This is a genomic window from Polaromonas sp. P4_H1, assembly GCF_056400945.1.
On sequence record NZ_JBFUKG010000006.1, the window covers coordinates 57,262 to 172,604 of the forward strand.

A 115,343-nucleotide genomic window follows, 5' to 3' on the forward strand; every position below is an offset into this window, starting at 1 on the left:
GCGCTGGAGCCCAAGGCTATTTTGAGCAGATCAGCCACGGTATTGGCATTGAGCTTTTCCATGATGTTGGCGCGGTGCGCCTCGACCGTCTTGATGCTGATGCCCAGGTCGTCGGCGATCTGCTTGTTCAGGCGGCCTGCCACGATGCGTTCGAGTACCTGCGCTTCGCGCGAGGTGAGCTTGGCCAGCAGGGCGTCGCGGCTGGCGGACTGCTGGTGGTCGCTGAACGCTTCCTTGGCCTGCTCCAGCATTCGCTCGACCAGATTGACCAGTGCTTCTTCCTGAAAAGGCTTCTGGATGAAATCCATGGCGCCTTTTTTCATGGTGTTGACCGCCATGGGAACGTCGCCGTGGCCGGTGATGAAGACGATGGGCAATGGCGACTTGCGTTCGACCAGGCGATCCTGCAGTTCCACGCCGGTCATGCCACCCATGCGGATATCAACGATCAGGCAGGCCACTTCCCGCGCATCGTAGCGGCTCAGAAATGTTTCAGCCGAGTCGTAGCAGCGCACCCGGTAGTCCTTGCCTTCGAGCAGCCACTGCAGCGAATCGCGCACGCCCTCGTCATCATCAACGACGTAGACAGTACCTTTTTTGGGAATCAAGCTCATGCCAAACTTTCTTTCGTGAACTTCTCGAGAGTATTCCTGAAGGGGCTTCAGTGAACGCCGGTATCCTTGGCCGCTACAGTATCGCTAGCAGAGGGCGCTGGTGAAAGCAGGGGCGTCACGGGGATCCAGAAAGTAAACCGGCACCCCACCACTTCGTCCCCATTGTAGAGGTTCTCGGCCTCCATCCTGCCCTGGTGGGACTCGACAATGCTGCGGCACAGTTTCAGGCCGATGCCCATGCCCTCGGCCTTGGTGGAATAGAAGGCTTCATAGAGCCGTGCCTTGACTTCCGGCGACAGGCCGTGGCCTGAGTCAAGGACCGAAAACTCCACCACGCTCTGGTCCTCGATATGCTTGGGCACCACGCGCAATTCAACGCTGCGGCGGGCGGTGGGCAGGTGTGCCTGCTCAATCGACTCGGCCGCATTTTTCATCAGGTTGATCAGCACCTGCTCGATCAGGATGGGGTCCACCATGACAGGGGGCAGGCGGGCGGCGATGTAGTGGCTCAGCCGCACATGATGACGCCTGAGTTCGATGTCGGCCAGTTCCATGGCATTGCTGACCATGGTGGCCACATCGGCCGCCGTGCGGTTGGGCTCGCTGCGTTTCACAAACGAGCGGATGCGCTGGATGATCTGGCCGGCGCGATGCGCCTGCCGGGCGGTCTTGTCCAGCGCGACCAGCAGGTCCTCGGTGCTGATTTGCCGGCCCTTGATGCGCGACACCATGCCGTTGCAATAATTGTTGATGGCGGTCAGTGGCTGGTTGAGCTCGTGGGCCACGCTCGATGCCATTTCGCCCATGGTGATGAGCCGGCTCGCGGTCTGGGCGCGTTCGTTTTGCTGCGCGGCCTGTTCTTCGGCATGGCGCCGCGGCGTGATATCGGTCGCAATCACCATCTGCGCCAGGCGGCCGTCCACCCAGGTGAGGTAGCGCGAACGCACTTCCAGCCACTTGCCCAGGTCGGGCACAAAGATCTCGGCGTTTTCCGTCTGGGCGGTGGTCAGGGTGTCGGTGGGGAATCCGGCCATGCCGTCCACCGGATCAATGGCGTCCTCGGTAGGCATGGCCGCCGGCACGCCGGCCTGCGCGATCAGATTCATGTGCCCGGACACCTCGCCGCCAAACCAGGACCGGTAAAGCTTGTTGGCAAACAGCAGTTCTTCACTGCCCAGCGGCGCCACGGAGACTGCTGCATCCAGCCCCTCGAGCACGGTGGTGAACCGTTCATACGAAGCCGACAACTCTTCGCGAATGCGCTTGGGCTCGGTGATGTCCGTCATGGACGTCATCCAGCCCGTCTGTTGCCCGCGCGGATCAATCAGCGGTGACACATACATCCGGGCATCAAAGATCTGGCCGTTTTTGCGTTTGACGCGGACTTCGAATCCACCGGGAGGCGTTCGGCCATGCAATTCGTCATCAAGCCGTGCCATCAGGATGTCGAGCTCTGCTTCAGGCCAGTGCGGAAAGGGTGGTGTGCGGCCCACGAGCTCATTTTCGGTAAAGCCCGTCATCTGGCAGAAAGCCGGGTTGACATAGGTGATGCGGCCCTGCAAATCCAGCGCGCGCATGCCGGTGAGCATGGAGTTTTCCATCGCGCGGCGGAAGTTGGTCTCGGATATCAGCGCCTGCTGCGCCTGGACACGGCGGCGGGTGTGACGCCAGGTGCCCAGAAGCATCCAGACGGTGAGGGCGCTGAGGGCGCTGACCAGCCAGAAAAATCCACTGCCCACCACACCCAGCGAGGCACGGTAGCCTTCGGCGCGTATCAGCAGCCCATTGCCCACGGGAGAGACGGGGATTTCGTATTCGGCCGCGGCGTCGGACCAGGGCAGCAGCCGGGCCGCCGGATTGCGCCTGGGTGGCAAGTTGCCAGCCAGCACGAGGTTTTTATCATTCACCAGGGTCACGGCGTATTTGGCGGTCACTTCGGTCGGCACACCGAAGCGCAGCAATCCGTCAATGGAGTATTCGCCCATGATGACGCCGTCAAATTTCCCCTGGTCGTCGAGTGGTACCTGCAATTGCAGGGTAGGGACGTGTCCACTGTTTTCATTGGCCACCAGGGGGCGGGAGTACACCGGCTGGCGCAGGTCCCGCGCCAGCTCATACGTGCCGTCCGTCTCACCAACCTTGAGCTGCTCGCCCGCGCTGCGCGACTGGCTCGGGTGGGCGCTGGGCGATGCATAAGCGACCTTCACCCGGCGCTTGCTGTCGACCCACGTTACCGCCATCAGTTCGGGGTACTGGTTGACCAGCGATTCCGCCTGGACGATGAACTCTTCGGCGTCAACCTCCTTGTTCGATACATCCCGGCCAATGCGCATGAGCTGCTCCTGCCTTTCGAGCAGTCGCAGGCGCAGCCTTTGCTGGGCGTATTCGACATCGCGTTTGACGGCCTGCTGTTCCCGGTCTATTTCCTCAATCCGAAGGTAGCCGAAGGCCGCGATGACGGCCGCCAGGAAAAGTACCACTGCCAGCAGCGGACCCAATGTAATGAAGCGGTCCTGCCGTGATGGTGACTGTTTGCCCCACCATCGGTGCCAGAAAGCGAGGGAGGCGGGACTCGCCGCAGCGGTGTCGGAATAGGGAGCGGGTTTGGTCATAGGGCAATCTCGCAGTTTAAGTGAGATGTTCCAGGCGAGCTTGCGTGATGGTGATCTTTCGGGGTGAACTTCGGCCCCGATTGCTGGCATGCAAGGTTTGCGCCCGGGTTTTCGCCGGACTGGCCGCGAAATAGCATTTCCATAATATGAAATCAAGAAGCACTATTTGAAATTTCTTAAATATTATGAGAAACTAGAGACTTGAATCTAATTTGCGTTTAAAACACGCCTTAGAGACAAGTTAGACACAAGCTTTGTGCGCAGCCCCAAAGTTGTGGATCAGGTTAACTAGCGTTACTCAGGAGACAAAAATGGCTGCCAATCCAAATGAAGCCGGTGCTGACAACTTACGCACCGCCGCCAACGACGCCTTGGGCGAAGACGCCCTGGACAAAGACAAACAGGAAACCCGGGAATGGATGGACGCGCTCTCAGCGGTCATCGAGAGCGAAGGCCCTGAACGTGCCCACTTCCTGTTGGAGCAACTGCTCGAACATGCCCGCCAGAAAAGCATTGACATGCCTTTTTCGGCCAACACCGCTTACGTCAACACCATAGAAACCGACCAGGAAGAGCGCTCCCCCGGCAACCTCGAAATTGAAGAGCGCCTGCGCGCCTACATGCGCTGGAATGCCATGGCCATGGTGGTCAAGGCCAACCGCCTGCACCCTGCGGATGGGGGCGATCTGGGTGGCCACATTGGCTCATTTGCTTCGCTGGCCAGTCTCTTCGGCGCTGGCTTTAACCACTTCTGGCATGCCGAGAGCGAAAACCACGGCGGCGACTGTCTCTACATCCAGGGGCATGTGTCGCCGGGCGTGTATGCACGCGCCTACATGGAAGGCCGCCTGACGGAAGAGCAGCTGCTGAATTTCCGCCAGGAAGTCGATGGCAAGGGGCTTTCCAGCTACCCGCATCCCAAGCTGATGCCCGAGTTCTGGCAGTTCCCGACGGTCTCGATGGGCCTTGGTCCCCTGATGGCGATTTACCAGGCGCGCTTTCTCAAATACCTGCACGCCCGCGGCATCGCCAACACCGAAAACCGCAAGGTGTGGGTGTTCTGCGGCGACGGTGAGATGGATGAAGTCGAATCGATGGGCGCCATCGGCCTGGCTGCGCGCGAGAAGCTCGACAACCTGGTGTTTGTCATCAACTGCAACCTGCAGCGTCTGGACGGCCCGGTCCGCGGCAACGGCAAGATCATCCAGGAACTCGAAGGCGAGTTCCGCGGCGCCGGCTGGAATGTCATCAAGCTGATCTGGGGCAGCAACTGGGATCCATTGCTGGCGCGCGACAAGGACGGCGCCTTGCGCAAGGTCATGATGGACACGCTGGACGGCGACTACCAGGCCATGAAGGCCAACGACGGCGCTTACGTGCGCAAGCATTTCTTTGGCCAGAACCCCAAGACGCTGGAGATGGTCTCCAAGATGAGCGACGACGACATCTGGAACCTGCGCCGTGGCGGCCACGATTCGCAAAAGGTTTATGCGGCCTTCCATTCGGCCGTCAACCATACCGGCCAGCCCAGTGTGTTGCTGATCAAGACCGTCAAGGGTTTTGGCATGGGCAAGATTGGCGAGGGCAAAAACACGGTGCATCAGACGAAGAAGCTGACGGACGATGACATCAAGATTTTCCGCGACCGCTTCAACATCCCCATTCCAGACAGCCAGCTGGCCGACCTTCCGTTTTACAAACCCGCTGACGATACGCCCGAGATGCGCTACCTGCATGAGCGGCGCAAGGCCCTGGGCGGCTACCTGCCGCACCGCCGCGTCAAGGCCGACGAGAGCTTCACCGTGCCCGCGCTGGAAACCTTCAAGGCCGTACTCGAGCCGACCGCCGAAGGCCGTGAAATTTCGACCACGCAAGCCTACGTGCGCTTCCTCACCCAGCTGCTGCGCGACCAGGCGCTCGGCCCGCGCGTGGTGCCTATCCTGGTCGATGAAGCCCGCACCTTCGGCATGGAAGGCCTGTTCCGCCAGGTGGGCATCTACAACCCTGAGGGCCAGAAGTACACGCCGGTCGATAAAGACCAGGTGATGTATTACAAGGAAGACATCAAGGGTCAGATCCTGCAGGAAGGCATCAACGAAGCCGGCGGCATGAGCAGCTGGATCGCGGCGGCCACCTCGTACAGCACCAACAACCGGATCATGGTCCCGTTTTACGTGTACTACTCGATGTTCGGCTTCCAGCGCGTCGGCGACCTGGCCTGGGCGGCGGGCGACATGCAGGCGCGCGGCTTCCTGTTGGGCGGCACCTCCGGGCGTACCACGTTGAATGGCGAGGGCCTGCAGCACGAAGACGGCCACAGCCACATCCTGGCGGGCACGATTCCCAATTGCATCAGCTACGACCCGACCTTTGCCCATGAGGTGGGCGTCATCCTGCACCATGGCTTGAAGCGCATGGTGGAAAAGCAGGACAACGTGTATTTTTACCTCACGCTGCTCAATGAAAACTATCCGATGCCAGGCCTCCAGCCCGGTACCGAAGAGCAGATCATCAAGGGTATGTACCTCTGCAAGGAAGGCGCCAAGCTCACGCCGCGCGTGCAGCTCCTGGGCTCCGGCACCATCCTGCGTGAATCGATTGCCGCGCAGGAACTGCTTGAGAAAGAGTGGGGTGTTGCCGCCAACGTGTGGAGCTGCCCGAGCTTCAATGAGCTGGCCCGCGATGGCCAGAACGCCGAACGCTGGAACCTGCTGCACCCGACCGACAAACCCCGCGTGCCTTTTGTGGGCGAGCAGCTCGACAAGCACGCAGGCCCTGTTGTGGCATCGACCGACTACATGAAGGCTTACGCCGAGCAGATTCGGCCGTTTATCCCCAAAGGGCGCACCTACAAAGTGCTGGGCACCGACGGATTCGGCCGCAGCGACTTCCGCAGCAAGCTGCGTGAGCACTTTGAAATCAACCGTCACTACATCGTGGTTGCGGCCCTGAAGGCGCTCAGTGAAGAAGGCACGGTTCCGGTTGCCAAGGTTGCCGAAGCTATCAAAAAGTACGGTATCAATGCCGACAAGATCAATCCCCTTTATGCCTGATGCAGGTTTGATGCATCAGCCAGCAAGCAATCGGAGACAACAATATGGCAGTGGTAGAAATTCAAGTTCCTGATATTGGGGATTTCGACGAAGTAACGGTTATTGAGTTGCTCGTCAAACCGGGTGACACCGTGAAGGCCGAGCAATCGCTGATCACGGTGGAGTCCGACAAAGCATCCATGGAGATTCCGTCCAGCCAGGCTGGCGTGGTCAAGGAACTCAGGGTCAAGCTCGGAGACAAGGTCAAGCAAGGTTCTGTCGTGCTGACGCTGGAAGCGTCAGCCGGCGCTGCGCCGGCACCGGCCGCAGCGGCAGCTGCACCGGCGCCAGCCACAAGCAGTGCCCCGGTATCGGCGCCTGCCCCCGCACCTGCGGCCGCCCCGGCAGCAGCTGTCGGCCCGGTCGAAGTCCGTGTGCCCGACATCGGCGACTTCAAGGACGTGTCCGTCATCGAGGTGCTCGTCAAGCCGGGCGACTCCATCAAAGTCGAGCAGTCCCTGGTCACCGTGGAGTCCGACAAGGCCTCGATGGAAATTCCGTCGTCGGCTGCGGGCGTGCTCAAGGAGCTCAAGGTCAAGTTGGGCGACATCGTCAACATCGGCGACCTGCTGGCCGTGCTGGAGGGCACCACGGCAACTGCCGGAACACCGTCAGCACCAGCGCCGGCTGCGCCAGTCGCCGCTGCACCTGTTGCTGCGCCAGCCGCCGCGTCGGTCAGCGCACCGGCTGCCGCAGCCTTGCCAGCGCATGAACCCGCCACGGCCCTGCAGGGCAATTTGCCGCACGCCTCACCGTCGGTGCGTAAATTCGCCCGCGAGCTTGGCGTGCCCCTGGCAGAGGTCAAAGGCTCGGGCCCGAAAGGCCGCATCACACAGGACGACGTGCAGGCCTTCACCAAGGCCGTGATGACCGGCGATACCCGGACCCAGGCGCAGGCCGCCAAGGCGCCCGCAGCCTCCGGCGGTGGCGTGGGTCTGGACCTGCTGCCATGGCCCAAGGTCGACTTCACCAAGTTCGGGCCAGTTGAGCGCAAGGACATGTCCCGCATCAAGAAGATCAGCGGCGCCAACCTGCTTCGCAACTACGTGATGATCCCGCACGTCACCAACCATGACGATGCCGACATCACCGAGCTGGAAGCCTTCCGCGTTTCGACCAACAAGGAAAACGAGAAGGCAGGCCTGAAGGTCACCATGCTGGCCTTCCTGATCAAGGCCAGCGTTGCGGCGCTGAAGAAATTCCCCGAATTCAATGCCTCGCTGGACGGCGACCAACTGGTTTACAAGCAGTACTACCACATCGGTTTTGCCGCCGACACGCCCAACGGGCTGGTCGTTCCCGTGCTCAAGGATGCCGACAAAAAAGGCGTGCTGCAGATCAGCCAGGAAATGGGCGAACTCGCGAAGAAGGCGCGCGACGGCAAGCTCACGCCCGCCGAAATGCAGGGCGCCAGCTTCACCATCTCGTCGCTGGGCGGCATTGGCGGGCGTTACTTCACGCCCATCATCAACGCGCCGGAAGTCGCCATCCTCGGCGTCTCCAAGAGCCAGATGGAACCTGTGTGGGATGGCAAGGCCTTCCAGCCGCGCCTGATGCTGCCCATGTCGCTGGCCTGGGACCACCGCGTGATCGACGGCGCCGGCGCCGCGCGCTTCAACGCCTATCTCGGACAAATCCTCGCTGACTTCCGCCGCGTTCTGTTGTGATGGCCCCCACGCTTTTCACTTCGTGTAAGGCGCTGCCCCCCGAGGGGGCGGTGCTTGCTTGGGGCGGCCCGGCGCTGCGCACGTCATGACAACACTTGTAGTCGTCAAGAAAGCGGGCCAGATTGCCATTGCCGCGGACACACTGGTCACGTTTGGCGATACCAGCCTGACCCACCGGTTTGAGGCCAACAGCAAGATATTCAAGGTGGATGCGCCCGTGGTAGGCCCGAGCTACATCGGGATGGCCGGCACGGTGGCGCACTTTCCCGCACTGCGCAAGGCCATGGCCGCGTTGCCCAAGGAGCAGCTCAGGCTGGGATCCCGCGACGAGGTGTTTGACACCTTCATCAAGCTGCACCCTCTGCTGAAAGACACGTTTTTCCTGCAAACCAAGGAAGACGACAACGACCCTTACGAGTCCAGCCAGTTCACCGTGGTGATTGCCAACGCCAGCGGCATTTACGGCCTCTACAGCTACCGTGAAGTCTTTGAGTTCAAGGAGTTTTGGGGCATTGGATCGGGCCGCAGTTTTGCGCTGGGGGCCATGCACGCCTGCTGGGACAAGGCCAAAACCGCCCGCGAAGTGGCCATGGCGGGCATGAATGCCGGTTGCGAGTTCGACAAGAACTCCGCTGGACCCGTTGAAGTATTTACTCTCAAATTGAAAGCCTCCAAATGAGCGCATCTTCGAGTCTCATCGATATCAAGGTACCGGACATTGGCGACTTTGACGAAGTGTCCGTGATTGAAGTGCTGGTCAAGGCCGGCGACACCATCAAGGCCGAGCAGAGCCTGATCACCGTGGAAAGCGACAAGGCATCGATGGAAATTCCGTCGAGCCAGGCCGGCGTGGTCAAGGAAGTCAAGGTCAAGCTCGGCGACAAGGTCAAGCAGGGTTCCGTGGTGCTGACCATTGAAGGCACGGCCGCGGCGTCTGCACCTTCTTCCCCGCCCCCTCTGGGGACTGCCGGCGCAACTGCCGCCGCGCCCCCACCCCAACCCTCCCCCAAAGGGGGAGGGAGTGACGCGCTTTCCGCGCCCGTTGCCAGTAGCTACTCCGGCACGGCAGACCTCGACTGCGACGTGCTGGTGCTGGGCGCGGGCCCTGGCGGCTATTCGGCTGCGTTTCGCGCTGCCGACCTGGGCCTCAAGGTCGTGCTGGTGGAGCGCTACGCGACCCTTGGCGGCGTCTGCCTCAACGTGGGCTGCATTCCGTCCAAGGCGCTGCTGCATGTGGCGGCCGTCATGGATGAAGTCAGGCATTTCGACAGCCTGGGCGTGAGCTTTGGCGAGCCGGTACTGGACATCAACAAACTGCGCACGCACAAGGAAAAAGTCGTCGGCAAGCTGACGGGCGGGCTCGCCGCCATGGCCAAGATGCGCAAGGTCACCGTGGTCCGCGGCTACGGCAGTTTTGTCGGCGCGCACCATGTCGAGGTGCAGGAAACCTCGGGTGCCGCGCAAGAGACCACCGGCAAGAAGCAGACCATTGCCTTCAAGCATTGTGTGATTGCCGCGGGCTCGCAAGCGGTGCGCCTGCCTTTCATGCCCGAGGACCCGCGCGTGGTGGACTCGACGGGTGCACTGAACATGAAAGAAGTGCCCAAGCGCATGCTGATCCTGGGCGGCGGCATCATCGGCCTGGAAATGGGCACGGTCTATTCCTCGCTGGGCGCGCGCCTGGACGTGGTTGAAATGCTCGACGGCCTGATGCAGGGCGCCGACCGTGACCTGGTCAAGGTCTGGCAGAAAATGAATGCACCGCGCTTTGACAACATCATGCTCAAGACCAAAACGGTGGCGGCCAAGGCGACCGCGGCTGGCATTGAAGTCAGCTTTGAAGGCGAGGGCGCTCCCGCACCGCAAACCTACGACCTGGTGCTACAGGCCGTGGGCCGCACGCCCAACGGTAAAAAGATCGCGGCTGAAAAAGCTGGCATCAGCGTGACCGACCGCGGCTTCATTCCGGTCGACATCCAGATGCGCACCAACGTGCCGCATATCTTCGCGATTGGCGATGTCGTGGGCCAGCCCATGCTGGCGCACAAGGCGGTGCATGAAGCGCATGTGGCGGCTGAAGTGATTGCCGGCGAACTGCAGGGCAACAAGGAACTGGCGAGCGCCGCTTTCAATGCCCGCGTGATCCCGAGCGTGGCGTACACCGATCCCGAAATTGCCTGGGTAGGTCTGACCGAAGACCAGGCCAAGGCGCAGGGCATCAAGGTCAAGAAAGGCCTGTTCCCCTGGACGGCCTCGGGCCGCGCGATTGCCAACGGCCGCGATGAAGGTTTCACCAAGCTGCTGTTTGACGACAGCCCCGAAGCGCATGGCCATGGCAAGATCCTCGGTGGCGGCATTGTGGGCACGCACGCCGGTGACCTGATTGGTGAGATTGCCCTGGCGATTGAAATGGGCGCGGATGCCGTCGACATCGGCAAAACCATCCATCCGCACCCTACGCTCGGCGAGAGCATGGGCCTGGCGGCCGAGGTGGCGCACGGCAGCTGCACGGATTTGCCGCCTGCGCGGAAGTAAGGATCGAAAAATTCGCTGAAAACGCTACAAATTCAGTAGCTGGCCGCGCAGATTCCGCAAGGACTGCGCGGTTTTTTTGTGCGGCAATAACGCGCGTGTGCGACTTGAATCATGGCTTGCGCCGGAACTGAGTCTGCATATCCCGATCCCAACGCAGCAAGCACGGCGCCAGGAATTCAGCAAAGCCGTCTGCCGGTGGAGACAGCGCGCGCGCGACGGGTCGATAAATGCAGACATACCGGATCGTCTCTGGCTCGACTATGTTTCGCATGACGAGGCCAAATGTCGCCGCCAGCGGGGCGACGTAGGTCGGCGCCAGCGTTGCGGCAAGTCCATGCGAGGCCAGACCGAACGCGGTTGTGACGTTGTCAACCACATCGATGGGGATGATGCGCGTGTCCGCCGGCAGGTTGACGAACATCTGCGCGACACCGCCTTCGTGGTCACGCCCGGTCGTGACCAGCGGCACATCGCGTAAGTCTTGCCAGCGCACGCGGCTGAGCTGATTGAGCCGATGGGTCGGGGCGCACCACAACACCCAGGGGGTCGCATAGACCTGTTCGCAATGAACCTCGTCCCCCGTCGGGCGGTCCGGGCCAATCGCGAGATCCACGTCGCCACTTGCGACGCGTGCGACGAGTTGCTCGACCGGTGTGTCACAGATCCGCACGATGACTTTGGGCTTCTTGCGCGCATATTCAGCGATGGCCGCCGGCAGTGCCGTGCTGGCCAACACCAACGGCGCGCCCACGCGCACGATGCCCGCGGCGCGGTTGCGAATATCGTCCGCCGATTGAGCGGCCGCTTGTACATGGCGCAAAACGGATTCGGCCGAAGATAGGAAATCTTTGCCCGCACTCGACAGGCTGACACGCCGCGTCGTGCGGTCGAACAGCCGGAAGCCCAGCTCCGACTCCAGTTCAGCCAGTAGCTGACTCACGGCCGAGGACGTCAGCCCGAGCCGTTGCGCCGCCGCGCCGATGCCATGGAGGTCGGCGATGGCGAGAAATGCTTCGAATTGTCGAAGGGTGACGCGGTTCAGAGGCATGGGCGTATTGTAAAGAAAAACTTACGAATGCCGGAAAATCGATTGATTGTTCAGTGTGGCGTTCCGATCGACACTCTTTTTACGACGCGCCACTCCCAACCCGATGGCCGCCCGCAGCGGACCCGGTCGTCTCACCTGTCTCGCCCATTTTTTAACTTATCCAGCCCACACGAAGAGAGTCACCATGTTCGAACATATTCCCTCCTATGCCGGCGACCCTATCCTCAGCCTCAACGAGGATTTCCAGCGCGATCAACGCGAGAACAAAGTCAACCTCAGCATTGGCATCTATTTCGACGATGCAGGCAAGCTGCCGGTAATCCGCGCCGTCGGCACCGCGGAAAAGGAAACGCTTGAGGTCATAGGTCCGCGTCCGTATCTGCCGATGGCGGGCCTAGCGGCCTACCGCGACGCGGCGCAGGCACTCGTGTTTGGCGCCGACAGCGAGGCGCGGGCGCTCGGTCGGATTGCGACCTTGCAAACGATAGGGGGATCTGGCGCACTCAAGATCGGCGCCGATTTTCTGAAACGCCATTTCCCGTCTTCCCAGGTCTGGATCAGCGATCCGAGTTGGGAAAACCATCGGGTCGTGTTCGAAGGTGCGGGCTTCATCGTGAACAATTACCCCTACTACGATCCGCACACGGGAGGCGTGCGCTTTGCCGAGATGCTCGATGCGCTCAAGCGCTTGCCAGCGCAAAGCATCGTGTTGCTGCACGCATGTTGTCATAACCCGACGGGGGTTGACTTGAACGATGGGCAATGGGGCGAACTCATTCCCGTGTTGCAGCAGCGGCGCCTCATCGCATTCGTTGACATGGCCTATCAGGGATTCGGCGCAGGGCTGGACGAAGACGCATCCTGCATCCGCTTGCTCGCGTCCGCTGGCGTGCCGCTCGTGGTTGCCAATTCGTTCTCCAAGAATTTTTCGCTTTACGGCGAGCGGTGTGGCGCGCTCAGCGTGCTGTGCGAAACGGCCGACGAGGCGGGCAAAGTATTGGGCCAACTGACATCGACCGTGCGCGCCAACTACAGCAGTCCTCCAACCCACGGCGCGCGCATCGTCGCCAGCGTGCTGGCCACGCCATCTCTGCGCGCAGCGTGGGAGCGGGAATTGGGCGTGATGCGCGAGCGTATCGTCGCGATGCGGCACGCCATGCACGAGGGCTTGAGCGGCCACGCGGACGAACTCCTGCGGGCGCGCTACCTCACGCAGCGCGGCATGTTCACCTATACGGGCTTGACAGAAGCGCAGGTTGAACGGTTGCGTCAAGAGCACGCCGTCTATCTGTTACGTTCCGGGCGCATGTGCGTCGCGGGATTGAATGAACGCAACGTCGGCGAGGTGACGAAGGCGATCGCCGGCGTGCTCTCCAGCGCGGCTTGAACCGGGGCAAGGACATCATGTCGATGATTGAAAAAATCCCATCCCCTGCGCAGGATCGTCCCGCGATGCACCACGACGAGTGGCAAGCCCGGGTGCAACTGGCGGCCTGCTACCGTATCTTTGCGCTGCTCGGCTGGACCGAGATGATCTACAACCACATCACCCTGCGCTTGCCGGTCAGCGTCAGTGGAGATGAGCGCCAATTTTTGATCAATCCGTTCGGACTCCACTACAGCGAAGTCACCGCCAACAATCTCGTGAAGATCGATTCGCGTGGCAACATTCTGGATGGATCGCCGTATCCAGTAAATCCTGCCGGCTTTACCTTGCATGCGGCCATCCATGGCGGCGTGCAGGGCGCACATTGTGTGATGCATACGCATACGACGGCGGGCGTTGCCGTCGCCTGCCTTGAGCAGGGTCTGCAGCAATCAAACTTTTACAGCGCGCAATTGCACGACATGCTCGCCTACCATGACTTTGAGGGCATTACGATCCATCCCGAGGAAGGGCCGCGCCTGTTGGAACACATCGGTAACCGGCCTGCGGTGATTCTGCGCAACCATGGCTTGCTGACGTGGGGGCAGACGCTGCCGCAGACCTTCGCGATCTTGTGGACCCTGAACCGCGCGTGCGAAATCCAACTGGCCACGCTTTCGATGGGAGCGGCGCGCCTGATCCCCGACGCGGTGGCGCGAAGCTGCACACGCGACGCGTTGCAGTTCGATCCCCTCCACGGCGCGGGGCAAGACATGTTCGACGCCCTGGTGCGGCAAATCGATCGTATCGATCCCTCTTACAAGGAATGAAATGATGAAAATTTGTATTTATGGTGCCGGTGCGATCGGTGGTTGGATTGGTGTCAAGCTGGCCCAAGCGGGTTGCGAGGTGAGCGTGGTGGCGCGCGGCGTGACACTCGCGGCGATCCAGCAACATGGGCTCCGGCTCGACGAAGATGGCGCAAGCCATGCGGTCAGCGTGCGCGCGAGCGCGTCGCCGGCCGATCTCGGGCCGCAGGATCTCGTGATCGTTGCCGTGAAGGCTCCCGCGATGGGGGCCGTCGCGACGCAGATTGCACCCTTATTGAAACTGGACACGATGGTCTTGACGGCGATGAATGGCGTGCCATGGTGGTTTTGTGCCGGGCTAGATGGGAAAAATGCCGGCCAGCGCTTGAAGACGATCGATCCTGACGGCGCGATCGCCGCGGCCATTCCGGCTGCGCAGGTGGTCGGCTGCGTCGTGCATGCCAGTTGCCTGCTCAAGGAACCCGGCTACGTGCTTCACCGCCAGGGTCATGGTTTGATACTCGGCGATGCGGCAGGCCAGTCGGGAGCGCGTGTGCAATCGCTGTGCGCGAAATTGATCGCCGCAGGCTTCGATGCTTCGGTGTCCGAGCGCATTCAGCGCGACGTCTGGTACAAGCTTTGGGGCAACATGACGATGAATCCCGTCAGCGCGCTGACGGGGGCGACGACGGATCGCATTCTCAGCGACGATCTGGTGCGCGAATTCGTCACCTGCGTGATGCTTGAGGCAAAGGAAATCGGCGCGCGCCTTGGCGTGCCCATCGATCAAGAACCGGCCGACCGGCATGCGATCACGCTCAAACTGGGCGCAATAAAAACTTCCATGCTGCAAGATGTCGAAGCTCGCAGGGCGGTCGAACTCGATGCCTTGGTCGGCGCGGTGGGAGAGCTGGGCCAGATCGCCGGGGTGCCGACGCCATTCACCAACGCCTTGCTGGGCCTGGCGCGTCTGCAGGCGCGTACCTTGGGACTGTATCCGAAGGATTGAGTCGGGTCGCACGCACAGGCCGTCATGCCATCCGATCTTGTGGTGCAAACCCGATGGCTGTCGCAGGCTGCCTGGCCGAGAATGGCTGTTCTTATCTGGAGAAGCCATGTTCGAAGCCCGGTCCGTTGGTCGTTTCGTGGGTCGTTTGTCACGCCGCCGTTTCAACCTGGCCATCACGGCTGGTGCCAGTGCGGTGTGTGTGCCGCTGTTGGCCCAGCCTGCCTGGCCGAACAAGCCGATACGCCTGATCGTGCCTTACACGCCCGGCGGCTTCACCGACCAGATGGCGCGCATCGTCCAGGTCGGCCTGCAAAACCGCCTGCAGCAAACCGTCACGGTGGACAACAAGCCCGGCGCCAACAGCATCATTGGCGTGGACATGCTGGCCAAAGCCCCGGCCGATGGCAGTACGTTTGCGGCGGTCATCGCGGCCTATGCCGCCAATACCACGCTGTACCCCAAACTGCCGTATGACCCGCGCAAGGATTTAACCGGCGTCTCGTTGATGGGCGTGTCGCCGCTGCTGGCCGCCGTCAACAACGACGCACCTTTCCAAACCGCGAAAGAGCTGATTGACTACGCACGGGCCCATCCCGGCAAGGTCAGTTTTGGCTCATCCGGCAATGGCTCGGCCGCGCACCTGACCACCGAGCTGCTCAAGTCCCTCACCGGGACCTACATGGTGCACATTCCCTACCGCGGCGCCGTGCCGGCGCTCACCGATTTGATGGGCGGGCAGATTCAGCTGTTTTTTGATGCCGCCACCGGACTTATCAACCAGGGCAAGGCCGGCAAGGTCCGGTTGATTGGCGTGTCCAGCGATCGCCGCCTGCCGGCTGTACCCGACGTGCCGACCTTCATCGAGCAGGGATTTGCCGGCTTTACCGGCAGCACCTGGGCCGGCATGCTGGCGCCGGCAGCCACGCCCAAAGACATCATCAGGCGTATGTCGGAAGAAGTGGGGCGCATCATTCGCAGCGATGAAACCCGGGCCCGGCTGGACGCCATGGGCACTTTTGCCGCGGGAGGCACGCCGGAGGAATTTGATGCGTTTATTGCGGCCGAAACGGCCAAATGGGCGAAGGTGATCAGAGATGCCGGCGTCAAGGCCGACTGATCGGTGCACAGGCAGATGCTGCCTGCGCGGACCTATTCGCCAGCCGGGTTACCTGGCGGCGCGCTGCCTTGCACGCGGCGGGCGCCGTCAAAGCGGCGCGCCCAGTAGTCGACGCCCATGCTTTCCACCCGGACTTCTGCGCCCGGTTTGGGGGAGTGGATGAACTTGCCGTCGCCAACGTAAATGCCCACGTGGCTGAACGCGCGCCTCAGGGTGTTGAAAAACACCAGGTCGCCGGGCTGCAAGTCGTTTTTGTCAATGCTTTGAGTGGCCGCAGCCTGCTGCTCAGCCTTGCGCGGCAGCAACAGGCCCACGCTTTGCTCATAAATGGCACGCACAAAACCGCTGCAGTCAAAACCGGTTTCAAGGTTATTGCCGCCCCGTTTGTAAGGCACGCCCAGGAAGCCCATGGCATTGACGACCAACTCGGACGCCCTGTCGCGGACGTTCTGGCGAACCTGGTCAATTCGGGTGAGCAGGCCTTTGTCGGCCAGCAGCTTGTCCATGTCATCAGCAGAGTTGCCGGGCGCTGCGTGTGCACTGAGCGCCAGCAGGGCGGCAGAGGCAATGACGAGGGCAGGGGCAAACATTCGCATGGCGTGGAGCTTACTTGAAGGATTGGTCCTGCGTCAATCTCATGTTGTTTCTTGATTGCGATTACAACCCATTGATTTGTAACGACTTAACACGACCCAACACGACGATAAAGCCTCTCCTAATGAGAAAGTGCTATGTTTGTTTACGAAAACGACTACATCGGAGCCCGATGCGTTCACTGGCCCGAGCGGCAAAAACAGGCCCGCCGTGGGATTATCTGTCGGGAAGCCCACGTGAAAATTGATTCCAGGCCGTCATCCGTCACCCAGACAATGGACGCCGGGAAAGGCTATTGATGGAGAAAAATATGGCATTAACCGGGTTGAAACAGGCACTTTTAGCTATTATTTTTGTAGCAATTTTCACGCCTGCACCGTCGGCTCGCGCCCAAGACCAGGCGCAGCCTGTTCGCCCGGAAACCGTGGCGGCGGGCCTGGAGCACCCATGGGGTGTGGCTTTTCTACCGGGTGGGCGTTTTCTGGTGACGGAACGTCCCGGCCGGATGCGGGTGGTCCACCCGGACGGCAGACTGGGCGCCCCCCTCGCCGGGCTGCCCCGGATCGACGCGGGCGGGCAGGGCGGTTTGCTCGATGTGGTGCTTGACGCCGATTTTGCGAACAACCGCGGCCTTTACTTCTGTTTTTCCGAGCCGGCCACCACGGGCAACGGCAACAGTACAGCCCTGGCACGCGCTACCCTGAGCGCAGACCAGGCCCGCCTGGACGATGTCAGGATCATCTTCAGCCAAAAACCAAAATTCGCCAGTTCGGCCCACTTTGGCTGCCGCATCGTCGAAAGCCGCAGCCCCGGCGTGAACGGCCGGCCTGACGGCAAGCTGTTTTTGACCTTGGGCGAGCGTTTTTCGCGCCGGGAAGATGCCCAAAAACTCGACAACCACCACGGCAAGATCGTCCGCATCAACAAGGACGGCTCCGTACCCCCGGACAACCCCTTTGTCGGAAAGGCCGGGGCCTTGCCGGAAATCTGGAGTTATGGCCATCGCAATCCCCAAGGTGCCACGCTCACACCCGATGGCAGTTTCTGGATGCATGAGCACGGACCGCAGGGTGGAGATGAAATCAATCTTCCCCGGGCCGGCGCCAATTACGGCTGGCCGGTCATCACGTATGGGGAAAATTATGGCGGCGGCAAGATCGGCGAAGGCCTGACGGCCAAAGCGGGCATGGAGCCGCCCCTGCATTACTGGGTCCCGTCGATTGCGCCTTCGGGCATGGCGTTTCTGACCAGCGAGCGTTATGGCAAGGCCTGGCAGGGCAACCTGTTTGTAGGCTCGCTCAAGTTTGCCTACCTGGACCGCATTGAGCTGTCGGCGCCTTTCGGGGGCAAGGTGCTTCGTGAAAGCAAGCTTCTGGTCGAGGTGGGCGAGCGCATTCGCGATGTGAGGCAGGGCCCCGATGGCCTGCTTTATGTGCTGACGGACAGCCGCAACGGCAAGCTGATACGCCTGCTGCCTGGCGGGTAACGCGAGCGGAGCGGGCTACCCTGCTGCGGCAATGAGATCAAGCTCGACCGACGCATTCTTGGGGAGCTGGACGACGCCCACCGAAGTGCGCGTGTGAACGCCGGCAGGGCCCAGAACGGCATAGAGCACCTCTGACGCGGCGTCGGCGACCTCGCTTTGCTGGGTGAAGTCTTGAGCCGATTGCACGTAGACCGTCATGCGAAGAATGTGTTTCACACGCTCCAGGCTTCCGAGGCTTTGCCGCAGCAGTGCGAGCGCGCGCATGGCACAGACTTTGGCCGCCAGCTGGGCCTGAGGAACTGAAACTTCCGCTCCGGCGCGGCCCGTGACGACGACGGTATTTCCGACGCGCGGGATCTGGCCGCTGACGTAGACCTGGTCGCCGTGTTGCACGACGGGGACGTAATTTCCGCCGATTTTGATTTCACCGTCGAAGTTGTAGCCGAGTGCGGCTGCTGCGGCGGCGAACCGGGTTTCGCGTGAGTCTTCCATGAACTGTGGGTTCTTTCTGTGGGTTTCTTTGCAAGTGGTTCGGTTGCGTTTGACTGATGGGGAAACTATCCCGGCGGAGGGAAAACTCCCGCGTTTCACTTGGCGGTGAACACCGCGGGCAGTTTTTTGGGCGCCTTGATGCGCAGCTGCTTGTTGACGTTTTCCTGGCCAAACACCACCTCGATGTCGGCCACCGCCACACCGAACAGCGGCGCCAGGAAGCGCACCATGTGGTCGGTGGCCTTGCCGCTCTTCGGCGCGGCGGTGACGCTGACTTTGAGCTGCGTGCCTTTGGGCTTGCCAATGGCGTCGCGGCTGGCGGCGGGCTTGCCCAGGATGTTGACCACCAGCACATCCCCGTCCCAGGCAAAAAACGAGTCGCCGGTGGCGTTGCGCGGTGCGGCCATTCAGTTGGGGCTCTTCAGCCGCAACAGGCTGACGCCCAGCAGGCCGAAGGCGCCGCCGCAGATGCGGTTGAACAGGCGGGCCCGGTGGGCCGTGGCGAACCAGCGGTGGGTGCGCTTCGCCAGCAGCACGTAGGCCACGTGAGATGTCAGCACGCAGGCGGTGAAGGCGCTGGTCAGCGCGAGGAATTGCGGCAGCACCGGGGTGTCCGGATGGATGAACTGGGGAAACAGCGCGGTGAAGAACAGGATGCTTTTAGGGTTGGTCAGCGCCACCAGCAGGCCCTGCCGGAACAGGACGGCATTGGTTTTTCCGGGCTGCGCCTCGGTGGGCAAAGGCTTGTCGAACATCGAGGTTTTGCTCGTCCACTGGCGGTAACCGAGGTAGACCAGGTACACCGCGCCCAAGGTCTTGAGTACCGTAAACAGCCAGGCCGAGGTGTGCAGCAAGGTGCCCAGGCCCGCCATCGCCGCGCCGGAGACAGCGAACACGCCCAGCACATTGCCGGCAGAGCTGCACAGCGTTTTGCGCGGCCCCCAGGCGACGGCGTTGGAGACGGCCAGCAAAATGCCCGGCCCGGGGCTGAAGGCAGTGACCAGCGAAATGGTGATGAACAGGAGCCAGGCGGAGGGGGTCATGGGCGCAGAGTTGAGAAATTGGAAATGAAAAATCGGAAATGAGAGATGGCAGGAGTGAATTTACCCCAGCAAGGCAGTTAAGGTTTTTGTTAAACAGGCTCGGCGCCGCGAAATCGGGTGCCTGCGATCCTGGCGATTCCGGGAAAGCACCTGAGAAGCTTCTTGCCCGCCTTGCCAAGAGCGCGCATCGGCGATGGGCGGCCTTTCGGGCTCACCAGGCAAACGGCTTCCCCTTGCGGGCCGGCCGTCAGTGTGATCCAGCCGTCCTGCTCGATAAGGTGCACCTGCCCGGGTTCCAGCGGCGTCCTGGCGCGAAAGACCCGCTCGCCCAGCCAGAGCGGCGTGCCTATCACTACCAGGCTGCCCGAGGTGCTGAGCAAGGAGATCCCTGCCTTGGACCAAAGAAACAGGGATTCGCCAGCACCAAGCTGGAGAGCTTGCAGCGGCTTCGGGTGAACTTGCATGGGGAGCTCCATTCAGGAAAGGAAGCCCTTAGGTTAGTGACGATGCCTTATTCCCGACAGAGGCAATCAATGCCTTTCTGTATCGGTACAGATGGCTATTTATCCATCTGTTATGGTTCGATTTCGGCCCATCTGTGGCTGTGTCACTGCTGTCCCTTCACGGATCATCTGGTTTTACGGTTTTATTTAGTTTATGGATGCGCAACCGCTTTACCTCCGGCTCTCCAGCCACTACCGCCAAGCCATCCAGTCTGGTGTGTTGCTGCCCGGCCAGCGCATGCCCTCGGTTCGGGCCCTGACCCGGTTGCATCAGGTCAGCCTGTCGACAGCCGTGGAGGCCTGCCATACGCTGGAAGATGAAGGCTGGCTGGAAGCGCGGCCCCGTTCGGGCTACTTTGTTCTCAGGCGGCGCCGCGTGGACATTCAGCCGCCCAGTGAGCCCGAGGCCGGCCGCAAGCTGGATCCGGCGCAGTATGTCGGCATCCATGACCGTGTCTCGGACTATGTGGCCAAATGCAATGTGTACCCCCTGGTCACCAACCTGGCCGCCGCACATGGCCCACCCGAGGTCTATCCCTCCGAGGCTCTGAAGAACGCGGCCACCCGGGCCTTGCGCAAGCATCCCCACCTGCTCGTCAGCGCGGTGGATCTGCCCGGCGATTCACCGCTGAAGACCGTGCTGGCCCGGCGCGCGCTGGCCGCAGGTATGCAGTTGTCGGCCGAAGAGATTGTGGTGACGCACGGCTGTATTGAAGCGCTCAACATCGCGCTGCGGGCGGTGGCGCAGCCGGGCGATACCATCGCCGTCGAATCCCCGACCTATTACGGCTTGCTGCAGGTCCTGGAAAGCCTGGGCCTGCGCGCACTGGAGATTCCCACCAGTCCCAAGCTGGGCCTTTCCGTGGAAGCGCTGGACCTCGCCTTTCAGACACATGACAGTATCCGGGCCGTGGTGGTCATGCCCAATTTCCACAATCCGCTGGGCAGCGTGATGCCCGATGCGGAGAAGGAAAAGCTGGTGGCCCTGTGCGAGCGCCAGCAGGTGGCGCTGATTGAAGACGACACCTACGGCGCGCTGGGCCATGACGACATTCCACTGAAAGCCGCCAAGGCCTGGGACCGCAGCGGCTCGGTGATTTACTGTGCATCGCTGCGCAAGATTTTGGCACCCGGCCTGCGCCTGGGCTGGATGGCCGGCGGTCGCTGGCAGGCCCGCATCCAGATGCTCAAGTACGCGCAGAGCCGCTCCAATGAGGCGCTGGCCCAGATCACCGTGGCTGAGTTCATGGCCTCCAGCGCCTACGACCGTCACATGGTCCGCTTGCGCCACCTGCTCAATGTGCAGCGCGAACAGATGGCCGAGGCGATTGCGGCGCACTTCCCGGCGGGTACCCGACTGTCTGTACCCGGTGGCAGCATGTTGTTGTGGGTGGAGCTGCCGCCCGGCACCTCCGCGCAGGCCGTGTTCGACGCCGCGATCCGGCAGGGCATACGGGTTGCGCCCGGCTCGATGTTTTCCAACTCCAGCCGCTTTGACCACTTCCTGCGCATCAGTTGCGCCTCTCCGTTTTCCAGTGAGGCCGATCAGGCTCTGCGCAAACTGGCCGCCATCGTGTCGGCGCAGGTTCTGGACGCTCCGGTCTGAACGCGTGTTTATGTGTGGATGCGTATGGTTTTTGCCAAGCCCTTCACCAAGCTTTTTATTTTCTGATGCAGGCAGCTATCGCTTTAATGGCAAATGAAAAAAGAAAAGCCTAATGCGCAGCCTGCTGGCCACGCTTGACGAAAAACAGGCCCGCACCTACCGCCATGAGCAGGCCGCCAAACAGGCGGTTCTGCACCTTGATGGCGCGGGCATTTTTAAACAGGGGCTGCAGCCGGCTGGCGGCAAAGGCATAGCCGTGCATGACCACGGTGTCCACCGCCACCGTGGTCATGGCAATGACCAGCAGCTGGAGCCAGAGTGGGCGGCCCTGGCTGATGAACTGAGGCAGCACGGCCACCATGAAGAGGATGCCTTTGGGGTTGGTCGCATTGGTCAGCAAGCCTGTGAGGCAGCGTTTGCGCGATGACGGAACGCTCGCTTCGTTTGCCGGTGCGCCCACATCATCCGTCATGATGGCGTCCGGTGAACGCCACTGTGACCAGCCTATGTACATCAGGTAGGCGGCCCCCAGGGTTTTGACAATGTTGAACGCCAGCTCCGAGGCCAGCAGCAGCGAGCCAACACCTGCGCCGGCAACCACCAGGATCATCAGCAAACCGGCCTGCAGCCCGGCGATGGTGGCCTGCGTGCGTTTAACGCCATAGCTCAGGCCGTGGCTCATGGCCAGGACGGCGCCCGAGCCCGGTGAAATCGCTATCAGGATGGAGGCGAGGAAATAGGCGGTCCAGGTGTCAATGGCCATGGTTTTTTTGCGGTGATGAGGGGTCAGGGACGACGCGTACGGAAGCGGTTCGGAGAGGATGGAGAGGCGCGAAAACGCACGCCATCCTACATGCGTCAAGTTTACCCACAGGTATCATGGTTGAATGGCTTCAACGGCATCCTGGCAAGGTCGACTCACGCAAACAGGCCGTGCTGCCCAGCGGTGGGTGATCGAATGGTGGCGCCTGGTGCACCTGGGCGCGCTGATTCTGGTGCTGACGCTGTCGCCTTCGAGCTACAACCGCGAAAGCCGCCTGGTGCTGTCGCGCCACATCTACCTCAATACCGCGCCCATCCTGCTGGGGTTTACCGTGCTGTGCGCGCTGGTCACCGTGGTGCTCACGCGCATCGTGCTGGTCACGGCGCTGAGCTACGGCCTGTCGCAATACGCGCTGCAGGTCGTCATCCGCGTGCTGGTGCTGGAGCTGATTCCCCTGACCGCGGCGCTGTTTGTGGCGCTGCGCTGCACCATCCCCGACGGCGCCGAACTCATGGCGATGCAGGCCAGCGGCGAACTTGACGAGATGCGGCGCCAAGGCATCGAGCCGGTGCGGCGCGAGGTGCTGCCGCGGGTGGTGGCGGGCATGTTTTCAGGCATCACGCTGGCGGCCCTGAGCAGCGTGGTGGCGCTGGTGGTGGCCTACCTGGCGACCTATGGCTTTTCCCTGTCGGGCCTGGCCGCCTACACCCGTCTTTTTGGCCAGGTGTTCAGCCCCGCGGTGACGCTGATCTTCGTCCTCAAAACCCTGTTTTTCTGCCTGGCCGTGTCGCTGATCCCCATGGCCTCGGCCTTGTACGGCATGGCCGGCACCAGCGTACGCACCAGCGCCGAGATGCGCGGGCTGGTCCGCATGTTCGCCGTGATTTTGCTGATCGAAGTGGCCTCGCTGGTCGGCAACTACTATTGACCTGGAAACCGCATACCCATGAGTTCACCCCACGATCCCTCCACCCCGCCGGACCCCGGCTCGTCGGACCCGCTCCAGCCGGCGCGCGCGTCCGCCCCATCACCGGCGCAGGTGGCCAACCTGGAGTTCAAGGCACGGCTCCTGCTGATCTTTATGCTGCTGCTGGTGTGCGGCTCGGCGCTTTATGTGATGTATGCCCGGGGCGCGTTTGAAAGCACCCAGCGGCTGGTGTTGATTTCCGAGGACTCCGAAGGCGTCGTCGTCGGCATGGATCTCACGTTTTCAGGCTTTCCCATCGGCCGCGTGCGGCGCATAGAGCTCGCGGAAGACGGCAAGGCCCGTATCCTGGTTGATGTGGCCAGCAAGGACGCCCACTGGCTGCGCACCACCAGCGTGTTTACCTTGGTTCGCGGCATTGTGGGCGGCACCAACATTCGCGCCTACACCGGCCTGCTGAAAGACCCGCCGTTGCCCGATGGCGCAGTGCGAACCGTGCTCCAGGGTGACGCCAGCGCGGAAGTTCCCAAGGTCATTGCCGCTGCCAAGGATCTGATTGAAAACCTCAACACCCTGACGGGAAGCACCGGCGCGGTGGGCGCCAGCATGGCCAACCTGCAGATCCTGACCGAACGGCTCAACGGACCTGGCGGCGTGCTGACCGTCATGCTGGGCAGCGAGGCCGAGGCCCAAAAGCTGGTCGCTACGCTGGACCGCACCAACGCGCTGCTGACCAAGCTCGACGCCATTGCCGCCAAGACCGACACCCAGGTCTTTGGCGCCAACGGCGTGATGCCCGAAACCCGCGCCACCATTGTTCAACTCAACACCATGCTGGGCGAGGCCCGCACCAGCCTGAAAAAGGTGGATGCCCTGCTGCAAGACGCGCAGGCCGTCACGTCCAACGCGAAAGAGGCCACGGCCGACCTCGGCGCCTTGCGGGCCGATGTCGAGGTCAGCTTGCGCAAGGTGGACAGCCTGGTCAACGAGATCAACCGCAAATGGCCGTTTGCCCGTGATGCGGAGATGAAACTGCCATGAGTATCGCCATGAGCAACCCCCTGAAATTGACGGCGCTCTTCGGAGCGCTTGCCCTCTTGTTGCTCAGCGCGTGTGCCAGCGGCCCGAAGCCGCCAGACTGGCAACTCGAAGCAAAAGGTTCCATGGAGCGTTCCGTGGCCGCTTATATGGAAGGCAATTCCCGTGTGGAACAGGCCGAGCTGGAGCGCGCACGCAGCCAGCTCGCGCGCACCGGCCGCGCCGACCTGCTGGCCACCGCAGAACTGCTGCACTGCGCCACCCGTGTGGCCAGCCTCGTGTTTGAACCCTGCGCCGGCTTTGAAAAACTGCGCCAGGATGTGCCGGCGCCGCAACGCGCCTATGCAGATTACCTGGCCGGGCGAATTCAGCCCCAGAACGTCGCCTTGCTCCCGGCGCCACAACGCGCCGCTGCGGTGGGCGATGCCGGTGCCCTGAAGTCCATGGCCGATCCGCTGTCGCAACTGGTCGCCGCAGGTGTGCTGCTGCAAACCGGCAAGGCCAACCCGGCCGTCATCGGGCAGGCCATCGACACCGCCTCGGCCCAGGGCTGGCGGCGTCCGCTGTTGGCGTGGCTGGGCGTGCAGGCCCAGCGTGCAGAGCAGGGCGGAGACCTCGAAGAAGCCGCCCGGTTGCGCCGGCGCATGGACATCACGCAGAGCAGCGCTTCAGGGGCAAAGTCGTCCGCAAAAGAAACCGCAAAAGAAGCTGAAAAAGAACTTGCCAAAGAAATGCCGAAAGAAAACAAGTGAGTAACAAGTGAGTAATGCCAGTTGAGCTACACCCTCAAGCTTTACGCCTTTGAGGACGCCTCCCACGAGGAACTGCAGGCGGCGGAGCGGCGCTTCAAGGAGGCGCTGGAGGCCACGCTGGGAGACGCCAGCCTGGTCGCGCCCGTGTATGCCGCCTACATGAAGCTCGTGGCGACCTATGGCGAGACACCGGCGGAAGATGCCCTGACACCCGCTGAGCTTGAAATCTTCAGCCAGTGGCAGGCCGCCGAATCCGCGGCGATGACGGCCGCCCTGGGGCCAAACCGCTACATGGGCGATGCACAGTTCGAGATTCGCGCCCTGACTTGAACACTGAACGCAGCGGGGCCTGTTTAAGGCGAGCGGCTCAAACGCGGGGACGCCAGCGCTTGCAGCTGGTCGTCAATGGCTGTGCCCAGGTCCGGCAGGCGCGGCAGCAGTTGGGCTTTGTCCAGTGCCGCATGCAGGTGGCGTAAATCCTTGCTGCTGGTGGTGGCCTTGATCTGGGCCAGCGCCGCCGAGGTATTGCCGCTTTTAACAAGTGCCAGCATTTTTGTAACCCATTCACTCATGGCGAACCTCTGGTTGGTGCTTGGTCAGGTGAGGCTGCATGTGTTTGTCCGGGTGTTGTTTTGCTATTAAAAGCATAGCTATATGCCGCTGAATATGTTGGGCTTGAACGTTGCTTTGTCAAAAGATTCCAGTCCTTGAACGGGATGGTAGCGCCATTGGGTTCACGCAGCAATCGGTGGCGCCACGCTCCGCGCCAGCGGGCTGCGGGCAGCGGGTGCAGCGGGACCTGAGCGTCGCTACGGACCTCATGTCGCAGCCGGGTCGCGGTTTGCCGCGTTGGTTCAGCTTTTGGGGGAGGTTTTGCCGGCTGACTCCAGCGCATCAAGCAACTGGCGCAATCCGGCAAGCGCCGGGGCGCTGCCATCCATTTGCGCCCGCACAATCGCGCCGTCAACGGCCAGCGCTGCGGCTGCGGCTGTGTCTTTCCGGCTCGGGTTGTCAGGCAGCAGGTCGGCGATCACCTGCCGCATGTCCTGCTTGTGGCGCTGCGCAATCTGCACCACGCCGGGCAGGGTGCTGCCGACTTCGGCCACCGCGTTGATGAAGGCGCAGCCGCGAAATGCCGGTTCATTGAACCACTCGGCCATGGCGTTCCAGAGCGGCTTCAGCCCGCCGCCCGGTGTCGCACCATGGCGCCCCAATGAATCGACAAACCATGCCATCCAGCGCTCGTGGCGGTAATCGAGAAAGGTTCGAATCAGCTCGTCCTTGCTGGGAAAGTGCCGGTAAAAGGTGAGCTTGGCCACGCCGGACTCGGCAATGATGCGGTCGATGCCGGTGGCGCGCAGGCCGTCGCGGTAGAAAAGCTCATGCGCGGTCACCAGGATGCGTTCACGCGCGGGCAGGGTCGAAGCGTCCATTGGAGCATCCATTCAAACGTCCATTCAGATTGCGATGAAGGTATTGTAGACAGGTCTGTCTACTTGTGTCAAAATTCTGACAGGTAGACAAGGCTGTCTACTTTCTGCGTATTCACTCTGTATTCAACTACCCAACTGTCCAAAAACTCAAGGAGTCCTCATGGAAACAAGGCCGCCACTACCACCTTTTACTTTCGAAACCGCCGTGCAGAAAGTGCGCGCTGCCGAAGACGGCTGGAACTCGCGTGATCCGCAGCGGGTGTCGCTGGCCTACACACCGCAGAGCAAATGGCGCAACCGTGCCGAGTTTGTCACCGGCAGGGAAGAAATTGTCGGCCTGTTGTCGCGCAAGTGGGCCCGCGAGCTGGACTACCGCCTCATCAAGGAACTATGGACTTTTGGTGGCAACCGCATTGCGGTGCGCTTTGCCTACGAGTGGCATGACGACGCAGGCAACTGGTTCCGCTCGTACGGCAATGAGAACTGGGAGTTTGACGGTAATGGCTTGATGGCCGTGCGGCACGCGAGCATCAACGACCTGCCCATCAAGCCGGCCGACCGCAAGTTCCATTGGCCGTTGGGCCGCCGGCCGGATGACCACCCGGGTCTGAGCGATTTGGGGCTGTGAGCCGACGGGGGCGCTGGGCCTTTGCGCTGAGGCCTCTCCCCGTAGCGCTCGCCCGGTTGGGACGCGCAGTAAAATCTGGCCCCCGCCCCACAGTGCCGCTCATCAAGCTGGCATGGGCCTGCCTTTTGACCTGAGTGACTGAGCATTGACCGACTCCCGCATCCTGCCGCCTGACCTGGCCGCAGAACCCGCTTCCCCGCATTTCCCCAAAACACAAGAGGCCCGCCTGTGGCGTGGCGATGGATGGACGGCGCAAGTCCTCAAGAACGAAGACGACGACGGCTGGGCGGTCGCCATGATCAAGGATGGCGAGCCGGAGCCAGCGCTGGTCGGCCCCTGGACCATGGGGCGCGACAAAAAGAACCCCAAGCCGCTTGACGGGCCGGCGTTCAGCACGCTGGTCAAAACCGCTTCGGAATTTGTCCGCAGGCATGAGCAGCAGCTGCATGCCACGCTGCACCAGCGCATCACGGTGACGGCAAAATCATCCAGAGTCACCGTCTCGCTCGATATCGAGCCCGATGAAGACAACCCCCATGCCTTGCTTAGCGCCCATGATGAAGGCGGCGAGCAACTGGCGCAGGTCCGCGTGCTGCCGTCTTTCAAGCTCAACCGTGCCAGCGCGGTGACCTGGGTCGAGAACGACTTTCGCAGGCCGGCTGAGCGGTGAGTACCTTGGCTGACGCATGCGGGATTGACTTCGGAACGTCCAACTCCACCACGGGCTGGAGGCGGCCCGGGCAAAGCTCCCAATCTTCCCTTTTGCTGCCGCTTGAAGACGGCAAGCTGACACTGCCCTCGGTGGTTTTTTTCCACGCCGAAGATGCCCACGTCAGCTATGGTCGTGCCGCGCTGGCGGACTACCTGGCCGGGCATGAGGGGCGCTTGATGCGTTCGCTCAAAAGCCTGCTCGGCACCTCGATGATGGACGACCACACCGAAGTCATGGGGCGGGCCTTGCCGTTCAGGGATTTGCTGGCGCAGTTTGTGGGCGAGCTCAAGGGCCGGGCCGAGCAGGCGGCCGGGCGTGAATTCACTCGCGCCGTGCTTGGGCGGCCGGTATTTTTTGTGGACGACGATCACAAGGCCGACCAGCGGGCCGAACGCACGCTGGAAGAGATCGCCCGCAAGGCCGGCCTGCGCGACATCGCTTTTCAGTACGAACCGATTGCTGCGGCCTTTGACTATGAGTCACAGATCACCCGTGAAGAACTGGTGCTGGTGGTCGATATTGGCGGCGGCACCTCCGACTTTGCGTTGATCCGGCTATCGCCCGAGCGCGCCGGCCGACCGGAGCGGCGCGACGACATCCTGGCCAGCGGTGGCGTGCATATTGGGGGCACGGATTTCGACAAGTACCTGAGCCTGGCCAGCATGATGCCGATCCTGGGGTTTGGCAGCCTGCTGAAAAGCGGCCGCGAAGTTCCGTCAGCGCAGTACTTTAACCTCGCGACCTGGCACACCATCAACCAGGCCTATAGCAAAAAGTCCTGGTCGCAGATCAGCGACATGCACCGCGAAGCGCGTGACAAGGTCAAGCTGGAGCGGCTGCAGAGCGTGGTCAGGCAGCGCGCCGGCCACTGGCTCGCGCTGCAGGTTGAAGAGGCCAAGATCACCCTGTCGAACGCAGCCGAGGCGCAGATTGACATCGGCCGCATCGCTGCCGGGGAGACGGTGACGCTGCAACGGGCGGATCTGGATGGCGCCATCGAGGGGCTGGTGGCTTCTGTGGCGCAAACCGTGGCACGGCTGCTGCGTGACGCCGGTGTTGCGGCCTCAGGCATTGACACGGTGTTTTTCACGGGTGGCTCCAGCGGCGTGCCTTTGCTGCGCGAGAGAATTCTTGCGCTGATGCCCGACGCCCATTGGGTGGAAGGTGACTTGTTCGGCAGCATTGGGGCTGGGCTTGCGCTGGATGCCAGCCGCAAGTTTGCCTAGCAGGGCACCGAAGCACTGATAGGTCAAGAAGGGCAAGAGCACCTGATTGAGCCCGGAGTTGCGCAGCCACCCTCGCCTTCAAGACTGAACAGGGCTGGCCTCCACCATGTAGCGTAGCAATAGTTTTGTATTGTTATTTGCAAAAAAGAATAGTTAAATATTGCATTTCTAGGATTGATAGATAAAATACTATCCATTACATGGAAAAAGATACTTTTTTATCATGAAAACCCTGTTTGAGGTGGCTACCAGGCTGGAGGCCGAGCGGCAGCGCCTCAAGCTCGACTACCAGGCCATTGCCGAGAAGACCGGGTTGACGCCCCTGTCAGTGCGCAGTGCCTTGCAGGGCCGTACCGCACCGCGCATCACCACACTGATGGCCATTGCCGACCAACTTGGGCTGGAAGTGCTTTTGTTGCCCAAAGTCCTTGCGGCGGGGCTGGAGGCGCACGCGGGTGCGGGTACTGGAGAGGGGCCTGAGCCGGCGCTTTCCCAGGTGGATCGCATCATTGCGCAAACCCGGCTTCGCTCCCAGGCCGGCGCCAAAGGCCAACAGCCCAAATGAACGTCCTGGCACTCGACATCTACGTGGGCTCCCTGCGTGCCGGGCTGCTGTTCCAGTACGGCACGGGTAACACTGCGCTCACACGCTTTGTTCCTGACCCATCCTTCTGGTCACGGCCTGACGCACCGGTTCTTTCGTGGGCCGCCACCGATGACGACCCCCAGCGCCGTGAAATCTTCTGGCGCAGCTACGTCAGCACGCCTTTTTTCAATGCGGAAGGTGGCCGCCTGCCGGCTTTTTTCCAGAACCTGCTGCCCGAAGGGCCGCTGCGCCGCCACCTGGAAGAGCTGCGCGGCTGCGGGCCGGGTGACCACTTCGACCTGCTGGCCGCGTGCGGCACCGACTTGCCAGGCAATGTCTATGCATACCCCGCTCACCTGGATACCGCCGCACTCGCCGCTGTGGTGACCCAGCACAACGATGCGCTGGAGATGTCCGTCACGGCCGACCCCTTGCCCGAGGCCACCTCCTTGTCGGGCGTGCAACCCAAGCTTGCACTGGTCGCGCAGCACGGGCGCTATGTGGCGCGGACCCGGGACGTGCAGGGCACGCACATCATTGCCAAGCTGCCGACGGTTGAATATGCCTTGCTGCCCGAGGTGGAGGAGTTGTCGCTGCGGCTGGCGCAGGCCGCGGGCGCAGACGTCTGCACCGCATGGCTGGCCCCCCTGGAGCAGATAGTGGCCGAGCAGCCCTTTGTACTGGGCGAAAGCAGGCATTTCCTGGCGGTCAGGCGCTTTGACCGCGGGCCCGAGGGACACATTCATTGCGAAGACTTCGCGCAGATCCTGCGCATACAACCCGAAGAAAAATATACGCACCCGGCCGCCACTTACGCCACCATGGCCAGCACGCTACGGGGCGGCATGGGTCTGGGGCAGCGGGGGGAGGATGCAGCCGAAGAGCTGATCCGCCGCGCAATGATCAATGAGATGCTGGGCAACTACGACGCGCATGTGAAGAATTTCGGGGTGCTCTACCGCGATGGCCGCACACCGGAACTGTCTCCAGCCTATGACGTGGTGGCCTATGCCGCCTACCTGGGGGGACGCGGCCATGCCTTGCGCTTTGTGCCCGGTGGCGAAAAACAGGCGCGGCTCACTCCGCAGACCGTGCGCAGCTTTTGCAACGCCGCCGGCATGTTCGAGACCCGCGTGCGCGGCGTGCTCAATGACGCAGTGGGAAAAGCCTGCGCCGCCTGGCCGGCCCTGATTGAAGGCAGCACTTTGCTGGACAAGCAAAAGCAGAACCTGCTGCGGCATTTTGAAGCCTGCGACGCGGTGCAGAGCTGGCGGCGCAGGCGCGCAGGCAGTGCCGGCCGCAAGGCTGCTGCAGGCTGAGCCTTGCCGGGTTCTTGCACGGTGCTTGCTTGCCGTTTGACAATACATCACCCCTGAACTTCACCCCCGAAATCTGGAGCCTCCCATGAATTTTGCGCCCGACCTTGCGACGGTCACCCACGGCATTCAACTGGCCGTAGCGCCTGTGTTTTTGCTGACCGCGGTGTCTGGAATGATCGCCGCCGTCGCTGGCCGCCTGGCCCGCATCATTGACCGGGCACGGCTGCTTGAAAACCGGCTGGAAGCGGGCGGCGTGGAGGAAAACCGGGCCATGAAGATGTACGCCGAACTGCAGCAACTGAGGCATCGCGGATGGCTGGTCAACAGCTGCATTGCCCTGCTGACTTTTTGCGCGATGCTGATTGGCACCACCATTATTTTGCTGTTTTTGGGCGAGACGAGTGAGCTGCCCACCCTCAAGATCGCCACCGTGTGCTTTTTGTCCGGCGTGGTCTGTTTTCTGCTGGCCTTGGTGTGCTTTTTGGCCGAGACGCTGCTGGCAACCCAGCTGCTCAAGTTTGCGCAACTGCCTGCCCGGTAGTGCGGCAATGCCAAAATACGAGCATCAAAAAGGCCAGTAGCAACCTGGTCGAGCGTTTGCAGGGCAGTGCCTGCGCGAATTCAACCCTTCACAAAACCCGGAACTTGACATGCTGCTTGATGCTGATGACTCCCAACTCGTACTGGTGGACTACCAGGTTCGCCTGATGCCCGCCATTTTCGAAAACGAACTCGTGATCGCCAACGCCGTGCGCCTGGCTCGCATGGCGCAGGCGCTGGAGGTGCCGGTGTGGGGCACTACGGAAAATACCGACAAGCTGGGCCCCAACGTGCCCGAGGTACAGGCAGCCATTGAAGCCGCAGGCGGCAAGACGCTGGCCAAGATGCATTTCAGCGCCGTGGCCGATGGCCTGGGCGACTGGCTGCGGCCGCCGATGCGCAAGGCGCCCGCCGGCGCTTCAGGGGGAGGTAATGCGCGCAGCCTGCCCAAGCACCTGCAAAAGGCCGCGCCACAGGAAGAGGCGGGCAGGGGCACCATCGTCATCGCCGGCTGCGAAGCCCATGTGTGCCTGCTGCAGACCGCACTGGAGCTGCTGGAAGAAGAATTTGAGGTCTGGGTCGTCACTGACGCCTGCAGCTCACGCAGCGAGCGCAACCGCGACGCTGCCTTTGACCGGCTGGCTGGCAACGGCGCCGAGCTGGTGACGACCGAGATGGTGGCGTTTGAGTGGCTGCGGACGGCGGAGCATCAGGCGTTCAATGATGTGCTGGCGCTGATGAAGTAGGGCGTTTGCTCAAACGTCAAAGAAAGTTTGCTTTAGCCCTCTGCGGATATTGCCGGTTCTGTTACTGAAAATATAGCGAATCAGGCTAGCAGAGCGTCCAGCGGGCTGGCCGTTCCGCGCGCCGCTACCTTGAGCACATGGGTGTAGATCATGGTGGTGCTTACGTCGCTGCGGCCCAGTAGTTCTTGCACGGTGCCGGAGAGGCGATAGGGCGCGACGAATTTGGGCGCGATCAAGCGTACCGGGTGACCATGCGCCTGAAACAGCCGAGCCCAGTGGTTGGCACCCGAGCAAGATTCCACGCCAGACAATCTAACTCGTCCTATATGCCCCCACAAAGGATGTACTGGGCGGGCAGCAGCTTCACCTCAATGCCCAGCCCATTGAGTCAGCGCGCCCAGTTGTGTGTGGGCCGAGCCGCAAGACTCCATGATGACCAGCCCTGACTCTCCGTTGGCAAACCAGCGCTCGAACTGAGTGCGGGTCAGGCGCTGGGTTTCAATATGCCGCCAGTGCTCATCGGCCCCAAATGGCAGACAGACTTTGCAAGATCGATGGCAACGGTAGTAGCATTCATATCGGACTCCTTTTGTTTGGAGAGACTGATCCGACACCAATGGAGACCAGTGCGCCAATGTGGCGCAAAAAGCACGGGGAGTCCATCAGTTGAGCGCACATCCAGCGGCGGGCCCCACTGGCGAGATTTGTCTTGGCTGCGGCGTCGTTGGCTGCCGCTCACCTCAAGCTGAGAGCAACGGTTACTTCAAAGGAGGACGCCATGCAGATACGTGACTGGTTATGTGTCGGGCTTGTCGGAGCGACGGAGCTGGTCAAGTCCGCGATCGAGCAGGCCGGCCTGCGCGGCGTAGTCGTTGCTCCACTTAAATGAGGCTCTCCAACACAGGCATGGACACCGAGGCCCCGGGGCGGGCGCGAGTCAGGCTGGACGTCAGGCCTCATGAGGCGCGTGCGAGCAGCACCAACGAGGAGGAAGCATTGAGAAGAAATACGCTCATCCCGCTTGAGGCCGCGTCAGGTCGTCCAGCGTCGCCTAGCGCGTCACGGGGCAACTGGCTGAAGCTGATTTTGATGCGACCTATCTTGGGCAATGAGGGCAGCGTCTTTGAGACACGTCAACTCACTAAGGAGATCTTGAAAATGGAAACTGCAACAGAACTCACAGGCAGCCTCGACACAACGGCGCTCGAGCAAAAGGTCAAGGCTATGTACCGCGATGTAGCTCTCAATCCGCAGGGCGAGTTTCACTTCGAAATGGGACGTGCGCTTGCGGAGCGGCTCGGCTATGCGCCCGCCGACCTCGATGCCATCCCGAGCGAAGCCATCGATTCGTTTGCAGGCGTGGGCTACTACTTTGACCTCGCCCAACTGAAGGCAGGCGAGACGGTGGTCGATCTCGGCAGCGGATCGGGGATGGACAGCTTCATCGCCGCCGGCAAGGTCGGCAAGACTGGCACCGTGATCGGCGTCGACATGACCGACGAGCAACTCGCCAAAGCGGATCGTCTGCGCGCCGCGGCGGGATTCGGCAATGTCACCTACCGCAAGGGCTACATCGACGCGACCGGACTTGCTGACGCGTCGTGCGACGCGGTCATCAGCAACGGCGTGATCAACCTCGCGCCGGACAAGAGGACGGTCTTTCGCGAGGCCGCGCGTCTGCTCAAGCCGGGAGGGCGGCTTGCCCTCGCCGATATCGTCACCGAAACGCAGTTGCCCGAAGGCATCACCTGCGACGCGACGCTCTGGGCCGCTTGCATCGGAGGCGCGATGCAGGTCGGCGATTACACCTCGGCGATCGAGGCCGCGGGGTTGCGAGTGACGCAGGTGAGGGACAACCCGCAGTACCAGTTCATTTCGAAAAATGCCCAAGGTGCGACTCGCAAATACGGCGTGAAGAGCGTCTCGCTCGTCGCGACAAAGGATTGAAATCGCAGCCGCCGGGAATGCGGCTTTGCCGCATCTCCCGCCAATTTTGGCTGCAGCCATTCCCTGCGGCTGGGCGCGCTTGCGCTTCGTCCCGATGACGCCGAACCATCGAATGCTCCGGCGTCGCAGGAGCGTCGCTCGTACCGCCCGGCGAACTGCGTCGTTGGCGTCCCATGAGCAATGCCGTCATATCTGTTGGCGCATTCCGTGCATGGCAGAGGCGCTTGGCGAGATCGACTCCGATGGTGATAATTCCCATGATTGCCCCAGCCGAAGGCGTTTGGTGGAGGGCTTCAGCTCTCCACCGTGGCACTTTGATGCCGTAAGCCGTAAACCGCAAGTCTCGCGACGCGCGGCTGGCTCGGGACGGGGAGGGCTCTTTCGCTCGTCAGGCGTCACGACCCGCCGATCCGCAGCTACAGGTGAAGGACTTCACAATGAGCGTTCAACTCGACCACGCGATTGTTCCGGCCCGGGACAAAAAAGCTGCGGCTCAGTTGCTGGCCACACTTCTGGGCGTACCCTGGGCAGAGTCCGGTGTCGGCCCGTTTTGCCCGGTCTATGTCAGTGACAGCTTGACGCTGGACTTCGACCAGGCCGATGGCGCCTTTCCCGTCCTGCACTACTGTTTTCGCGTGAGCGAGGCAGAGTTTGACGGCATCCTTTCAAGAATCAAGGCCTGTGGCATTGAGTACAGGAGCACCCCGCACGGCCCGGTTGATATGCAGATCAATACTCAGCATGGCGGCCGAATCATCTATTGGAATGAACCGGACGGACACGTATGGGAAGCCCTGACGGTCAGCTATGCCCGGCAGCCGGGGAAGGAACCCGACACCGCCGCCTGACTCTTCCACCGTGTGGTGCCGCCAGTGCTGTCTAGCTACGAATGCCGCCTCAAATTCAGCGAAGGACAAAACATGAGCGAGAAAAAGGACACAGTGCAGAGATACATGGATGCTTTTGCCCGGTCTGACCACGCGGGCGTTTTAGCGTGCCTGACCGACGATGTGGAATGGGTCATCCCGGGGGCGGTTCACCTCAGGGGAAAGGCTGCCTTCGACAGGGAGATCGAGAACGATGCATTCGTGGGAAGACCCACCATAGGAGTCACTCGCATGACCGAAGAGGGGGACGTCGTGGTGGCTGAGGGTACGGTGCAATGCGCCAGGCGGGAGGGTGGTCTTCTTGATGCAGTCTTCTGCGATGTATTTGAAATGCGGGGCGCAAAGATTCAGCGCCTCATATCGTATGTAGTCGAACTGAAGGCGTGAGTGGCACCTGACCGTAGCCTGACCTTTGACTGGGGTATTTCACCAGGAGCACCAAGAGTCACCAGAAATCAACAGGAGATTGAATGTCCAAACTGCGCTTCAAGATCTCAATGTCGCTTGATGGCTTTGTTGCGGGTCCCCACCAGAGCGTGAAGAACCCGCTCGGGATCGACGGCGGGCGTCTTCATGAGTGGGCCTTTCAGCTTGCGGTGTTTCGTGCGCTCCTTGGTCTCGAAGGCGGAGAGGTCAACGAAAGTACCCCGGTCGTCGAGGAGTCGATCGCCAACATCGGCGCGACGGTGATGGGGCGCAACATGTTTGGCGGACACCCCGGCCCTTGGGATGCCCAAAATCCATGGAAGGGCTGGTGGGGCGTCAACCCGCCGTTCCGTCATCCCGTGTTTGTGCTGACGCATCACGCGCGTGAACCACTTGAACTGGAGGGAGGGACGACCTTCACCTTTGTCACCGACGGCATCCATGCGGCGCTCGAACGCGCGCGTCAGGCAGCGGGCGGCAAGGATGTGTCGCTCGCAGGTGGGGCGAATGCTGCCCGGCAGTATCTCGCAGCCGGATTCGTGGACGAGATGGAAATCAATCTCGTACCGACGCTTCTTGGCAGCGGTGAGCGGTTGTTCGAGGGAGTCGGCGAAAACCTGAACGGCCTCGATCTTGTGCGGACGGTCGCCAGGCCAAAGGTGACGCATCTGAAGTTTGCGAGGCGCTGAAGGTTGCTGATGTCAGCGAGGTTGTCGAACACAGGCAAACGGGGGAGTCCATGCCATCGGTCAACGCCGACCGCCTGCGGCGTCGACTTGCTTTGGATGCCGGGCGGCGTGCACAGTGCACTTTGAACAAGCCAGGAGAAGGCAGTATGTCTGAGCCTATCGTCTACATCGACAACTCCGAGATTCGTGACGGAAAGTTCGAGGCGCTCAAGACGGCCATGAGCAAGTTGGTCGAATTCATTGAGGCCAACGAACCGGGGCTGATTGCCTACAACGTGTACTTTGGGGAAAACAGCACCCGGATGAGCGTCGTCCATGTTCATGCTGACTCCGCTTCATTGGGTTTCCACATGAAGGTCGCGGGCCCCTTATTCCCCAGGTTCGCGGAGTTCATTAAGCTGCTGACGATAGACGTTTACGGCAAGCCGAGCGACGAGCTGGTGGAGCAGATGCGACAGAAGGCCCGGATGTTGGGGAACGGGATTGTGCGGGTGCATGAACTGCACGCGGGGTTCGCGCGGTTCGGAGCCTGCTGAACCCGGGTGACCCCGATGGACCCAACGGCAGCTCCATGCTGGAGCCGGACCGCGACGTCTCACCCCACAACGACCTCGTTGATTTGAATCACGGGGTGACAGGTTTGTTGCGCTTTGAACGCTCTCACCAAAGTGGCTTGCTGAGTTGCTGGGCGAACGAGGAAAACATCAGGTTGAAACTGATGCTGACTCTCTCGTCTGCGCTCCCGTTGGCATCGACGGAGTGCTCCAGGTAGGAGGGGAACAATAACAGCGTGCCCTCGCGCACCCGGACCACGACCTGGTCCGTGTTCTGCGCCGTGAGTTCGGTGACTGGCGGCCTGATGACGCTGGCCTGCTTTTTGGGGTCGTGGAAGTTGATGGTGTCGGCGCCTTCACCGGTGCGGACGTAGTAAACGCCGCTGAGAAAATTGTTGGGGTGGCTGTGCAGCTTGTGCGATGCCCCGGGCGCCAAAACAGTGGCCCAGCAGCCGGTGATCTCGTAGTCCATCTTGCCAATGCACAGGAATCGGAGGACGCCGGCCGCACAGTGGTCGATGCACGGGACGAGTTCGCGCATGGCCTCGTGTTGGTGAAAATCCTGTACGGATTGCCATCCCTGTCCCGCCTTGAGCGGGGGCGCGTCGCGCCGGATGTCGGCCAGTGCTGCCAGGATACGCGTGCAGATGGCATCACGCAGGCCTGGCTCAACCTGGGTCTTCCAGACCAAGCTGGGAAACATCGAAATGACTTCCGACGACTCTGACCACTGACGACTGTTTTTGCCCATGGGTCAACGCTTCCGAAGGACCGGGCCCGGCGCCGCCGCAAGGATCCGCGGCCCTTGTGCGCAAAGGTCTTTCACAGCGGCCACCGCGCTTGTTTGCCCTGTCTCATCATAGTTAATTCAGGTGAAAACTGCGATGAAACTGCGATGGTGCGCCAAGCCGTAAATCGGGTGGAGGGGGAGAGCGGATTCCAGCTGGCTCGCCAGGCCTGAAGTTGCCGGCTGGCTGATGCACGATTGATAGGGAGCCTGAATGGGCTGCTCGCCGCGATCCGTGCTACATCGTTGCTGCATATATTCAATGTATTCACGATGAGCCTTGCGCCCGTGAATATGGGGTGGTTTCGAGCCTGAAGGGTCAGGTGGCACAGTGCCCAAATGCCGATCTGGGCCGAAGCAGTGCCAACGCCATGCAGCGCAGGCTCAAAAACACTTTTTCAGATGGAAATTGGCCGAAGCCAAATAAACACGGCACAAGAAGCTATTGATTTGATAGCAAAAATCGGAGCCGCACCCTATTTGCCGGTTCTTGTCAGCTAGCCGCAAGCCTGTTATTCATAATTAAGAATTCAGTTTGATGCTAAACATTACGGAGACAGCGCGTGTTCAAAGCACTTCAACTCACCAAATCCGACGCCGGTTTTGCCGCCGCCATCACCGATATCGAGGACTCCCAATTGCCGGCCGGCGATGTACTGGCCACGGTGGAGTACTCCACGCTCAATTACAAAGATGGCCTGGCCATCACCAACCAGGGGCCGGTGGTGCGCAGCTGGCCCATGGTGGCGGGCGTTGACGGCGCCGGCACCGTGCTCGAGTCCAGCCATGCGGACTGGAAGCCGGGCGACCGGTTTGTGCACAACGGCTGGGGTCTGGGTGAAACGCGCTGGGGCCTGATGTCTGAGCGCGCGCGGTTGCAGGGCGATTGGCTGGTGAAGCTGCCGGCGGCGTTCACCACCCGCCAGGCGATGGCCATCGGCACCGCGGGCTACACCGCCATGCTGTGCGTGCTGGCGCTGGAGCAGCATGGGGTGCAGCCTGCGGGCGGTGAAGTGCTGGTCACCGGGGCGACGGGTGGTGTGGGCAGTGTGGCCGTGGCCCTGCTCAGCAAGCTGGGCTACACCGTGGTGGCTGCCACCGGCAAGGCCAGTGAAGCGGCCTACCTGAAGCAGCTGGGTGCCGCGGGCGTGATGGACCGGGCAGAACTCTCGGCACCCGGCAAACCGCTGCAAAAAGAGCGCTGGGCTGCCGTGGTGGACGCCGTGGGCTCGCACACGCTGGCCAATGCCTGCGCACAGACGCGTTACGGCGGTGTGGTGACGGCCTGCGGGCTGGCGCAGGGGGCGGATTTTCCGGCGACCGTGATGCCGTTTATTTTGCGCGGGGTGACGCTGGCGGGTATCGACAGCGTGATGGCGCCATTGCCCAGGCGGCAGAAAGCCTGGGCTCGTCTCGCGCAGGACCTGGATCCGGCCAAACTCGAAGCCATGATTGAAGAAGTGCCACTGGCCCAGGCGCCTGCCAGGGCTGCCGACCTGATGGCAGGCAAGGTGCGCGGCCGGGTGGTCGTCAAGATATAAAGCGATGAAGCGGGTATGACGCCGACAAGCGATAAAACCGGAGACAAAGCGATGAGCAACACGATGAGCAACACACAGGTAGAAACATACAAAGCGTTCTACCAGCGCTCGATAGACCAGCCCGACGCCTTCTGGGCCGAGCAGGCCCAACTGATTGACTGGCACAAGCCGTTTGACCGGGTGTGCAACTACGACAAGCCGCCATTTGTGCACTGGTATGAGGGCGGGCAGACCAACTTGTGCCACAACGCGGTAGACCGGCACCTCAAGGAGCGGGCGGATCAGGCGGCGCTGATTTATGTGTCCAGCGAAACCGGCCAGGAAAAAACCTATACCTTTGCCGAGCTGCATGTGGAAGTGCAGCGCATGGCGGCCAGCCTGAAGGCGCTGGGTGTGCAAAAGGGAGATCGCGTGCTGATCTACATGCCGATGATTGCCGAGGCGGCATTTGCCATGCTGGCCTGCGCACGCATTGGTGCGATTCACTGCGTGGTGTTTGGCGGCTTTGCCAGCGGCTCGCTGGCTTCGCGCATTGACGACGCCACACCCAAGGTGATTGTCAGCGCGGATGCCGGCTCGCGCGGTGGCAAGGTGGTGGCGTACAAGCCGCTGCTCGACGAAGCCATACGCCTTTCCAGCCACCAGCCTGAATCGGTGTTGCTGGTGGACCGGAAGCTGGCACCCATGGCGCTGGTGGCGGGGCGTGATCTTCTGTGGGGCGATTTGCGCCAGCAGCACCTCGATGCGCAGGTGCCGTGTGAGTGGCTGGACTCCACCGCCATCAGCTACACGATTTACACCAGCGGCACCACTGGCAAACCCAAGGGCGTGCAGCGCGACACGGGCGGTTATGCCGTGGCGCTGGCGGCCAGCATGAAACATATTTTTGACGGCCGGCCGGGTGAAACCTACTTCTCCACCAGCGATATTGGCTGGGTGGTGGGGCACAGCTACATCGTCTATGGCCCGCTCATCGCCGGCATGGCGACCATCATGTATGAGGGCCTGCCGACGCAGGGCATGGACGGCCAGCCCGATGGCGCGATCTGGTGGAGCCTCGTCGAAAAATACAGGGTGACGGCGATGTTCAGCGCGCCCACCGCGGTTCGTGTGCTGAAAAAGCAGGACCCGGCGCTGCTGAAAAAACACGATTTGTCCAGCCTGCGTGCGCTGTTTCTGGCGGGCGAGCCGCTCGATGAGCCGACAGCACGCTGGATCAGCGATGGGCTGGGTGTGCCCATCATCGACAACTACTGGCAAACTGAAACCGGCTGGCCGCTGCTGACGGTGGCCAACGGTGTAGAGCGCACGCCCAGCAAGTTTGGCAGCCCCGGGGTTCCGATGTATGGCTACCGCGTCAAACTGCTGCATGAGTCCACCGGCGAAGAGCTGACGCAGCCCAACGAAAAAGGCGTTGTGGTGCTTGAAGGCCCCACGCCGCCAGGCTTCATGCAAACCGTCTGGCAAGACGACGCGCGCTTTGTCAACACCTACTGGAAGACCGTGCCGGGCAAGATGGTCTACAGCACCTTCGACTGGGGCATACGCGACGAAGACGGTTACTACTTCATCCTGGGCCGAACCGACGACGTGATCAATGTAGCCGGGCACCGTCTGGGCACGCGCGAGATTGAGGAAAGCATTTCCGGCCATTCCCTGGTGGCCGAGGTGGCGGTGGTTGGCGTGGCCGACGCGCTGAAAGGGCAGGTGGCCATGGCGTTTGCCGTGCTCAAGGATGCCAGTTTGTTGCAGGACGGCGCGGCGATGCTCAAGCTCGAAGGCGAGATCATGAAGCGCGTTGATGGTGACCTGGGCGCGGTCGCGCGGCCTGCCAGGGTTCGCTTTGTCACGGCGTTGCCCAAAACCCGCAGCGGCAAGCTGCTTCGCCGCGCCATCCAGGCGGTGTGCGAAGGGCGCGATGCGGGTGACCTGACCACCATGGACGACCCGGCGGCGCTGCAGCAGATCCGCGACCGCGTGGCGGGAGGCTGAGTGCACCTGCGGCAAGGCGCTGCTGACTTCCGGTGTCCTTGCAATATCCTCCTGTCCTTCGGGACTTTCCAGGGGTCGCCTTGAAGACGTTTTAACTGGTGCTTTCGGGCTCATGCTGTCATGTCCAACCAAGGCGCCATCCTTCGCAAGGTACAGCTGAGTAGCTGCCTGGAGGCGCAGCCCTTCCAAGTCTATCCAAGGGTATCTACGGAGCCACATTTAACGGCGTGCGATCAGAATATCAGTAATTGCTTATATTTAAGGGCCAAGCCCGTGAAAACCCAATGAACCAGATGATCCAGGCCGGTGCGAAGACCGAGCAGGGGCGCGTGTTTGAACTGGCCGCCGAGCTGTTTGCGGTGCTGGCCACGCCGATGCGCCTGCGAGTGCTGAGCGCCTTGTGCGAGCGGGAAAAGTCGGTCAATGAGCTGTTGTCTGAAATCGACACCACGCAGCCCAATCTGTCGCAGCATCTGGCGGTGCTCTACCGCACTGGTGTGCTGGCCAAGCGCAAGGAAGGCACGCAGGTGATTTACCGCGTGCAAAGCGAAAAGGCCGTGGCCTTGTGCCGAAGTGTTTGTACCCAGATTGCCATCGAGCTGGATGAGCCCGATGCCGTGCCGGTGACCGAGAGCCTCACGCCCAAAGCTCCCCCAGCCAATACCCGCGGCCGCCCAGCCTGACCCCGAAAGTTTGATCTCTATGTTGAGCCGATTCATTCAACGTGCGCCTGAAAACTTTTTGAGCCGCGAGCAGATCCAGGAAGTAAGGGCAGGGCGCCGCGGTTTTCTGGCGGGAGCGTTTTCAGCCGCTGCCGGGGTGATGGCGGCGGGTCCGGCCTGTGCCCAGACAGCCGCGAACGCAAGTGCAGCGACTGCGTTGGGGGCGGGTGCCGACGAAATCCTCAACCTGCCGGCTCACAGCAAGGGCCTCGGCCAGCCAGTGGCTGCCAGGGGCTATGGCCTGCCCAGCGAGTGGGAAAAGAACCTGCAACGCCGTGAAAGCCCGGGCCTGACGCGGGTCGCCCAATCGAGCGTCAGCTTTTGTCCGCTCCAGGGACTTTTTGGCATCATCACGCCCAGTGGGCTGCATTTTGAACGGCACCACCAGGGCTGGTGGGATATCGATCCGTCCCTGCACCGGCTGATGGTTAATGGCTCCGACGAAGCCATGCTCAAGCGCCCCATGGTGTTCAGCATGGACGACGTGATGCGCCTGCCAAGTGTCAGCCGCATGCATTTCATCGAGTGCGGAGCCAACACCGGCATGGAGTGGGGCAATGCGGCGGTGCCCACGGTGCAATATACCCACGGCATGCTCAGCTGCAGCGAATTCACCGGCGTGCCCTTGCGCACCCTTCTGGAGTTGTGCGGTGCGGACTTCCGGCGCGCCAAATTCATCCTGGCAGAAGGCGCGGACGGCTCTGGCATGACGCGCACCATTCCCATGAGCCTGATCATGAATGGTGAGGTGCTGGTTGCTTACGGGCAAAACGGCGAAATGCTGCGACCGGAAAACGGTTACCCCTTGCGCCTGATCGTGCCGGGCGTGCAGGGCGTCAGCTGGGTCAAATACCTGCGGCGCATTGAAGTGGGTGACATGCCCTACGGCGCGAAGGACGAGACCATCCACTACGTCGATTTGCTGCCCGACGGCACGCACCGCCAGTACACCAGCATCCAGGAAGTCAAAAGCGTGGTCACCTCGCCCAGCGGCGGCCAGGTGCTGCTGCAAAAAGGGTTTCACACCATCACGGGCCTGGCGTGGAGCGGGCGCGGCAAGATCCGCAAGGTAGACGTGTCCACTGACGGCGGGCGCAACTGGGCGCCGGCCCGGCTCGAGGGCCCGGTGCTTTCCAAATGCCTGACGCGCTTTAATGCTGACTTTGTCTGGGACGGCAAGCCGGTGATTTTCCAGAGCCGGGCCGTGGATGAAACCGGGCAGATCCAGCCGACCTACGCCGAATTGCGCAAGGTGCGCGCCTCGCGCAGCATCTATCACAACAACGCCATCCAGTCATGGCTGCTGGAGGAAAACGGCGAGGTGAAAAATGTCCAGGTCTAGGTTTAGGTTTAGGTTTAGGTCCAGGCTGCTTCACGCAGCCTGGCGGCTGGCCGCCTGTGCCTGGATGCTCGGTGCGGGCGCAAGCCAGGCGCAATCCCTGCCAGCGCCGAAGCAGACAGCAGCGCTGGTTTCGCCGGCGGGTGCGGGTGCGGGTCCGGGGATTGCGGGTGTTGGTCGAACCGCCACGCCCGCAGAAATCAGGGCCTGGGACATTGATGTCCGGCCTGACTTCAAGGGGCTTCCCAAGGGGCAGGGCTCGGTACGCCAGGGTGAGGTCCTGTGGGAAGCCCAGTGTGCTTCCTGTCACGGCAGTTTTGCCGAGTCGTCGGAGATATTCACGCCACTGGTGGGGGGCGTGACGGCCCGGGACATTCAGTCCGGCCGGGTGGACGGCCTGCTGCCGGGAGCCAACCAGCCCCATCGCACCACGCTGATGAAGCTGTCCACGCTGTCTACCCTGTGGGACTACATCAACCGGGCCATGCCCTGGAATGCACCCAAAACGTTGACGGCCGATGAGGTATATGCCGCTACCGCCTATATCCTGCATCTGGGCAATGTGCTGCCCGCGGACTTCATGCTGTCGGACAGCAACATCCGCGAGGTGCAGGCCCGTCTCCCCAACCGCCATGGCATGACCACCGCGCACGCGCTTTGGCCCGGCAAGGAACTGGGTGGCGTGGCGCGGCCCGATGTGCAGGGCTCAGCCTGCATGAAAGACTGCAAGGCTGAAGCTGTTGTCAAAAGCTTTTTGCCGGACTACGCGCGCAATGCGCACGGCAACCTGGCGGACCAGTCGCGCCTGGTGGGCGTCAGCCGCGGGGCCGACACCACACGACCGGCCCAGTCCCTGGATTTTGGGTCGAATCGTGATGTAGCCCAATACGAGCGGTTGGGTAGCGCTACTGAAAAAGTAGCAAGTGCCGCGATGGCATCCGCCGCTCCTGCTGCCATGGCTGTCCCCGCAGGTGCCGCGGAGGTCATGCCGCTGCTGCAGAAGAATGCCTGCGTCGCCTGCCACGGCATGAACAGCAAACTCGTCGGCCCATCGTTCAGGGAGATTGCAGCCAAATATAAAGATCATGCCGATGCGGTGAATTACCTCTCGGGCAAAATCAGGTCCGGTGGACAAGGCGTCTGGGGCCCCATGGCCATGCCTGCACAGACCTTGAGCCCGGCCGAATCGGCCCAGGTTGCCCGGTGGTTGGCCTTGGGTGCAAAGCAATGAAAGGTGAAGTGTTAAATCTGGTGCGCGTTGAAAGACTGGCACCGGAACCATGAACAATGGTGGGTACTGCGCCGAAATATCATTTGGGAGAAATCCTCTCCCGGTGCCCGGTGCCCGGTGGTTTCGGTTTTGTGTCCAATGACGCTCAGGTTTCAAGATATCGAAGTTAGATAAATAAGGATAAGGAGTTCAAATCATGGAACGTCGTGAATTTTTAGCCAGTAGTTCTGGCGCCACTGCGCTGGCCCTCGCTGCTGCTTCCGGCCTGGCGCCGGCCCACGCGCAAAATGCGCCTGCCTGGAACAAGGTGGCTTTTGACAGCAAATCCTTCGCGGAGGCCGCCAAAGCCCTGGGCGCCACTAGCGCACCGGTTGAAAGCAAGGAGCTGGTATTGCAAGCCCCGGAGATTGCCGAGAACGGCAGCGTGGTGCGCGTCGGCGTGCAAAGCAGCATGGCCAACACCACTCAGATTGCCTTCGTGGTTGAAAAAAATCCCAGCGCACTGGCGGCGCTGTTCGATATTCCGGCCGGCACCGATGCCAGCGTCTCGACCAACGTCAAGATGGGCCAGTCGTCCAATGTGTATGCGCTGGCCAAAGTCGGCGACAAGTATTTTTACGCTGTGAAAGAAGTGAAAGTCACGCTGGGCGGTTGCGGCGGCTAGGTTGCCGCGCCCCGGCCTCACGTCAATCACAGTTCAAGTCAGGAGAAAAAATGTCAGATCCAATGCGAATCCGGGCTCAGGCCCAAGGCGATAAAACCACGGTCCGAGTGCTGGTGAGCCACGAAATGGAGAGCGGTCAGCGCAAGGACGCCGCAGGCAAGACCGTGCCCGCTTGGTTTATCCAGACCATCAGCGCCACCTGGAACGGCAAAACCGTGATGAGCGCCCAATGGGGTACGGCCGTGTCCAAAAATCCCTTTGTGCAGTTCAGCTTCAAGGGCGGAAAAGCCGGTGACAAGATCGTGGTGAGCTGGATCGACAACCACGGTGACAAACGGAGCGACGAAGCCGTCATTGCCTGAACGGCAATATCGAAGTATCGATATCGCGCCCGTGCCGCACCGCACCAGCTTCGGGTGCGACCCCACCATAACGAATAACGCGAATAACGCTTGAGGAGACCACGATGAAATTAAGCCTGTTCGGGCTTGCGGCACTGGCCGCACTGGCGGTGTTGCCGCTGTCCGCGGCCGCGCAGAAAAGCACCGCCGAGGGCATCGCCGAGTACCGCGCGATGCTGGCCGATGGCAATCCTGCCGAGCTGTATGAGGCCAAGGGCGAGCTGATCTGGAAACAGGCACGCGGTCCGAAGAATGCTTCGCTCGAAAAATGCGACCTGGGCAAAGGTCCTGGCGTGGTGAAGGGCGCTTTTGTCGAGTTGCCACGCTTCTTTGCGGACACCCGGCGCGTGCAGGACCTCGAGTCGCGCCTGCTCACCTGCATGGAGCAGTTGCAGGGTTTCAGCGCGGCCGAAATCGCCAAAACCAGCTTTGGTGCTGGCGAGCAAAAAACCATCGAGTCGCTGGTCGCCTATATTTCGGGCGAATCGCGCGGCATGAACTTCAACCTGCCCCAATCCCATGCGCAGGAAAAGCTGATGTATGAAGTCGGCAAGAAGGTGTTCTACCTGCGCGGCGGCCCCTACGACTTCTCTTGTGCGTCCTGCCATGGGGAGGACAACAAGCGTGTGCGTCTGCAGGACCTCCCCAACCTGACCAAAGAGCCCGGCGCCAGCACCGGCTTTGGGGCGTGGCCGGCCTACCGTGTTTCCAGCGGTGATTTATGGAGCATGCAGCGCCGCCTGAATGATTGTTATCGGCAGCAGCGCTTTCCGTTCCCGGGCTACGCCTCCGACGCGACCATTGCGCTGGGCGTGTACATGGGTGTGAACAGCAAGGGCGGTGCCTCCACCGCTCCTGCGCTGAAGCGTTAAACCGGGCGGAAGGATAGACATGAACAAGACACACAAAAAGCTGGCCTTGCTGGCAATCGGCACCGCTTTTACCGTACTGCTGGCCGGCTGCGCAATGGCGCCCACGTCGCAGGAGGTGGATGAGGCCACCGCGCAGGTGTTGAAGGGTTCGTTCCGCGAGCAGGGTATTGCCAGGCTGGATCGGCTCAAGCTTGATGCATCCAACCAGGCCTGTTCGGAGGCAGCGGGGAAGCCGCTTGATGAAAAGCTGGCCAAAGCCATTGAAGAGGCCAATCTGCAAACGGTGAAGTTTCCTTCGGACGGAAAATTTATCGGCAACTGGAGCGAGGGCGAAAAAATTGCCCAAAACGGGCGCGGCCTGACCTGGAGCGACAAGCCTGGTGAAGCCAATGGCGGCAGCTGCTACAACTGCCACCAGATCAGCAAGGCGGAACTCTCGTTTGGCTCGATCGGCCCCAGCCTCTACAACTACGGCAAGCTGCGCGGCGTGAGCGATCCGGCGGCCGCCGCCAGCAAACCCATCGTTGAGTACACCTGGGGCAAGCTCTGGAACGCCAAGGCCTACAACGCCTGTTCCGGCATGCCCCGGTTTGGCCATGGGGCCATCCTGGGCGAGCAGCAGATTCGCGACGTGATGGCGCTGCTGCTGGATCCGCAATCGCCGGTCAACAAGTAAAACATGGCGTTTAAGGCTGTCTGCCCAGTAACTGCGGGCGCAGCCAGCTTTTGCAGCTATTGAATTGATCGTAATTTCAACCTGTGCCCGACTCCGGGCAGGATGCCTGACGCCATGAACCTGTCCCGCCGCGAATTTGCAAGTGTCATGGCTGCCGCACTGGCCGCCGGTTTTCCGTTACAGCGCGAGGCCGGCGCTGCCCAGGCCGGCGACTTGTACAACCTGCCGCGCTCCGGCAATGTGCACCTGTTGCACATGACGGATTGCCACGCCCAGTTGCTGCCCAGTTATTTCCGCGAGCCTTCCGTCAACCTGGGCGTGGGGGCCATGCGCGGGCAGGTACCCCATCTGGTGGGCGAGCAGCTGTTGAAGGCGGCAAGCCTCAAGTCGGGCACACGCGAAGCGCATGCCTTCACTTACCTGAACTTTGAGCGGTCCGCCCGCCAGTACGGCAAGGTGGGTGGTTTCGCCCATCTGGCCACGCTGGTCAGGCAGCTCAAGGCGGACCGCCCCGGCGCCTTGCTGCTCGATGGCGGCGATACCTGGCAGGGCAGCGCCACGGCACTCTGGACGCAGGGCCAGGACATGGTGGACGCGGCGAAGTTGCTGGGCGTGGACATCATGACCGGCCACTGGGACTTCACCTATGGCGAGGAACGCATCAAGAAAATCGTCGAGCAGGACTTTGCCGGCAAGGTTGACTTCATCGCGCAAAACATCAAGACCAGTGACTTTGGCGACCCGGTGTTCAAGCCCTATGTGATCAGGGAGATGAACGGCGTGGCAGTCGCCATCGTGGGCCAGGCCTTTCCGTACACACCGATTGCCAACCCTGGCTGGCAAACGCCAAACTGGACTTTCGGCATCCGCGAAAGCGAGATGCAGGAAACGGTCAACGAGGCGCGCGCCAAGGGCGCGCAGGCGGTGGTGCTGCTCAGCCACAACGGCATGGACGTAGACCTGAAAATGGCCTCGCGCGTCACTGGTATCGACGCCATTTTGGGCGGGCATACCCACGATGGCGTGCCGGTGCCCGTCATTGTCAAAAACGCGGGCGGCCAGACCATCGTGACCAATGCCGGCAGCAATGGCAAATTTCTGGGGGTGCTGGATCTGGACGTGAAGGACAAGCAGGTGCGGGGTTTCAGCTACCGTCTGCTGCCGGTATTTTCGAATCTGCTGCCGGCCGATTCCGCCATGAGTGCGCTGATTTCGAGGGTGCGGGCGCCTTACGAGGCCCGGCTGTCGGAAAAACTGGCCGTGACCGAAGGCACGCTGTACCGCCGTGGCAATTTCAATGGCACCTTTGACCAGCTCATCCTTGACGCCCTGATGGACGTGCGCGGGGCGGAAATCGCCTTTTCCCCCGGATTTCGCTGGGGGACGTCATTGCTGCCCGGCCAGGCCATCACGCGTGAGCATCTGATGGACCAGACCGCGATCACCTATCCGTGGACCACCCTGACAGACATGCGCGGCGAGACGATCAAAACCATTCTGGAAGACGTGGGCGACAACCTGTTTAACCCCGACCCTTATTACCAGCAGGGCGGCGACATGGTGCGGGTGGGCGGGCTGACCTACACCTGCGAGCCGGGGGCCAGGATGGGGTCCCGCATCCAGAACATGCGCCTGAAAGGCCAGCCGATCGAGGCCGGCAAAACCTATAAGGTCGCCGGTTGGGCGCCGGTTGCCGAGGCCAGCAAACATGCCGGGCCGCCCGTCTGGGAGGTGGTCGAGCACTATCTCAAGGCCCAAAAGGTGATCAAGCCCGTCAAACCCAACACGCCCGACCTGCTTGGTGTTGCGGGTAACCCCGGGCTCGGTCAGGTGGGGCTGTAGCAGGGCTCCCGCCAGGGTTCCTCCTCTTGGGAGGTGGTCGCGCTGACGCGGTAAAACAGCGGCTACACGCGTGCAAAATCCGTCTCAAAAAGCGTCGCGTCAGGTAAAGAAACGACGCGGGTTTGGTGCCGCCGCAGTTCGGTGGCACAATCTAGCCTGTTTCTGAAGGCCCTTCCTGCCACAGTCGCATCCGCTAATCGGTCCAGCCGTGTTGCGGAAGGTTAATCAACCAGCTTTAACCAGCTAATGTTTCCTTAAGGGAAACGGAGGTCAGCGGATATGAGTTCCAGCTCGCAGACACCTGCATCTGTCTATTCTGCCTATCAAGGCAACACCTATCTTTTCGGCGGCAATGCGCCTTATGTCGAAGAGATGTACGAAAACTACCTCGCCAATCCGGGCAGCGTGCCTGACAACTGGCGCGAATATTTCGACGCACTTCAGCACGTCCCCGCAGTCGACGGCAGCAACGCCAAAGATGTGCCGCACTTGCCGGTCGTTAACGCCTTTGCCGAACGCGCCAAACAGGGCCAGGTCAAAGTCGGGGAGGCCAGCGGGGCCGACTCCGAAATGGGGCGCAAGCGCACGGCCACCCAGCAACTCATTGCCGCTTACCGCAACGTCGGCGCCCGTTGGGCCAACCTTGATCCCTTGAAGCGCGCCGAGCGAGACAAGATTCCCGAGCTGGAGCCGTCCTTCTACGGCTTCACCGATGCCGATCAGGAAACGGTGTTCAACACCAGCAACACCTTCTTCGGCAAAGACACCATGAGCTTGCGCGAGCTGATCAACGCGCTGCGCGAGACCTATTGCGGCACGATTGGCGCCGAATACATGTACGCCACAGACCAGAACCAGAAGCGCTGGTGGCAACAAAAGCTCGAAGCCATTCGCAGCAAACCCAATCTCACCAAGGAAAAAAAGCTCCACATCCTTGACCGGCTCACCGCAGCTGAGGGCCTTGAGCGCTTTTTGCATACCAAATACGTCGGCCAAAAACGCTTTTCGCTGGAAGGTGGCGAAAGTTTCATCGCCAGCATGGACGAACTGATCCAGCAGGGCGGCATCAAGGGTGTGCAGGAGATCGTCATCGGCATGGCCCACCGTGGCCGCCTGAATGTGCTGGTCAACTCGCTGGGCAAAGTGCCGGCTGACCTGTTTGCCGAGTTTGACCATACCGCCCCTGAAGATCTGCCTAGCGGCGACGTGAAATACCACCAGGGCTTCAGCTCCGACGTGACCACCCCTGGTGGCCCGGTGCATCTGAGCCTGGCATTCAATCCCTCGCACCTCGAAATCGTGAATCCCGTAGTGGAAGGTTCGGTGCGCGCCCGCATGGACCGCCGTGCTGATCCGAAAGGCCTGCAGGTCTTGCCGGTGCTGGTGCATGGCGACGCCGCTTTTGCAGGGCAGGGCGTTGTCATGGAAACGCTGGCGCTGGCTGAAACCCGCGGTTATTTCACGGGCGGCACGGTTCACATCGTGATCAATAACCAGATCGGCTTTACCACCAGCGACCCGCGTGACAGCCGCTCCACGCTGTACTGCTCCGATGTGGTCAAGATGATTGAAGCACCGGTGCTGCACGTCAATGGTGATGACCCGGAGGCCGTGGTGCTGGCGACCCAGCTGGCGCTGGAGTTCCGCATGGAATTCCAGAAAGACGTCGTCCTCGACATCATCTGCTTTCGCAAGCTGGGCCACAACGAGCAGGACACGCCTGCATTGACCCAGCCGCTGATGTACAAGAAGATTGCACAGCATCCTGGCACGCGCCGCCTGTATGCCGACAAGCTGTCCGCGCAGGGCATGGGCGAGACGCTGGGCGACGATATGGTCAAGGCCACGCGCGCCGCGCTGGACGCGGGCAAGAGCACGTTTGACCCTGTGCTGACCAATTTCAAGAGCAAGTACGCGGTCGACTGGTCCCCTTACCTGGGCAAGAAGTGGACTGACGCGGGCGACACCGCCATTCCCATGGCCGAGTGGAAACGCCTGGCCGACAAGATCACCGCCATTCCCTCCAGCGTGACGCCGCACCAGCTTGTCAAGAAGGTGTATGACGACCGCGCGGCCATGGGCCGAGGCGACATCCCCGTGGACTGGGGTATGGGCGAGCACATGGCGTTTGCCTCGCTGGTGGCCAGCGGTTACCCGATACGTCTGTCGGGCGAAGACAGCGGCCGTGGCACTTTCACCCACCGTCATGCCGTCATTCACGACCAGAGCCGTGAAAAATGGGATACCGGCACCTACGTGCCGCTGCAGAACGTGGCCGAGAACCAGGCCCCGTTTGTGGTGATCGACTCCATCCTGTCGGAGGAAGCCGTGCTGGCTTTTGAGTACGGCTATGCTTCCAACGATCCCAACACGCTGGTGATCTGGGAAGCACAGTTCGGCGACTTTGCCAATGGCGCACAGGTCGTGATTGACCAGTTCATCGCCTCCGGTGAAGTGAAGTGGGGCCGCGTCAACGGTATCACCTTGATGCTGCCGCATGGCTACGAAGGCCAGGGTCCCGAGCACAGCTCGGCACGCCTGGAGCGCTTCATGCAGCTGTCTGCCGACACCAACATGCAGGTGGTTCAGCCGACGACCGCCAGCCAGATTTTCCATGTGTTGCGCCGCCAGATGGTGCGCAACCTGCGCAAGCCGCTGGTGATCATGACGCCCAAGTCCCTGCTGCGCAACAAGGACGCCACGTCACCGCTGTCCGAGTTCACCAAAGGCAGCTTCCAGACGGTCATTCCCGAAAACAAGGAAGAGATCATCAAAAAAGCCGACAAGGTCAAGCGCATCATTGCCTGCTCGGGCAAGGTGTACTACGACCTGGCCAAGAAGCGCGAAGAAAAGGGCGCTGACGATGCGGTGATTTTGCGCGTTGAGCAGCTCTACCCTTTCCCGCACAAGGCGTTTGCGGCGGAGCTGAAAAAGTACCCGAATGTCACCGATCTTGTGTGGTGCCAGGACGAACCGCAAAACCAGGGTGCCTGGTTCTTTGTGCAGCATTACATCCACGAGAACATGTTCGAAGGTCAGAAGCTGGGCTACTCGGGCCGTGCCGCCTCGGCTTCACCGGCCTCCGGGTATTCGTACCTGCATCAGGAACAGCAAAAAGCGCTGGTCGACGGCGCGTTTGGCAAGCTCAAGGGCTTTGTGCTGACCAAGTAAGAACCCGGGTCATAGCGAACCCGCAGAACACAAGAACATACTCGAAAGAATCAAAATGGCTATCGTAGAAGTCAAAGTTCCCCAACTGTCCGAGTCCGTGGCGGAAGCCACCATGCTGCAGTGGAAAAAGAAAGTCGGCGAGGCAATTGCCATCGACGAAATCCTGATTGAAATCGAAACCGACAAGGTCGTGCTGGAAGTGCCCGCGCCTTCTGCCGGCGTGCTGACCGAACTGGTTGTGGCCGATGGCGGCACCGTGGTGTCGGACCAGGTGATCGCAAGAATTGATACCGAGGCCAAGGCGGGCGCGGGTGCGGCTGCGCCAGCACCTGCTGCGGCCGCCGCAGCTGCGCCTGCAGCTGCCGCTGCTTCCGCGCCGGCTCCTGCAGCCGGTGGCTCCATGGCCGGTGTGCCCATGCCGGCGGCTGCCAAACTGATGGCCGATGGCAATCTGGCAGCCGGCTCTGTGCCTGGGACCGGCAAGGACGGCCGCGTCACCAAAGGTGATGTTCTTGGTGCAGTGGCAGCGGGCGCTACTAAATCAGTAGCTGCCAGCCCAATTCCTACTGGGGCTCCGACCACTTCTTTGCCTCAAGTGGCGGCGCATGTGAAATCTGCCGATCTGGGCGAACGTCCCGAGCAGCGCGTGCCCATGAGCCGCCTGCGCGCGCGCGTTGCCGAGCGCCTGTTGCAGTCGCAGTCCACCAACGCCATCCTGACCACCTTCAATGAAGTGAACATGGCTCCCGTGATGGAAATGCGCAAACGCTTCCAGGAAAAGTTCGAGAAGGAGCACGGCGTCAAGATTGGCTTCATGAGCTTCTTTGTGAAGGCCGCAGTCCATGCGTTGAAGAAGTACCCGGTGTTGAACGCCTCGGTGGATGGCAATGACATCGTCTACCACGGCTACTTCGATATCGGTATCGCCGTCGGTTCGCCGCGTGGTTTGGTGGTGCCTATCCTGCGCAATGCCGACCAGATGAGCTTTGCCGACATCGAGAAGAAGATTGCCGAATACGGCGCCAAGGCGCGCGACGGCAAGCTGGGCATTGAAGAGATGACGGGTGGTACGTTCTCGATTTCCAATGGCGGTGTGTTCGGCTCCATGCTGTCCACGCCCATCATCAATCCGCCGCAGTCGGCCATTCTGGGCGTGCACGCCACGAAAGACAGGGCTGTTGTCGAAAACGGCCAGATTGTGGTTCGCCCGATGAACTATCTGGCCATGAGCTACGACCACCGCATCATCGACGGCCGCGAAGCCGTGCTGGGCCTGGTGGCCATGAAGGAAGCGCTGGAAGATCCGGCCCGCTTGCTGTTTGATATTTGACACCCCTGTTGCCGCTCACTGCGTGTAGCGGCCTCCCCCTCAAGGGGGCGACACCTGCGGCCCGGCAAAGCCGGTTCCGCGGTGTCTCGCGAACAGGCTTTGCTTCGCTCGCCGGTGCGAGGGCAAACCGATGTATTGCCACCGGCAGCTTTATTGAAAGAACAACATGTCCAAACAATTTGACGTGATCGTCATCGGTGGCGGTCCTGGTGGCTACGTCGCTGCCATTCGCGCAGCCCAACTGGGTTTTAATGTCGCCTGTATCGACGAGTGGAAAAACGCCAAGGGCGGTCCTGCCCTCGGCGGCACCTGCACCAACATAGGCTGCATTCCATCCAAGGCCCTGCTGCAATCGTCCGAGCATTACGAGCAGGCCGGCCACCACTTCGCCGACCATGGCATTGAAGTGAAGGGCCTGAGCCTGGACCTGGCCAAGATGGTTGGCCGCAAGGACACGGTCGTCAAGCAGAACAACGACGGTATCGTTTACCTGTTCAAGAAGAACAAGGTCACCTTCTTCCATGGCCGCGCCTCCTTTGCCGCTGCCAAGGAGGGTCTCTACGACATCAAGGTCGCGGGTGCTGCGGAAGAAACGCTTTCTGGCAAGCACATCATTGTGGCCACGGGTTCGAATGCCCGCGCGCTGCCCGGTGCTCCTTTTGACGAAGAGAATATTTTGTCGAACGACGGCGCGCTGCGCATCGGTGCCGTACCCAAAAAGCTCGGTCTGATCGGTTCCGGCGTGATCGGCCTCGAGATGGGTTCCGTCTGGCGCCGTCTGGGTGCCGAGGTCACGGTTCTGGAAGGCCTTCCCACCTTCCTGGGTGCGGTTGACCAGCAGATCGCCAAAGAGGCGCACAAGGCCTTCGTCAAGCAGGGCCTGAAGATTGAACTGGGCGTCCAGGTGGGCGAGGTCAAGTCGGGTAAAAACGGTGTCTCCGTGGCCTATGTGGATGCCAAGGGCCAGGCCCAGAAAATCGATGTGGACAAGCTGATCGTCTCGATTGGCCGGGTTGCCAACACCATCGGCCTGGCGCCTGAAACGGTCGGGCTGAAGCTCGACGATCGCGGCGCCATCGTGGTGGATGATGAGTGCAAGACGAATTTGCCGAATGTATGGGCTATCGGCGACGTGGTGCGCGGCCCCATGCTTGCGCACAAGGCCGAGGAAGAAGGCGTTGCAGTGGCAGAGCGCATTGCAGGCCAGCACGGCCACGTCAACTTCAATACCATTCCCTGGGTGATTTACACCAACCCCGAAATTGCCTGGGTTGGCCAAACCGAAGAGCAGCTGAAGGCCGCCGGGCGTGCATACAAGGCAGGTACCTTCCCCTTCATGGCCAATGGCCGCGCGCGCGCCCTGGGCGACACCACCGGCATGGTCAAGATGCTGGCTGATGCAGCAACGGATGAAATCCTGGGCGTGCATATCGTGGGGCCGTTTGCCAGCGAACTGATTGCCGAATGTGTGGTCGCCATGGAGTTTCGCGCCAGCAGCGAAGACATCGCGCGTATTTGCCATGCCCATCCCTCCTTGAGCGAGGCCACGAAAGAGGCGGCACTGGCAGTGGACAAGCGTACCCTGAACTTCTGACGGCCTGGGTACCAGACCGGTGACACAGCTGGTGCGCTCGGCCTATGAGGCTGAACTCGCAACGCGGGGTTACACGAGTGACCCGGCCCAGTTGCGTGCGATCGATGCCCTGGAGCGCTGTGCGGCCGAATGGGCGGCGTTCAAGGAGCAGCGCTCGAACGCCTTCAAGAAGCTGATCAATCGGCCCGATATTCCCCGCGGTGTTTATATGTACGGGGGAGTCGGCCGGGGCAAGAGTTTCCTGATGGACTGCTTTTATGGTGCGGTGCCGCTGAGGCGCAAAATCCGCCTGCATTTTCACGAGTTCATGCGCGAGGTGCACCGTGAGCTGCAGGACTTGCAGGGCACGGTCAATCCGCTCGATGAGTTGGGCAAGCGCATCGCCAAACGCTACCGCCTGATTTGCTTTGACGAGTTCCATGTATCGGACATCACCGATGCCATGATTCTTCATCGGCTGCTGGCGGCGCTGTTCGACAATGGTGTGGGATTCGTGACAACCTCCAATTTCCATCCGGACGAACTCTATCCCCACGGCCTGCACCGCGACCGCATTTTTCCCGCGATCGGTCTGCTGAAAGCCAAACTGGAGGTGATCAGTGTCGACAACGGAACAGACTACCGACGGCGTACGCTGGAGCAGGCCAAGCTGTATCACACGCCGCTGGGGCCCCAGGCAGATGCGGAGATGACGGAAACCTTCAACCGTCTGGCAGAATCACACGATGAAAGCCCGGTGCTGCACATTGAGTCGAGGCAGATCCACGCCCGGCGAAAGGCCGGAGGGGTGGTGTGGTTTGATTTCAAGACCCTCTGTGGCGGCCCCCGCTCGCAGAACGATTACCTGGAGATCGCCACGCAGTTCCACACGGTGCTGTTGAGTGATGTGCCCCACATGCCTGTGAGGATGGCCTCCGAGGCGCGGCGCTTTACCTGGCTGGTGGATGTGCTGTATGACCGGCGCGTCAAGTTGATCATGTCGGCCGCCGTTGCCCCTGAGGCGTTATACACCGAAGGGCCTTTGGTGCATGAGTTTCCCCGCACTGTCTCGCGGCTGGGTGAAATGCAATCCATGGAGTTTCTGGCCCTGGAGAGAAGAGACGTCGACACCTCACTCACATGAAAAAATTGCTTGTTGCATTCCTGGTTGCGTCATTGAGTACGTTTGCGCTGGCGCAAACGCCCGTTTCGGCGACCCGGGTTGGCAGCATTGATTCGGAACGCGAAAGAATCAGCGCGGAGCGGACCAGGCTGGAGGCGGGTTTTTCGACGGAAGATGCCGCGTGCTACAAGAAGTTTGCCGTCAACAACTGTCTGCGTGATGTCAATACTCGCCGGCGCGAGGCAATGGCGGACCTTCGGCGGCAGGAAATTTTGCTCAATGATGAGGAGCGAAGGATCAAGGGCGCGGAGCAGATCCGGAAGACTGAAGAAAAATCATCACCTGAAAAGCAGCAGGAAGCCGCAGACCGGCGCGCCAAGGCCTTGGAGGACTACCAGTCACGGCAGGCGCGGGAAAAAGAGAAACAGCAAAACCGGGCCACTGCCCAGGCTGGCGAAAAAGCCAGCAGCGAGGCCAGCGCGAACAAACTCGGAAACAAGCAGCAAAAAACACAGGCCCGTACAGACAGGCAGGCTGCCGCCGCCGAGGAGACCGCAAAATTCAATGCACGCCAGAAGGAGGCCCGGGAGCGGCGGGCCCAGCACGACAGCGACCAGCTCAAGCGGACCAAGCCTCCTGCCAAATCCCTGCCCCTGCCTGAGTAAGGTCTGCGGTCCTGTGCATCACGCCGGGCCGCGCCAGGTAACGCTGCCTTTTACTGGCCCAAAGGTTCGAGCTTGACGATTACCAGCGACAGGTTGTCGCCACCGCCCCGGGCGCGTGATCTGGCTTTCTGAATCAGGAATTCGGTTGCTTCGCGTGGCGATAGCATGGACAAAGCCGATCCGATTTCACTGTTGCTGAAGTAGTGCCATACCCCATCGCTGCATGCAAGCAACACGTCATCCGGGCGCAATTGCGGAATGAAGTGCAGGGTGATGGGAGGTGATTCTTCTGTTCCCAGGCAACCCATCAGGATGTTGGATTGCGGATGGACATTGGCTTCCTCTTCGGTAATTTCACCTTTGTCGACCAGTGTCTGTACGTATGAATGATCCACTGTTCTGTGGATCAGCTTGTTGCCGTGGTAGTGGTAAATCCGCGAGTCACCGGTATGCGCCCAGTGGCAGTCTCCGCCAGGATTGATGACAAAAGCTGCCAGCGTGCTGTGCGGCTCCTGTTCGGCAGAGAGCGCGGTCAGCTTGATGACAAGATGAGCCTCCTCAATGATCTGCTTGAGCATGGAGGGCGCATCATCAACGTCCGGTGCATAGCGCTCAAAAAGCTGCTTGGCAGTCAGCATGACCTGGTCGGAGGCTTTGCGCCCGCCGCTTCGTCCGCCCATGCCGTCAGCCACTACGCCCAGCATGCAACCCGGAACACGAGCGTGGGTATACAGGTTGACTTGGTCTTGCTGATAGTCCCGGTCGCCCTTATGGATTCCGGTGGATGCGGTGATTCGATAACCTTTGGACATCGTTTGATTGTTCAAGTCGGCAAGACTCGATTTATGGCCTCAATCGACGTATTATCAGATGAAGCAGCGCGTACGGACAAAAAAACCTTGGACATAAATTTACATTCCCCGGAACGGCAGCTGATCGAACTCAAAATCGAGCATGCGGACCTGGATGCCCTGCTTGACCTGGCGGTGCACACCCTGCCCATTGACGAGCTTTTGCTCAGGCGCCTGAAAAAACGCCGCCTGTTGCTTCGTGACCAGATTTCGCAACTCGAATCCTCCCTGGACCCTCCCGAACCCGCCTGATGAATCTCCTGTTTGAAGTGGAAGAGGCTTTCGCCCCGGAGGGCGTTTTGTCGCGCGCTGCCGAGCATTTTGTGCCGCGTAGCGGCCAGACCGAAATGGCGCTGGCCGTTGCGCGCGCGATTGAAGGCGCTTATCCCCTCGTGGTGGAGGCCAGCACCGGTGTGGGTAAAACATTTTCCTATCTGGTTCCGGCTTTGCTGAGCGGTGAACGGGTGCTGCTGTCGACGGCGACCAAGGCCTTGCAGGACCAGCTGTTTGGCCGCGATTTGCCCCGGCTGGTGGAGGCGCTTGGCTTGCCGGTGCGGACGGCGCTGCTCAAGGGGCGGGGGAGCTACTTGTGCCTGCATCGCATGGAGATGGCTCGCCAGGACGCCCATCTGCCCCAGGGTGTTTCAATGCGTGCGCTGGCAAAAATTGAAGAATGGTCGCAGGCGACGCGAACGGGTGATCTGGCGGAGCTTCCGGGCCTGGATGAGCGTTCGCCCGTGATTCCGCTGGTGACGTCAACCCGGGAGAACTGCCTGGGCGCGCAGTGTCCGCGTTTTCGTGCCTGCCATGTGAACCTTGCCCGCAGGGAGGCCATGGCGGCGGATGTGGTCGTCATTAACCATCATCTGTTTTTTGCCGATTTGGCTGTTCGCGAGTCAGGTGTGGCCGAGTTGCTGCCTTCCGTGCGCATTGCAATATTTGATGAAGCGCATCAGTTAAACGAGACCGGCGTGCAGTTTCTGGGGCGAAACCTCACGACTGGTCAATTACTGGACTTTTCCCGCGACATGCTGGCAGCCGGGCTGCAGCTCGCCCGGGGCCTCGTGGACTGGCAGCAGGTTGTAGGCGCCACCGAGCAGGCCGCCCGCGAGCTGCGCCTGTGCGCCGGCAAGCAGTACCCGGGGACCAAGCTGCGCTGGACGACCGAAACGCCTGAGGGGCTGGACGCTTCCGGATGGAACGAGGCCCTGGCTGCGGTTCATGCGTCCTGCGTGCAGGCCTGCGCCGCCCTGGATAGGGTCAGCGAGATTGCCCCCGACTTTGGCCGCCTGCATGAGCGTGGCGCAGAGCTGGCTGCGCGTGCTGAAAGCTTTGTTCAGGCCTGCGAGCCCGGCTGTGTTCGATGGGTCGATGTGGGCACGCAATTGCGGCTTGTCGAGTCGCCGCTGGATATTTCGAAGGCCGTGAAGAGTAAAGTGCTGGGGGCCAGCGGGGAGGGCGCGAAATCCTGGATATTTACCTCGGCGACGCTGGGCGATGATGACAAGCTGAGCTGGTTCACCCAGCCCTGCGGGCTGACCGAGGCGCAAGTATTGAGGGTCGGCAGTCCTTTTGACTATGAACGGCAGGCGGCGGTGTATGTTCCGCAAAACTTCCCCAAACCGGGCGATCCGTCCCATACAGCGAAGGTGGCGGAATCTGCAGCCGTGTGGGCGCGCCAGCTGGGCGGGCGCACCATGGTGCTGACCACCACCCTGCGGGCTTTGCGGACTATTGGGGAGGCGCTTCAACTCGCTTTCGAGCATTCGAGCGACATGGAAGTGCTTGTCCAGGGGGCCATGCCGAAGCGGGTGCTGATAGAACGCTTCCGGGAAGGCAACACCCAAGGGCGGCGGGGCTGTGTACTGGTGGCGTCGGCGTCGTTCTGGGAGGGCATTGACGTCCCTGGTGATGCACTTCAGCTTGTCATCATCGACAAGCTGCCATTTCCCCCACCGAACGATCCTCTGGCAGAAGCCCGCTCCAAACTGCTCGAATCCCAGGGGCGCAGTGCCTTCAATGACTACTTCCTGCCGGAAGCCGCCGTGGCACTCAAGCAGGGCGCTGGGCGACTGATAAGGCGGGAAACCGACCAGGGCATCCTGGTGGTGTGCGATGGCCGCCTGGCCTCCATGGGCTACGGGCGGCGTTTGCTGAGGGCGCTTCCGCCGATGCAGCGCCTGGCATCGGAGCAGGAATTAATGGAAAGGCTGGAGGCCCTTACCAGAACTTGTACCACGGGTTGTCTATCGACTTGAAGCCCTTGCTCATGTACTGGCTCTGGGGATAAGTCTTTTCCATGATGCGTCGCATGTCATCGCGCAGCTCAACCATGCCCAGCGCATCGTAGGATTTGTAGAGGATATAAGTGGCCTCCTCGAGCGCGGGAACGTCGCGGTAATCCGCGATGGCGGTCTGGGCCCGATTGATGGCGGCCACGTAGGCGCCACGGGAATAATAGTACCTGGCCACGTGCACTTCAGATTGCGCCAGTGAATTCACAATGTAGGCCATGCGCAGGCGTGCATCCGGCGTGTAGCGCGAGTCCGGGAAACGGTTCACCAGGTCCCTGAACGATTCAAATGATTCCTTGGCTGCTTTCTGATCGCGCTCTGACAAATCCTGCCGCGAGATGAACGTGAAAAGGCCGAGATTGTCGTTAAAGTTCACCAGACCTTTGAGGTACAGCGCGTAATCCAGGGCGGGACTGGCCGGGTGCAGTTTCATGAACCGGTCCAGTGTTGCGATCGCCTGCGCCTGCTCACCGCCCTTGTACTGGGCATAGGCTTTTTCAATCTGGGCTTGCTGCGCCAAGGGGGTACCGGCCGCCCGGCCTTCCAGCTTCTCGTAAAGGGGAATGGCCTTGTCGTAGGCTCCTGAGCTGGCTTCGTCTTTGGCCTCGGCGTAAATCTTGTTAGGGCTCCATGTGGCCGTTTTATCCGGCTCTGGCGTGGTGGAGCATCCCGCAATTAGAAGAAAAGACAGTGCGCAAACGGCTGCAGCAAGCGGCGATGCATTGGGAACAACCGATAATTTGGTGGAAAACATTGCGATCGACCTTCTTGATGACTGATTCTGAACAAAGCAAATTGATTATATCGGGCGCTATTGCGGCCAATGGCCTCTCTGATGAAGCTCAGGAGGAGGTAGATGGCAGCGCCGAACTCGAGTTGCGGCGGGTAATGGTCCCCGCCGGGAGCCACGGCGCCCGTCTTGACCGGGCTTTGGCGGATATTGTGCCCGAGTTCTCCCGCAGCTACCTGCAGCAGTTGATCGAAGCAGCCGTTGTGCAGCTCAACGGCCGGGCAGTCACCAAGCCATCGGCCAAGGTCAAGGCCGGCGACGAGCTCGTCATTGAGCTGCGGCCTACGCCTCAAAGCCAGGCATTCAAGCCGGAAGTCATGGCGCTGGACATTGTGTTTGAAGACCCATACCTCCTGGTGATAGACAAGCCGGCCGGGCTGGTGGTGCACCCCGCACCCGGTAACTGGAGCGGCACCCTGCTCAATGGCTTGCTGGCGCGTGACCCCCAGGCGTCTTTTTTGCCGCGCGCCGGCATCGTGCATCGTCTTGACAAGGATACCAGCGGGCTGATGGTGGTCGCCCGCCAGAGACAGACGATGGATCAGCTGGTGAGCATGATCGCCGCCCGGAGCGTGAGCCGGGAATATATTGCGCTGGCCCACGGCACATGGCAGGGGGCACGGACCCGGGAGGTGAACGCGGCAATCGGCCGGGATCCCCGCAACCGCCTGCGCATGGCCGCCGTTGACCTGGAAAAGAACGCCGGCAAGGCAGCCTTGACGGTGGTGTCCCTGCTGCAAAACGGAGAGCGTCATTGTCTGGTCAAGTGCAAGCTGCATACCGGCCGCACCCATCAAATTCGCGTGCATATGGCGCTTCTGGGCCATCCCTTGATATCCGACGGGCTGTACGGCGGGGCGGCTGCCGCGGGGCTGGAGCGCCAGGCGCTGCACGCATGCAGGCTGGCGTTTGAACACCCCATGACCGGTGCCCCGATGGAGTTCAGATCGCCGCCACCGGCTGATTTGCAGGCGGCCATGGCAAATGTGGGCCTGATATACAATCAAAGTTCGTAGTTTTCAGCTACCCGCAACATGGCGCCCCTGACAAGGAGGTTGCGCATGGATGCAATGCGCCAACGAGCGCTTTTCCCCGCCTTTTTTCGGAACGACCAATCATGAATACGACGGATGCGAAGCGCGTCCTCGAAACAGCACTCATTTGCGCGCAGCAACCGCTGCCTTTGCGCGAAATGGGGGTGCTGTTTAACGGGGTATTGACTGCCGACAGCCTCAAGCTGGTACTTGAAGACCTGCAGAACGACTGGTCGGGACGGGGCGTGGAACTCGTTCACGTCGCGACGGGCTGGCGCTTTCAGAGCCGGCCGCAGATGCGCGAGTACCTGGACAGGCTTCATCCGGAAAAACCACCCCGCTACAGCCGGGCCACGCTCGAAACGCTTGCCATCATCGCGTACCGGCAACCCGTGACGCGTGGCGACATGGAAGACATTCGCGGCGTCACCATCAACAGCATGATCCTCAAGCAATTGGAGGATCGCGGCTGGGTGGAAGTGATCGGCCACCGGGAAACCGTGGGCCGGCCAGCGCTTTATGCGACGACCAGGCAGTTTCTCGATGATTTGGGCGTTGAGTCGCTGGATCAGCTGCCCGCCATGGACAGTACGGCAGGGCAGGTTGCCATGCTCGAACAATTTGAGCTCGGCAGTGTAGAGCCTGCATTGTTGTCAGAGACATCAGAGACATCAGAGGCGCAAGGCGAAGCCGCACTTGAGCTCGCCGGCGATGAGGCAGCCGTGCTGGAACTGAGTCCGGCCATTCCGGAGGCCCTGGAGGCTTCGGCGGAGGATGTCGGTGAGCTTTCTGAACCCGAGCCCCTTGACCGGACCACCAGCGATCCCTACGCATGAATGTAAAAGCATGAATCCACAAGACCACCCGGCTCCCGATCTCCCGTCCACCCCCCCGGGCGAAGACGAAAACAAACCTGTCGCGCTGGAAAAGCCTGCGCAGGACGCTCCTGCTCCTGCTCCTGATTTGATGGCTGATAACCCCGCGGAGAAGGTGGTCGCGTCAGCGCCGGCGCTTGCCGCCGGACAGCCCGCGGTGCTGCCCGCGGCAAACACCATCCGCTTCGAGGATGTGGTGACCGGGCAGTTTGACGCTGATGAAAACGATGTGGCGCTGGAGTTGCCCAAGCGCGTGCTGTCACCTCAGCCTGAAACCCCCAAGTTGCACAAGGTGCTGGCGCAAGCCGGGCTGGGTTCCCGGCTGGAGATGGAGCAGCTTATTCTCGAGGGACGCATTTCGGTCAATGCCGAGCCGGCCCACATTGGGCAGCGCATCCAGTTCGGCGACACCGTCAAGATCAATGGCAAGCCCATACGCGTGCGAATTGACCCGCCGCCGCCCCGCGTGATTGCGTATCACAAGCCCAGCGGAGAGGTTGTGACGCACGATGATCCACAAAACCGGCCCACGGTGTTCCGGCGCTTGCCCAAATTGTTTCAGGGCAAATGGCAGTCCGTGGGGCGCCTTGACCTGAACACCGAAGGCCTGCTCCTGTTAACGAGTTCGGGCGAACTGGCCAACAAACTGATGCATCCTCGCTTTGGGCTGGAACGCGAATATGCGGTGCGGGTGTTGGGTGCGCTGAGCAACGAGGAGAAAAAGCGCCTGCTGGAAGGCGTGACCCTGGACGATGGCGTGGCGCAGTTCAGCTCCATCGAGGCCGGTGGCGGCGAGGGAGCCAATTGCTGGTACCGGGTCACTATATCCGAGGGGCGCAATCGTGAGGTTCGGCGCATGTTCGAGGCGGTGGGTCACGCGGTAAGCCGTCTCATCCGGATCCGGTACGGCGCCATGCTGTTGCCGCGCGGACTGAAGCGGGGCGCATTCGTCGAACTGGACGAGCGGGATATCTGGGCGCTGACCAATGCGGTGACCCGCTCTGAATCCCGGGCGGATCCGCGGGGCGCGCCCAAACACCCGGGTCATGCTCGCGGCGACGAAGGTGGCGAATCCCGCCCAGGTCGCGGCCCTCGCCGAAATGAGCGCTCGCGCGGAGACCGCGGGCGCCTGCCGGCCCCCGATAGCGGGCAAGCCGATGACTTTCAGCCCGCCGATGCCGATGCTGAGCAGGAGCCCAATGATCTGCAGCCGCCCCTGCACCGGATGGACTCCGTGCCCCGGGGCAACAGGCGCCGCGGAGGGAAAGGTCGCGGGCAGGGGGGTAACCCCGGTTCGCCCCCTCGCTTTGGACAGGCTGCGGGAAATGGTCCGCAGGGACCAAAGCGGCGCGATGACCGTGGGGATCGGAGCGACAAAAGCGCGGGGGGTGCCCAGCAGCCCGATCCGATGAAAACATCTTTTGGTTATATCGGTGCGGATACCTTCACCCGGCAGCGGCAAGGTCAGGGCCAAGGCCAGGGGCAACGCCGCAGTGGCGGCGGCGGGGGATCTGGCATGGGCGGTGCCGGTGGGGGGCAGCGCCGTGGCGGTGGTGGCGGGGGTGGAAACCGCGGAGGCGGCAATCGTGGCGGCGGTGGTGGTGGTGGCGGTAATCGCGGCGGGAATCGTTGAGAGCGCCAGAAGTACTTTACTTCACAGGGTTGATTCGAACACATCAGCCCGCAGGTTAAAATCAGAGGCTGTATTCAGTTTTTGAATCATTTAAAAATCCAAGGTTAAGGAAAATTCATGGCGATCGAACGCACTCTCTCCATCATCAAGCCCGACGCAGTTGCAAAAAATGTGATTGGCCAAATCTACGCGCGTTTTGAGGCCGCCGGCCTGAAAGTCGTGGCGGCCAAAATGGCTCACCTTTCACAGGGCGAGGCCGAGGCTTTCTACGCTGTGCACAAGGAGCGTCCCTTCTTCAAGGACCTGGTGTCGTTCATGATTTCCGGCCCGGTGATGATCCAGGCGCTGGAAGGCGAAGGCGCCATCCTGAAAAACCGCGACCTGATGGGCGCGACAGATCCCAAGAAGGCTGCTGCCGGCACGATTCGCGCCGACTTCGCGGACAGCATCGACGCCAATGCCGTCCATGGTTCGGACGCAGTCGAAACCGCCAATGCGGAAGTTGCATTCTTCTTCCCGGGCATGAATATTTACTCGCGTTAATCATGCTGCCCCCCATGCGTTGCTACTCCCCGCCAGGGTCGTCGCTTGCCTGGGGCGGTCCAGCCTGTCGCCCCCTGCGATGACAGCCAACCTTCTTGACTACGATCTGGAGGGCTTGGCCGCCTTTTGCGAGCGGCTCGGCGAAAAGCGCTTTCGCGCAACCCAGCTGTTTCGCTGGATCCATCAAAAAGGCGCCTCCGATTTTGGGCAGATGACAGATCTGGCCAAGTCCCTGCGCGAAAAACTTGCAGGTTCAGCCCACATCCAGGGACCGAAAGTGGTGTCCCGCCATGACTCGGCTGATGGCACCGTCAAATGGCTGTTCGATGTCGGCGCCGGCGACATCGTAGAGGCTGTTTTCATTCCCGAAACGGATCGGGGAACCCTGTGCATTTCATCCCAGGCCGGCTGCGCCGTGGGGTGCCGTTTTTGCTCGACCGGGCACCAGGGTTTCAGCCGTAACCTCACCACCGGCGAAATTATTTCCCAGCTGTGGTTTGCCGAGCATTTCCTGCGCCAGCACCTGGGCAGGCAAGAGCGTGTGATTTCCAATGTTGTCATGATGGGCATGGGCGAACCCTTGCAGAACTACTCGCAGTTGCTGCCCGCCTTGAGGGTCATGCTGGACGACCATGGTTACGGTTTGTCGCGCCGCCGGGTGACGGTGTCAACATCCGGCGTGGTGCCCATGATCGACAGGCTGGCCAAGGATTGTCCGGTGGCGCTGGCGGTGTCGCTGCATGCGCCGGAAGACGCGCTGCGCGACAACCTGGTTCCACTCAATAAAAAGTACCCGATCGCTGAATTGCTGCAGGCCTGCACCCGGTACCAGGCGTCTGCACCGCGTGACTTCATCACGTTTGAATACTGCATGCTTGACGGCGTGAACGATCAGCCCGAGCATGCACATCAGTTGGTGGCGCTGATGCAAGCGCATTCGGCAGACGGCTTGTCGTGCAAATTCAACCTGATTCCTTTCAATCCGTTTCCGGCTTCGGGCCTGAAGCGTTCAGCGATGCCGCAGGTTGCTGCCTTCGCCAAAATCCTGATGGATGCGGGCATCGTGACCACCGTGCGGAAAACCCGCGGTGACGACATTGATGCGGCCTGCGGTCAATTGGCCGGGGATGTTCAGGATCGGACCGGCGTAGACCGGCGCATCGCCGCGCAGCGGCAAGGTATGCTCGGGGGCATCAAGGTGGTTGTTGCAAAAGGGATGGATGTATGAGGTTTGCCGCCAATGTGATCTGGATGTCGGCCTGCTGGGCGGCTGTTTTGCTGGCGGGTTGTGCCGGCCAGCAAGGGATGTCCGGGCCTTCCGGTAACCGGAATGACATCGTGACCGAGTCGGATGAGCCTGATCATCGCCGGCGTGCACGCCTTCGGCTTGAGCTGGCCACCGGTTATTTTGAGCAGGGCCAGCCCAATGTTGCGCTGGATGAAATCAAGCAGTCGCTGGTCACGGATCCCACTTTTGTGGATGCTTACAACTTGCGTGGGCTGGTGTACATGCGGCTCAATGACATTCCGTTGGCCGAAGACAGTTTTCGCCGTGCACTCGCGCTGAATCCCCGCGATGCCGACGTGGCGCACAACTACGGCTGGCTGCTCTGTCAGCAGGCCCGCTACGAAGACTCATTCAAATCGTTTGCCCTGGCAACGGCCAATCCGACCTACGGCGGCCGGGCCAAAACGCTGATGACCCAAGGTGTTTGCCAGGTTCGCGCAGGGCAGCGTGCCGAGGCGGAACAGAGCCTGATGCAGTCGTATGAGCTGGATGCAGGCAACCCTGTGACAGGCTACAACCTCGCCACGCTTCTTTATGAGCGCGGTGATTTGACACGGGCACAGTTTTACATACGCCGTTTGAATAACAGTGAATTGGCGAATGCCGAAACGCTTTGGCTGGGCATCAAGACGGAACGAAAACTGAATAATCGGGAGGCTGTGTTGCAGTTGGCCGATCAGTTGAAAAAGCGCTTTGCGCAGTCTCCTCAAGCTGCCGCCTATGAAAAAGGTGCTTTCAATGAGTAACTTCGACCCGGTGCTGGCCTCCACCTTCAATTCAGAAGCAGTTTCAGGCTTCGGTCACAGCCAGAGCATGCCTGCGCTCGAACGCACGGCCGGCGATCTGCTTCGCGGCGCCAGAGAGGCGGCGGGCATTCATATCGCCTCACTGGCCGCGTCGCTGAAGGTTCCGGTCAAGAAGCTTGAAGCACTGGAGCAGGACCGGTTTGACTTGCTGCCGGACGCTGTTTTCGGGCGGGCGCTGGCCTCCAGCGTGTGCCGAACCCTTAAAGTGGACCCGGCCCTGGTGCTTGAGCGCATGCCACAAACGGCAGCACCCAAGCTAGCCCAGCGAAGCGCCAGCATCAACGCACCCTTCCGCTCGCCGGGTGATGGCCCGCGGTCTTCCCCATGGAAGCATGCTTCGCGGCCTGTTGTCCTGGCCGTGCTTGCCTTGTTGCTGGGGGCGCTGGTTTTGATTTTCCTGCCTGGCGTCGGCCATGATTCGGTGACGGGCCAGCGGGATGCGGAGGAGGGGCAGGCCAATGCCGCGTCCGCCAAACCTCAATCCCTGCCGGCCACGATGGTCATGGCGGGTGCAGGCCTGACGGACAGTGCCATGCCGGCAGCAGCGGCGGTTGCCGCGGCCGTTCCAGAGGGATCGCTTCCTGCGGCTCCGGTTGCGGAGCAGGCCGTAGCTGCGCTGGCTGCGCCAGTCTCCCAGCCGGCCAATTCACCCGCTGTGCCTGACAGTGCGGCGACGCCAGCCAGTTCAACCGTACAAGCGGCGCCCGGCGGCATTGTGACGTTTCGCGCAAAGCAGGAGTCCTGGGTTGAGGTAACCGATGCCAAAGGGGCCGTTGTGCTGCGCCGCACCCTGGGCGCGGGTGAGGTTGCGGGCGCCTCCGGCGCATTGCCGCTGGCTGCTGTGGTCGGCCGGGCCGATGCAACCCAGGTGGAGGTGCGCGGGCGGGCATTTGACCTGACTTCAGTTTCCCGGGATAACGTGGCCCGGTTTGAGGTGAAATAGTGGAGCCTTGTCTTCCCATCGAGTCGGCTTTTCCGAAAGCACGGCGTTCCACCCAGGCGCTGGTTGCCTGGGGCTCGCACGTTGTCACCGTGGGCGGCGACGCGCCGGTACGCATCCAGTCCATGACCAACACGGACACCGTGGACGCCATTGGTACCGCCATTCAGGTCAAGGAGCTGGCGCTTGCCGGGTCCGAAATGGTCCGCATCACTGTGAATACCCCTGAGGCTGCGCAGGCCGTGCCCCACGTTCGGGAGCAACTCGATCGCATGGGCATCGATGTGCCGCTGATTGGCGACTTTCATTACAACGGCCATCGCCTGCTGACGGATTACCCGGCCTGTGCCGAGGCCTTGTCCAAATACCGCATCAACCCGGGTAACGTGGGCAAGGGCGACAAGCGCGACCGGCAATTCGGCCAGATGATTGAAGTCGCCATGCGCTGGAACAAGCCCGTGCGCATCGGGGTGAACTGGGGCAGCCTTGACCAGGAACTGCTGGCCAGTCTGATGGACGACAACAGTGCGCGCGCCATTCCCTGGGATGCCCGGCAGGTCATGTACGAGGCGCTGATCACCTCGGCCATCGATTCCGCCCGTCGTGCCGAGGAAATGGGCATGCGGCGCAACCAGATCATCCTGTCCTGCAAGGTGAGCGGGGTCCAGGATCTCATTTCGGTCTACCGCGAATTGGCCAAACGCAGCGACTACGCCCTTCACCTCGGCCTCACCGAGGCCGGCATGGGCACCAAAGGTACGGTGGCCTCGGCCACCGCGCTGTCGATTTTGCTGCAGGAAGGCATCGGCGACACGATACGCGTTTCCCTGACCCCCCAGCCCGGCGAGTCCCGTACCCAGGAAGTGGTGATTGCGTCGGAGATCATCCAGGCCCTGGGGCTGCGCAGCTTTGTGCCCAGCGTAACCGCCTGTCCGGGTTGCGGACGCACCACCAGCACCACCTTTCAGGAACTGGCCAAGCAGATTGATGACTTCCTGCGGGCCCAGATGCCGGTCTGGCGCGCGCAATACCCCGGTGTTGAAGGGCTCAAGGTCGCCGTTATGGGTTGTATCGTCAATGGCCCCGGTGAAAGCAAGCATGCTGACATCGGTATCAGCCTGCCTGGCTCGGGCGAGGCACCGGCTGCTCCGGTATTTATTGATGGCGAGAAAAGACTGACACTGCGTGGAGAGAACATTGCGCAGGAGTTCCGGGTCATCGTTGAAAACTATATTGAAAAACGTTTTGGCACGCAGGCCGTCGCCGAAACCGTGTGAATCCCATGTCTGAAAAAATGAATGCCGGCCAGACGGAGAAATCGCCCTTGGCCAAAATCGAAAAACTCACGGCCGTCAAGGGCATGAACGACATCTTGCCGCCGGATTCGGCGCGCTGGGAGTGGCTCGAAGACAAAGTCCGCACGCTGATGGGGCGCTATGCCTACCGTAATATCCGCACCCCCATTCTTGAGCACACGCAGCTGTTTGTGCGAGGGATTGGCGAGGTCACGGACATCGTCGAAAAGGAAATGTATTCCTTCGAAGACCGTGCGGACAAATATGGTGATCATGACCACCTCACCATGCGGCCTGAAAATACCGCCAGCGTTGTTCGTGCGGTCACCGAACACAACCTGCTCTATGAGGGCGGCAAGCGCCTCTACTATATGGGCCCGATGTTCCGTCGGGAGCGCCCGCAACGTGGCCGTTACCGCCAGTTTCATCAGATTGGCGCCGAAGCACTGGGTTTTGCCGGACCGGAAGTGGATGCCGAGCTGATTTTGCTGGCCGCGGCGCTCTGGAAGGAGCTGGGTCTGAGCGACTGGCGCCTGGAAATCAATAGCCTGGGTCAGCCCGATGAGCGTGCCCAGCACCGTGCCCAACTGATCGCCCACCTGGAGCAGCATGCCGACGTCCTGGACGAGGAAGCACGCCGGCGCCTGCACAGCAATCCGCTACGCATTCTTGACACCAAGAATCCGGCCATGCAAGCAGTGGTAGACAGCGCCCCCCGGCTGATCGACTTTCTGGGGTCCCAGTCGCTGGCGCATTTTGAGGGACTTAAAGCCATCCTCGATGCCAACGGCATCCCCTGGACCCTGAATCCCCGACTGGTGCGCGGGCTGGATTATTACAACCTCACGGTGTTCGAGTTTGTGACCGACCGGCTGGGTGCCCAGGGCACCATTTGCGCCGGGGGACGCTATGACTACCTGATTGAGCAGATGGGCGGCAAAGCCGCGCCGGCCGTGGGATGGGCCCTGGGCGTGGAGCGTGTGCTGGAGCTCATCAAGGAGCAGGGTGCCGCCGTCACGCCGCCGGTACCCGATGCCTATGCGGTGATTCCCGAGGCATCTGCCTTGCCCGTCGTTCTGCAAACCCTGCAGGCCTTGCGCGCGGCGGGGGTGAGTGTGCAGATGCACGCCGGTGCCAGCGCCGACGGCATGGGCAGCATGAAGTCCCAATTCAAAAAGGCCGATGGCAGCGGCGCGCGGTTTGCCCTTATTTTCGGTGCCGCCGAGCTGGCGCAGGGCCGCGTGGCCGTCAAACCGCTGCGGGGGGAAAAGGCTGATGCGGCGCAGGTGCAAACCCTGCAGCCACTGGACGACGTGTCCGCCTGGGTTCACGCCTTGCGCGCCTAGCCTTGCATTTCGCCCCCCTACAATCACCCCACCTCAATCCGCGCCGTTATCGGGCAGAACAAGCAGACTTTTATGGCAAAACATCTCGATTTGGAAGAGCAGGAACAGCTTGATGAACTCAAGCATTTCTGGAAGCAGTATGGCGACCTGATCACCTGGGGCCTGATCGCCGTGTTCGGCATTTTTGCGGCCTGGAACGGTTACCAGTACTGGCAGCGCAGCCAGGCTGCGCAGGCTTCCGTGATGTACGAGGAAATCGAGCGCGCTGTCCAGTCGGGCGATCAGGCCAGGATTGACCGTTCATTGGCGGACATGAAAGACCGCTTTGGCCGCACCACCTATGCCCAGCAAGCCGGTCTGCTCGCCGCCAGGGCCTATTACGACAAAGGCAACCTGGACGCTTCCCGCGCCGCCTTGACCGGGGTGGCCGAGAAGGCCTCCGACGAGGGTTATCAGGCCATTGCCCGGTTGCGACTTGCAGGTCTTTTGCTGGAAAAGAAAGCCTACGACGAAGCACTGCAGCAGCTGTCCGCTTCGTTCCCGAAAAATTTTGCGGCTCTGGCAGCCGACCGCCGCGGCGATATCCTGGCCGCCCAGGGCAAGAAAACCGAAGCCCGGGTGGAATATGAAAAAGCCTACAAGGGGCTCGACGAGCGTGCCGAGTACCGGCGCCTGGTGGAGGTCAAACTCAATGCGCTTGGCGTTGATCCCACCGCAGGTTCCACCAAACTGACAACGACCGCAGCCAATACCGAGGTGAAGAAATGATGATCCAGTCTTTTAGGCCTCTGGCCCAGATTTCCCGGCTGCCCCTGGCCATTGGTTTTGTAGCGCTGCTGGCTGGCTGCTTTGGCGGCGCCACCAAGCCCCAGCCGGCCGAACTGCAGCCGGTGACGGCACTGGTATCCGCTCGCCAGAGCTGGAACACCCGCATTGGGCAGGTCGATTTCCCTCTGGACGTTGCTGTTTCGGGCAATAGCGTTGCCGTTGCGAGTGGCGACGGTACTGTCGCCCTGTTGGACGCCTCCACCGGCCGTGAATTTTGGCGCGTGGCGCTCAATACGCCTGTTGCCGCGGGTGTGGGCAGCGACGGAAAGGTCCTGGCGGTAGTCACGAAGGCCAACGAAGTTGTTGCCCTGCAGGACGGGCGGGAAATCTGGCGCCAAAAGCTTAATGCGCAGGCCTTTACAGCCCCTTTTGTGGCCGGTGCGCGGGTGTTCGTCCTGGCGGCGGACCGGTCGGTCTCGGCCTTTGATGGCCAGACGGGGCGCAAGCTGTGGACGCAGCAGCGACCCAATGAACCGCTGGTCCTGCGCCAATCCGGCGTGATGCTGGCCGTTGGCGATATGCTGGTGGTGGGTCTTGCCGGCCGTCTGGCGGGCCTGAGCCCTGTCAACGGCAGTGTTCGATGGGAGGCGCCCATTGCTTCGCCACGCGGCATCAATGATGTCGAGCGCCTGGTTGATCTTGTGGGTCGTGTGAGCCGGGACGGCGACAATGTCTGCGCGCGGGCCTTCCAGGCCAGCATTGGCTGCGTCAATGCCGCGCGCGGCAGTCTTCTGTGGACCAAGCCAGCCAATGGCATGCAGGGTATTCATGGCGATGACCGCACGCTGTTTGGCACGGAGGCAGACGGTACGGTGATTGCCTGGCGGCGCACAGACGGCGAGCGAAGCTGGACCACAGACCGCCTGCGCTACCGCAGCCTGACGGCACCCCTGGTCGTTGGGCGTTCCGTGGCGATTGGTGACTTCAGCGGCTTTATCCATTTGTTGTCGCGTGAAGACGGCTCCCTGCTTAACCGCTTGCCGACCGATGGCTCGGCCATCGCCGCGGCTCCCGTGCTTGCGGGTAACACGCTGATCGCCGTGACCCATAACGGCGGCGTTTACGGCTTCAAGCCCGAGTAACCGAAAACGCGAAACCGCAACTTTCCAGAACCTGATCAATGAAACCTGTCATAGCGTTAGTCGGCCGCCCCAATGTGGGCAAGTCGACGATTTTCAACCGGCTGACCAAGACGCGGGATGCGATCGTGGCCGATTTCGCCGGGCTGACGCGTGACCGTCATTACGGCAACGGCAAGCTGGGCTCCCACGAGTACATCGTCATTGACACCGGCGGGTTTGAGCCTGACGCAGCGTCCGGCATATACAAGGAAATGGCCAAGCAGACTCGTCAGGCCGTTGCTGAGGCCGATGTGGTGATTTTCGTGGTTGATGCGCGTGCCGGTATCAGTGCGCAGGACCACGATATCGCCAACTTCCTGCGCAAGCTGGGCAAACCGACGGTGCTGACGGCCAACAAGGCGGAGGGCATGACGGAAGGGGTCCAGTTCTCCGAATTTTTTGAATTGGGCCTGGGGGAAGTGCTGCCGGTTTCGGCATCCCATGGCCAGGGCATGCGTTCCCTGGTCGACCTTGCCCTGGCACCGCTCAACCTCGCCGATCCTGGTGACGAAGCCGAGTCGCAGGATCCGTCGGTTATCCGGCTCGCCGTGGCGGGCCGTCCCAACGTGGGCAAATCGACGTTGATCAATACCTGGCTGGGGGAAGAGCGCCTGGTGGCATTTGACCTTCCCGGCACCACGCGGGACGCCATTTCCGTGCCATTTGAGCGCGACGGCCAGAAGTTTGAGCTGATTGACACCGCCGGCCTGCGCCGCAAGGGCAAGGTTTTTGAGGCCATAGAGAAGTTTTCCGTCGTCAAGACGCTTCAGGCGATTGAAAATGCAAATGTCGTGCTGCTGCTGCTCGACGCCACGCAAGGCGTGACCGACCAGGATGCGCATATCGCAGGCTATATCCTGGAAAGCGGCCGTGCGGTGGTGCTGGCCATCAACAAATGGGATGCGGTGGACGCCTACCAGCGGGAGACGCTGGAGCGGTCGATCGAAACCCGCCTTGCTTTCCTGAAATTTGCATCCATCCACAAGATTTCGGCGATCAAGCGCCAGGGATTGGCGCCGGTCTGGAAGTCAATTGTGCAGGCCCACGCTTCGGCCAACCGCAAGATGTCCACGCCGGTATTGACACGCCTGCTGCTCGAGGCTGTCCAGTTCCAGCAGCCGCAGCGTTCAGGCATGTTCCGCCCCAAGATGCGCTATGCGCACCAGGGGGGCATGAACCCGCCCATCATCATTATTCATGGCAATTCGCTGGAACATGTCACCGAGGCCTACAAACGCTATCTGGAAGGGCGGTTCCGCAAGGAGTTCGATCTGGTCGGCACGCCCATGCGCATCCAGATGAAAAGCTCGCACAACCCCTTCACGGACAAGGAATCGGCCTAGAACTACATACTTGGCTGTTGGGCTGTGGTAACGTAAGGCTCTATCAACTTTTGAACACGGAAAATATCGTGAGCAATAACAAAGGTCAGCTGCTGCAGGACCCGTTTCTCAACACCTTGCGTCGAGAGCATGTGCCTGTTTCAATTTATCTCGTCAACGGGATCAAATTGCAGGGCCAGATTGAGTCTTTCGATCAATATGTGGTTCTGCTTCGCAATACTGTGACCCAAATGGTCTACAAGCATGCGATCTCCACCATCGTTCCCGGTCGCGCTGTAAGTTTTGCGACCGGCGAATCCGAAGAAAGCCCCGCCAGCTGAGTTCCTACGATGCTCCGGTGAAAACACCAACTCTTGCCCTGCTGGTTGGGGTTGATCTGGGCTTGCCGAACTTTGATGCTGATCTGCAGGAACTGGGTTTGCTCGCGCAAACCGCAGGCCTGCAACCCGTTGCTCGTGTGACGTGCCGGCGAAAAGCCCCCGATGCCGCTCTGTTCATCGGTACCGGCAAAGCCGACGAGATCAAAATGCTCGCGCAGGATACCGGCGCGTCTGAAATCCTGTTCGACCAGTCGCTCAGTCCGGCCCAGCAACGCAATCTGGAGCGGCACCTGGAATTGCCGGTCAATGACCGTACCCTGCTGATACTGGAGATTTTTGCCCAGCGCGCGCGCAGCCACGAGGGCAAGCTTCAGGTCGAACTGGCACGGCTGCAGTACGTCTCAACGCGCCTCGTGCGCCGCTGGTCCCACCTGGAGCGCCAGACCGGCGGAGCGGGTGTGCGCGGCGGCCCGGGTGAGAAGCAGATCGAGCTTGACAAGCGCATGATCGGCGACGCCATCAAGCGCACCAAAGAGCGCCTGGGCAAAGTCAAGAAGCAGCGGCAAACGCAGCGAAAGCAGCGGGAGCGGCGCAACTCATTCACGATCTCGCTGGTCGGCTATACCAATGCCGGCAAGTCCACGTTGTTCAATGCGCTGGTCAAGGCGCGTGCCTATGCTGCCGACCAGCTTTTTGCCACCCTTGATACCACGACGAGACAGCTGTACCTGGGTGACACCGCACGTTCGGTCTCCCTGTCTGACACGGTAGGTTTCATCCGGGATTTGCCACACGGTCTGATCGACGCGTTTGCCGCTACATTGCAGGAAGCTGCGGACGCGGACCTGCTGCTGCATGTGGTGGATGGATCGAACCCCGACTATCTGGAACAAATTGAGCAGGTGCAACGGGTTCTGGCCGAGATTGGTGCGGCTGACGTGCCGCAGATTCTCGTGTTCAACAAGCTGGACGCTGTAGGAGCAGTCAACTTGCCCCTGTCCTTGCGCGACATGTTCGAGCTCAGGGATGCATTTGAGGGGGCGAGCCGGAGCGTGGATCGGGTATTTGTCAGCGCCCTGACGGGTGAAGGTCTGCCGTTGCTGCGGGAGCTTCTGGCCAGTCATGCGGCAAGCGTGGTGAGCGGGGAAATTCTCCAAACGGCCGACGACCTTGCCTGAGCGGGCAATTTCATTAGGCACAATGTCGGTGTAGTCAAAAAAGAAGTGAGTTTGATCCCATGAACCTGAATCCCGTGCTGCAGACGTTGACGACCTTGCCAGGTCGGTTGAAACAACGTGCCCAAGGCATGTTTAATCTCAACGATCCACGTTGGGGCCGAGACGATGACAAGCCGTCGTCCGATGAGACCAAGCCAGAAATGCCTCGTGACGACAAGCAGCCTTCCAAGCCAGTTCGACCACAAGGTCAGGGCCCCAATCAGGGACCGCCTGACCTGGATGAACTGTGGCGCGATTTCAATCGCAAGCTCGGCGGGCTTTTTGGCGGCGCGAAAAGTGGCGGCAAGCGGGGCGGCTTTGGCGGCGGAAATAACGGTGGCAATGACGGCAATGGTGGCGGCTTTCAGCCCGACATGAAAAGCGCAGGCATCGGCGCGGGGCTGATCGCCGCGGTGGCCGTGCTAATCTGGCTGGGTACCGGGTTTTTCATTGTGCAGGAGGGCCAGCAGGCCGTCATTACCCAGTTCGGCAAGTACCACTCGACCGTGGGGGCCGGTTTCAACTGGCGTCTCCCGTACCCTGTGCAACGCCATGAAATGGTCGTGGTCACCCAGATCCGGTCGGTCGATGTAGGTCGTGACACCATCATCAAGGCGACGGGCCTTCGCGACTCGGCCATGCTGACCGAGGACGAGAACATTGTCGAAATCAAATTCGCCGTCCAGTACCGTTTGAGTGATGCGCGTGCCTACCTGTTTGAGAGCAAGGACCCCGCCAGCGCCGTGGTGCAGGCCGCAGAATCGGCCGTGCGCGAAGTGGTGGGAAAAATGAAAATGGATTCGGCGCTCGCAGAAGAGCGCGATCAGATCGGCCCCCGGGTGCGTATCCTGATGCAGACCATCCTGGACCGCTACAAAGTGGGGGTTGAAGTCGTGGGTATCAATCTCCAGCAAAGCGGTGCGCGTCCTCCCGAGCAGGTCCAGGCCGCATTTGATGATGTGCTCAGGGCGGGTCAGGAGCGCGAGCGCTCCAAGAACGAAGCTCAGGCCTATGCCAATGATGTGATTCCCCGCGCAGTGGGTTCAGCTTCGCGTCTCAAAGAGGAATCGGAAGCTTACAAGGCGCGAATTGTGGCGCAGGCCCAGGGTGATGCCCAGCGTTTCCGCTCGGTACTCACCGAATACCAGAAGGCGCCCCAGGTCACCCGCGATCGCATGTACCTGGATGCCATGCAGCAGGTCTACACCAATGTCACCAAGGTGCTGGTGGAGTCCCGCCAGGGCTCCAACCTGCTCTATCTTCCGCTCGACAAAATCATGCAGATGACAGCGCAGGGTGGTGCAGCGGCAGGCGCCGATATCCCGCTACTGCCGGGCAGTGGTACGGCACCGCCCGCTGTGGCCCCTTCGCCGTCGGGTGGCAGCTTGCCCCTGGATGCCCGTTCACGCGATGCTTCCCGCACCCGCGACCGTGAAACACGCTAAGGAAGAAAAACGTGAATAGAGTTGGATTTTTCGTATCTTCATTGCTGGTGGTGCTGGCGCTGCTGAGTTCCACCCTGTTTGTCGTCGACCAGCGTCAGTTTGGCGTGGTCTATGCGCTGGGTCAGATCAAGGAGGTCATTACCGACCCCGGGCTTCATGCCAAGCTGCCACCGCCATTCCAGAATGTGTCGTACATCGACAAACGTCTGCTGGTGCTCGACAGCGTCGATGCCGAGCCGATGCTGACCGCCGAGAAGCAGCGCGTGGTGATTGACTGGTACGTTCGCTGGCGCATCACGCAGCCTACCGAATACATCCGCAATGTCGGCCTGGATGAAAAGGCCGGCGCCAACCAGTTGAGCCGCGTGGTGCGCAATGCGTTTCAGGAAGAAATCAACAAACGCACGGTCAAGGATTTGCTGTCGCTCAAACGCGAGGCCCTGATGGCTGACGTCAAGCGCGAGGTGCTGCAGGTGGTGCAGGGCGCCAAGCCCTGGGGTGTGGACGTGGTCGATGTTCGCATCACCCGCGTCGACTACGTAGAAGCCATCACCGACTCGGTTTACAAGCGCATGGTGGCTGAGCGCCAGCGCGTGGCCAATGAGTTGCGCTCAACGGGTGCAGCCGAAGGTGAAAAGATCCGCGCCGATGCCGACAGGCAGCGTGAAGTTGCGGTTGCCAATGCCTACCGCGACGCGCAGAAGGTCAAAGGTGAGGGCGATGCGGAAGCGGCCCGAACTTACGCGGAATCCTTTGGCCGTGATCCACAGTTTGCCCAGTTCTATCGCAGCCTGGACGCATACAAGGCCAGCTTCGGCAAGAAAAACGACGTGATGGTGCTCGACCCATCCTCCGAATTTTTCAAGGCCATGCGCGGATCGGGTAGTGGCGCAGCGGCGCCCGCCAAAAAATAAGTCAGCGTGGACGGCGATACCTTCTGGCAGGCGCTGGCCCTGATGCTGGTGATCGAAGGGCTGTTGCCGCTGATCTCGCCGTCTGGCTGGCGCGGCATGTTTGAACAGATACTCCGGCTGGGCAACGGGCAGATCCGTTTTTTCGGACTTTGCAGTATCGGTGCCGGGTTGATCCTGCTGGCGGTGCTGGCCTGACGGCGTGCTGCCAGCGTGTGCGGGCTGAGGTGCTTATTTGCACCCGGCAACCCTCTCTTGCCGCCCGCGGCCCAAAACCGGCCTCCAAGCCCGGTAAAATCTGGTTTTTAACAGCCCACGAAAATTACAATGTCCGCCTGGTTGTCATCATGGCAATTGCCCGATCAAATTGCCGATGTCCTGCCCTCCGAGGCGCGCCACATCGAAGAGCTGCGCCGCCTGTTTCTCGACACCGCCCGCAGCTATGGCTATGAGTTGGTCATGCCGCCTCTGCTGGAGCATCTCGAGTCGCTGCTCACCGGCACCGGCGAGGCGCTGGATCTGCAGACCTTCAAGCTTGTCGACCAGCTCTCGGGCCGTACTCTGGGGTTGCGGGCTGACACCACGCCGCAGGTCGCCCGTATTGATGCGCACCTGCTCAACCGCAGTGGCGTAGCCCGCCTGTGTTATTGCGGCCCGGTGCTGCATACCCGTGCCGACCGCCCCCATGCCACCCGGGAGCCTTTGCAGTTCGGGGCTGAAATATATGGCCATGGCGGGCTGGAAGCCGACCTGGAGGCACAGTTGCTGGCGCTGGAGGGCCTCAAGGCTGCGGGTGTGACCGCGTTGAGTGTTGACATGGCCGATGCCCGCATTGTCAACAGCCTGCTGGCTAGCGCCGCCGTGAATGCCAAAACCCTGGCGCTTATTCATGCTGCGCTCGCAGCCAAGGACGCCAGCGAACTCAACAGCCTGACGGCCAGCTTGAGGGGTAGCCTTTCCGCTGCGGCATGTGACGCTCTGAAAGCGTTGTTGCAGCTTTACGGCGATGAAAAAGTCCTGCTGGAGGCTGAAAAAGTCCTCTCATCCTGGCCCGAGGCACAAAACGCGCTGCAAAATTTGAATTGGCTGGCCGCGCACGTGGGTGATGTCAAGGTCAGTTTTGACCTGGCCGATTTGCGAGGCTACGCCTATTACAGCGGTACCCGTTTTGCCATCTATGGGCAGGGCGCCGAGTTGGCGCGTGGCGGCCGTTATGACGAGGTCGGTGCGGTGTTTGGCCGTAACCGTCCGGCCGTCGGCTTCAGTCTGGATCTCAAGGAACTGGTCAGCGTGCTGCCGCCCCGGCCGCTCAGGGCTGCCATTCGTGCGCCATGGGGGGAAGATGCCGGCCTGCGCGCTGCCATCGCCCGCCTCCGGGCCGGGGGTGAAACGGTGGCCTGCGTGCTTCCGGGCCATGAACATGAGGTCAATGAATTTGACTGCGACCGCGAACTGGCCCATGTGGCCGGCCAATGGGTGGTCCAGCCCCTGAAAAAGGCGGCCTGAAGCCGGGCCTCAGGCCGGCCTTCAACGCTGTTTTCCCCAACGAATCCTTAACGAGAAATTGAAGATGACATATAAACCAACCGTAGCCGCGGGCCGCAATGTTGTGGTCGTGGGCACCCAGTGGGGCGACGAAGGCAAGGGCAAGCTGGTCGACTGGCTCACCGAAATGTCCCAAGGTGTGGTGCGCTTTCAGGGAGGCCACAATGCCGGCCATACACTGGTCATCAACGGCATCAAGACCGCTTTGCACCTGATTCCCAGCGGCATCATGCGTCCTGGTGTGAAATGCTATATCGGCAACGGCGTGGTGCTCTCGGCGGCCAAGCTGTTTGAAGAAATTGAAGGGCTGGAAAAAGCCGGCGTGGAAGTGCGCTCACGCCTGCGCATCAGCGAAGCCTGCCCGCTGATCCTGCCTTTTCATGCTGCGCTAGACATTGCCCGCGAGGCCTACCGCGAAAAGGGCGGTACCGCCAGGATAGGCACGACCGGCCGCGGTATTGGCCCGGCCTACGAAGACAAAATCGCGCGCCGTGCCCTGCGCGTGCAGGACCTCAAATACCCCGAGCGTTTTGCCGCCAAGCTGCGCGAGTTGCTGGATTTGCACAACTTTGTACTGACCGGTTATTTGCACGCGCCGGCGATTGATTTTGATACCGTGTATGCCGAAGCCATGCGGCACGCCGAACTTCTCAAGCCAATGATGGCGGATGTCTCGCGCGAGCTCAACGATGCGAACCGCGAAGGTGCCAATCTGCTGTTCGAGGGCGCGCAGGGCACCCTGCTCGATGTGGACCACGGCACCTATCCCTACGTGACATCCAGCAACTGCGTGGCGGGCAATGCCGCTGCCGGCGCGGGCGTGGGCCCGGGCATGCTGCATTACATCCTGGGCATTACCAAGGCTTATTGCACGCGCGTGGGCGGCGGGCCTTTCCCGACCGAGCTGGATTGGGAAACGCCGGACACCGTGGGCTACCACCTCAGCACCGTGGGCGCCGAAAAAGGCGTGACCACTGGTCGTAGTCGACGCTGCGGGTGGTTTGACGCGGCGCTGCTCAAACGCTCCGCCCAGGTCAACGGCCTGTCGGGCCTGTGTATCACCAAGCTTGACGTGCTCGACGGCATCGCCGAGCTCAAGCTGTGCACCGGCTATGAACTTGATGGCCACATCACCGACATCCTGCCCATGGGCGCCGAAGACATCGAGCGGTGCAAGCCCATTTATGAAACCCTGCCGGGCTGGAGCCAGAGCACCGTGGGCGTCACGCAATACGACCAGCTGCCGGCTGCGGCGCAGAAATATCTCCACCGGATCGAAGAGGTAACCGGCGTGCCGATTGACATGATTTCCACCAGCCCGGATCGCGACCATACCATTCTGCTGCGCAATCCCTACGCCGCCTGACCCCGGTATTTTTGAATCAAAAACAGGTGCCCGGACCATGCATTGCGGGCGCCTTGCTATTAAATCAGGAGCAAACCCATGTTGACCGAAGACGGCAAACATCTGTATGTCAGCTATGACGAATATCACAACCTGATTGAAAAACTGGCGATCAAGATTCATCAGTCGGAGTGGCAGTTCGACACCATCCTGTGCCTGGCCCGCGGTGGCATGCGGCCGGGCGACATTCTTTCGCGAATTTTTGACAAGCCACTGGCCATCATGTCGACCAGTTCCTACCGCGCCGACGCCGGCACCGTGCAGGGCAAGCTCGACATCGCGCGCTATATCACCACGCCAAAGGGCGAAATTGCCGGCAAGGTATTGCTGGTGGATGATCTGGCCGATTCGGGCTACACCCTGAATGCGGTGATCCAGCAGCTGCGCACCAACTACAAACCTATCACCGAGCTGCGTAGCGCGGTGATCTGGACCAAGGGCGTTTCCACCTTCCAGCCCGACTACTCAGTGGAGTCGCTGCCGACCAATCCCTGGATTCACCAGCCGTTTGAAGGCTACGACTCGCTCACACCGGCGCAACTGATGGCCAAGTGGAAAATCTGATGGGCCTCCACGTTTTTCGCTTCGTGTGATACGGGCCCCCCGAGGGGGCTAATTTTCCTTGGGACGGCCCGGCGGAAAATTGCGGCCATTTATCGATGTGCAAGCGGCGCTGTTCCCCAGGCTCACGGCCAGGGTACGGCCACCGCCTGTCGGGGCATGCCGTTAACATCGGCGCATGAGCGATCCATCTACCCAACTAATCCATCACCCCTACAGCCCACCGGCGGGCTTTGAGGCCGTTGCACCGGGGGTGCACAAGGCCTCCACGGTGATCTTTCCCAGCGTTGCGGCGCTGCGCAACCGCGACTGGAAACACAAGACGGGCTATACCTACGGCCTGCACGGTACCCCCACCACCTTCACGCTGGAAGAGCGCATTGCCACCCTGGAGGGCGGCAAGTTCTGCACCCTGGTGCCCAGCGGCCTGGCTGCCGTGGTGCTGGTGGACATGGCCCTGCTGAAGTCCGGTGATGAAGTGCTGATTCCCGACAACGCCTATGGCCCCAACAAGGCATTTGCGCAAACTGAACTCCTGGCCTGGGGGATCAATTTCCAGTTTTATGACGCCATGAACCCGGCCGATCTAGCCGCCAAATTGAGCCGCAAAACGCGGCTGGTCTGGCTGGAAGCCCCGGGCTCCATCACGCTGGAGTTCCCGGACCTTCCGGCGCTGGCTGCTGTGGTCAAGGCGCACAACCAGTCTGGCAACAGTGCCCATCCATCGGGCACCGTTACCGCGCTGGACAACACCTGGGGCGCAGGCCTGGCGTTCAACGCTTTCGGGCTCGGTGCGGACATCTCCGTACAGGCCCTCACCAAATACCCCAGCGGTGGCGCGGACGTGCTGATGGGTTCAGTGGTCACCAACGACGAAGCCCTGCACCATCTGGTTCATTTATGCCACATGCGCGTCGGCTATGGCGTGAGCGGCAATGATGCCGAACTGGTGTTGCGCGGCTTGAACAGCATGGCCTTGCGCTACGCCGCACAAGATGCCACCACGCAACTGCTGGCGGTCTGGCTGCAGGCCCAGCCGCAAATCGCCGCCGTGCTGCATCCCGCATTGCCAGGATCGCCCGGACATGACACATGGAAACGCGATTGCACAGGCGCGGCCTGCCTGCTCAGCGCCGTGTTCAAGCCCGAGTTCACACAGGAGCGGATCGACCGTTTTTGCGACAGTCTCCAGCTGTTCAAGCTGGGCTACAGCTGGGCCGGGCCCATGAGCCTGTGCGTGCCTTATGACGTGCCAGCCATGCGTCGCACGCCCTGGTCGCATCGGGGTGGTTTGGTACGTTTTTCGATCGGCCTGGAGTCTGTGGCCGACCTGCGGGCAGACCTGGCTCAGGCGCTCCTGATCGCTTGATTCGGGCCTGCTGAGAACTTGATGAGGCCCTGACGGCGATGCAGTACAGTAAGGGTTAATCATTCACGAAAGCACGCTGTGGCAACTCCTAATTATTCCTACGAAAAACGCCAGAAAGAGCTTGCGAAAAAACGTAAAAAAGAAGAAAAACTCAAGCGCAAGGCTGAAGGCAAGCCTGATGACGCGGCAGACGAGGGTGAGCAGACCCCAGACACGCAGGCCGACGGCCAGCCCGGTTTGCCGCCAACTGAGTCATCGACCTGATTTTGAGGCACCAGCTGCTCCGGGCATAAGCATAGAAGCACCGATCCTTTCGAGCCGCATCCATCCGCCCCTGGGTTGACCCCAACACATCAACGGGTCCCCTGCCGACATGGCCCGTCATCCATGCACCCGGCACAGACCCCCTATCACGCTAGGTCACGCTATAACCTGCTGCCGAAGCATTCGCAAGTTATTGCATAACGCCGCCGTGTCGCATCGCGAAATGGGGCTGGAAATACTGGGTGAATTCTTCCAACCATTTTTGAAGGCGCAAAAAAAGCAGGCCCGGCTGTCGATCAGTGCGGCTTGCCGAGTCAAAAACCATAGCTGTACATGACCTTTTGACGGGGCTAAAGGTCAATTTGATGCTTCTTTTCCGCAGTCAGGACGTCTTTCCGTGAGCCAGCATTGGCTTCTTGCCGCCTTCCGCCTGCCTACCCTGGACTCAAAATGTTTCACCCGCCGCGGGTTTTGGGCATTTTCTCCTGCAAAAAAGCATCCCATGCTCGGGTAACATTGCAGGCCGTGCACTGCGCGCCAGGCAGTGCGAGCGCCCCGTCAAGCGCTATAAGAATCAACGACTTAGCTAAACGCTCAAGAAAACAGGGACTGCCGTGCGTCTCAATTCGATCAAGTTATCAGGGTTTAAATCGTTCGCGGAGCCCACCAATTTCGTGTTGCCGGGGCAACTGGTCGGTGTGGTGGGGCCCAATGGCTGCGGTAAATCCAACATCATGGACGCGGTGCGTTGGGTGTTGGGGGAAAGCAAGGCCTCCGAGCTGCGCGGCGAGTCCATGCAGGACGTCATTTTCAATGGCACCAACACGCGCAAGCCAGCCAGCCGCTCCAGTGTGGAGTTGGTGTTTGACAATGCCGATCACCGGGCTGGTGGCCAGTGGGGTCAGTTTGCCGAGATCGCCGTCAAGCGTGTCCTGACGCGCGACGGCACCTCGAGCTATTACATCAACAACCAGCCGGTACGCCGCCGTGATGTGCAGGACGTGTTCCTGGGGACCGGCCTCGGCCCGCGGGCTTACGCCATCATTGGCCAGGGCACGATCAGCCGCATCATCGAGTCCAAGCCGGAAGAGTTGCGCCTCTTTCTGGAGGAAGCCGCAGGCGTATCGAAATACAAGGAACGCCGCCGGGAGACCGCCAACCGGCTGTCGGATACGCGGGAAAACCTGACGCGGGTAGAAGACATCCTGCGCGAGCTCAATGCCAACCTCGACCGGCTGGAAAAGCAGGCCGAAGTGGCCATGCGCTACAACACCCTGCAGGCTGACAGCACCCTCAAACAGCATCAGCTGTGGTTTTTGAAGCGTGCCGAGAGCCAGGCCGATCAGGCCCGGGTCAAGGTGGATTCCGAGAAGGCGGTGAACGATCTCGAAAGTCGCGTTGCCGACCTGCGCCATATCGAAGCCGACCTCGAAACCATTCGCCAGGCACACTATGCCGCGGGCGACCAGGTCAATCAGGCGCAGGGCAAACTTTATGAGGCCAGCGCGGAAGTCGGGCGGTTGGAAGCTGAAATCCGCTTTGTGGTCGATGGCCGGCTGCGCGTCGAGCAGCGTCTGGCCCAGCTCAAGGAGCAGACCGCCCAATGGGCGACGCGCCAGGAAGACGCCGCAGCCGAGACGGAGAGCCTGGCAGCCCAGGCCATCGAAGCCGAAGAAAAAGCCGAGCTGCTGGTGGCGCAAACTGAAGAGCACCAAACCCAGCTGCCGGCACTTGAAGAAGCGCTGCGCCAGGCCCAGGCCAAATCCAACGAGCAGCGCACCGGTGTGGCCCAGGTCCAGCAGCAGATTCAGGTGCTGGCCGCCGACCAGCGCAACATTGAAGAGCAATCGCGCACGCTGGCCTTGCGCCATGAGCGCTTGACGGCCGACCGCAACGCGCTCAATGCTCCCGATGAAGCGCGCCTGGCGAACCTCACTGCGCAATTCAGCGGCGCACAAGAGGCACAGGCGGAATCCGAGGCACGCCTGCATGAGTTGACCGAAACCGTGCCGCAGCTTGACGAGGAACGGCGCACCCTGCAGCAGACCGTTAACACCGAGTCGGCCAAACGCGCCGACCTGTCCGCCCGCATGGAGGCGCTCAAAGCCCTGCAGGAAAAAGTCAAAACCGATGGCAAGCTCAAGCCATGGCTGGAAAAGCACGGTTTGGGCAGTCTGCAAGGCCTGTGGAGCCGTATTCATATTGAGCAGGGCTGGGAGAACGCCCTGGAAGCCGCATTGCGCGAGCGCCTGGGTGCGCTCGAAGTCAGCCGCCTGGACATGGTGCGCGGCTTTGCGGGCACCGATGGCCGCGGTGACGGTGAAGGGCCGCCGGCCAAACTCTCGTTTTATACGGCGCCCCATGCCGCGGTGCCCGCCCGCTCCAATCCATCCGTCAGCCTCAAGCCCCTGGCCGATCTGCTTCGCCTGAACGATGCCGGCCAGTCGGCGCTGCTGGGTGACTGGCTGCACGGCTGCTACACCACGCAAAACCTGGACGAAGCCTTGGCGGCTCGCGACAAGCTGGATGCAGGCGAAGTGATTTACGTCAGGAGCGGCCACGCCGTCACGCAGCACAGCGTCAGTTTTTATGCACAGGATTCCGAGCAGGCCGGTTTGCTGGCCCGCGCGCAGGAAATCGAAAACCTCGACAAGCAGCTCAAGGCCCAGGCCCTGATCAGCGATGAAGCCAGAAGCGCGCTGGTACGCGCTGAAGCCACATATGCGGATGCCGCCCAGCGGCTGGTCACGGCACGCCGTGAAGCGGCCGAAGGCCAGAGCCGTGCCCACGAACTGCAGGTGGAAGTGTTGCGCCTCACGCAACTGGCCGAGCAAACCCGTGCCCGCAGCGAGCAGATCCAGGCAGACATGGCGGAAATTGAGGCCCAGCTCGGTGAGCTGCAGGAGCGCAAGGTCACGGCCGAGGCCCGCTTTGAGGAGCTCGACATGCAACTGGCCGACAGCCAGGAGCGTCATGCCCAGTTCGATGACCGGGTGATCGACACCGAGCGCAAACTGGGTGAGTCACGCGAGCAGCAACGCACGCTGGAGCGCCAGGCGCAGGAAGCGCAATTTGCCCTGCGCAGCCTGGCTTCACGGCGCGAAGAGCTGGCCCGTTCCATTGCCATTGCCACCCAGCAGGCCGCGTCGATTGCAACCGAAGAAGAGCGTGCGAAAGAAGAGTTGTCCCGCCTGACCGATGCAGCGGCGCAGGCCGGCTTGCAGAGCGCGTTGAGCGTCAAGCTGGAACGCGAAGCCGACCTTGGCGCCAAACGCAGCCAGTATGACGACCTGACGAACAAGCTGCGCGCCAGCGACGAGCGCCGCCTACAGCTTGAGCGGGAACTCGATCCTTTGCGCCAGCGCATCACGGAGTTCCAGCTCAAGGAACAGGCCGCACGCCTGGGCTTTGAACAATACGAACAACTGCTGAACGATGCACAGGCTGACCTGGTGGCAGTGGAGCAGTCCATTCAGGCTGGCAATGTGCGCCTGACCGGCCTGCAGGGCGAGATTGACCGCCTTCACCGGGAAATCCAGTCCCTGGGTGCCGTCAATCTCGCTGCGCTGGACGAGTTGAGCGCGGCCCGTGAGCGAAAACAGTTCCTGGATGCGCAGTCCGCTGACCTCAACGAGGCCATGGGCACGCTGGAAGATGCGATTAAAAAAATCGATATGGAAACGCGCGATCTGCTGGCGAGTACGTTTGAAACCGTCAACACCCATTTCGGCAAGATGTTCCCCGAACTGTTTGGCGGTGGTAACGCACGTCTGGTCATGACCGGCGAAGAAATCCTCGACGCCGGTGTGCAGGTGTTGGCCCAGCCGCCCGGCAAGAAAAATCAGACGATTCACCTGCTCTCGGGCGGTGAAAAAGCGCTGACGGCCATCGCCCTGGTGTTTGCGATCTTCCAGCTCAATCCCGCACCGTTCTGCCTGCTGGACGAGGTCGACGCGCCGTTGGACGACGCCAACACCGAGCGCTACGCCAAGCTGGTGAGCTCCATGAGCAAGGAAACGCAGTTCCTCTTCATCAGCCATAACAAGATCGCCATGGAAATGGCCGAGCAGCTGATCGGCGTCACCATGCAGGAGCAGGGCGTTTCGCGCATCGTGGCGGTGGACATGGAAGCGGCACTCGGATTCTCCGAGATCGCAGCATGAGCACCATCGGTTTGCCCCCACGAAAATCAGCCCTTGCCGGCGGGAAGCGCACCGCCCCCCTCCCACCTGGGCGGGATGGAGCGGGCGGTGCGGGGGCGCGTCTCGCATGAGCACACTCCAGGTCAGTTTGGCGGTGGTGGGCGGCTTGGTGCTGGCAGGCGTGGTGGCTCACAGCGCCTGGTCGTCGCGCAGAAACCTGCCCAAGCGGGCCACACCACCCGTGCCTCCCGCACAGGAGCCCGCACCGCATCAGGCGCCAATGCAGGCACCCACTACAGCGCCTGACGTACTGGCCGAGCGACAGGAGCCCAGCTTTGATACAGATGTGGATGGCGACTCTGGCCTGCCCTCCCTGGCGAGCCTCACCACGCCCGACAGAAAACCCGGTCTGGACGTACTGATCGACGCAGTGGCGCCGGTGGTGGTTGAGTCGGTGGTGTCGGGTGACGCTGCGTTGGCCGCCATGCCCAGCACTCGCCGTGTCGGCAGCAAACCCTTCGGGGTGGAGGGCCTCAGCGTGACTACTGGCGAGTGGGAATTCCCGACCGCCGGTCATCGCTACAGCGCCTTTCAGTGCGGCGTGCAGTTGGCCAACCGAACCGGTGCGCTCAACCAGATTGAGTACTCCGAATTTGTCATGAAGGCGCAGGCCTTTGCCGACGCCATTGGGGGGGAGCCGGAATTTCCGGAAATGCTCGACGAGGTTGCACGTGCCAGGGAACTGGACCAGTTCGCCAGCGGGCACGATGCCCAGTTGAGCTTCACCCTGCGCGCCATTCACACAGCCTGGAGCCCCGGTTATGTGCAGCAAAGCGCCGCAAGGCTCGGTTTTGTAGCCGGCTCCATCCCGGGCCGCATGGTGCTGCCCGCCAGTCAGCCGGGCCATGCGCCGATTCTGGGCCTGGCCTTCGATACGCAGGCCGCCATGGCGGACGACCCCGAACAAACGGCGTTGCGCGAGCTCACGCTGTCCCTGGACGTGCCGCAAGTCCTGCGCTCCGAGCAGCCGTTTGCGCGCATGTGCGAGGTCGCCATGGCCCTGGCCGCCAGCATGGATGGCGTGATCATCGACGACAACGGCAACCTCATCCGGCCAGAAGCGATGGACGTGATCCATGCCGACCTGGAGCAGCTCTATGACACGCTGGACGGCCGCGACCTGTCGGCCGGCTCTGTGCTGGGCAGGCGTCTGTTTTCCTGACTTTCCCGGGCTTGCCGCTCACTTTTGATTTTTTTCATGGCCACCAAAGACCTGTTTGCGCAGCCGGAGCCTTCGCGGCCGCCGGCGTCCCCTGCCGAGCGCATGGCCGCCTTGCGCGCTGAACTTCACGCTCATGCGCATCGCTATTACGTCCTGGACGAACCCACCATTCCCGACAGCGAGTACGACAGGCTGTTCAAGGAGTTGCAGGACCTGGAAGCGGCATACCCGGAGTCGCTGACATCGGATTCCCCGACGCAGCGCGTGGGCGGCAAGCCGCTTGACCAGTTTGCCAGCGTGCGCCACAAGGTGCCCATGCTCAGCATTCGCACGGAGACGGACACAGAGGCCACCGGCGCGCAAAATTTCGACACCCGCGTGCGCAAGGAACTGGGGCTGACGGAGTCGGATCCGCCGGTCGAGTATGTGGCTGAGTTGAAGTTTGACGGGCTGGCCATGAGCTTGCGTTATGAGCACGGTGTGCTGGTGCAGGCTGCCACCCGCGGCGACGGTGAGGTCGGGGAAGAGGTGACGCAGAACATCCGCACCCTCAGGCAGATTCCGCTCAAGCTGCCGTCTGACGCACCGCCTGTGCTGGAAGTGCGGGGTGAGGTCTACATGCGCCGCCCCGATTTCGAGGCCTTGAATGACAAACAGCGCGAGAAAATAGCTGCGGGTGTCAAAGGGGAAAAAACCTTTGTGAATCCACGCAACGCCGCCGCCGGTGCGGTGCGCCAGCTGGACCCAGCTATCGCCGCACGGCGCCCGCTGAGCTTTTTTGCCTATGGTGTGGGCGAGGTTGTGCTGGAGGCCGAACACATCGACCCGAAGAACCCCTGGGTTGCTACCCATATGGAGCTTCTGCAAACGCTGAAGTCATGGGGTTTTCCAGTGGCCGCCCAGACCAGGCTTGCGCATGGTGCGCCTGAATTGATAGCGTTTCACCAGGCCATGGGCAAGCAGCGCGACAGCCTGCCTTACGACATTGATGGCGTGGTGTACAAGGTCAACAGCCTGGCGTTGCAGAAAAGGATGGGATTTGTCAGCCGGGAACCGCGCTGGGCCGTGGCCCACAAATACCCGGCGCAGGAACAGCTCACCACCGTGCTGGGTATTGAGGTGCAGGTCGGGCGCACGGGCAAATTGACGCCGGTGGCCAAGCTGGCACCGGTCTTTGTCGGTGGCGTTACCGTGACCAATGCCACCCTGCACAACGAAGACGAGGCGCGTCGCAAGGATGTGCGGGTGGGCGACACCGTGATTGTCCGCCGTGCCGGCGACGTGATCCCCGAGGTTGTCAGCGTGCTGCCCGACAAGCGATTGCAGGGCGCACCGATGTTCACAATGCCGCGCCAATGTCCGGTCTGCGGCTCCGATGCGGTGCGCGAAGAGGGCGAAGCCGACTACCGTTGCACCGGCGGGCTTTTTTGCGGCGCACAGCGCAAGGAGGCCATCCTGCACTACGCGCACCGGCGCGCCGTCGAGGTTGAAGGCCTGGGTGACAAGCTGGTTGAGCAATTGGTGGACGCCCATGTGATTCGCACGCTGCCCGACCTTTACAAACTGGGCCTCACGGCGTTGGCCGGCCTGGATCGCATGGCCGACAAATCGGCCAATAACCTGCTCAAGGCGCTGGAAAAATCCAAGCAGACCACCTTGCCGCGCTTCCTGTTCGGCCTGGGTATCCGCCACGTGGGTGAGGCTACCGCCAAAGAGCTGGCACGCCATTTTGGCAAGCTGGACGCCATCATGGATGCCACGGAAGAGCAGTTGCTGGGTGTCAGCGATGTCGGCTCCATCGTTGCCCAGAGCATACGCACCTTTTTTGACCAGCCGCACAACCGTGAGGTGGTCGAGCAGCTGCGCGCCTGCGGCGTTCACTGGGAGGAGGGCGAACCTGCTGCAGTCACCCCTAAACCGCTTTCCGGGAAAACCTTTGTGATTACCGGTACCTTGCCCACCCTTAGCCGGGACGAAGCCAAGGACAAGGTGGAGGCCGCCGGTGGCAAGGTGACCGGCTCGGTCAGCAAAAAGACGGATTATGTTGTGGCGGGTACCGAGGCTGGCAGCAAACTGCTCAAGGCGCAGGAACTCGGTATTGCCGTGATGGATGAAGGGGCATTGATGCAGCTGCTGGCTTCTGCTGAAGCCGGATAAAGCGAAATTTGTCTCAGCGTTGTCTCTGTGGCCATGCCGTAGCCATAAGTGACTCCTGTCGCTTACAGATCATTACAGAGCTTTGCAAACCCGACGTCACGCCAAGTGGGGCACTGATACGTTAAAAGCTCAGAACAGGAGCTTTTCATGAACTACATCCGTTTATCCGGCTTGCTGGCAACCGCCGGCGTGGCTGCCTTGCTGTCCGGCTGCGTGGTCGCTCCGGTTGGCTATCGTCCTTATGCCACCTACCCTGACGCGTCTGTGTATGTCGAGACCGCGCCGGTTGTCGTGGTGCCTGCACCGTACTACGGCTACCGCGGCTACCGGGGTTATCGGCACTGGCGTTGAGCAGGTTGCCGCGCGGTCACACCGGCAGCATTGCAATTAAACCGGAGTTGGCAATGCGCCAACCCGTCAAGCGCGCGTAAGTTCGCCAGCCCCGCGATAATGGGGCTATGACCATTCGCGAAATTCTCAAAATGGGCGATGCGCGTTTATTGCGGGTTGCCCAGCCTGTCGCGGCATTTGACACGGACGCACTGCACTTGCTGGTGTCCGACATGTTTGACACCATGCAGGCTGCGGAGGGCGCCGGTCTGGCCGCCCCGCAGATCGGCGTCGATTTGCAACTGGTGATTTTTGGCACCAGCCAGGTCAATCCGCGCTACCCCGACGCGCCGCTGGTCCCTCGCACCGTATTGCTCAACCCCATCGTCACGCCCTTGAGCCCCGATGAGGAGGAGGACTGGGAGGGCTGTCTGTCCGTGCCGGGCCTGCGCGGTTTGGTTCCGCGTTTTTCACATATTCGGTATACCGGCTTTGATCAGTATGGCGATCCCGTTGACCGAACCGTGAACGGCTTTCACGCCCGCGTGGTGCAGCACGAATGCGATCATCTGATGGGCAAACTCTACCCGATGCGCATCCGGGACTTCACACAGTTTGGTTATACCGACGTACTGTTTCCGGGGCTCGATGCATCGACTGACGATTGAGCCGAAGGATTGAGGCTCAAAGGCGTACACTGAACTGGTCGGATTCCACAGTTTTGGCAGTTTTTGCCCGTTTGTGCGTGTTGTACGCCAGGAAGAGTTTTCGGGATGTCCTCTGTTCCTGGCCGGACCCCCCTGGGGGCTGTTAAACCGCCAACCCTACCGCCCTATCAATTCAAGTTTGAAACGATCACCGGAAGCGGCGACGATCTTCAAGTGCGTTCCCTGCTGGACCGGCAGCAATTTCACGATCCCCTGGGCGAGGCTGAAGCAGAAGGCATTTCATCATCAGCCTGGCCGATTTTTGGCCTGCTGTGGCCGTCCGGTCGGGTGCTGGCTCATGTCATGCTGACCTATGAACTTGAGGGCAAGCGTATTCTGGAACTGGGCTGCGGTCTGGCTCTGGCCAGCCTGATCGTGCATCGGCGCGGCGGGGATATCACGGCGAGCGATTGCCACCCGCTGGCAGCGGCTTTTTTGCTGGAAAATCTCAAACTCAATCGGCTCCCGGCCATGAAATACCAGATGGGCAACTGGTCAAGGGCCAACCCGCTTCTGGAGCGCTTTGACCTGATCATTGGCAGCGATATTCTTTATGACCGCGGGCAGCCCCAGGTCCTGTCGCAATTCATTGATCTGCATGCCCAGCCAGACGTTGAGGTGTTGATCGTCGATCCCGATCGGGGCAATCGGGTCGCATTTAACCGGAACATGGATTCGCTGGGTTACTCCCATACGCAGACACTTATTTCTCAACTGCCCGGCAGTGGTGCCAAATACAAGGGACGACTGTTGCGCTACCTGAGGACGTCTTGAAGGCTGCTGCTAGGGTAGTCGGCACTCAAGGCTCCTGCAACACGCTCGATCTCAAATGCGCCTGGCGCCCCGGCCAGGCAGATGTTACAAGTTACCAATGCAACTTGCATAGCGCGCAAGAGCATGAATTAAGGGTATGAATTTACTCGCCCGTATATTCCAGCAGGGCCAAGTAGTCAGCGCGGTCGGCCTTGGCCCACTGCTTGACGCCTATGTCAGACAGAATGCCTGCAGACTGGCTGTTCATGGCCAGAAGTGATTCGGTGAGTTTGGCCACAAGTTCTGGTGGTGCTTTGGGTGACGCCAGTACCGACCAGTTGACCACCGGCTGCGTTTCGCCAATGATGCGCCCCCCACCATCCTTCCACTTTTTGGCAATAGTTGGATTGACCACGCCGGCCTCAGCCAGGCCGGCGTTGATCTGTGCGGCCACCGTATCCTGGAAGCGGGTATGTGACATGTAGGGTTCGCGCATATTCGTGCGGCGTATTTCGGCCTTAGCCACAGCAGTGGTAGCGGAAAACTCGTCGGGCAGCAGCAGTTTCCTGCCGCCGAGTTGTGAAAAGTTCTGGATTGGGGAATCCTTTGGAACAATAAATGCGGCCTTGTAGGGCTCTGGCCGGCGCACCAGTGGCTGGTAGCCGTGATCTCGCACGAGCTTGGACAACTGGTTGACCGATTTGCCAAAAATCAACAGCGGCTTTTGCTCCGACTGTGCTTGTTGCACGAAGCGCCGGATATCGATGATGGGGTCTACATAGACCTGCTTGTTGCGGATTTGTGCGGCCATGTAGTCGGCCCAACTGCGGTAGCGCATGGCCAGCATGGAAATGCTGAAGTCCGCTGTCATGGCTTCGTTGACCAGCAGGCGCCACTGGTCTGCGCCGGACTGCTGCGCCCGGACAATCGGGGTGTTGCACAGGGCGGCGGCTGTGACGCTGCGCAGGACGGTGCGCCGGCTTATGGCGGTCTGGCAAAGGGTCTGATTCATTTCATCACCTGTAAGCGTTGGGTTGGAGTACTAGGGTGCCAAACTGGCCGTCGACTTACCGGGAGCCTGCTTCTCCCAGGCTTGCGCGGCTTCCAGGGTCATTTTGAAAGCGGTGGCGCTTTCAAGAAGCCATTTCTTGTTCTCGGGCGACAGGGCATAGTTAAGCCTGAACTCATCCAGCGGCATACGGTCTTCTTTGACTGCCTTGATCAGGCGGTCGATCTCTCCGGCTGCGTGAGCGGGTGTTGATAGCAGCACCAGACGGCTCATCTTGTCCGGGTTGTTGGGCACGTGGCAGCTTGTGCACTGCGACTCGCGCATCTGCAGCGCAAGGTCGCGGTACTGGCGATCGATGGATTTGATATAGGGGTTCTCGGGGCGGTAGAGGCCGTCAAAAAGGGTCACTGCTGGCTGTGTATTGCCCTTTTCGTCGGTCCACAGCCAAGGCCCTTCATACTTGGCATGCTTGATTGGTTGCACCGGTAGCAGCATCGGCGTCGACGCGCGGTCGGTGAACTGCGCTGCACGGATCTTGCCCGTCTCCGGGTTTATCCAGAGCATGAAAGCATTGGCGTTTTCATACATCGCCCATTTGCTTTCGTCATGCCAGAACGGGTAGGGGAACTGCCCCGGCGCCAACCGGTTGCGAAAAGCCGCTTCCAGCTCGATCCGGAACATCTTCTCCTCCGGCACCCACTCCACTTTGTGGCGCCCATTGAACATGAAGAGTGGCGCGTACATGCTGGTCCAGATGTCCGGCGCGAACTGGGTCAGGTTGGTCTGGCGCAATGTGGCGTTGGCCGTCTTGCTCTGCCGGCCCCACAGCACAATGCCGGGCAGATGAGAGCGCAGGGCGCTTGATCCGAACAGCCCTTTGCGGCAAGTGTTGTAGGCCCCGGTATCCCCCGCAGATGCGAGAGGGCAATGCGAGGCCAGGTCCGCGGCGATATCTCGCGCCGTTTGCTGAATCGCAGGCGGCACGCCAATTGGATCTGGCGATTGCAGGTTGGGCAGGGAGACCGCCGCGGCGGCAATCCCAAACCCGCAGAGGAGGGCCGCCACTGCGACTCGGATGCTGTGAGATTTGTAATGCGTGTCGAACATTTCCCTCACTCCTTCGTGTAATCCAACAAGTCAAGATAGTCCTTGCGCTCGGCCGCAGCCCATGCCTTGACGCCGATGGCGGCAATGACCGTGGGCGCCTGGCTGTTCATGCTGAGCAGCGCTTCGCGTAGTTGCTGCACCACCTCCGCCGACAGACTGGGTCCTGCCAACACAGACCAGTTGACCACTGGCTGGGTCTCGGCCAGCATGCGGCCGCCTTCTTCTACCCATTTGCGGGCCGTGGTCGGGTTGACCACACCCACTTGGGCCAAGCCGGCCTTCACCTGCTGGGACACGGCTTCCTGGTAACGGATATGCACGATGCTCGCATTGACGTTTTGCCGCCGTAGCTCAGCTTTGGCCACGGCACTGGTCGCTGCGTATTCGTCGGGCATGATGATTTTTGCGCCTTTCGCATCCGAAAGGTTCTTCATCGGTGAAGCCTTGTCGACGATGAACGCGGCCTTGTAGGGGTCAGCACGTCGCACTACGGGCTGATAACCGTCATCCCGCACCAGCTTGGCCAGCTGATTGACCGACTTGCCAAATATCAGCTCTGGTTTGGACTGGCCTTGTGCCAGCGTCATGAAGCGCTTGATGTCTACAACGGGTTCCAGTCCGATGGACTTTCCCTTGAGGTGCGCTTCCAGGAAATCTGCCGTAGGACGGTAGCGGCTCGTCAGGATGAAGATGTTGGTGTCACCCGTCACGGCCTCGTTGATGACCATGCGCCATTGACTGCTTGCGGCTTTCTTGCTGGCGCCGGGGCTTTGGGCCCATGCCGGCACAACCGGCAGCAGGGCGCCAACACCGAGTGAAAGTAAGGTTCTACGGTCAAATGGGGTGAGTAGGCCGTGAGGGCGCGGATCGTGGTCAGGACGTTTCATGCTGGCTGGTTTCCTCGTCATGCGCCGGGGAGGCATGCGTAAGGAGAGTCTAGGAGCGCGCCAGTACGGGCACAAATTGCTGCGATGCACCTTCCCCTGTCAGATCTGACAGGGTCAGCAGCTAGACACTCCAAGTGACGATACAACTGCTAACGTCAAAAGCAATTCGATACCTTTTTTGGAGGAGGTGAGTGATCGCGTTTTCGCGAAGCCCGGACGTATCTGCGCTAAAACGGCTGCAGGACGATATCCTGATCAACTGTCAGAAATTCAGGTAACAAACGTAAAGCGAAGCCAACCAGTTGGCTTGCAGCAACGGCCTCAGGCGTTCAGCGCTTCCAGCAACTCGGTTTCAATGGCGATTTGCGCCTTGTTTTGCTGCAATTCGGGGCCATCGATCAGGAAGGTATCTTCCACACGCTCGCCCAGTGTGGTGACCTTGGCAAGCTGCAGGTTGATGCGGTGGCGGGCCAGGACTCGCGCAATCAGGTACAGCAGGCCGGCGCGGTCGCTGGCCGATACGCTGAGCAGCCAGCGCTGGGCTTTTTCGTCCGGCTGCAGATCCACCCGTGGTGCAATCGGAAAGCTTTTGACGCGGCGTGATACGCGGCCCTTGCCGGGAGGAGGCAGCGGGCCCGGCTCTTCAATGGTTCGGTCCAGGTCAGCCTCGACCATGGCGGCCAGCTCTCGGTAGTGGTCGACCAGCTCGGGACTGACCACCTGGAAGGTGTCGAGCGCATAACCGTTTTTGGCGGTGTGAATCTTGGCATCCAGAATGCTGAAACCTGCCTGGTCAAAATAACCGCAAATGCGGGCGAACAGGTCCGGTGCGTCAGGCGTGTACACCAGCACCTGCATGCCTTCGCCGGCCGACGAGCGGCGCGCACGCACGATGACCTTGGCCTTGCCCACGTAGCGCGACAGCTGCCGGGCGTGCCAGGCAATGTCGGCTGCCTCATGGCGCATGAAGTAACTCACGTCCAGCGTATCCCACAGCGCCTTGTGGGCCTCGAATGGCTCGGCATGCAGCGCCAGCGTGGTCAGGGCCTCGCGCTTGCGGGCCTCCACCTCGGCATCGGCGTCAGGTGCGCGCCCACCCAGCACGCGCAGCGTGTAGCGGTAGAGGTCTTCCAGCAGCTTGCCTTTCCAGGCATTCCAGACCTTGGGGCTGGTGCCCCGGATATCGGCCACCGTCAGCAGGTACAGGGCGGTCAGGTAGCGCTCATTGCCTACCCGCTTGGCAAAGGCGGCAATCACGTCGGGGTTGCTGAGGTCTTCCTTTTGGGCGATCCTGCTCATGCTCAGGTGCTCACCCACCAGAAACTCGATCAGGCGGGCATCCACAGCGGCGATGCCGTGCTGGCGGCAGAAAACGCGCACGTCCTTGCAGCCCAGTTCTGAATGATCGCCGCCACGCCCTTTGGCAATGTCATGAAACAGTGCGGCGACGAACAGTATCCAGGGCTTGTCCCATCCTGCCGCAAGCTGTGAGCACATGGGGTATTCGTGCGAGTGCTCGGCCATGAAGAAGCGCCGCACATTGCGCAGCACCATGAGGATGTGCTGGTCCACGGTGTACACGTGGAACAGGTCGTGCTGCATCTGCCCGACGATTTTGCGGAATATCCATAAATAACGGCCCAGCACGGAGGTCTGGTTCATCAACCGTATGGCGTGCGTGATGCCTTCGGGCTGCTGCAGTATGCGCCGGAAGGTGTCCCGATTGACGGGGTCGCGGCGAAACTTCGCGGTCATCACGCCACGGGCGTTGTACAGCGCCCGCAGAGTGCGTGCCGACAGCCCCTTGATGCCGACGGTCGTCTCATACAGCAGGAAGGTTTCAAGAATCGCATGCGGCTGGCGCACATACAGGTCATCGCTGGTCACCTCCAGCATGCCGGCCTTGTCGCAGAACCGCTCGTTGATGGGCTGCAAGGGATAGGTGTTGGGGTTCAGGCGCTCTTCAATGTTGAGCAGCAGGATCTGGTTGAGCTGGGTCACCGCCTTGGCGGCCCAGTAGTAACGGCGCATCAACGCTTCGCTGGCGCGGCGTGGCAGCCTGCTGCCATCGTCGGCGTGGCTTGAGTAGCCGAAAGACTCCGCAACAGCCGTTTGCAGATCGAACACCAGGCGGTCTTCGCGCCGTCCCGAAATAAGGTGCAGGCGGGCGCGTATCAGGCTCAGCAGCGCTTCATTGGCCTTGATTTGCCGCACCTCGAAGGCCGTGGCGAGGCCGCTACGGGCCAGATCATCCCACGATTTTCCGAGACCCGCCGCCCGCGCAACCCACAGCACCACCTGCAGATCCCGCAAGCCTCCCGGCGACTCCTTGCAATTGGGCTCCAGGGCGTAGGGGGTGTTTTCAAACTTGTTATGGCGCTGACGCAATTCCAGTGTTTTGGCCACATAAAAGGCCTTGGGGTCGAGCACCTCGTTGAGCTGTTTTTGCAGCCTCAGAAAGTTCTTTTTTGAGCCGGCAACCCGTCGTGCTTCCAGCAGGGAGGTCTGCACGGTGACATCCTTGGCGGCCTCTTCCACGCAGTCGGCCACGGTACGCACGCTGGAGCCGATTTCAAGCCCGCTGTCCCAGCAGCTGCTGATGAAGTTTTCCACTTTGGCTTTGAGGGCCGCATCTTCCTGGGCATTGGCGTCGTCCGGCAGCAAAAGCAGGACGTCCACATCGGAGTGGGGAAACAGCTCGCCCCGGCCAAAACCACCGGCCGCCACCAGGCAGGCCGTGGCCGGGAAGCCGGCACGCTGCCAGAGCAGCTGCAGCGTGGCGTCTGTGTGTTTAGCCAGTTTTTGCAGCAGGCTGTGAATGCCGCGGGATGAGGCGCCGCTGCCGGCCAGCGACGCGAGGAGGGCTGTCTTGCCCGCGCGGTATTGCTCCCGCACCTGAAGCAGTTCACTCATGGGTAGGGAACGGGGTCATCAAGGTGCGCAGGACAGGCTGACACGAGCCGGCTCAGGCGCTGACCAGGATTTGTGCCGGATTGTTTTGAGCCAGAAAATCTGCGACAAACGCAGGAATGGGCGGGCTGCCTGCCGAGAGAGTCAATACCTCGTAACCGGTTTCGGTAACGAGGATGGTGTGCTCCCATTGGGCTGACAGTGAATGGTCGCGCGTCACGATGCTCCAGCCGTCTTTTTCCGGGCCGTCCTTGATGTCGCGTTTGCCGGCGTTGATCATGGGCTCGATGGTGAACGTCATGCCCGGCTTGAGCTCCTCCAGTGTGCCGGGGCGGCCATAGTGCAGCACCTGCGGCTCTTCATGGAATTTCTGGCCGACGCCATGCCCGCAGAATTCGCGCACGACGGAAAACCCCTGTTTTTCTGCATAGGCCTGGATGGCAAACCCGATGTCCCCCAGGCGCACGCCTGGTTTGACGCGCATGATGCCCTGCCACATGGCCTCGTAGGTGACCTTGCACAGCCGCTTGGCCGCGATCGACGCCTCGCCGATCAGGTACATGCGGCTGTTGTCTCCGTGCCAGCCGTCCTTGGTAATAACGGTCACATCGATGTTGACGATGTCGCCTTTTTTCAGCGGTTTATCGTTGGGGATGCCGTGGCAAACCTGGTGGTTGACGGAGGTGCACAGCGATTTGGGGTAGGGCACGTAGCCGGGGGGGCCGTAGCCCAGGGTCGCGGGAATGGTGCCCTGGACCTGGGTCATGTAGTCATGGGCCAGCCGGTCGATCTCATTGGTCGTCACGCCGGGTTTGACGAAAGGCGTGAGGTAGTCCAGCACCTCGGACGCCAGCCTGCCGGCCAAGCGCATGCCCTCAATACCCGCAGCATCTTTGTACGTAATACTCATGTTTCTGATTATCCCACCGGTCCGTGCCATGGGTATGTATGGGTATTCTTGCGGAATTGAACGGGAAATGTGGCGAGACAAAGTGAACGGTAAAGGAGGGGGCTATTGGGTCAGACTGCGGGTCTGGCGGTGTCCGTCCATGAAAGTAGCCCGTTCATTCAGCACAAACCGAGTCGCTGATAAAATTACGGGTTAACGCGTAACCGGCAAACCCTAGCGATTGCAGGTGGTGTTAAACCCCCACAAAAACAGCCTATGAGCTGCCCACCTCCCACTACAAGGCCACCACTACCGTGACCCTGCACCTGACGACTTTTGAGGGCGAACCCCACGGGATCAACGCCCTGAGCGACTTCCGCGTCCAGCAACTTCTTCCCCGCCTGCAAGCCATTCACGACAAGATCGCCGGCATCAGTGCCCGGTTTGTGCACCTGGTGGCCACCGAGGCGCCGCCTTCGGACGCACTCAGGACCCGGCTGGCGGCCTTGTTGACCTACGGCGAGCCTACAGCCTCAGTCAAGGCGGTTGACACCGCGCTGTTCATCGTGTCGCCGCGTTTCGGCACGGTGTCCCCCTGGGCCTCGAAAGCCACGGACATCGCCCACAACTGCGGGCTGGCCGTCAAGCGCATCGAGCGCCTGACCGAATACCGCCTGCACCTGAAATCGGGCCTCTTGGGTAAGGCCAGCCTCACCGATGCCCAGCGCGAGCAGGTTGCGGCACTGCTGCACGACCGCATGACCGAAAGCGTGATGTTCGACCGGGCGCAGGCGGCAGGCCTCTTCACGGAACTGCAGGGCGAGGCGCTTCAGACCATTGACGTGCTGCAGGGTGGCAAGGCCGCGCTGGAGCGCGCCAATACGGAATTCGGCCTGGCACTCGCCGCCGACGAAATCGACTATCTGGTGAATGCCTTTACCCAGCTCAAACGCAACCCGACCGACGTCGAGCTGATGATGTTTGCGCAGGCCAACAGCGAACACTGCCGGCACAAAATTTTCAACGCCGACTTCACGATAGACGGCGTGCCGCAAGAGAAAAGCCTGTTTGCGATGATCCGCAACACCGAAAAGCTCCATCCCCAGCACACGGTGGTGGCCTATTCGGACAATGCCTCGGTCATGGAAGGGTCCAGGGTCCAGCGGTTTTATGCAAAATCGGCCTCGAGCCCAGAAAACACCAAGGATGAAAGCTATCAAAGTTATAGCGCCACCGACGATGTGCTGATGCACGTGCTGATGAAGGTCGAGACGCACAACCACCCGACGGCGATCTCGCCATTCCCTGGCGCCTCGACCGGTGCTGGCGGCGAGATCCGCGACGAAGGCGCCACCGGCCGCGGCTCCAGACCCAAGGCCGGCCTCACGGGCTTCACGGTCTCCCGTCTGTTTGACGGCGATTACGGCAAGCCGGAGCACATCGCCAGCCCGCTGCAGATCATGACCGAAGGCCCGCTGGGCGGTGCGGCCTTCAACAACGAGTTTGGCCGGCCCAACCTGGCCGGCTATTTCCGCGAATACGAGCAAACCCTGGGCGGCCAGCGCTGGGGTTACCACAAGCCCATCATGATCGCCGGTGGCGTCGGCACGATTGACGCGGGCCTGACCCAAAAGATCCAGTTTCCTGCCGGCACGCTGTTGATCCAGCTGGGCGGCCCTGGCATGCGTATCGGCATGGGCGGCAGCGCGGCCAGCTCCATGGCCTCCGGTGCCAATGCGGCGCAGCTCGATTTTGATTCGGTGCAGCGTGGCAATCCCGAAATCGAACGCCGTGCCCAGGAGGTCATCAACCAGTGCGCCCAGCTTGGCGCGGCCAACCCCATCCTGGCCATCCATGACGTCGGTGCCGGGGGCCTGTCCAATGCGTTCCCCGAACTGGTGAATGATGCTGGCCGGGGCGCCCGTTTTGACTTGCGTGCCGTGCCGCTGGAAGAAAGCGGACTGTCGCCCAAGGAAATCTGGAGCAATGAAAGCCAGGAACGCTATGTCATGGCGATCGCGCCCGAGTCGCTGGCGCAGTTTCAGGCCTTCTGCGAGCGCGAGCGTTGCCCCTTTGCCGTGATCGGTGTTGCCACCGACGAACCGGTATTGGTGGTGGCGGACAACGAAGCGGCCGCGCGCCGCGCCGCGCCGCCCCAAGCAAGCGCAGCCCCCTCGGGGGGCAGTGAGGACACGACAGTGCCGAACGTGGGGGCTTCATATCCTCCAGTCGACATGCCGATGAACGTGTTGCTGGGCAAGCCACCCAAAATGCATCGCGACGTGAAAAGCCTGACACGCAGCGTCAAGCCGATTGACCTGACCGGTGTGGACCTCCAGCAAAGCGTCATTGCCGTGTTGAGCCACCCCACGGTCGCTTCCAAGCGCTTTTTGATCACGATTGGCGATCGCACCGTGGGCGGCCTGACGCACCGCGACCAGATGGTGGGCCCCTGGCAGGTGCCGGTGGCCGACTGTGCGGTCACGCTGGCCGATTACCGGGGTTTTGCCGGTGAAGCCATGAGCATGGGTGAGCGCACCCCGCTAGCCGCTGTCAATGCTGCGGCTTCGGGCCGCATGGCTGTCGCCGAGGCCATTACCAACCTGCTGGCCGCGCCGATCGAGTTGCCGCGCGTCAAGCTCTCTGCCAACTGGATGGCTGCCTGCGGCGAGCCGGGGCAGGATGCGGCGCTGTACGAGACCGTCAAGGCGGTGGGCATGGAGCTTTGCCCGGCCCTCGGCGTGTCGATTCCCGTCGGCAAGGATTCGCTGTCCATGCGCACGGTCTGGAGCGGGGACCAGGCAGGCGGTGAGCGTAAAAAAGTGACCTCACCGGTGTCACTGATCGTCAGCGCTTTCGCAACGCTGGCCGACGTGCGCGGCATGCTCACGCCCGAGCTGAACACGGCAGAGGCAGATACCTCGCTGATCCTCATCGACCTGGGCAAGGGCCAAAATCGCATGGGTGGCTCCATCCTGGCGCAAACCCTGAATCTTGAGGACGGCGCGGTGCCGGACCTGGACGACCCGAAGGATCTGGTCAACCTCGTCAATGCGATCAACGCGTTGCGCAAACAAGGCCGGATTCTGGCCTACCACGACCGTAGCGATGGCGGCTTGCTGGCCTGCTGCTGCGAAATGGCGTTTGCCGGCCACGTGGGCGTGTCGCTGAACGTGGACATGCTGCTGGTCGAGGGTGACGGCATTTCCGACAGCCGCATGGACATGGGCGACAGCAAGAACTGGGCAAGCCAGGTCGGAGTGCGCCGTGAAGAGCTGACGCTCAAGGCCCTGTTCAATGAAGAGCTGGGTGTGGTGATCCAGGTGTCCACCGACGTTCGCAACGAGGTGATGCAGACCCTGCGCGAGCACGGCCTGTCCAGGTTCAGCCATTTCATCGGTAAAACCCGCCCGCAACATGCTTCGCTGGAAGTCGGCAAGGGTGAAGTGCAGGTCTGGCGCGACACCAAGGCGGTGTTTGGCGCCAAACTCCAGGACCTGCAGCAAGTGTGGGACAGCACGAGCTGGAAGATTTGCCAGCAGCGCGACAATCCGGCCTGTGCCGATGCCGAACACGCTGCAGTTGGTGATCCAGCCGACCCGGGCATGCATGTGCAGCTGACGTTTACGCCTGAATCCCGCGCGCCCGGGCTGATGCTCACGCGTCCCCGCGTCGCAGTGCTGCGCGAGCAGGGGGTCAACTCCCATGTGGAAATGGCCTATGCCTTCACCGAAGCGGGCTTCGAGGCGTTTGACGTGCACATGACGGACCTGCAAAGCGGCCGCGCCCGGCTGGCGGACTTCCAGGGCGTGGTCGCCTGTGGCGGTTTCAGCTACGGCGACACACTCGGTGCCGGCATAGGCTGGGCCCGGTCCATTACCTTCAACCCGGTACTGGCCGAGCAGTTCAAGGGCTTTTTTGCACGGCCGGATACCTTTGGCCTGGGCGTGTGCAATGGTTGCCAGATGTTTGCGGAACTGGCCGACATCATCCCCGGCGCGCAGGCCTGGCCCCGCTTTACCACCAACCGGAGCGAGCGCTTTGAGGCGCGCCTGTCCATGGTGGAGGTGCTGGATTCGCCAAGCCTGTTCTTCAAGGGCATGGCCGGCAGCCGCCTGCCGATTGCCGTCGCGCATGGCGAAGGCTATGCCAATTTCGCTTACCGCGGGGACGCCGGCAAGGCGATTGCAGCCATGCGCTTCACGGACAACCACGGCCGGGCGACCGAAACCTATCCGGCAAACCCCAACGGCAGTGCCGGTGGCCTGACCGCCGTGACGACGGCCGACGGGCGGTTCACGGCCATGATGCCGCACCCCGAGCGGGTGTTCCGCAACGTCCAGATGAGCTGGACCACGGGCGACAAGGGCGAGTTCAGCCCCTGGATGCAGCTGTGGCATAACGCGCGCCGCTGGGTCGGGTAATGGTGTGGTGAAACAAAAAACGCGGCCTTGAGCCGCGTTTTTTTTGAGATGGCGCGCAACGCGCCGGAGCGTCAGCTGACGCTTATTCGATCTTCGCTTTTTTACGCAGGTCTTCCTGGAAGGTGGCCAGCTTCTGCTGCTGCATCTGCTGGGCGATTTGCGGTTTGACTTCTTCAAACGAAGGCAACTGGGCGCTGCGGATGTCGTCAACGCGGATCACGTGGTAGCCGAACTGCGACTTCACCGGCGCATCGGTCAGCTGTCCTTTGTTGAGCTTGAGCAGCGCCTCGCTGAACTCAGGCACATACCCCGACGGATTGGCCCAGTCGAGGTCACCACCCTTGGCTCCTGAGCCTGGATCCTTGGACTGTTTCTTCGCAATGTCTTCAAACTTGCCGCCTTTTTTCAGGCTGGCAATGATGGCCTTGGCTTCGGCTTCCTTTTCGACCAGGATATGGCGGGCCTTGTATTCCTTGCCGCCGTTGGCTGCGGCGAACTTGTCGTACTCGGCCTTCAGATCAGCTTCGGTCACCGGGTTTTTCTTTTGATAGTCCGCGAACAGTTCACGGATCAGGATGGTCTGGCGCGCCAGTTCCATTTGCACCTTGAAATCTTCGCTGGCGGACAGTCCCTGCTTTTCAGCCTCCTGCATGAACACCTCACGCGCAATGACTTCCTCGCGCAGCTGGTTTTCCATGTCGGGGGTCACCGGACGGCCGGAGCGGGCAATTTGCTGGGCCAGCGAATCAAGACGCGCCTTGGGGACTGCCTTGCCGTTGACGATGGCGACGTTCTGCGCGAAAGCGCCTTGCGCGCCCATGGCCAGCAGCCCTGCAACGACGGTAGCCAGTAAAAATTGCTTTTTCATGATGTATTGGTAATCCTTGATGACGCTTGGTGAATGGTTTGGATCTTGGGCGGAGTTGATTGCCGGCGGTTACGGGTTTTACAGCACATCCACCGGGGGGTCAGTTTTCAGTTTCAATCAACAATCTCAATGGCCAGAGCATGAAGGCCCTGATCGATGAAATTTTGCATTGCATCATACACAAGCCGGTGGCGCGCCACGCGGCTCTTGCCTGCAAACGCGGGGCTGGCAATGCGGACGCGAAAGTGTGTGCCAAAGCCCTGTTCATTGGCCCCCGCATGGCCCGCATGGGCGGCGCTTTCGTCCAGCACTTCAAGGTGCGTGGGATGAAGCTGTTCCCTGAGCTGCAGTTCGACGTCTTGCACGCGGACGGGCAGTGGCCGGCTGGCGGGTATAGCTACGCTCATGGCGTGGTGCCCGGTTTGATGTGCTTGTTGAGGTAAATCGCCTGGGCAAGCACAAACACCATCATCAGCCCCAAACCGCCGAACAGCTTGAAGTTGACCCAGGTGCTGGTGGAGAAATTAAAGGCCACCCAGAGATTGAGAAACCCCATCACGGTGAAAAAGCCGACCCAGCTGAAATTGACAATGCGCCAGACGGAGTCAGGCAAAGCCATTTGCGAGCCCATCAATGACTTGATGCCGTTTTTCCGGAATACCAGCTGGCCCACCAGCAATGCACCGCCCATGACCCAGTACAGCACGGTCGGCTTCCATTTGATGAAGTTCTCGCTGTGAAAATAAATAGTGGCGCCGCCCAGCATAGTGACCAGGCCCAGGCTGACCCACAACATGGCGTCAACCTTGCGACCACGGCCTTTCAGCCAGAGAATTTGTGCGAAGGTGGCGACAATCACGACGACCGTGGCCAGAAGCACGGGCGCTTCGGCAGGCCCGACCACACCGCCCGACACCATGAAGCCCAGCCATTGGGTGGCCATGGTGGCGGCCCAGTCCCTGTTGCCTTCCGCGAACTTGAACATGCCAAAGAAAAGGGCAATCGGCAAAAAATCGAAGAGAATTTTCATAGGGTGATTATCGCGGGTGATAGGTATTCATAGTGGCCACGCTGGGCGAGTCAACAATTTTCCGCCGGGCCGCCCCAAGGAAAATTAGCCCCCTTGGGGGACAGAGGGTTACACGCAGTGAGCGACCTTGGGGGCCCATCACTTTGGCTTGAAATCCAGCGAAGCAGAGTTCATGCAGTAGCGCAGGCCGGTCGGGGTGGGGCCGTCGGGAAACACATGGCCCAGATGCGCGCCGCAGTTGGCACACACGGTTTCGGTGCGCGTCATGCCGTGCGCGCGGTCCACATGCTCTTCAATGGCGCCCTTCTTTAATTCCTGGGAGAAACTGGGCCATCCGCAGCCTGCGTCGAACTTGCTGGACGAGTCAAAAAGCTCGGCGTCACAGCAAATGCAGCGGTAGGTTCCCTGCGCATAGTTATCCTCGTACTTCCCGGTAAAAGGGCGCTCGGTGGCGGCGTGGCGAGTGACCTCGAAGGCAACCGGCTCGGCGCCTTTTTCCGCCAGCAAGGCCTTCCATTCGGCGTCTGTTTTCTGGATTTTGGTGCTCATGGGTATCCTGCGTTGAGGGTGTTACGAACTGCAACTTATTTCAATGGACGAAGCCCAGTCCGGCGGAAAATCGGCAAAACTCTCATGGCCCGGCTGTTCATCAAATGGGGCCTGGAGCAAGCCGAGCAAGGTGTTGACACCGGAAAAGTCTTTTAGTTTCGCCGCGCGTATGGCTTCCTCGCCCAAATGGTTGCGCAGCACGAACTTGGGGTTGCTTTTCAGCATCAAATTGGCCCGCGCCCCTTGGTCCACGCCGGCTACCCGCGCTGAATACTGCAGGGCCCAGGCGTTGAAGGATTCGCGGTCAAAAAACAGGTCCCGCACCGGCTCATGACCGCTCTGCGGAGTAAAGCCGCATAAACGGCGCCAGAAAATCGTGTAGTCCACCTTGTTGGCGGCCAGCAGTTTGAAGGTGCTTTCTATCAATTCCCTGTCGTCAGCTTGCGCCTCGTCCAAGCCCAGCTTGTTGCGCATTCGGGCTTCCAGGGCTTGGGGAAACACGGTTTTGTAGGATTCGAGTGCGGCCAGCGCCTGTTCCTGTTCTTCGATCAGCGGCAACAAGGCCTGGCCGAGGCAAAACAGGTTCCAGTAAGCGATGTTGGGCTGCTTGTTGTAGGCGTAGCGGCCCTGGGGGTCGGAGTGGTTGCAGATGTGGCCGGGGTCAAACGCATCGAGAAACTGGAAGGGGCCGTAATCGATGGTCAGGCCCAGAATGCTCATGTTGTCGGTGTTCATGACGCCATGGCAAAAGCCCACCGACTGCCATGCGGCCATCAGGTGTGCGGTGCGTTCGCTCACGGCTTCAAGCAGCGCGGCATAAGGCTGCGTTGCTTCACGGCAAGCCGGGTAAAACCGGTCAATGACGTGGTCGGCCAGCACCTTGAGCCGGGCATGCTGGTTGCTGTAGCTGAAATGCTCGAAGTGGCCAAAACGGATGAAACTGGGCGAGGTCCGCGTCACGACGGCGGCTGTTTCGATTTCTTCGCGGCGCACCGGCGCATCGGAGCCGGTCACGCAGAGTGCCCGGGTGGTGGGTATGCCGAGGCCATGCATGGCTTCAGAGGCCAAAAATTCGCGAATGGAACTGCGCAGCACCGCCCGGCCATCGCCCATGCGGGAGTAAGGTGTGCGGCCTGCACCCTTGAGCTGGATTTCCTGCGTGCCCGCTGGCGTTTGAAGATCGCCCAGCAAAATGGCCCGGCCGTCTCCCAGTTGCCCGGCCCAAACACCAAACTGGTGGCCGCTGTACACGCTGGCCAGGGGCCGGGATCCTGCCATGCCGCGGTTGCCGGTCAGCACCTCAAGCGCCTCCGCAGATTCCAGCCAGTGGTCTTCCAGGCCCAACTCACGGGCCAGCGACTGGCTGCGACTCACCCAGTAAGGCGAAGGCAGAGGCGAGGGCTGGAGTTCGGTGTAAAAACCAGGGCCCAGCCCGGCAAAACTATTGAGCCATTTCAGGCCCAACCCGGCGGGGCTCTGTGGGTCGAAAGGGGTTTCGGCAGGGGCTTCGATGGCATCGGTCATGACCCTATTGTCTTATCACGCCAGCAGCCCTGCAAAGCGGGGGTTAAACCGTCCTGTCGGCTGGCCGAACGGCGCAGGACGCCAGCGCCTGCTCATCCAGTATGGCCACGCGACCGAACTCGAGCGACACCAGCCCTTGTGCCTCCAGGGTCTGCAGCGCGCGGTTCACGGTTTGCCGTGACAGTCCGGCGAGGTGTCCCAGCTCTTCCTGCGAGAGCAGGAGCTTGCGCCGTCCCTGCCAGAACACACGGCTCAGATAGAGGGCCACGCGCTGCTCGGGGGCGCGCAGGCGGCCTGCCTCGATGATGGTCATGGCCTGCCCGAGGCGCCGGTTCAGGTGGGCCACCAGAAAGTGGTTGAACGGCAGGCTGCCTGCAAGCAGTTCGTTGAATTGGGTGCGCGGCAGGCACAGCAGCGTGGTGTCGCGCAAGGCAATCACGTCGTAGCGGCGCGGCTCCGTTTTCAGCGTCGAACCCTCGCCGAACCACTCGCCGTCAGGCACGCCCAGGAAGGCCGACACCCGTCCTTCAGATGACATGCTTTGCAGCTTCACCAGCCCCGACAGCACGGCATACCAGCCCTTGACGGTCTCGCCCGCCGCCAGCAGGACATCACCTTTGCGCCCGGCTATCGTGAATGTCCGCTCAAGCAGCCGGGTCTGTGCGTCGGCTGGCAGGTCGGCAAACCAGGGCTGGCCGCTGAGGAAGTGGTGGTGGGCGAGGGCAGCTTCAAAGGGCATGGCTTTGATTGTCCACCACCCTTGAGGTGCGGAGCCCGCCGGTGGCGAAGCCTGAATGGCGAGTAGCCGGTGCGTTCGCCAAGCCGGGTATGTACCTAGAAACTGTCGGGAGCACGACAACAGTTGCATCTTCGGTCTCGCAGGCCGACAGTAGGGCATTGCATAGGAAGGTGAGGGCCTGGTGTCCTTGACTGACGCGGATGCGGATGCGGATTTTCCCGGGGCGGCTCTGGTGGCCTGCGCGCTACCATGCAATCACGAGACATGTAGATTTAGAAAACTACCCGGCGGGGCAAGAAAGGAAACAGACGATGTTAGGTTTGATGCAAAGCCAGCCATTGCTGATCTCATCACTGATCGAGTTTGCGGAGCGCCACCATGGCGACGTTGAAATTGTGTCACGGCGGGTGGAAGGTGACATCCATCGCTACACCTGGCGTGAGGTGGCGGCCCGCGCCCGCCAGGTGGCCGGTGCGCTGGACAATATGAAGCTGCTGTTCAGCGATCGTGTTGCCACGCTGGCCTGGAACGGCTACCGGCATCTGGAGCTGTATTTCGGCGTCAGTGGTTCAGGCCGAGTGCTGCACACGCTCAATCCACGTTTGCACCCCGAGCAGATTGCCTGGATTGCAAACCACGCTGAAGATCAGGTGCTGTGCTTTGACATGAGTTTTTTGCCTATCGTCAAGGCCATCCACGGCAACTGCCCCACCATCAAGCAATATGTCGCCTTGTGCGACGCCGACAAGCTACCGGCCGACAGCGGTATTCCGAACCTGGTGAGTTATGAGGCCTGGATAGCCGCGCAGTCCATCGATTACCAGTGGCCGAGCTTCGATGAAAACTCGGCTTCGAGCATGTGCTACACCAGCGGCACCACGGGCAACCCCAAGGCCGCCCTCTACAGCCACCGCTCGACCATCTTGCATGCCTATGCGGCGGCACTGCCCGATGTGATGTGCATGAGCGCGCGCGATTCGATTCTGCCCGTGGTGCCGATGTTCCACGTCAATGCCTGGGGCATTCCGTACTCGGCCGCGCTGACCGGCGCCAAGCTGGTGTTTCCCGGCCCGGGCCTGGATGGCAAATCCGTCTATGAATTGATCGAAGCGGAAAAAGTAACCTATGCCGCCGGTGTACCCACCGTGTGGCAGATGATGCTGGGCCATATGAAGCCGGCCGGCCTGAAATTTTCAACGCTCAAGCGCACCGTCATTGGGGGCTCGGCTTGCCCGCCCGCGATGATTCATGCCTTCCAGGAAGACTACGGTGTCGAGGTGCTGCACGCCTGGGGCATGACGGAAATGTCCCCGCTGGGAACCTTGTGCACGCTGAAGAACAAACATCTGTCAATGCCCAAAGAAGAGCAGATGAAGATACGCCTGAAGCAGGGCCGGGCCATTTACGGTGTGGACATGAAGATCGTCGGCGAGGATAGCAAGGAGATCGCCTGGGACGGAAGGGCCTACGGTGACCTGTATGTGAAAGGCCCATGGATCGTCGGTGAATATTTCAAGGGCGAGGGCGGAAACCCTCTGGTTGACGGCTGGTTTCCCACCGGTGATGTGGCCACGATTGACCCTGACGGCTACATGCAAATTACTGACCGTAGCAAGGACGTGATCAAGTCGGGTGGCGAATGGATCAGCTCGATTGACGTGGAAAACATTGCGGTGGCGCATCCGGCCGTGGCCATGGCCGCCTGTATCGGCGTTCCCCATCCCAAATGGGATGAGCGGCCCATCATCGCGGTGGTCAAAAAACCGGGCATGGACGTCACGCGGGAAGAGCTGCTCAGGTTCTATGACGGCAAGACGGCTAAATGGCAGATTCCCGACGACGTGGTGTTTGTCGATGCCATTCCGCTGGGCGCGACCGGAAAGATGCTCAAGACCAAACTTCGCGAGCTGCTGAAGGACTACAAGCTGCCAACACTTTGACCTTAGTCGCACGCGTGACATTGGCTAGGGCATTCCCTGACGCAGTGCAGCATTGTTTGCCCTAACCTTTGCCCGTTCGCTGCTGATTTGCAGTTGATTTGCAGTTGATTTGATTCGTAATTCAATAAATTTTCAGGAGACAAGGGATGACAACCCAGCGCCATTTTTTTCGTCGGCATTTTGGTTTTGCCGTGGCCGCATCGGCCATGCTGTACAGCGGCCTGGCACTGGCTCAAGCACCTGCCAAGCCTGCCGTCAGTCCTGCCAAGGCGGCTGCACCTGCGCCGGCAACCACAACTGCTGTGAATCTCAACCAGACGGTCAAGGTGGCCTGGATTGATCCACTGTCCGGCCTGATGGCTGCGGTGGGTACCAACCAGCTCAAGAGCTTTCAGTTCCTGGCTGAGCATTTCAACAAAAAGAACAAGGCCGGCGTCAAGTTCGAGATCATCAGCATCGACAACAAGCTCAGCCCGCAGGAAACGACCAATGCGCTGAAGTCCGCGATTGACCAGGGCGCGCGCTACGTGGTGCAAGGCAATGGCTCCGGCCCGGCACTGGCCATCATCGATGCGCTGTCCAAGTACAACGAGCGCAATCCGGGCAAGGAAGTGGTCTACCTGAACTATGCCGCGGTGGACCCGGACCTGACCAACAGCAAATGCGATTACTGGCACTTCCGCCTGGATGCCGACACCTCCATGAAAATGGAAGCGCTCACAGCCTTCATGAAAGACCAGCCCGAGATCAAGAAGGTCTACCTGATCAACCAGAACTATGCACACGGTCAACAAGTTGCCCGGTTTGCCAAGCAAAACCTGTCGGCCAAACGCCCGGATATCCAGATCGTCGGTGAGGACCTGCACCCTCTGGCGCAGGTGCGCGATTTCGCACCGTACATCGCCAAAATCAAGCAGTCCGGCGCTGACTCGGTCATCACCGGCAACTGGGGCTCAGACCTGACGCTGTTGATCAAGGCCGCCAACGAAGCGGGTCTGAACAACGTCAAGTTCTACACCTACTATGGCGGGGTATCAGGTACACCTACGGCCATGGGGGCAGCATCGGCCGGCCGCGTCTACCAGGTGTCTTACAACCACTTGAACATGGGCGGTGAAACCCAGCAAATTCTGGTCGACTACAAGAAAAAATTCAATGACGACTGGTACACCGGTGCGGTCTACCACGCCTTTGCCATTCTGGTGGAAGCCATGGCCCAGACCAAATCCACGGAGCCCGCTGCCGTTGCCAAGGCCATGGAAGGCATGCGCTTCAAGAGCTTTAATGGCGACGTTGAAATGCGCAAGACAGACCACCAGCTGCAGCAGGGTCTGTTTATCTCGCGGTGGGAAAAGGCCGGCGGAAAATTCCCCTACGATGCCGAGAGCTCGGGCTACACCTTTGTACCGATCAAGTACTACGAACCCTACGTGGCCAGCACCCCGACCTCCTGCCAGATGAAGCGTCCTTCCTGATGCGTTGATGGACTGAGGTCCTGACATCCAAGGCCAAGGCCCGACCAAACCTCGGGCCTTTTTCTTTACTTTTTACCCGGGGCTGCTACCGATGAACCTGGAGTTCTTCACTATCTCGCTGCTCAATGGCCTCAGTTACGGGCTGCTGCTGTTCATGCTCAGCTCCGGGCTGACACTGATCTTCAGCATGATGGGTGTTCTTAATTTCGCCCATGCGTCGTTTTACATGGTGGGGGCGTACGTCGCCTACAGCACATCGCAGGTCATAGGTTTTTGGTGGTCCTTGCTGGTGGCACCCTTGCTCGTGTTTGCGATGGGCGCCGCCTTTGAGCGTTTCTGCCTGCGCAGGGTACACAAGTTCGGCCATGTCCCTGAGTTGCTGGTCACCTTTGGGCTGTCTTACCTGTTGCTGGAGCTGGTCCAGCTGGTCTGGGGCCGTTCGGCCGTCAACTATCTGCTGCCCGAGGGCCTGCAGGGGCCGCTGTTTACCGTGTTCGGCACCAACTTTCCCAAATCCCGCGCCTTCATCATGCTCATCTCCATGGTCATGCTGGCCAGCATCTGGCTGCTGCTGACGCGCACCCGCATCGGGCTGGTCATCCAGGCCGCGCTCACACATCCGGAAACCGTTGAAGCGCTGGGCCACAACGTGCCGCGGGTGTTCATGCTGGTATTCGGCGGGGGCGCAGCGCTGGCCGGCCTGGCAGGGGTCATTGGCGGCAATACCTTTGTCACCGAACCCGCGATGGCCGGTTCAGTGGGGGCCATCATTTTTGTGGTGGTGGTGGTGGGCGGCATGGGCTCGCTCAGCGGCGCATTTCTGGCGTCATTGCTGATCGGGTTGATCCAGACCTTTGCGGTTGCCATGGACCAGTCCCTGATCACCTTGCTCGCCAAATTCAGCTACGCCGTAACGCCGGACACCTTTGGCTATCCGCTGCTCAAGCTCAGCATTTCGCAGGTCGCACCGATTCTGCCCTTCCTGTTCCTGGTGCTGATCCTGATCTTCCGTCCCAAAGGCCTGCTCGGCACGCGAGAAGGATAAAAAAATGTTTACCCCCACGTTTGCGGCGTTGCCGCTGCACTGCCCTCCGAGGGGGCCGAGGCCTCCTTGGGGCGGCCCGGCGGAGTCCTGCCCATGACAAAAAATTTTTACGAATTCAAACCTTACAACGTCGGCCGCTGGCTGCTGTGGACGCTTTATGCGTTGCTGCTGGTGGTGGCGCCATTGCTGTTCAAAAGCAGCCTGGCGCTCACCATGCTGTCGCAGGCCGGCTACCTGGTCGTCATCTGCCTGAGCTACAACATCCTGCTGGGGCAGGGCGGCATGCTGAGTTTTGGCCATGCGGTGTATGCGGGCCTGGGCTCTTTCCTCGCCGTTCATGCCATGAACATGGCCGCCAAAGGCAGCTTCTACATTCCCCTGTCGCTGATTCCACTGGTGGGTGGTCTGTCAGGCCTGTTTTTTGCCGCGTTGCTGGGCTATGTCACCACCAAAAAAGCGGGTACGACCTTTGCCATGATCACGCTGGGCGTGGGCGAGCTGGTATTTGCCATGTCGCTGATGTTCCCCGAGTTTTTTGGCGGTGAGGGCGGTATTACCACCAACCGGGCGTACGGCAAGCCGTTTCTGGGCGTCAGCTTCGGGCCGCAGATCCAGGTCTATTACCTGATCGCGTTTTATTGTTTTATCTGCACAGCGGCCATGTTTGCCTTCACACGCACCCCGTTGGGCCGCATCCTGAACGCGGTGCGCGACAACCCCGAACGGGTGGAGTTCATTGGCTACAACACGCAGCGGGTGCGCTACTACGCTTTCATCATTGCGGGCTGTTTTGCAGGCATCGGGGGAGGGCTGGCGGCCATCAACTCTGAAATCGTCACGGCGGAGGTGGTCAGCGGCGTGCGTTCGGGCAGCTTGCTGCTGTTCACCTTCCTGGGTGGCGCCACCTTCTTTTTTGGTCCCATCATCGGCGCGGGCCTGCTGGTGCTCGCGCTCATCCTCCTTTCCGAACTCTCGATGGCCTGGCTGCTGTATGTCGGCCTCATCTTCCTGTTCATGGTGATGTATGCGCCTGGCGGCCTCGCCAGCCTCATCATGATGAATTTTCGTGTGGCCTCCTTTGGAAAGCTCAAGGAACTTTGGGTGGGGTACCTGGGCCTGGCCGTCACGGCGCTGGTGACGCTGGCCGGTGCGGCGGCCATGGTGGAGATGGTGTATCACCTGCAACTCAACGCGGCCCTCGGCGCCGAGCTGGGGTTCATGGGGATCCGGTTGAATGCCCTCAACATCAACAGCTGGCTGGGAGCAGGTTTTGTCCTGATGACCGGTTTGGGACTGTTTGAACTCACGCGCCGGCAATTTCTGCGGCAATGGGGCGACGTACAAAATGAGATTGAAAAAGAAATCAAGCGAAGGGAGCTGCTATGACCATGGCCTCTCCTGAAATTGCCACCGCTTCCGCCGCTGCTGCGGCAACCAACTGGTCCCTCGAGCTGAAAGACCTGCGCAAAAGCTTTGGCAAGACCGAAATCATTCGCGGCGCCAACCTGAAAGTCGCGGCGGGTGAGCGGGTGGCCATCATCGGGCCGAACGGCGCGGGCAAGTCCACGTTGTTCAACCTGATCAGTGGCCGCTTCGAGCCCACCAGTGGCCAGGTGCTGCTCAATAACCAGCGCATCGACGGCAAGAAGCCTTTCGAAATCAATCGCATGGGCCTGTCGCGCAGCTTCCAGATCACCAACATCTTTCCCAAGCTCAGCGTGTTTGAAAACCTGCGCTGTGGCGTGCTCTGGAGTCTGGGCTACAAATACACTTTCCTCAGGTTCCTGGCCGACCTGGATGACGCCAATGAACGGGCCGAAGAACTCATGGCCATGATCAAGCTCGAGAAAAAGCATGACGTGCTGGCCACCAACCTGACATATGCCGAGCAGCGCGCGCTGGAAATAGGCATCACCATCGCCGGCGGCGCCAGCGTGATCCTGCTGGACGAGCCTACGGCCGGCATGAGCCGTTCTGAAACCAGCCGCTTCATCAACCTGATCAAGGAGGTCACGGTGGGCAAGACGCTGCTGACCGTGGAGCACGACATGGGCGTGGTGTTTGGCCTGGCCGACAAGATTGCGGTGGTGGTGTATGGCGAAATCATCGCTTATGACACGCCCGAAGCGGTGCGTGCAGACCAGCGCGTACAGGAAGCATACCTGGGTTCATCTGTTGCCGACGCACAGGCAGGGGGGAAAGCATGAGCCCCCACGTTCGGCACTTCGTGTCCTCTCTGCCCCCCGAGGGGGCGTCGGCCTCCTCGGGGCGGCCCGTCGGAGGTATGAGCCCCCACGTTCGGCACTTCGTGTCTTCTCTGCCCCCCGAGGGGGCGTCGACCTCCTCGGGGCGGCCCGTCGGAGTCCTGTGATGCTGCACATTCAAAACCTCCATGCCTTCTACGGCAAGAGCCATGTGCTGCACGGCGTCTCATTCGATGTGCAACCGGGCGAAATCGTGGCCTTGCTGGGCCGCAACGGCTCGGGGCGTTCCACCACGGCCAAGGCCATCATGGGTCTGGTGGATTGCCAGGGTTCCATCCTCTGGAAAAAAGAGGAAATCGTCGGAAAGAAGGCCTACCAGATTGCGCATCTCGGTATTGGCTACGTCCCGGAAAACCGCGACATCTTTCCCAAGCTGACGGTGCATCAAAACCTGCTGCTGGGTCAAAAAGGGTCTGGAAAAGGATCGCGCTGGTCTTTTAATGACATGTACACCATGTTTCCGCGGCTGCTGGAGCGCCAGCACACCGAAGCCGGGGTTTTGTCGGGTGGCGAGCAGCAGATGCTCACGCTATGCCGCACGCTCATGGGCGACCCGGACCTCATCATCATTGACGAACCCACAGAAGGCCTGGCGCCGAAAATTGTGGAACTGGTCGGCCAATACCTGCAAACGCTCAAGGCCAAGGGCGTTTCG

Annotated in this window: 103 protein-coding genes and 2 pseudogenes (2 of these 105 only partly in view); 78 read left to right on the forward strand and 27 right to left on the reverse strand. The window is 61.1% G+C overall.

What is annotated here, in order from left to right:
- Together AC1DS5_RS09760 and AC1DS5_RS09765 are read right to left on the reverse strand one after the other, a co-directional pair.
- A protein-coding gene (locus tag AC1DS5_RS09760; protein ID WP_477718052.1) for a response regulator transcription factor crosses the window boundary here: on the reverse strand, window positions 1-614 show its 5' portion. Its footprint begins 13 nt before the window's first position; 614 of the gene's 627 nt are visible here — the first part of the coding sequence; the start codon lies at window positions 612-614; the stop codon falls past the left edge of the window.
- Window positions 615-661: 47 nt separating this feature from the next.
- Window positions 662-3,226, reverse strand: coding sequence for a PAS domain-containing sensor histidine kinase (locus tag AC1DS5_RS09765; RefSeq protein WP_477718053.1), 2,565 nt, complete (start codon window positions 3,224-3,226; stop codon window positions 662-664).
- Window positions 3,227-3,537: 311 nt separating this feature from the next.
- Between AC1DS5_RS09765 and aceE the strand changes: the two genes are divergently transcribed.
- From aceE to lpdA (AC1DS5_RS09785), 4 genes are all read left to right on the forward strand, one after another.
- On the forward strand, window positions 3,538-6,279 hold the full coding sequence (gene aceE, locus AC1DS5_RS09770; RefSeq protein WP_477718054.1) for a pyruvate dehydrogenase (acetyl-transferring), homodimeric type: 2,742 nt from the start codon (window positions 3,538-3,540) through the stop codon (window positions 6,277-6,279).
- Between the two features lie 44 nt (window positions 6,280-6,323).
- Window positions 6,324-7,985 carry a dihydrolipoyllysine-residue acetyltransferase gene (gene aceF / locus AC1DS5_RS09775; RefSeq protein WP_477718055.1) on the forward strand — a complete coding sequence of 554 codons (1,662 nt, stop codon included), beginning with the start codon at window positions 6,324-6,326 and terminating at the stop codon, window positions 7,983-7,985.
- 85 nt (window positions 7,986-8,070) lie between these two features.
- Entirely contained in the window at window positions 8,071-8,664 is a 594-nt protein-coding gene (locus AC1DS5_RS09780) for an MFS transporter (protein WP_477718056.1), read from the forward strand.
- Window positions 8,661-10,520 carry a dihydrolipoyl dehydrogenase gene (gene lpdA / locus AC1DS5_RS09785; protein WP_477718057.1) on the forward strand — a complete coding sequence of 620 codons (1,860 nt, stop codon included), beginning with the start codon at window positions 8,661-8,663 and terminating at the stop codon, window positions 10,518-10,520. Before AC1DS5_RS09780 ends, lpdA (AC1DS5_RS09785) begins: the two co-directional genes overlap by 4 nt.
- A 109-nt stretch (window positions 10,521-10,629) precedes the next feature.
- On the opposite strand, the gene AC1DS5_RS09790 is transcribed toward lpdA (AC1DS5_RS09785), so the two are convergent.
- Window positions 10,630-11,568 carry a LysR family transcriptional regulator gene (locus AC1DS5_RS09790; protein ID WP_477718058.1) on the reverse strand — a complete coding sequence of 313 codons (939 nt, stop codon included), beginning with the start codon at window positions 11,566-11,568 and terminating at the stop codon, window positions 10,630-10,632.
- A gap of 184 nt (window positions 11,569-11,752) precedes the next feature.
- On the opposite strand from AC1DS5_RS09790, the gene AC1DS5_RS09795 reads away from it, so the two are divergent.
- From AC1DS5_RS09795 to AC1DS5_RS09810, 4 genes are all read left to right on the forward strand, one after another.
- On the forward strand, window positions 11,753-12,955 hold the full coding sequence (locus AC1DS5_RS09795) for an amino acid aminotransferase (RefSeq protein ID WP_477718059.1): 1,203 nt from the start codon (window positions 11,753-11,755) through the stop codon (window positions 12,953-12,955).
- A 17-nt stretch (window positions 12,956-12,972) separates the two neighbouring features.
- Complete coding sequence (locus tag AC1DS5_RS09800; RefSeq protein WP_477718060.1) at window positions 12,973-13,764, forward strand: class II aldolase/adducin family protein; 792 nt, start codon at window positions 12,973-12,975, stop codon at window positions 13,762-13,764.
- A gap of 4 nt (window positions 13,765-13,768) precedes the next feature.
- A complete protein-coding gene (locus tag AC1DS5_RS09805) occupies window positions 13,769-14,752 on the forward strand; it encodes a 2-dehydropantoate 2-reductase (RefSeq protein WP_477718214.1) in 984 nt (327 codons plus the stop codon).
- 106 nt (window positions 14,753-14,858) lie between these two features.
- Window positions 14,859-15,869 (forward strand): tripartite tricarboxylate transporter substrate binding protein, encoded by a 1,011-nt coding sequence (locus AC1DS5_RS09810; RefSeq protein ID WP_477718061.1) that lies wholly within the window; start codon window positions 14,859-14,861, stop codon window positions 15,867-15,869.
- 32 nt (window positions 15,870-15,901) lie between these two features.
- On the opposite strand, the gene AC1DS5_RS09815 is transcribed toward AC1DS5_RS09810, so the two are convergent.
- The gene (locus tag AC1DS5_RS09815; RefSeq protein WP_477718062.1) at window positions 15,902-16,465 is read right to left on the reverse strand and encodes a C40 family peptidase; all 564 of its coding nucleotides are present in this window, start codon (window positions 16,463-16,465) and stop codon (window positions 15,902-15,904) included.
- A 296-nt stretch (window positions 16,466-16,761) separates the two neighbouring features.
- Here AC1DS5_RS09815 and AC1DS5_RS09820 point away from each other — a divergent pair, with 296 nt between their 5' ends.
- A complete protein-coding gene (locus tag AC1DS5_RS09820; protein ID WP_477718063.1) occupies window positions 16,762-17,949 on the forward strand; it encodes a PQQ-dependent sugar dehydrogenase in 1,188 nt (395 codons plus the stop codon).
- 15 nt (window positions 17,950-17,964) lie between these two features.
- On the opposite strand, the gene AC1DS5_RS09825 is transcribed toward AC1DS5_RS09820, so the two are convergent.
- From AC1DS5_RS09825 to AC1DS5_RS09840, 4 genes are all read right to left on the reverse strand, one after another.
- Entirely contained in the window at window positions 17,965-18,441 is a 477-nt protein-coding gene (locus tag AC1DS5_RS09825) for a RidA family protein (RefSeq protein ID WP_477718064.1), read from the reverse strand.
- Between the two features lie 95 nt (window positions 18,442-18,536).
- Window positions 18,537-18,848: a DUF167 domain-containing protein gene (locus tag AC1DS5_RS09830; RefSeq protein WP_477718065.1), complete on the reverse strand. Its 312-nt coding sequence runs from the start codon at window positions 18,846-18,848 to the stop codon at window positions 18,537-18,539.
- A complete protein-coding gene (locus tag AC1DS5_RS09835; protein WP_477718066.1) occupies window positions 18,849-19,484 on the reverse strand; it encodes a LysE family translocator in 636 nt (211 codons plus the stop codon). It lies immediately after the preceding gene.
- An 89-nt stretch (window positions 19,485-19,573) separates the two neighbouring features.
- Complete coding sequence (locus tag AC1DS5_RS09840) at window positions 19,574-19,948, reverse strand: hypothetical protein (protein WP_477718067.1); 375 nt, start codon at window positions 19,946-19,948, stop codon at window positions 19,574-19,576.
- Between the two features lie 193 nt (window positions 19,949-20,141).
- Here AC1DS5_RS09840 and AC1DS5_RS09845 point away from each other — a divergent pair, with 193 nt between their 5' ends.
- Complete coding sequence (locus AC1DS5_RS09845) at window positions 20,142-21,593, forward strand: aminotransferase-like domain-containing protein (RefSeq protein WP_477718068.1); 1,452 nt, start codon at window positions 20,142-20,144, stop codon at window positions 21,591-21,593.
- 109 nt (window positions 21,594-21,702) lie between these two features.
- Here the strand turns inward: AC1DS5_RS09845 and AC1DS5_RS09850 are convergent, their stop codons facing one another.
- Window positions 21,703-22,356 (reverse strand): LysE family transporter, encoded by a 654-nt coding sequence (locus AC1DS5_RS09850; RefSeq protein WP_477718069.1) that lies wholly within the window; start codon window positions 22,354-22,356, stop codon window positions 21,703-21,705.
- A 124-nt stretch (window positions 22,357-22,480) separates the two neighbouring features.
- Between AC1DS5_RS09850 and AC1DS5_RS09855 the strand changes: the two genes are divergently transcribed.
- From AC1DS5_RS09855 to AC1DS5_RS09870, 4 genes are read left to right on the forward strand one after another with little or no spacing between them, the layout of a single operon-like run.
- Window positions 22,481-23,284, forward strand: coding sequence for an MlaE family ABC transporter permease (locus AC1DS5_RS09855; protein ID WP_477718070.1), 804 nt, complete (start codon window positions 22,481-22,483; stop codon window positions 23,282-23,284).
- An 18-nt stretch (window positions 23,285-23,302) separates the two neighbouring features.
- Window positions 23,303-24,322, forward strand: coding sequence for an MlaD family protein (locus tag AC1DS5_RS09860; protein WP_477718071.1), 1,020 nt, complete (start codon window positions 23,303-23,305; stop codon window positions 24,320-24,322).
- Entirely contained in the window at window positions 24,319-25,071 is a 753-nt protein-coding gene (locus AC1DS5_RS09865) for a hypothetical protein (RefSeq protein ID WP_477718072.1), read from the forward strand. Before AC1DS5_RS09860 ends, AC1DS5_RS09865 begins: the two co-directional genes overlap by 4 nt.
- A gap of 21 nt (window positions 25,072-25,092) precedes the next feature.
- Complete coding sequence (locus AC1DS5_RS09870; RefSeq protein WP_477718073.1) at window positions 25,093-25,401, forward strand: hypothetical protein; 309 nt, start codon at window positions 25,093-25,095, stop codon at window positions 25,399-25,401.
- Between the two features lie 23 nt (window positions 25,402-25,424).
- On the opposite strand, the gene AC1DS5_RS09875 is transcribed toward AC1DS5_RS09870, so the two are convergent.
- Complete coding sequence (locus AC1DS5_RS09875) at window positions 25,425-25,643, reverse strand: hypothetical protein (protein WP_477718074.1); 219 nt, start codon at window positions 25,641-25,643, stop codon at window positions 25,425-25,427.
- A 282-nt stretch (window positions 25,644-25,925) separates the two neighbouring features.
- A complete protein-coding gene (locus AC1DS5_RS09880) occupies window positions 25,926-26,504 on the reverse strand; it encodes a TetR/AcrR family transcriptional regulator (RefSeq protein ID WP_477718075.1) in 579 nt (192 codons plus the stop codon).
- Between the two features lie 160 nt (window positions 26,505-26,664).
- Between AC1DS5_RS09880 and AC1DS5_RS09885 the strand changes: the two genes are divergently transcribed.
- The 7 genes from AC1DS5_RS09885 (at window position 26,665) to AC1DS5_RS09915 (ending at window position 32,261) form a co-directional block, all read left to right on the forward strand.
- The gene (locus AC1DS5_RS09885) at window positions 26,665-27,132 is read left to right on the forward strand and encodes a nuclear transport factor 2 family protein (protein ID WP_477718076.1); all 468 of its coding nucleotides are present in this window, start codon (window positions 26,665-26,667) and stop codon (window positions 27,130-27,132) included.
- A 145-nt stretch (window positions 27,133-27,277) separates the two neighbouring features.
- Window positions 27,278-27,802 (forward strand): hypothetical protein, encoded by a 525-nt coding sequence (locus AC1DS5_RS09890; RefSeq protein ID WP_477718077.1) that lies wholly within the window; start codon window positions 27,278-27,280, stop codon window positions 27,800-27,802.
- Window positions 27,803-27,807: 5 nt separating this feature from the next.
- Complete coding sequence (locus AC1DS5_RS09895) at window positions 27,808-29,070, forward strand: Hsp70 family protein (protein WP_477718078.1); 1,263 nt, start codon at window positions 27,808-27,810, stop codon at window positions 29,068-29,070.
- A 223-nt stretch (window positions 29,071-29,293) separates the two neighbouring features.
- Window positions 29,294-29,635, forward strand: coding sequence for a helix-turn-helix domain-containing protein (locus AC1DS5_RS09900; protein ID WP_477718079.1), 342 nt, complete (start codon window positions 29,294-29,296; stop codon window positions 29,633-29,635).
- A complete protein-coding gene (locus tag AC1DS5_RS09905) occupies window positions 29,632-30,975 on the forward strand; it encodes a type II toxin-antitoxin system HipA family toxin (protein WP_477718080.1) in 1,344 nt (447 codons plus the stop codon). The genes AC1DS5_RS09900 and AC1DS5_RS09905 overlap by 4 nt, the downstream gene beginning before the upstream one ends.
- Before the next feature lie 85 nt (window positions 30,976-31,060).
- Window positions 31,061-31,516 carry a DUF2721 domain-containing protein gene (locus AC1DS5_RS09910; RefSeq protein ID WP_477718081.1) on the forward strand — a complete coding sequence of 152 codons (456 nt, stop codon included), beginning with the start codon at window positions 31,061-31,063 and terminating at the stop codon, window positions 31,514-31,516.
- 109 nt (window positions 31,517-31,625) lie between these two features.
- Complete coding sequence (locus AC1DS5_RS09915) at window positions 31,626-32,261, forward strand: isochorismatase family protein (RefSeq protein WP_477718082.1); 636 nt, start codon at window positions 31,626-31,628, stop codon at window positions 32,259-32,261.
- Window positions 32,262-32,341: 80 nt separating this feature from the next.
- On the opposite strand, the pseudogene AC1DS5_RS09920 reads toward AC1DS5_RS09915, so the two are convergent.
- Together AC1DS5_RS09920 and AC1DS5_RS09925 are read right to left on the reverse strand one after the other, a co-directional pair.
- A pseudogene (locus AC1DS5_RS09920) lies at window positions 32,342-32,455 on the reverse strand (integrase); the annotation flags it as partial.
- A pseudogene (locus tag AC1DS5_RS09925) lies at window positions 32,456-32,572 on the reverse strand (IS110 family transposase); the annotation flags it as partial.
- A gap of 847 nt (window positions 32,573-33,419) precedes the next feature.
- Between AC1DS5_RS09925 and AC1DS5_RS09930 the strand changes: the two are divergent.
- The 5 genes from AC1DS5_RS09930 (at window position 33,420) to AC1DS5_RS09950 (ending at window position 36,746) form a co-directional block, all read left to right on the forward strand.
- Window positions 33,420-34,208 (forward strand): methyltransferase domain-containing protein, encoded by a 789-nt coding sequence (locus AC1DS5_RS09930; RefSeq protein WP_477718083.1) that lies wholly within the window; start codon window positions 33,420-33,422, stop codon window positions 34,206-34,208.
- 437 nt (window positions 34,209-34,645) lie between these two features.
- Window positions 34,646-35,056 (forward strand): VOC family protein, encoded by a 411-nt coding sequence (locus AC1DS5_RS09935; protein WP_477718084.1) that lies wholly within the window; start codon window positions 34,646-34,648, stop codon window positions 35,054-35,056.
- A 72-nt stretch (window positions 35,057-35,128) separates the two neighbouring features.
- A complete protein-coding gene (locus AC1DS5_RS09940) occupies window positions 35,129-35,482 on the forward strand; it encodes a nuclear transport factor 2 family protein (RefSeq protein ID WP_477718085.1) in 354 nt (117 codons plus the stop codon).
- Between the two features lie 83 nt (window positions 35,483-35,565).
- Entirely contained in the window at window positions 35,566-36,210 is a 645-nt protein-coding gene (locus AC1DS5_RS09945; protein ID WP_477718086.1) for a dihydrofolate reductase family protein, read from the forward strand.
- A gap of 146 nt (window positions 36,211-36,356) precedes the next feature.
- Entirely contained in the window at window positions 36,357-36,746 is a 390-nt protein-coding gene (locus AC1DS5_RS09950; protein ID WP_477718087.1) for a hypothetical protein, read from the forward strand.
- A gap of 124 nt (window positions 36,747-36,870) precedes the next feature.
- On the opposite strand, the gene AC1DS5_RS09955 is transcribed toward AC1DS5_RS09950, so the two are convergent.
- On the reverse strand, window positions 36,871-37,467 hold the full coding sequence (locus tag AC1DS5_RS09955) for a 2OG-Fe(II) oxygenase family protein (RefSeq protein WP_477718088.1): 597 nt from the start codon (window positions 37,465-37,467) through the stop codon (window positions 36,871-36,873).
- A gap of 647 nt (window positions 37,468-38,114) precedes the next feature.
- Here AC1DS5_RS09955 and acuI point away from each other — a divergent pair.
- The 15 genes from acuI to AC1DS5_RS10030 all read left to right on the forward strand — a co-directional run bounded on the left by acuI (window position 38,115) and on the right by AC1DS5_RS10030 (window position 56,693).
- A complete protein-coding gene (gene acuI / locus AC1DS5_RS09960) occupies window positions 38,115-39,092 on the forward strand; it encodes an acrylyl-CoA reductase (NADPH) (protein WP_477718089.1) in 978 nt (325 codons plus the stop codon).
- Between the two features lie 51 nt (window positions 39,093-39,143).
- Complete coding sequence (locus AC1DS5_RS09965; protein WP_477718090.1) at window positions 39,144-41,084, forward strand: propionate--CoA ligase; 1,941 nt, start codon at window positions 39,144-39,146, stop codon at window positions 41,082-41,084.
- A 284-nt stretch (window positions 41,085-41,368) separates the two neighbouring features.
- Window positions 41,369-41,767: an ArsR/SmtB family transcription factor gene (locus AC1DS5_RS09970; RefSeq protein ID WP_477718091.1), complete on the forward strand. Its 399-nt coding sequence runs from the start codon at window positions 41,369-41,371 to the stop codon at window positions 41,765-41,767.
- 19 nt (window positions 41,768-41,786) lie between these two features.
- A complete protein-coding gene (gene soxC, locus AC1DS5_RS09975) occupies window positions 41,787-43,148 on the forward strand; it encodes a sulfite dehydrogenase (RefSeq protein ID WP_477718092.1) in 1,362 nt (453 codons plus the stop codon).
- A gap of 64 nt (window positions 43,149-43,212) precedes the next feature.
- Window positions 43,213-44,376 carry a c-type cytochrome gene (locus tag AC1DS5_RS09980; protein WP_477718093.1) on the forward strand — a complete coding sequence of 388 codons (1,164 nt, stop codon included), beginning with the start codon at window positions 43,213-43,215 and terminating at the stop codon, window positions 44,374-44,376.
- Between the two features lie 196 nt (window positions 44,377-44,572).
- Complete coding sequence (gene soxY / locus AC1DS5_RS09985) at window positions 44,573-45,040, forward strand: thiosulfate oxidation carrier protein SoxY (RefSeq protein ID WP_477718094.1); 468 nt, start codon at window positions 44,573-44,575, stop codon at window positions 45,038-45,040.
- A 50-nt stretch (window positions 45,041-45,090) separates the two neighbouring features.
- On the forward strand, window positions 45,091-45,402 hold the full coding sequence (gene soxZ / locus AC1DS5_RS09990; protein ID WP_477718095.1) for a thiosulfate oxidation carrier complex protein SoxZ: 312 nt from the start codon (window positions 45,091-45,093) through the stop codon (window positions 45,400-45,402).
- A gap of 104 nt (window positions 45,403-45,506) precedes the next feature.
- Window positions 45,507-46,313: a sulfur oxidation c-type cytochrome SoxA gene (gene soxA / locus AC1DS5_RS09995; protein WP_477718096.1), complete on the forward strand. Its 807-nt coding sequence runs from the start codon at window positions 45,507-45,509 to the stop codon at window positions 46,311-46,313.
- Window positions 46,314-46,332: 19 nt separating this feature from the next.
- The gene (soxX, locus tag AC1DS5_RS10000; RefSeq protein ID WP_477718097.1) at window positions 46,333-46,989 is read left to right on the forward strand and encodes a sulfur oxidation c-type cytochrome SoxX; all 657 of its coding nucleotides are present in this window, start codon (window positions 46,333-46,335) and stop codon (window positions 46,987-46,989) included.
- A gap of 114 nt (window positions 46,990-47,103) precedes the next feature.
- On the forward strand, window positions 47,104-48,831 hold the full coding sequence (gene soxB / locus AC1DS5_RS10005; protein ID WP_477718098.1) for a thiosulfohydrolase SoxB: 1,728 nt from the start codon (window positions 47,104-47,106) through the stop codon (window positions 48,829-48,831).
- Between the two features lie 279 nt (window positions 48,832-49,110).
- Complete coding sequence (locus AC1DS5_RS10010) at window positions 49,111-52,002, forward strand: 2-oxoglutarate dehydrogenase E1 component (RefSeq protein ID WP_477718099.1); 2,892 nt, start codon at window positions 49,111-49,113, stop codon at window positions 52,000-52,002.
- Between the two features lie 55 nt (window positions 52,003-52,057).
- A complete protein-coding gene (gene odhB, locus AC1DS5_RS10015) occupies window positions 52,058-53,332 on the forward strand; it encodes a 2-oxoglutarate dehydrogenase complex dihydrolipoyllysine-residue succinyltransferase (RefSeq protein ID WP_477718100.1) in 1,275 nt (424 codons plus the stop codon).
- Between the two features lie 166 nt (window positions 53,333-53,498).
- Complete coding sequence (gene lpdA, locus AC1DS5_RS10020; RefSeq protein ID WP_477718101.1) at window positions 53,499-54,926, forward strand: dihydrolipoyl dehydrogenase; 1,428 nt, start codon at window positions 53,499-53,501, stop codon at window positions 54,924-54,926.
- A gap of 19 nt (window positions 54,927-54,945) precedes the next feature.
- Window positions 54,946-56,049, forward strand: a complete 1,104-nt coding sequence (gene zapE, locus AC1DS5_RS10025) for a cell division protein ZapE (protein ID WP_477718102.1) — start codon at window positions 54,946-54,948, stop codon at window positions 56,047-56,049.
- Window positions 56,046-56,693 carry a hypothetical protein gene (locus AC1DS5_RS10030; RefSeq protein WP_477718103.1) on the forward strand — a complete coding sequence of 216 codons (648 nt, stop codon included), beginning with the start codon at window positions 56,046-56,048 and terminating at the stop codon, window positions 56,691-56,693. Before zapE ends, AC1DS5_RS10030 begins: the two co-directional genes overlap by 4 nt.
- A 50-nt stretch (window positions 56,694-56,743) precedes the next feature.
- Here AC1DS5_RS10030 and AC1DS5_RS10035 read toward each other — a convergent pair whose 3' ends face one another.
- The gene (locus AC1DS5_RS10035; protein WP_477718215.1) at window positions 56,744-57,505 is read right to left on the reverse strand and encodes a PP2C family protein-serine/threonine phosphatase; all 762 of its coding nucleotides are present in this window, start codon (window positions 57,503-57,505) and stop codon (window positions 56,744-56,746) included.
- 87 nt (window positions 57,506-57,592) lie between these two features.
- Here AC1DS5_RS10035 and AC1DS5_RS10040 point away from each other — a divergent pair, with 87 nt between their 5' ends.
- Window positions 57,593-57,796: a DUF465 domain-containing protein gene (locus AC1DS5_RS10040; RefSeq protein ID WP_477718216.1), complete on the forward strand. Its 204-nt coding sequence runs from the start codon at window positions 57,593-57,595 to the stop codon at window positions 57,794-57,796.
- Window positions 57,796-59,802 carry an ATP-dependent DNA helicase gene (locus tag AC1DS5_RS10045; RefSeq protein ID WP_477718104.1) on the forward strand — a complete coding sequence of 669 codons (2,007 nt, stop codon included), beginning with the start codon at window positions 57,796-57,798 and terminating at the stop codon, window positions 59,800-59,802. The genes AC1DS5_RS10040 and AC1DS5_RS10045 overlap by 1 nt, the downstream gene beginning before the upstream one ends.
- Here AC1DS5_RS10045 and AC1DS5_RS10050 read toward each other — a convergent pair.
- Window positions 59,765-60,592 carry an outer membrane protein assembly factor BamD gene (locus tag AC1DS5_RS10050; protein ID WP_477718105.1) on the reverse strand — a complete coding sequence of 276 codons (828 nt, stop codon included), beginning with the start codon at window positions 60,590-60,592 and terminating at the stop codon, window positions 59,765-59,767. The genes AC1DS5_RS10045 and AC1DS5_RS10050 overlap by 38 nt on opposite strands.
- A 17-nt stretch (window positions 60,593-60,609) precedes the next feature.
- Between AC1DS5_RS10050 and AC1DS5_RS10055 the strand changes: the two genes are divergently transcribed.
- The 28 genes from AC1DS5_RS10055 (at window position 60,610) to AC1DS5_RS10190 (ending at window position 92,049) form a co-directional block, all read left to right on the forward strand.
- Window positions 60,610-61,644 carry an RluA family pseudouridine synthase gene (locus tag AC1DS5_RS10055; RefSeq protein WP_477718217.1) on the forward strand — a complete coding sequence of 345 codons (1,035 nt, stop codon included), beginning with the start codon at window positions 60,610-60,612 and terminating at the stop codon, window positions 61,642-61,644.
- 101 nt (window positions 61,645-61,745) lie between these two features.
- Window positions 61,746-62,498 (forward strand): SMC-Scp complex subunit ScpB, encoded by a 753-nt coding sequence (gene scpB / locus AC1DS5_RS10060; protein WP_477718106.1) that lies wholly within the window; start codon window positions 61,746-61,748, stop codon window positions 62,496-62,498.
- 10 nt (window positions 62,499-62,508) lie between these two features.
- On the forward strand, window positions 62,509-64,170 hold the full coding sequence (locus tag AC1DS5_RS10065; RefSeq protein ID WP_477718107.1) for a pseudouridine synthase: 1,662 nt from the start codon (window positions 62,509-62,511) through the stop codon (window positions 64,168-64,170).
- A 117-nt stretch (window positions 64,171-64,287) separates the two neighbouring features.
- Window positions 64,288-64,713, forward strand: coding sequence for a nucleoside-diphosphate kinase (ndk, locus tag AC1DS5_RS10070; RefSeq protein ID WP_477718108.1), 426 nt, complete (start codon window positions 64,288-64,290; stop codon window positions 64,711-64,713).
- 79 nt (window positions 64,714-64,792) lie between these two features.
- Window positions 64,793-65,941, forward strand: a complete 1,149-nt coding sequence (gene rlmN, locus AC1DS5_RS10075) for a dual-specificity RNA methyltransferase RlmN (protein ID WP_477718109.1) — start codon at window positions 64,793-64,795, stop codon at window positions 65,939-65,941.
- Window positions 65,938-66,747, forward strand: coding sequence for a type IV pilus biogenesis/stability protein PilW (gene pilW, locus AC1DS5_RS10080; protein WP_477718110.1), 810 nt, complete (start codon window positions 65,938-65,940; stop codon window positions 66,745-66,747). The genes rlmN and pilW overlap by 4 nt, the downstream gene beginning before the upstream one ends.
- A complete protein-coding gene (locus AC1DS5_RS10085; RefSeq protein WP_477718111.1) occupies window positions 66,740-67,750 on the forward strand; it encodes a helix-turn-helix domain-containing protein in 1,011 nt (336 codons plus the stop codon). The genes pilW and AC1DS5_RS10085 overlap by 8 nt, the downstream gene beginning before the upstream one ends.
- Window positions 67,750-69,024, forward strand: coding sequence for a flavodoxin-dependent (E)-4-hydroxy-3-methylbut-2-enyl-diphosphate synthase (ispG, locus tag AC1DS5_RS10090; RefSeq protein WP_477718112.1), 1,275 nt, complete (start codon window positions 67,750-67,752; stop codon window positions 69,022-69,024). Before AC1DS5_RS10085 ends, ispG begins: the two co-directional genes overlap by 1 nt.
- 56 nt (window positions 69,025-69,080) lie before the next feature.
- On the forward strand, window positions 69,081-70,388 hold the full coding sequence (gene hisS, locus AC1DS5_RS10095) for a histidine--tRNA ligase (RefSeq protein ID WP_477718218.1): 1,308 nt from the start codon (window positions 69,081-69,083) through the stop codon (window positions 70,386-70,388).
- Between the two features lie 72 nt (window positions 70,389-70,460).
- The gene (locus AC1DS5_RS10100; RefSeq protein ID WP_477718113.1) at window positions 70,461-71,156 is read left to right on the forward strand and encodes a YfgM family protein; all 696 of its coding nucleotides are present in this window, start codon (window positions 70,461-70,463) and stop codon (window positions 71,154-71,156) included.
- On the forward strand, window positions 71,153-72,298 hold the full coding sequence (gene bamB, locus AC1DS5_RS10105; protein WP_477718114.1) for an outer membrane protein assembly factor BamB: 1,146 nt from the start codon (window positions 71,153-71,155) through the stop codon (window positions 72,296-72,298). Before AC1DS5_RS10100 ends, bamB begins: the two co-directional genes overlap by 4 nt.
- 38 nt (window positions 72,299-72,336) lie before the next feature.
- Window positions 72,337-73,680: a ribosome biogenesis GTPase Der gene (gene der / locus AC1DS5_RS10110; protein ID WP_477718115.1), complete on the forward strand. Its 1,344-nt coding sequence runs from the start codon at window positions 72,337-72,339 to the stop codon at window positions 73,678-73,680.
- Window positions 73,681-73,748: 68 nt separating this feature from the next.
- Window positions 73,749-74,000: an RNA chaperone Hfq gene (hfq, locus tag AC1DS5_RS10115; protein WP_041388809.1), complete on the forward strand. Its 252-nt coding sequence runs from the start codon at window positions 73,749-73,751 to the stop codon at window positions 73,998-74,000.
- Window positions 73,997-75,178, forward strand: coding sequence for a GTPase HflX (hflX, locus tag AC1DS5_RS10120; RefSeq protein WP_477718219.1), 1,182 nt, complete (start codon window positions 73,997-73,999; stop codon window positions 75,176-75,178). Before hfq ends, hflX begins: the two co-directional genes overlap by 4 nt.
- Window positions 75,179-75,237: 59 nt before the next feature.
- Window positions 75,238-76,662, forward strand: a complete 1,425-nt coding sequence (gene hflK / locus AC1DS5_RS10125; RefSeq protein WP_477718116.1) for an FtsH protease activity modulator HflK — start codon at window positions 75,238-75,240, stop codon at window positions 76,660-76,662.
- Window positions 76,663-76,673: 11 nt separating this feature from the next.
- A complete protein-coding gene (gene hflC / locus AC1DS5_RS10130; protein WP_477718117.1) occupies window positions 76,674-77,576 on the forward strand; it encodes a protease modulator HflC in 903 nt (300 codons plus the stop codon).
- Window positions 77,577-77,582: 6 nt separating this feature from the next.
- The gene (locus tag AC1DS5_RS10135) at window positions 77,583-77,771 is read left to right on the forward strand and encodes a DUF2065 domain-containing protein (RefSeq protein ID WP_477718118.1); all 189 of its coding nucleotides are present in this window, start codon (window positions 77,583-77,585) and stop codon (window positions 77,769-77,771) included.
- A gap of 141 nt (window positions 77,772-77,912) precedes the next feature.
- Window positions 77,913-79,079, forward strand: a complete 1,167-nt coding sequence (locus AC1DS5_RS10140) for an ATP phosphoribosyltransferase regulatory subunit (protein ID WP_477718220.1) — start codon at window positions 77,913-77,915, stop codon at window positions 79,077-79,079.
- A gap of 64 nt (window positions 79,080-79,143) precedes the next feature.
- Window positions 79,144-80,484, forward strand: a complete 1,341-nt coding sequence (locus AC1DS5_RS10145; protein ID WP_011483511.1) for an adenylosuccinate synthase — start codon at window positions 79,144-79,146, stop codon at window positions 80,482-80,484.
- A gap of 78 nt (window positions 80,485-80,562) precedes the next feature.
- On the forward strand, window positions 80,563-81,087 hold the full coding sequence (locus tag AC1DS5_RS10150; RefSeq protein WP_477718119.1) for a phosphoribosyltransferase: 525 nt from the start codon (window positions 80,563-80,565) through the stop codon (window positions 81,085-81,087).
- Window positions 81,088-81,262: 175 nt separating this feature from the next.
- Window positions 81,263-82,453, forward strand: coding sequence for a PLP-dependent transferase (locus AC1DS5_RS10155; RefSeq protein WP_477718120.1), 1,191 nt, complete (start codon window positions 81,263-81,265; stop codon window positions 82,451-82,453).
- Between the two features lie 78 nt (window positions 82,454-82,531).
- Window positions 82,532-82,717, forward strand: a complete 186-nt coding sequence (locus AC1DS5_RS10160; protein WP_477718121.1) for a hypothetical protein — start codon at window positions 82,532-82,534, stop codon at window positions 82,715-82,717.
- Between the two features lie 614 nt (window positions 82,718-83,331).
- Window positions 83,332-86,880: a chromosome segregation protein SMC gene (smc, locus tag AC1DS5_RS10165; RefSeq protein WP_477718122.1), complete on the forward strand. Its 3,549-nt coding sequence runs from the start codon at window positions 83,332-83,334 to the stop codon at window positions 86,878-86,880.
- 106 nt (window positions 86,881-86,986) lie between these two features.
- Window positions 86,987-88,081: a cell division protein ZipA C-terminal FtsZ-binding domain-containing protein gene (locus tag AC1DS5_RS10170; RefSeq protein WP_477718123.1), complete on the forward strand. Its 1,095-nt coding sequence runs from the start codon at window positions 86,987-86,989 to the stop codon at window positions 88,079-88,081.
- 36 nt (window positions 88,082-88,117) lie between these two features.
- Window positions 88,118-90,238: an NAD-dependent DNA ligase LigA gene (gene ligA / locus AC1DS5_RS10175; RefSeq protein WP_477718124.1), complete on the forward strand. Its 2,121-nt coding sequence runs from the start codon at window positions 88,118-88,120 to the stop codon at window positions 90,236-90,238.
- 147 nt (window positions 90,239-90,385) lie between these two features.
- Complete coding sequence (locus AC1DS5_RS10180; protein ID WP_011483505.1) at window positions 90,386-90,589, forward strand: hypothetical protein; 204 nt, start codon at window positions 90,386-90,388, stop codon at window positions 90,587-90,589.
- Between the two features lie 107 nt (window positions 90,590-90,696).
- Complete coding sequence (gene def / locus AC1DS5_RS10185) at window positions 90,697-91,236, forward strand: peptide deformylase (protein WP_477718125.1); 540 nt, start codon at window positions 90,697-90,699, stop codon at window positions 91,234-91,236.
- A gap of 105 nt (window positions 91,237-91,341) precedes the next feature.
- Window positions 91,342-92,049 (forward strand): class I SAM-dependent methyltransferase, encoded by a 708-nt coding sequence (locus AC1DS5_RS10190; RefSeq protein ID WP_477718221.1) that lies wholly within the window; start codon window positions 91,342-91,344, stop codon window positions 92,047-92,049.
- Window positions 92,050-92,191: 142 nt separating this feature from the next.
- On the opposite strand, the gene AC1DS5_RS10195 is transcribed toward AC1DS5_RS10190, so the two are convergent.
- The 5 genes from AC1DS5_RS10195 to map form a co-directional block, all read right to left on the reverse strand.
- Window positions 92,192-93,040 carry a phosphate/phosphite/phosphonate ABC transporter substrate-binding protein gene (locus tag AC1DS5_RS10195; protein WP_477718126.1) on the reverse strand — a complete coding sequence of 283 codons (849 nt, stop codon included), beginning with the start codon at window positions 93,038-93,040 and terminating at the stop codon, window positions 92,192-92,194.
- A gap of 30 nt (window positions 93,041-93,070) precedes the next feature.
- Window positions 93,071-94,144 carry a hypothetical protein gene (locus tag AC1DS5_RS10200; RefSeq protein WP_477718127.1) on the reverse strand — a complete coding sequence of 358 codons (1,074 nt, stop codon included), beginning with the start codon at window positions 94,142-94,144 and terminating at the stop codon, window positions 93,071-93,073.
- A gap of 5 nt (window positions 94,145-94,149) precedes the next feature.
- Window positions 94,150-95,031, reverse strand: a complete 882-nt coding sequence (locus AC1DS5_RS10205) for a phosphate/phosphite/phosphonate ABC transporter substrate-binding protein (RefSeq protein ID WP_477718128.1) — start codon at window positions 95,029-95,031, stop codon at window positions 94,150-94,152.
- A 321-nt stretch (window positions 95,032-95,352) separates the two neighbouring features.
- Window positions 95,353-97,944 carry a [protein-PII] uridylyltransferase gene (locus AC1DS5_RS10210; protein ID WP_477718129.1) on the reverse strand — a complete coding sequence of 864 codons (2,592 nt, stop codon included), beginning with the start codon at window positions 97,942-97,944 and terminating at the stop codon, window positions 95,353-95,355.
- A gap of 52 nt (window positions 97,945-97,996) precedes the next feature.
- Window positions 97,997-98,851 (reverse strand): type I methionyl aminopeptidase, encoded by an 855-nt coding sequence (map, locus tag AC1DS5_RS10215; RefSeq protein WP_477718130.1) that lies wholly within the window; start codon window positions 98,849-98,851, stop codon window positions 97,997-97,999.
- 293 nt (window positions 98,852-99,144) lie between these two features.
- Between map and purL the strand changes: the two genes are divergently transcribed.
- A complete protein-coding gene (purL, locus tag AC1DS5_RS10220) occupies window positions 99,145-103,254 on the forward strand; it encodes a phosphoribosylformylglycinamidine synthase (protein WP_477718131.1) in 4,110 nt (1,369 codons plus the stop codon).
- 82 nt (window positions 103,255-103,336) lie between these two features.
- Here the strand turns inward: purL and AC1DS5_RS10225 are convergent, their stop codons facing one another.
- The 6 genes from AC1DS5_RS10225 to AC1DS5_RS10250 form a co-directional block, all read right to left on the reverse strand.
- Complete coding sequence (locus AC1DS5_RS10225) at window positions 103,337-104,122, reverse strand: peptidylprolyl isomerase (protein WP_477718132.1); 786 nt, start codon at window positions 104,120-104,122, stop codon at window positions 103,337-103,339.
- A gap of 113 nt (window positions 104,123-104,235) precedes the next feature.
- Window positions 104,236-104,529, reverse strand: coding sequence for a BolA family protein (locus AC1DS5_RS10230; protein ID WP_477718133.1), 294 nt, complete (start codon window positions 104,527-104,529; stop codon window positions 104,236-104,238).
- Window positions 104,526-105,152 (reverse strand): septation protein A, encoded by a 627-nt coding sequence (locus AC1DS5_RS10235; protein WP_477718134.1) that lies wholly within the window; start codon window positions 105,150-105,152, stop codon window positions 104,526-104,528. Before AC1DS5_RS10235 ends, AC1DS5_RS10230 begins: the two co-directional genes overlap by 4 nt.
- Window positions 105,153-105,290: 138 nt before the next feature.
- Window positions 105,291-105,701, reverse strand: a complete 411-nt coding sequence (msrB, locus tag AC1DS5_RS10240; protein ID WP_477718135.1) for a peptide-methionine (R)-S-oxide reductase MsrB — start codon at window positions 105,699-105,701, stop codon at window positions 105,291-105,293.
- Between the two features lie 21 nt (window positions 105,702-105,722).
- Entirely contained in the window at window positions 105,723-107,225 is a 1,503-nt protein-coding gene (locus tag AC1DS5_RS10245) for a protein adenylyltransferase SelO (RefSeq protein ID WP_477718136.1), read from the reverse strand.
- 43 nt (window positions 107,226-107,268) lie between these two features.
- On the reverse strand, window positions 107,269-107,964 hold the full coding sequence (locus tag AC1DS5_RS10250) for a Crp/Fnr family transcriptional regulator (protein ID WP_477718137.1): 696 nt from the start codon (window positions 107,962-107,964) through the stop codon (window positions 107,269-107,271).
- Window positions 107,965-108,275: 311 nt separating this feature from the next.
- On the opposite strand from AC1DS5_RS10250, the gene AC1DS5_RS10255 reads away from it, so the two are divergent.
- The 6 genes from AC1DS5_RS10255 to AC1DS5_RS10280 all read left to right on the forward strand — a co-directional run.
- Complete coding sequence (locus tag AC1DS5_RS10255; protein ID WP_477718138.1) at window positions 108,276-109,904, forward strand: 3-(methylthio)propionyl-CoA ligase; 1,629 nt, start codon at window positions 108,276-108,278, stop codon at window positions 109,902-109,904.
- Between the two features lie 146 nt (window positions 109,905-110,050).
- The gene (locus AC1DS5_RS10260) at window positions 110,051-111,379 is read left to right on the forward strand and encodes a branched-chain amino acid ABC transporter substrate-binding protein (RefSeq protein ID WP_477718139.1); all 1,329 of its coding nucleotides are present in this window, start codon (window positions 110,051-110,053) and stop codon (window positions 111,377-111,379) included.
- A 91-nt stretch (window positions 111,380-111,470) separates the two neighbouring features.
- Window positions 111,471-112,424: a branched-chain amino acid ABC transporter permease gene (locus tag AC1DS5_RS10265; protein WP_477718140.1), complete on the forward strand. Its 954-nt coding sequence runs from the start codon at window positions 111,471-111,473 to the stop codon at window positions 112,422-112,424.
- Window positions 112,425-112,517: 93 nt separating this feature from the next.
- A complete protein-coding gene (locus AC1DS5_RS10270; RefSeq protein ID WP_477718141.1) occupies window positions 112,518-113,810 on the forward strand; it encodes a branched-chain amino acid ABC transporter permease in 1,293 nt (430 codons plus the stop codon).
- Window positions 113,811-113,812: 2 nt separating this feature from the next.
- Window positions 113,813-114,631, forward strand: coding sequence for an ABC transporter ATP-binding protein (locus tag AC1DS5_RS10275; RefSeq protein WP_477718142.1), 819 nt, complete (start codon window positions 113,813-113,815; stop codon window positions 114,629-114,631).
- A 163-nt stretch (window positions 114,632-114,794) separates the two neighbouring features.
- Window positions 114,795-115,343, forward strand: the 5' portion of a protein-coding gene (locus tag AC1DS5_RS10280; protein ID WP_477718143.1) for an ABC transporter ATP-binding protein. Its footprint extends 147 nt past the window's final position; 549 of the gene's 696 nt are visible here — the first part of the coding sequence; the start codon lies at window positions 114,795-114,797; the stop codon falls past the right edge of the window.

Bases quoted from the DNA above. Each gene is read 5' to 3' on its own strand.
- AC1DS5_RS10225 (WP_477718132.1), bottom strand. From the start codon at position 104,122: ATGAAAAAGCAATTTTTACTGGCTACCGTCGTTGCAGGGCTGCTGGCC.
- AC1DS5_RS10100 (WP_477718113.1), top strand. From the start codon at position 70,461: ATGGCAAAACATCTCGATTTGGAAGAGCAGGAACAGCTTGATGAACTC.
- AC1DS5_RS09905 (WP_477718080.1), top strand. From the start codon at position 29,632: ATGAACGTCCTGGCACTCGACATCTACGTGGGCTCCCTGCGTGCCGGG.
- AC1DS5_RS10230 (WP_477718133.1), bottom strand. From the start codon at position 104,529: ATGAGCGTAGCTATACCCGCCAGCCGGCCACTGCCCGTCCGCGTGCAA.
- AC1DS5_RS09825 (WP_477718064.1), bottom strand. From the start codon at position 18,441: ATGGAAGACTCACGCGAAACCCGGTTCGCCGCCGCAGCAGCCGCACTC.
- AC1DS5_RS10195 (WP_477718126.1), bottom strand. From the start codon at position 93,040: ATGAATCAGACCCTTTGCCAGACCGCCATAAGCCGGCGCACCGTCCTG.
- AC1DS5_RS09765 (WP_477718053.1), bottom strand. From the start codon at position 3,226: ATGACCAAACCCGCTCCCTATTCCGACACCGCTGCGGCGAGTCCCGCC.
- soxZ (WP_477718095.1), top strand. From the start codon at position 45,091: ATGTCAGATCCAATGCGAATCCGGGCTCAGGCCCAAGGCGATAAAACC.
- AC1DS5_RS09935 (WP_477718084.1), top strand. From the start codon at position 34,646: ATGAGCGTTCAACTCGACCACGCGATTGTTCCGGCCCGGGACAAAAAA.
- lpdA (WP_477718057.1), top strand. From the start codon at position 8,661: ATGAGCGCATCTTCGAGTCTCATCGATATCAAGGTACCGGACATTGGC.
- AC1DS5_RS10055 (WP_477718217.1), top strand. From the start codon at position 60,610: ATGACTGATTCTGAACAAAGCAAATTGATTATATCGGGCGCTATTGCG.
- ndk (WP_477718108.1), top strand. From the start codon at position 64,288: ATGGCGATCGAACGCACTCTCTCCATCATCAAGCCCGACGCAGTTGCA.
- AC1DS5_RS10170 (WP_477718123.1), top strand. From the start codon at position 86,987: ATGAGCACACTCCAGGTCAGTTTGGCGGTGGTGGGCGGCTTGGTGCTG.
- AC1DS5_RS09980 (WP_477718093.1), top strand. From the start codon at position 43,213: ATGCTCGGTGCGGGCGCAAGCCAGGCGCAATCCCTGCCAGCGCCGAAG.
- AC1DS5_RS09885 (WP_477718076.1), top strand. From the start codon at position 26,665: ATGGAAACAAGGCCGCCACTACCACCTTTTACTTTCGAAACCGCCGTG.
- AC1DS5_RS09810 (WP_477718061.1), top strand. From the start codon at position 14,859: ATGTTCGAAGCCCGGTCCGTTGGTCGTTTCGTGGGTCGTTTGTCACGC.
- AC1DS5_RS10190 (WP_477718221.1), top strand. From the start codon at position 91,342: ATGTCCTCTGTTCCTGGCCGGACCCCCCTGGGGGCTGTTAAACCGCCA.
- AC1DS5_RS10035 (WP_477718215.1), bottom strand. From the start codon at position 57,505: ATGTCCAAAGGTTATCGAATCACCGCATCCACCGGAATCCATAAGGGC.
- AC1DS5_RS10200 (WP_477718127.1), bottom strand. From the start codon at position 94,144: ATGTTCGACACGCATTACAAATCTCACAGCATCCGAGTCGCAGTGGCG.
- AC1DS5_RS09865 (WP_477718072.1), top strand. From the start codon at position 24,319: ATGAGTATCGCCATGAGCAACCCCCTGAAATTGACGGCGCTCTTCGGA.
- AC1DS5_RS09910 (WP_477718081.1), top strand. From the start codon at position 31,061: ATGAATTTTGCGCCCGACCTTGCGACGGTCACCCACGGCATTCAACTG.
- AC1DS5_RS09790 (WP_477718058.1), bottom strand. From the start codon at position 11,568: ATGCCTCTGAACCGCGTCACCCTTCGACAATTCGAAGCATTTCTCGCC.
- AC1DS5_RS09900 (WP_477718079.1), top strand. From the start codon at position 29,294: ATGAAAACCCTGTTTGAGGTGGCTACCAGGCTGGAGGCCGAGCGGCAG.
- AC1DS5_RS09970 (WP_477718091.1), top strand. From the start codon at position 41,369: ATGAACCAGATGATCCAGGCCGGTGCGAAGACCGAGCAGGGGCGCGTG.
- AC1DS5_RS10265 (WP_477718140.1), top strand. From the start codon at position 111,471: ATGAACCTGGAGTTCTTCACTATCTCGCTGCTCAATGGCCTCAGTTAC.
- AC1DS5_RS09880 (WP_477718075.1), bottom strand. From the start codon at position 26,504: ATGGACGCTTCGACCCTGCCCGCGCGTGAACGCATCCTGGTGACCGCG.
- AC1DS5_RS09840 (WP_477718067.1), bottom strand. From the start codon at position 19,948: ATGCAAGTTCACCCGAAGCCGCTGCAAGCTCTCCAGCTTGGTGCTGGC.
- AC1DS5_RS09965 (WP_477718090.1), top strand. From the start codon at position 39,144: ATGAGCAACACGATGAGCAACACACAGGTAGAAACATACAAAGCGTTC.
- AC1DS5_RS10145 (WP_011483511.1), top strand. From the start codon at position 79,144: ATGACATATAAACCAACCGTAGCCGCGGGCCGCAATGTTGTGGTCGTG.
- bamB (WP_477718114.1), top strand. From the start codon at position 71,153: ATGATGATCCAGTCTTTTAGGCCTCTGGCCCAGATTTCCCGGCTGCCC.
- map (WP_477718130.1), bottom strand. From the start codon at position 98,851: ATGAGTATTACGTACAAAGATGCTGCGGGTATTGAGGGCATGCGCTTG.
- AC1DS5_RS09930 (WP_477718083.1), top strand. From the start codon at position 33,420: ATGGAAACTGCAACAGAACTCACAGGCAGCCTCGACACAACGGCGCTC.
- AC1DS5_RS09830 (WP_477718065.1), bottom strand. From the start codon at position 18,848: ATGGCCGCACCGCGCAACGCCACCGGCGACTCGTTTTTTGCCTGGGAC.
- AC1DS5_RS09850 (WP_477718069.1), bottom strand. From the start codon at position 22,356: ATGGCCATTGACACCTGGACCGCCTATTTCCTCGCCTCCATCCTGATA.
- AC1DS5_RS10235 (WP_477718134.1), bottom strand. From the start codon at position 105,152: ATGAAAATTCTCTTCGATTTTTTGCCGATTGCCCTTTTCTTTGGCATG.
- AC1DS5_RS10210 (WP_477718129.1), bottom strand. From the start codon at position 97,944: ATGAGTGAACTGCTTCAGGTGCGGGAGCAATACCGCGCGGGCAAGACA.
- soxA (WP_477718096.1), top strand. From the start codon at position 45,507: ATGAAATTAAGCCTGTTCGGGCTTGCGGCACTGGCCGCACTGGCGGTG.
- AC1DS5_RS09820 (WP_477718063.1), top strand. From the start codon at position 16,762: ATGGAGAAAAATATGGCATTAACCGGGTTGAAACAGGCACTTTTAGCT.
- odhB (WP_477718100.1), top strand. From the start codon at position 52,058: ATGGCTATCGTAGAAGTCAAAGTTCCCCAACTGTCCGAGTCCGTGGCG.
- soxC (WP_477718092.1), top strand. From the start codon at position 41,787: ATGTTGAGCCGATTCATTCAACGTGCGCCTGAAAACTTTTTGAGCCGC.
- def (WP_477718125.1), top strand. From the start codon at position 90,697: ATGACCATTCGCGAAATTCTCAAAATGGGCGATGCGCGTTTATTGCGG.
- AC1DS5_RS09860 (WP_477718071.1), top strand. From the start codon at position 23,303: ATGAGTTCACCCCACGATCCCTCCACCCCGCCGGACCCCGGCTCGTCG.
- ligA (WP_477718124.1), top strand. From the start codon at position 88,118: ATGGCCACCAAAGACCTGTTTGCGCAGCCGGAGCCTTCGCGGCCGCCG.
- AC1DS5_RS10255 (WP_477718138.1), top strand. From the start codon at position 108,276: ATGTTAGGTTTGATGCAAAGCCAGCCATTGCTGATCTCATCACTGATC.
- AC1DS5_RS09815 (WP_477718062.1), bottom strand. From the start codon at position 16,465: ATGCGAATGTTTGCCCCTGCCCTCGTCATTGCCTCTGCCGCCCTGCTG.
- soxB (WP_477718098.1), top strand. From the start codon at position 47,104: ATGAACCTGTCCCGCCGCGAATTTGCAAGTGTCATGGCTGCCGCACTG.
- AC1DS5_RS09875 (WP_477718074.1), bottom strand. From the start codon at position 25,643: ATGAGTGAATGGGTTACAAAAATGCTGGCACTTGTTAAAAGCGGCAAT.
- aceF (WP_477718055.1), top strand. From the start codon at position 6,324: ATGGCAGTGGTAGAAATTCAAGTTCCTGATATTGGGGATTTCGACGAA.
- soxY (WP_477718094.1), top strand. From the start codon at position 44,573: ATGGAACGTCGTGAATTTTTAGCCAGTAGTTCTGGCGCCACTGCGCTG.
- AC1DS5_RS10245 (WP_477718136.1), bottom strand. From the start codon at position 107,225: ATGACCGATGCCATCGAAGCCCCTGCCGAAACCCCTTTCGACCCACAG.
- aceE (WP_477718054.1), top strand. From the start codon at position 3,538: ATGGCTGCCAATCCAAATGAAGCCGGTGCTGACAACTTACGCACCGCC.
- AC1DS5_RS10030 (WP_477718103.1), top strand. From the start codon at position 56,046: ATGAAAAAATTGCTTGTTGCATTCCTGGTTGCGTCATTGAGTACGTTT.
- AC1DS5_RS10045 (WP_477718104.1), top strand. From the start codon at position 57,796: ATGAATCTCCTGTTTGAAGTGGAAGAGGCTTTCGCCCCGGAGGGCGTT.
- AC1DS5_RS09945 (WP_477718086.1), top strand. From the start codon at position 35,566: ATGTCCAAACTGCGCTTCAAGATCTCAATGTCGCTTGATGGCTTTGTT.
- AC1DS5_RS10180 (WP_011483505.1), top strand. From the start codon at position 90,386: ATGAACTACATCCGTTTATCCGGCTTGCTGGCAACCGCCGGCGTGGCT.
- AC1DS5_RS10150 (WP_477718119.1), top strand. From the start codon at position 80,563: ATGTTGACCGAAGACGGCAAACATCTGTATGTCAGCTATGACGAATAT.
- AC1DS5_RS09795 (WP_477718059.1), top strand. From the start codon at position 11,753: ATGTTCGAACATATTCCCTCCTATGCCGGCGACCCTATCCTCAGCCTC.
- AC1DS5_RS09950 (WP_477718087.1), top strand. From the start codon at position 36,357: ATGTCTGAGCCTATCGTCTACATCGACAACTCCGAGATTCGTGACGGA.
- pilW (WP_477718110.1), top strand. From the start codon at position 65,938: ATGAGGTTTGCCGCCAATGTGATCTGGATGTCGGCCTGCTGGGCGGCT.
- msrB (WP_477718135.1), bottom strand. From the start codon at position 105,701: ATGAGCACCAAAATCCAGAAAACAGACGCCGAATGGAAGGCCTTGCTG.
- AC1DS5_RS09835 (WP_477718066.1), bottom strand. From the start codon at position 19,484: ATGACCCCCTCCGCCTGGCTCCTGTTCATCACCATTTCGCTGGTCACT.
- AC1DS5_RS09845 (WP_477718068.1), top strand. From the start codon at position 20,142: ATGGATGCGCAACCGCTTTACCTCCGGCTCTCCAGCCACTACCGCCAA.
- AC1DS5_RS10260 (WP_477718139.1), top strand. From the start codon at position 110,051: ATGACAACCCAGCGCCATTTTTTTCGTCGGCATTTTGGTTTTGCCGTG.
- AC1DS5_RS10155 (WP_477718120.1), top strand. From the start codon at position 81,263: ATGAGCGATCCATCTACCCAACTAATCCATCACCCCTACAGCCCACCG.
- AC1DS5_RS09915 (WP_477718082.1), top strand. From the start codon at position 31,626: ATGCTGCTTGATGCTGATGACTCCCAACTCGTACTGGTGGACTACCAG.
- AC1DS5_RS10050 (WP_477718105.1), bottom strand. From the start codon at position 60,592: ATGTTTTCCACCAAATTATCGGTTGTTCCCAATGCATCGCCGCTTGCT.
- AC1DS5_RS10010 (WP_477718099.1), top strand. From the start codon at position 49,111: ATGAGTTCCAGCTCGCAGACACCTGCATCTGTCTATTCTGCCTATCAA.
- AC1DS5_RS09940 (WP_477718085.1), top strand. From the start codon at position 35,129: ATGAGCGAGAAAAAGGACACAGTGCAGAGATACATGGATGCTTTTGCC.
- AC1DS5_RS10085 (WP_477718111.1), top strand. From the start codon at position 66,740: ATGAGTAACTTCGACCCGGTGCTGGCCTCCACCTTCAATTCAGAAGCA.
- AC1DS5_RS09855 (WP_477718070.1), top strand. From the start codon at position 22,481: ATGGCTTCAACGGCATCCTGGCAAGGTCGACTCACGCAAACAGGCCGT.
- AC1DS5_RS10275 (WP_477718142.1), top strand. From the start codon at position 113,813: ATGGCCTCTCCTGAAATTGCCACCGCTTCCGCCGCTGCTGCGGCAACC.
- AC1DS5_RS10205 (WP_477718128.1), bottom strand. From the start codon at position 95,031: ATGAAACGTCCTGACCACGATCCGCGCCCTCACGGCCTACTCACCCCA.
- lpdA (WP_477718101.1), top strand. From the start codon at position 53,499: ATGTCCAAACAATTTGACGTGATCGTCATCGGTGGCGGTCCTGGTGGC.
- AC1DS5_RS10065 (WP_477718107.1), top strand. From the start codon at position 62,509: ATGAATCCACAAGACCACCCGGCTCCCGATCTCCCGTCCACCCCCCCG.
- scpB (WP_477718106.1), top strand. From the start codon at position 61,746: ATGAATACGACGGATGCGAAGCGCGTCCTCGAAACAGCACTCATTTGC.
- AC1DS5_RS09955 (WP_477718088.1), bottom strand. From the start codon at position 37,467: ATGTTTCCCAGCTTGGTCTGGAAGACCCAGGTTGAGCCAGGCCTGCGT.
- AC1DS5_RS10250 (WP_477718137.1), bottom strand. From the start codon at position 107,964: ATGCCCTTTGAAGCTGCCCTCGCCCACCACCACTTCCTCAGCGGCCAG.
- rlmN (WP_477718109.1), top strand. From the start codon at position 64,793: ATGACAGCCAACCTTCTTGACTACGATCTGGAGGGCTTGGCCGCCTTT.
- AC1DS5_RS09805 (WP_477718214.1), top strand. From the start codon at position 13,769: ATGAAAATTTGTATTTATGGTGCCGGTGCGATCGGTGGTTGGATTGGT.
- AC1DS5_RS09800 (WP_477718060.1), top strand. From the start codon at position 12,973: ATGTCGATGATTGAAAAAATCCCATCCCCTGCGCAGGATCGTCCCGCG.
- der (WP_477718115.1), top strand. From the start codon at position 72,337: ATGAAACCTGTCATAGCGTTAGTCGGCCGCCCCAATGTGGGCAAGTCG.
- soxX (WP_477718097.1), top strand. From the start codon at position 46,333: ATGAACAAGACACACAAAAAGCTGGCCTTGCTGGCAATCGGCACCGCT.
- AC1DS5_RS09780 (WP_477718056.1), top strand. From the start codon at position 8,071: ATGACAACACTTGTAGTCGTCAAGAAAGCGGGCCAGATTGCCATTGCC.
- AC1DS5_RS10270 (WP_477718141.1), top strand. From the start codon at position 112,518: ATGACAAAAAATTTTTACGAATTCAAACCTTACAACGTCGGCCGCTGG.
- hflK (WP_477718116.1), top strand. From the start codon at position 75,238: ATGAACCTGAATCCCGTGCTGCAGACGTTGACGACCTTGCCAGGTCGG.